We start from the raw sequence: 115,343 nt of genomic DNA on the forward strand, positions 1-115,343 counted from the left end.
CTCCGGATTGGGCGCTGCAGGATCCTGAGGACTATCTCGATGTGCTGCGGACGGCGGTGCCTGCGGCGCTGGTCGAATCGGGGGTCGACCCGGCCGATGTGATCGGGATTGCTACGGATTTCACGGCGTGTACGGTGCTGCCCACGCTTGCCGACGGAACACCGCTGTGTCGGGTGCCGGAGTTCACGGGGCGACCGCATGCCTATCCGAAGTTGTGGAAACACCATGCGGCACAACCGCAGGCGGATCGGATCAATGCCCTTGCCCATGAGCGGGGTGAGCCGTGGATCAACCGATATGGCGGCAAGATCTCGGCGGAATGGCAGTTCGCCAAGGCGCTGCAGATGTTGGAAGAGGATCCGGGGATCTATGCCCGGACCGAGCGTTTCATCGAGGCGGCCGACTGGATTGTCTGGCAGCTGTGCGGTCAGGAGACACGAAACGTCTGTACCGCTGGTTACAAGGGAATTCACCAGGACGGAGGTTGGCCGAGCGGCGACTATCTCGCCGCACTCGATCCGGACTTCGCCGATTTCGCCGTCGGCAAGCTGGTCCACCCGCTGTCCCCGCTCGGTGGTCGTGCCGGCGGCCTGACCGCGCGGGCAGCGGGTTGGACGGGGCTGCGGGCCGGGATCGCGGTGGCGGTCGGAAATGTCGACGCGCACGTCACCGCACCGGCCGCGCAGGCCGTCGACAACGGGCAATTGCTCGCGGTGATGGGCACCTCCACCTGCCATGTCATGAACAGCGATCACCTCGCAGAGGTGCCGGGGATGTGCGGAGTAGTGGATGGCGGAATCATCAGTGGCAGTTGGGGATACGAGGCCGGGCAGAGTGGGGTCGGCGATATCTTCGCGTGGTTCGTCGACTCGTCGCTGCCGGGGCGCTATCACACCGAGGCCGCTGCGCGCGGCATGGACGCCCACGCTTATCTGAGTGAGCTGGCGCAGCGGCAGCGGGTCGGCGAACACGGCCTGGTCGCGCTGGACTGGCACAGCGGAAACCGCTCGGTGCTCGTCGACCACGATCTGTCCGGGATCCTGGTCGGCCTCACCCTCGCGACCAAACCCGAGGACATCTATCGCGCATTGCTGGAGGCCACCGCCTTCGGCACCCGCACCATCATCGAATCCTTCGATACCGCAGGCGTTCCCGTTCGCGAACTCGTGATTGCCGGTGGCCTGCTGAAGAACTCGTTGCTGATGCAGATCTATGCCGATGTGACGCGGCTACCGCTGTCGATCATCGGCTCGGATCAGGGCCCGGCGCTCGGCGCGGCCATCCACGCCGCGGTCGCCGCCGGGGCCTACCCGGACGTCCGTGCCGCCGCCAAGGCGATGGGCCGGGTGCACCGCAACGCCTATCTCCCCGATCCCGCCCGCGCCGCCGCCTACGACGCCATCTACGCCGAATACCAAGCCCTACACGACCATTTCGGCCGCGGCGGCACCGAGGTGTTGCACCGGCTGCGACGCATCCGTAATGACGCCCGAAGGGAAGTTGCCACCGCATGAGCGAGCGAACAGTAGGCACAGCCGAGCCAACGGTCGCGGCCGTCATTACCGACCTGCGCAAGCAGCTCGTCGATCTGCATCGAGAACTGTTGCGCTGGGGTCTGGTGGTGTGGACCGCGGGCAACGTCTCCGCCCGGGTACCCGGCGAGCAGTTGCTGGTCATCAAGCCGAGCGGGGTGTCCTACGACGAACTCACCCCGAACTCGATGGTGGTCTGCGATTTCGACGGCAGGCTGGTCGAGGGCGATCTGTCGCCGTCCAGCGATACCGCCGCACACGCCTATATCTACCGGGCGATGCCCGAGGTGGGCGGCGTGGTGCATACCCATTCGACCTACGCGAGCGCGTGGGCCGCACGCGCGGAACCGATTCCGTGTGCGCTGACCGCCATGGCCGATGAGTTCGGCGGCGAAATTCCGGTCGGCCCCTTCGCGCTCATCGGCAACGACGATATCGGCCGGGGTGTGGTCGCGACGCTGTCGGGCCACCGCTCCCCCGCCGTCCTGATGCGCAATCACGGCGTCTTCGCGGTCGGGCGCGACGCCCGCGCCGCGGTCAAGGCCGCCGTCATGTGTGAGGACGTGGCTCGCACCGTGCATATCGCGCGCCAGCTCGGTGAACCGGTCCCCATCGCGCAGGCCGATGTGGACAGCCTGCACGACCGCTACCAGAACGTGTACGGCCAGCACTGAATTCCGGCCGCCGACAAAGGAGTACGTCCTCGATGAACCAGAAACCACGCATCGGCCTACTCGGCATCATGCAGGCGCTCTACGACGAGATGATCCCGGGCATCGCCGAGCGCCAGGACAGCTACGCCCACGAGATCGCCGAACAACTCGCCGATCTCGCCGATTGGACCATCGGACGCCCTGTCAAGAACCGGCGTGACGCCGAGGCGGTGATGCGAAAATTCGTCAATGCCGATCTCGACGGCGTCATGGTGGTGATGCTCACCTATGGCCCGGCGATGCGGGTGGCCCGATTGTTCAACGAGAACCGACTTCCGGTGCTACTGGCCAATATTCAGCCCGAACCGTCCGTCACCCCGGCCTGGGATATGGCGGATATGACCTACAACCAGGGCATCCACGGCGCTCAGGACACCGCTAACGCGATGGTCCGCGCCGACCGTCCGTTCACAGTGCTGACCGACGATTGGCGTGCACCGGAATTCGCTGTGCGCGTTGATCGTTGGGCGCGGGCCGCGCGTGCGATCACCGCATGGCGGTCGCTCAAGGTCGGCGTATTCGGCTACGCCATGAACGATATGGGCGATATCCGCGTCGACGAGAACGCGCTGCTGCGCGCGCTCGGTCCGGAGATCAGCTTCGTCGCACCCGGCGACCTCTACCGTGGCAGCCAAGCGGTCACCGATGACGACGTCGCGGCGCTGTTGGCTTGGGAAGACCGGGAATTCGTGATCGATCCAGCACTGACCGGTGCGGAACGCGAAGACCACGCCCGGATGCAGATCGCCATCGAACGCATTCTCATCGACCGTGGCTATGGTGCGTACTCGACGCATTTCGACGCGATCGGCGAGGACGGCCGGTTCCGGCGGCTGCCGCTGGCCGCGGCATCGAGTCTGATGGCCAAGGGGTACGGCTACGGCGCCGAGGGCGATGCGATGGCCGCCGCCATGGTCTACGCGGGACATCAGCTGATCGGCGACGGCCATTTCACCGAGATGTATGCGATGGACTTCCCCTCCGACTCGATCCTGATGAGCCATATGGGCGAAGGGAATTGGCGGATCGCCCGCACCGATGAGCCGGTCCGGCTGATCCGGCGCGAGCTCGGCATCGGCAAGCTCGACGAGCCGCCGACCTTCCTGTTCCGCTACCGGCCGGGGCCAGCGACGCTGGCCTGTCTGGTGTCGCTCGGCGGCGAAAAGTTCCGGCTGGTGGTGGCCGAGGGCACGGTGCTGGACAGCCGGGAACTGCCCGCACTGGAGATGCCCTACGGGCAGTTCCGGCCCGCGAGCGGCCTGCGTGCCTGCATGGATGGCTGGCTCACCGCCGGCGGCCCGCACCACCAGGTCATGAATATCGGCCACCACGCCGCCGACTGGCAGGTCTTCTGCCAGCTCGCCGGCATCGAGTTCGTCCAGGTCTAGTCAAGGAGTTGTGCCATGCCCACCATCAACCGACGCGGACTCTTCGCCGGCGCCGCCGGTGTCGCCGCGCTGTTGGCCGCCGCCGCGTGTTCCGTTGAGGACAGCGGGAATTCGTCCGCGGCCCGCGGCATGATCGGCATTGCCATGCCGACGAAATCCTCCGAACGCTGGGTCGCGGACGGCAACAATATCGTCAAGCAATTCAAGGACCTCGGCTACGACACCGATCTGCAATACGCCGAGGACGTCATCGAGACGCAGGTCTCGCAGATCGAGAACATGATCACCCGTGGCGTCAAAGCCCTGGTGATCGCGGCGATCGACAACAAATCGCTCACCGGCGTACTTCAGCAGGCCAAGACGAACAAGATCGCGGTGATCGCCTACGACCGGCTCATCCGCGACACCACGAACGTGGACTACTACGCGACCTTCGACAACTTCAAAGTCGGTGTGCTGGAGGCGAATTACATCGTGGACCGGCTCGGCCTGCGGGATGGCAAGGGTCCGTTCTCGATCGAATTGTTCGCCGGTTCCCCCGATGACAACAACACCTATTACTTCTTCAACGGCGCCATGTCGGTGATCCGGCCCTATCTCGACTCCGGCAAGCTGGTGGTCCGCTCCGGACAGACCGCCGTCGATCAGGTGACCACCCTGCGCTGGGACGGCGCCACGGCCCAGTCCCGGATGGAGAACCTGCTCAGCGCCAACTACTCCACCACGAATCTCGATGCCGTGCTGTCCCCCTACGACGGCCTCAGCATCGGCATCGTTTCGGCCCTCAAGGCGGTCGGCTATGGCCGGGGCGATAAGAAGATGCCGGTCGTCACCGGCCAGGATGCCGAGAAGGCGTCGGTGAAGTCGATCATCGCGGGCGAGCAGACCATGACCGTGTTCAAGGACACCCGCGACCTCGCCAAACGCGCCGTGCAGATGGTCAATGCGATCTTGACCAGCGGCACACCGGAAACCAATGACACCACCTCCTACGACAACGGCGCCAAGAAGGTGCCGTCGTATCTGCTGCAGCCGGTCTCGGTCGATAAGGACAACTACCGGAAGGTGCTCATCGACTCCGGCTACTACTCCGAGCGCGACTTCGCCTGACGACCAGGAAGGGCAGCCCCGCATGGCCGAGTCAGGACCCGGAGGAGGCGGCCTGCGTAACCACGGAGGGCCCCTCGGGCATGCAGAGAAGGACACAGCATGACCAAGCACATTCTCGAAATGCGCGGGATCACCATGGAATTCCCGGGTGTGAAAGCGCTCGACGCGGTGGATTTCGCGGTGGCCGACGGCGAAATCCACGCGCTGGTAGGCGAGAACGGCGCGGGCAAATCCACGCTCATGAAGGTGGTCAGCGGCGTCTACCCGCACGGCTCCTACAGCGGACAGATCCGCATGGACGGTACCGATGTGGCGTTCAAGGATATTCGCGGCAGCGAGGCGGCGGGTATCGCGATCATTCACCAGGAATTGGCGCTGGTGCCGCAGCTTTCCATCGCGGAGAACATCTTTCTCGGCAATGAACGGCTGCGCAGCTGGACCATCGACTGGCACGAGACCAACCGACAGGCAATGCTGCTGATGCGGCAGGTCGGTCTCGTGGAGGATCCCGAAACCCTGGTGGCCGCTCTGGGTGTCGGTAAACAGCAGCTGGTGGAGATCGCCAAGGCGCTGTCCGAACAGGTGCGATTGCTCATCCTCGACGAACCGACCGCGGCGCTCAACGAGACCGACAGCGCGAGCCTGCTCGCGCTCCTGCGGCAGCTGCGCGAACAGGGCATCACCTCGATCCTCATCTCGCACAAGCTCAATGAGGTTTTGGCCGTTGCCGATTCGATCACCGTACTGCGCGACGGCCGGACCATCGAGACCCTGGATGCGGCGGCCGCGGAGGTCACCGAGGATCGCATTATCAAGGGGATGGTCGGGCGCGATCTCGACCACCGGTTCCCGCCGCGGACGGATCCGCAGATCGGCGAGGTGTTCTTCGAGATCGCCGATTGGAATGTCGACCACCCGACCATTGCCGATCGCCGGATCGTCCGTGATGCCGCACTGAACGTGCGGCGCGGTGAGATCGTCGGCATCGCCGGATTGATGGGCGCCGGGCGCACGGAATTGGCGATGAGCGTTTTCGGCCGATCCTATGGCCGCAATATTCGCGGCACGATTCGCAAAGACGGTGCGGTACTGCGAGTTTCGTCGGTCAGAGATGCGATCGGCGCGGGGATCGCCTATGTCTCGGAGGATCGTAAGCAATACGGACTGATCCTCGACGAGGACATCCGGCGCAATATGACCCTCGCCAATCTTCCAGCGGTCTCCCGGCACACCGTCATCGATACCCACCGCGAGATCGTCGAAGCCGAGCGCCTGCGTACCCGGCTGACGGTGAAAACGCCGACGGTATTCCAGAAGGTGGGCAACCTCTCCGGCGGGAATCAGCAGAAGGTCGTGCTCGGCAAGTGGATCTTCACCGAACCCGATCTGCTGATCCTCGACGAGCCGACCCGCGGTATCGACGTCGGCGCCAAATACGAGATCTATCTGATCGTCCACCAGCTCGCCGCCGCCGGGAAGGGCGTGCTGATCATCTCCTCGGAACTGCCGGAACTACTCGGCCTGTGCGACCGCGTCTACGCGATGAGCCAGGGCCGTATTACCGGGGAACTCCCGAAACACGAAGCCACACAGGAGGCTGTCATGAAACTGATGACGCGTGGAACCGTCGCGGCCGAGGCGGTATCCGAATGACGTTGCTGGACAAGCTGGAGGACGGCGACGACACCTCCGCCGAGGTCATCGCGAGGGCCGTCGAGCAGAAACAGGTCGGCGCGCTAGCGGCCCTGCGCCGCACCCTGCGCGGCAATGTGCGCCAGTACGGCATGATCGTGGCGCTCGTGGTGATCACGCTGCTGTTCCAAATTCTCACCACGGCAAAGCTTTCCGATGGTGTCAGCCTTTTGACGCCGCTCAATGTCACCAATGTGATCCTGCAGAACGGCTACATCCTGGTGCTGGCCATCGGGATGATGCTGGTGATCATCAACGGGCACATCGACCTATCGGTCGGATCACTGTGCGCATTGGTCGGGGCGGTGACCGGTATCGCCATCGTGCAGTGGCATTGGCCGTGGCCGGTGGTCGTGCTGGCGGCCGTCGCCATGGGCGCGGCCATCGGTGCGTGGCAAGGGTATTGGATCGCATACGTCAAAATTCCGGCGTTCATCGTCACACTCGGCGGCATGCTGCTGTTCCGTGGTCTGGCGCAGCTGGTGCTCAAAGGTCAGTCGATCGGCCCGTTCCCGCAGGGCTTTGTGAATATCGCGGCCGGGTATCTCCCGAATTGGTTGCCACTGCATGCCGTCCAGTTCGCCGGATTCAATGGGATCGCGATACGGCTGCGCGTCGGCGAGCTGAATGGTTCGACCTTGCTCATCGGCGTGCTCGCGGTGGCGGCCCTGGTGTGGTCGCAATGGCGGGTGCGCCAGCGCCGCCATTCCTATGGTCTGCCTGCCGGACCGCGGTCGCTGTTCATCGCGAAATTGGCGGCGCTCGGCGCGGTCATCCTGGCATTCAGCTTCGTATTGGCTTCCTACAACGGGATTCCGATTATCGGCGTCATTCTGATCGTATTGATCGTGCTGTATTCGTTCGTCATGAACCGCTCGGTGATCGGGCGTCGGATCTATGCCGTCGGCGGCAACGAGAAGGCCGCACAGCTGTCCGGGGTGAACACCAAGGCCAATACGTTCTGGGTTTTCGTGAATATGGGCGTGCTCGCGGCGCTGGCCGGTGTCATCTTCGCGGCCAGGCTCGGTGCGGCAACTCCGAAAGCGGGACAGAACTTCGAGCTCGATGCCATTGCCGCGGCATTCGTCGGTGGCGCGTCGGCAAGCGGCGGCATCGGTACGGTCGTCGGCGCCATAGTCGGAGCACTGGTAATGGGCGTGATGAACAACGGCATGTCGATGCTCGGCGTCGGCAGCGACTGGCAGCTGGTCATCAAGGGCCTGGTGCTGCTGGCCGCAGTGGCGTTCGACGTCTACAACAAGAAGCGCGCGGCGGCCTGAGCTCCGTAGCGACTGCTTGCAGGTCGCTCGAAATGGTCGGCCTCACCGCTGGGCCGGCGCCGCCGTGCTGTCGCGCGTGATCAGCGTCGGCACCACCGATGGCGATGCCGGTTCGGCGGTGGCGCCGTCGAATTCCAAGAGCCGCAACAACATCTGCATACTGCGGCGGCCCACCTCGTCGAAGTCCTGTCGGATGGTCGTGAGCGGCGGTGAAAGGTAGGCGGCCTCCGGAATGTCGTCGAAGCCGACCACCGAGATGTCGGCGGGTACCCGGATACCGCGTTCGGTGAAGGCGCGCAGCATGCCGAGCGCCATCTGGTCATTGGCCGCGAATACCGCGGTCACATCGGGCTGCGCGGCGAGCAGCAGGCCCGCTTCGTAGCCGGACCGGGCACTCCAATCCCCGCCGATCACCGGAGGGATCGGCGCGCCCGCCGCCTCCAGCGTCCGTCGCCAGCCCTCGATGCGGTCGCGTGCCTCCAGCCAGTCACTGGGACCGGCGACCTGCCATACCGTGCGATGCCCGAGGTCGAGCAGATGCCGCACAGCCAGCCGGGCTCCCTCGACCTGATCCACCGAGACCGATGGCAAACCGCTGTCCTGTCCGGCCTCGACCGCGACGGCCAGCAGTCGTTCGGGCAGATTGTGCAGTGCCGCGGCGGCGGCCATCTGCGGGGCGATGACGATGATCCCATCAACCCCCTGATCGGCCAGACTGTTCGCGGCCGCCAGCACACTGGAGCGGTCCACCGTCTCCAACGCGAAGATGCTGACACCGTAACCCGCTGTGCGCGCGGCACGTTCGATGCCGAGCAGGGTGCACGCCGGGCCGTACAGGATGGTGTCGAAACTGACCACGCCGAGCATATTCGAGCGCCTGCTGACCAGCCCCCTGGCCATGGCGTTGGGGCGGTAGCCGAGTTGTTCGACGGCGCGCAGCACCCGCTCCCGGGTCTCCGGGCGCACGTTCGCGCTGCCATTCAGCACCCGCGACACGGTCTGATGGGAGACTCCGGCGAGTTTGGCGACATCGGTCATGACCGCGGGTCGCGCACCCGTCAGCCGAACCGCCGTTGAGGTGTCCCCGGCGGCAAATCCGTCCCTGTCCCTCACATCCCACCTTCCAAAGCGTCGAGTCGTCCCGATTCTCCCAGGTTAACGCTCACACGGCCGATCGCCGCACCACGACCCGAACTGCCGCGCTGACCTCGGCAACCGATATCCGGTCGTCGCCACCAGATTACGACCGTCAGAGCTCTTGACTAGATGAATGTTAGCGCTAACACTAACAGGGCTACCGCACCTCGGTGCAACACGTTTCACAATTCGAGGGAGAGCCCGATCGTGTTGAAGAGGCTTCTGATCACCGCCACCGCACTTGTCCTCACCGCAGCAACGGCCGTCGGCTGCGGCAGCTCGGGCAGCGACCGAACCGTACTCGGGTTCTCCCAGGTAGGCGCCGAAAGCGGCTGGCGCACCGCGAATACGAAATCCATCCAGGACGCCGCCTCCGCAGCCGGAATACAGCTGAAATTCGCTGACGCCCAACAGAAACAGGAAAACCAGATCAAGGCGATCCGCACCTTCATCCAGCAGCGCGTGGATGTCATCGCCTTCTCCCCCGTCGTCGCATCCGGATGGGACACCGTCCTGAAGGAGGCCAAGGACGCCAAGATTCCGGTGATACTCACCGACCGCGCGGTCGACTCGGCCGACACCTCGCTGTATGTGACCTTCCTCGGCTCGGATTTCGTCGAAGAGGGCCGCAGGGCGGCGAATTGGCTCGTCGACGCCACCAAGAACTCGAACGACACCGTGAATATCGCGGAGTTGCAGGGCACCACCGGATCCGCGCCCGCGACCGATCGGAAGAAGGGTTTCCAGGAGGTCATCGGCGCCGATCCGAAGTTCAAGATCATCGCATCGCAGACCGCGGAGTTCACCCGCGCCAAGGGCAAAGAGGTCATGCAGGCATTCCTGGCCGCGCACCGGGATATCAACGTGCTGTACGCACACAACGACGATATGGCCCTCGGCGCGATCCAGGCGATCGAGGAGGCCGGGCTGAAGCCGGGCAAGGACATCAAGATCATCTCGATCGACGGGACCCGAGATGCCTTCCAGGCCATGGCCGACGGCAAGATCAACGTCGTGGTCGAATGCAATCCGCTGCTCGGCCCGAAGCTGATGGAGATCACCAAGGATGTCGTCGCGGGTCGCCCGACGCCCAAGCGGATCGTCACCGACGAAGGCGTCTACACCCAGGACCAGGCCGCCGCGGCGCTGCCTACCCGGACATACTGAGCCGGAGCAGTGCATGTCGGAACCGACTGTCACACCCGCACTTCGGATGTCGGGCATCGTCAAACGTTTCGCCGGGGTCACCGCACTGTCCGAGGTGGGCCTGCGACTGTTCCCCGGTGAGATACACGCACTGGTCGGTGAGAACGGTGCGGGCAAATCCACCCTCATCAAGGTGCTCACCGGAATTCACGACGCCGATGCCGGGACCATCGAACTCGACGGTCACCCAGTGCGATTCACCGGCCCGCAGCAGGCGCTGCGGGCCGGGGTGAGCACCGTCTATCAGGAAGTGAATCTGTGCCCGAATCTGTCGGTCGCGGAGAACATCTACATCGGACGGGAACCGCGGCGGGCCGGTCTGATCCGCTTCGCCGCGATGCGTCGCGATGCCGCCCGACTGCTCGACAGACTGCGTCTGAACATCGATGTGGCCGCCCAACTCGGCTCGTATTCGCTTGCGGTGCAACAGCTTATTGCCATCGCCCGAGCAGTCGACCTGGATGCGAAGGTCCTCATCCTGGACGAGCCCACCTCATCGCTGGACACCGGTGAGGTCGAGCAGCTGTTCGCGGTGATGCGCAGACTCGCCGCCGAGGGCGTGGCGATCGGGTTCGTCACCCACTTCCTCGATCAGATCTTCGAAATCTGCGACCGGGCAACCGTGCTGCGCAATGGAACCCTGGTCGGCGAGTATCCGGTGGCGCAGCTGGACCAGAAGGATCTCATCGCGCACATGCTCGGCACGGCGCTGAGCACACTGGACGAGATCGAGCACGAGAAACCGGATCCGGCGGTGGTGGCGCGCCACGATCCGCTGCTGCAGGCAACGGGGATCGGCGGGCGCCGCGATTCCGTTGCGCCGTTCGATCTCACCGTCCGCGGTGGCGAAGTCGTCGGGTTGGCCGGGCTGCTCGGCTCCGGCCGCACCGAAGTGGCGCGACTGCTCTTCGGCGCCGACCGCGCGTCCACCGGGAATCTCCGCGTGGCGGGCATACCGACGGCACTGCGCTCGCCGCGTGTCGCGATCGACCACCGGATCGCCTTCTGCCCCGAAGATCGCAAATCCCAGGGCCTGATCCTCGACCTGTCGGTGCGCGACAATATCGTGCTCGCGGTCCAGGCCGCGCGCGGCTGGGCTCGGCCGCTGTCGGCGCGCAAACGCGATGAACTCGTCGCCGGATACATCACCTCGCTGCGAATCGTCCCGGCCGATCCGGATACGCCGGTGAAATTCCTCAGCGGCGGCAACCAGCAGAAGGTTCTGCTGGCCCGCTGGCTGGCCACTGAGCCGAAACTGCTGATCCTCGACGAACCGACCCGCGGCATCGATATCGGCGCCAAGGCGGAAATCCAGCGGCTGGTCATCTCGCTGTCCGAGGAGGGCATGTCGGTGCTGTTCATCTCCGCCGAACTCGAGGAAGTGCTGCGGCTGAGTCACAAGGTGGCGATCCTGCGCGATCGGCGGCTGGTCGCCGAACTGGTCAACGATGCCACTTTGACCATGGATCGGCTCACCGAAACCATTGCGAGCGGAGCAGTTTCATGACGATCATCCGAAACCACCTGTTCTGGCCCGCTGCCGCGCTCATCGCGCTGCTGATCGTCAACGTCGCGTTCACGCCCGGATTCCTCTCGATTCGGATCCAGGACGGACACCTCTACGGCAGCCTCATCGATATCCTGCGCTACGGCGCACCACTGGTGCTGATTTCGCTCGGCATGACGCTGGTCATCGCTACCCGTGGCATCGACCTTTCGGTCGGCACGGTCGTGGCGATCGCGGGCGCGCTGGCCTGTCTGCACATCAGCACCATGCCGGATCAGGCCGATGCCGGTGGCGTCGCCGTCGCCGTGCTGATCGCGCTCGGCGTGGCGGTCGCGCTCGGCCTCTGGAATGGAATTCTGGTGGCGCGCTTCGGGATTCAGCCGATCGTGGCGACTCTGATCCTCATGGTGGCCGGACGCGGTGTCGCACAGCTGATTACGTCGGGCCAGATCATCACGATCAACAGTTCGCCGTACAAGGTCATCGGTGGCGGCTATCTGCTCGGGCTGCCGGTTCCGGTCCTGGTCGCGGCCGCGGTGTTCGTCGGGCTCGCGGTGTTATTGCGGCGCAGTGCGCTCGGGCTGCTGCTGGAGTCGGTGGGCGGTAATGCCGAGGCAGCGCGTCTGGTCGGTATACGGGCCGGTGGTCTCATCGTCGCCGTATACGCGGTCTGCGCATGCTGTGCGGCGATCGCGGGACTGATGATCAGTTCGAATGTCTCTGCGGCGGACGGCAATAACGCCGGACTGTGGATCGAACTCGATGCGATTCTCGCCGTCGTCATCGGCGGTACCGCGCTGACCGGTGGGCGATTTCAGCTCGGCGGCACCGTCCTCGGGGCATTGGTGATCCAGACCCTCACCACCACGATCTACACCGTCGGGGTGCCACCGGAGACGACGCTGGTTTCCAAGGCGGTCGTGGTGATCGCGGTATGTCTGATCCAGTCACCGGCGTTCCGCGCCAAGGTTTTCCGCCGTCGCCGCCAACTCCAACCAGGCATCGCATCGACACCGACGGAGGCGAGTGCATGAACGTGCTGACCCAGGCCCGTGCCGTCCGCCCGGTGCTGCGCCGACCCACGATTCGCGGACACCGCAGCCGGTACATTCCGGTGCTGGCCACCGCGGCACTGTTCGCCGTCATCTACGGCGTCGGGGTGATCCGCTACCCGGCATTCGGCTATCCGCAGGTTTTCGTGAACCTGTTCATAGACAACGCCTTTCTGCTCGTCCTCGCCGTCGGGACGACCTTCGTCATCCTGACCGGCGGCATCGACCTGTCCGTCGGTGCGGTGCTGGCGCTGTCGACGGTGGTCTCGGCGTGGCTGGTGACCGTGCACGGGTGGCCGCCGCTGCTGGTCATGCCGCTCATGCTGGTCGGCGGCACGCTCTTCGGAGCCGCGATGGGCGCGGTTATCCACTACTTCGAGATCCAGCCGTTCATCGTGACGCTGGCCGGCATGTTCCTCGCGCGTGGGCTGGCGTATGTGATCAGCACGGATTCGATCACGATCACCGACCCCGTGTACACGGATCTGGCGCAGCGTCGATTCCGGCTCGGCGGGGACGTATTCCTGACGGTGGGCATGATCGTCGCGCTGGTGATCGTCGCCGCGGCCTTCGTCGTCCTGCACTACACCCGACTGGGTCGCACCGCCTACGCGATCGGCGGCAACGAACAGTCGGCGCTCATGATGGGGCTGCCGGTGGCCCGGACCAAGGTCGCCGTGTACGCGATCAGCGGCTTCTGCTCGGCACTCGCGGGCATCCTCTTCACCCTCTACACCCTGTCCGGCTGGAGCCTGCACGCCGTCGGCATGGAACTCGACGCCATCGCGGCCGTCGTCATCGGCGGCACCCTGCTCACCGGCGGCTCCGGATTCGTCCTCGGCTCGGTACTCGGCGTACTGACCCTCGGCGTGATCCAGACCATCATCAGCTTCGAAGGCACCCTGAGTTCCTGGTGGACCAAGATCTTCATCGGCGTCCTGCTACTGGCCTTCATCCTGCTGCAACGCACCATCGGAACCCGCGATGGATAAATACCTCGTGAGACAACGGCGTGGTCACATGGCCCGGCAATTGAATCCGACGTCAACTTCAATTAACCTCTGAGCTATCCGGCAACCGGCCCTGGACGCACGGTCGCGCATGAACATGGAGGTTTCCGCTCGTGAAGAGCCGAGAGGTGCATCTGGTGGCCCGGCCCACCGGCGAACCCGCACCATCCGATTTTCGGATGGCGACCACGGATGTCCCCGATCCGGGCAGCGGGCAGTTGCTGGTGCGCAATGACTGGATGTCGGTCGATCCGTATATGCGCAACCGCATGAACGACGTGAAGTCCTACATTCCGCCGTTCCGGCTCGACAAGCCGATGGACGGCGGGGCGGTCGGTACCGTCGTCGCCTCGGGTGTACCGGGAATCGACGTCGGCGCGACTGTGCTGCACGATCTCGGGTGGCGGGAGTACGCCCTGCTGGACTCCGAAAAGGCGCGCGTGGTCGATACCGCGCTGGTCCCGGCCGAGGCCTATCTCGGTCCCCTCGGCATTCCCGGACTGACGGCGTATGTGGGTCTGAAGGAAATCGCGCCGGTCCGTCCGGGTGATGTCGTGTTCATCTCGGGCGCGGCGGGAGCCGTCGGTCTGGCCGCCTGTCGGGTGGCCAGGCACTTCGGTGCGGCCAGGATCATCGGGTCGGCGGGTGGTCCGGAGAAGGCGCGGCGGCTGGTCGAGGAGTTCGGCTACGACGCCGCGATCGACTACCGGGCGGGCAGTCTGGGGAAACGGTTGCACGAGGCAGCCCCGGACGGCATCGACGTCTACTTCGACAATGTCGGCGGGGACCATTTGCAGGCGGCGATCGGCTCGATGCGCGACTTCGGCCGAATCGCGCTGTGCGGAGCCGTCGCCGGGTACAACGCCGCAACCCCGCCGCCCGGCCCGCAGAATCTGGCGCTGGCGGTGGTGCGCCGACTGTCGTTGCGCGGCTTTATCGTCACCGACCACAATGACCTCGCACCGGAGTACGCGGCGCTCGCGGCGGACTGGGTACGCGACGGCAGTCTGCGCGTCCCCACCACGGTGCTGACAGGCATCGACAATGCCGTCGATGCCTTCCTCGGCCTGCTGCGCGGCGCCAATACCGGCAAGATGCTGGTCCGTCTGAATACCGAGGAGAACTGATGCACGTGGAAAACGCGGTCGCGATCGTCACCGGCGCCGCGGGCGGCATCGGCGCGGCCATCGCGCAACGCCTGCTCGAGCACGGAGCCCGGGTCCTGATCACCGACCGCGACGCCGACCGGCTCACGGCGACCACAGGTCTGCTGGCCGACAAGTTCCCCGGCGCGGTCGTCGGGCAGACCGGTGACGCCGCATCCGAATCCGATCTCCGTGCGCTCATCGACACCGCGACAACCGAATTCGGCCCCGTCGATATGTTCTTCGCGAACGCCGGTATCGGCGGCGGGCCCGGACTGGACGCCACCGAGCCGCAGTGGGAGCAAGCACTCGAGGTCAACACCCTGGCCCACGTGCGGGCGGCGCGGTTGCTCGTGCCCGGCTGGCTGGAGCGCGGCGGCGGCTACTTCGTGAGCACCGCATCGGCGGCGGGACTGCTCACCCAGATCGGTTCGGCCACCTACACGGTCTCCAAGCACGCGGCCGTCGGGTTCGCCGAATGGCTGTCGGTGACCTACGGGGATCGCGGTGTGCGGGTCAGCTGCCTGTGTCCGATGGGTGTCGATACCGCCCTGCTCACCGGACTCGGCACGGACGGCGGATCCGACGGCGATCTGGCCACCCGCGCCGTCACCGGAGCCGGGGCGGTGCTGGCTCCCCTCGACGTGGCCGATCGGGTGATCGAGGCGATCGAGGCCGAACGCTTCCTCGTGCTGCCGCATGCGGAGGTCCGAGAATTCCTGCACCGCAAGGTCTCCGACCATGACCGGTGGATCGCGGGCATGCAGCGCTACCGGAGGTCGCTCGAATGACCGGGCGCACCGCAGTGCTGTTCGACTTCGGCGGGGTGCTCACCACCGCCGTGCTCGCCGCCTTCGCCGAATTCGGTGCCGAGCTGGGTGACCCGCGGCTACCGCTGCGACTGCTCACCCGCGATCCGGAAAGCAGTGCGCTGCTGGTGGATCACGAAGAGGGCCGCATCGGTCAGCGTGAATTCGAGGCAGGGTTCGCGCGGCGACTGCGCGCACACGGCGTCGATATCGACGATGCCGGCCTGGTCGATCGCATCCAGTCCCGGCTGCTTCCCGACCCGGAGATGATCCGGCTGGTCGCGGATGTCCGCGCGGCGGGCTATCGCGTCGGCCTGCTGTCGAATTCGCTCGGCGACGACTGCTACGCGGGCTTCGACCTGCCGACCATGTTCGACGCGGTGACCATCTCCGCGGATATCGGTACCCGCAAACCGTCGCGCCGGGCCTATCTCATCGGCTGCGAACGGCTCGGTGTCGCGCCGGGGCAGACCATCATGGTCGACGACCTCGAGCAGAACATCACCGCGGCCGAACTGCTCGGACTCGGCGGCATCGTGCACCGCGACGCCGCATCGACGGCGGCCCGGTTGTGGCCCGCGCTACAAAACCCCAGCTGATCCACCCACCTTGCGGCGCAGTCGGTTTCGACAGCTCGCACCGACGATCGGAGCCTCGATGGACCTGTTCACCACGTCCGAGCGGACCCAGCAGTACCAACGCGATCTGCGCGCCTTCATGGACGAATGCGTATACCCGGCCGAGTCGGAGTACGAGAAGCAGATGGCGGCGTCCGGCGATCCGCACCACCATCCGCGGATTGTCGAGGATCTCAAGACCGAGGCCCGCGCCCGCGGCCTGTGGAACCTCTTCCACCCGCATCCCGAATGGGGTCCGGGCCTGACCAACCTGGAATACGCACCGCTGGCCGAGATCATGGGCCGCAGCCCGCACCTGGCACCAGAAGCGTGCAACTGCTCCGCCCCCGACACCGGCAATATGGAGGTGCTCACGCTCTTCGGCACCCAGGAGCACAAGGAGCGCTGGCTGGAACCGCTGCTGAACGGCACCATCCGCTCCGCCTTCGCCATGACCGAGCCCGCCGTGGCCAGCTCCGACGCCACCAATATCCAGCTGCGCATGGAACGCGACGGCGACCACTACGTGCTCAACGGCCGGAAGTGGTTCGCCTCCAACGCTTTACACAAGAACTGCAAGGTGCTCATCGTGATGGGCAAGACCGATCCGGACGCGCCCAAGCACCGGCAGCAGTCGATGATGGTGCTGCCCATCGACGCACCCGGCGTCACGGTCATGCGCAATCTTCCGGTATTCGGCTACGCCGACCGCGAGGGCCACGCCGAGATCGACTTCGCCGATGTGCGGGTCCCGGTCACCGATGTGCTGAAGGGCGAGGGCGAGGGTTTCGCCATCAGCCAGGCCCGGCTCGGTCCCGGCCGCATCCACCACTGCATGCGTGCCATCGGTATGGCCGAACGCGCGCTGGAGCTGATGTGCGCCCGCGCCGAATCGCGAATCACCTTCGGGCAGAAGCTGAGTGAGCGCGCCAATATCCAGGACTGGATCGCCGAGGCCCGCGTCGATATCGAGCAGGCACGGCTGCTGACCCTCAAGGCCGCCTGGATGATGGACACCGTGGGCAATAAGGCGGCCCAGGTCGAGATCGCGGCGATCAAGATCGCCGCACCGGAGATGGCGCTGCGGATCGTGGACCGGGCGATCCAGGTGCACGGCGGGGCCGGCGTCACCGATGACTTCCCGCTCGCGAGCATGTACGCGCACCTGCGCACGCTGCGTCTGGCCGACGGTCCGGACGAAGTACACAAACGGGCCATCGCGCGCGCCGAACTCGGTAAGTTCAGGGCCGGGGCGTAGGACGGGCAGGAACGAATGCAGACAAGTCACGGGATCATTCAGCCCAACGCGGACGCGACCGGCTTCGATATCGACGCGGCCGCGTTCGCGGACTGGGTGTCCTCGCTCGGTTCGGCGTGTACCGCGCCGGTGCGGGCCGAGCGGGTCGGGATCGGCCAGTCCAATCTGACCTTCCTGATCACCGATGCGGACGGGCGGCGTTGGGTATTGCGGCGTCCGCCGCTGGGCCACCTGCTGGCCTCCGCGCACGATGTGGCGCGGGAGGCCCGCGTCATCTCGGCCCTCGCGCCCACCGATGTACCGGTGCCGCGTGTCCACGATGTCCGGCACGAGGGTGAGATCGCGCTCGTGCTGATGGAATTCGTCGACGGACTGGTCATCGATGGGGTCGAGACCGCCGAACGACTCACCCCCGACCTGCGCCGCAGCGCGGGACTGTCACTGGTGCGAACGCTGGCCGGCATCCACGCCGTCGACCTGGAAGCCACCGCGCTGATCGACCTGGCCAGTCATAAACCGTATGCGGAGCGACAGCTCAAGCGGTGGTCGGCACAGTGGGAGAAGTCGAAGACACGGGACCTGCCGTTGCTGGACCGCCTCACCGAGCGGCTCCGGGCCGCCGTTCCCGAACAGCGCGAACTCGCGCTCGTGCACGGCGATTACAACCTGCGCAATGTGATCACCACGCCGGAGACGGGTGCGATCGCCGCCGTACTCGACTGGGAACTGTGCACCCTCGGCGATCCGCTGGCCGATGTCGGCAGTCTGCTCGCCTACTGGCCGATGGCCGGCGAGGCGGCCATTCCGGGCGCGGAAATGTGCACGCTTCCAGGGTTTCCGTCCCGCGCCGAACTGGTCGAGGAGTATCTCTCGATCACCGGACGCGATCGGCGGGCACTCGGGTTCTGGCATGCGCTCGGCCTGTGGAAGCTCGCCGTCATTGCCGAGGGGGTGTACCGCCGCACCCTCGACGATCCGCGCAACCGTGCGGCCGCGGGTATTCCGACTACCGATCTGGTCGACGGACTCGCCGAAACCGCCGACCGAATCGCCACCGAAGCCGGGTTCTGAGACGAAACGGCCTTCCTCCCGACATCGTCACGGGGACAGGCTTTTTCGCTATTCGCTTGATCGAAGTGACCCACCTGAAGTGGCCTGCCTCCCGATATCGCCGGGGGCAGGCCATTTCGCTATTCGCACGATCCCCGTGACCAACGTGAAACGGCCCGCCTCCCGATATCGCCGGGGGCAGGCCATTTCGCTATTCGCACGATCCCAGTGACCACAGGGAAACGGCCTGCCTCCCGGTACCACCAGGGAGACAGGCCGTTTCACATATCCGCTCGATCGAAGTGACCGCCGAGCCCGACGGTCACTCCGATGTTCAGGGCACGAGCACCGACAGCGCCTCGGCAACACAGGCGGGCTTGTCGCCGCCCTCGCGTTCGATGGTCACCCGGGCCGTCACCTGGACCCCGGCGCTGGTCGGCTCGAGCTTCGCCAGCTCCACCCCCGCCCGCACCCGGCTGCCGGACGGCACCGGTGACGGGAACCGAACCTTGTTGCAGCCGTAGTTGATTCCCATCTTCAGCCCGTCGACGCGATACACCTGCGAGACCAGCAGCGGCAATAGCGACAGGGTCAGATAGCCGTGGGCGATGGTGGTGCCGAACGGCCCCTGCGCGGCCCGCTCCGGATCGACGTGAATCCATTGACGGTCACCGGTGGCCTCGGCGAACAGATCGATCTGCTCCTGGGTCACGGTGTGCCATTCGCTGTAGCCGAGATGGGTGCCGACGGCCTGCTCGAGTTCGCCGATTCCGTTGAATACCTTCATATTCGCTCCTCAGACCGTCGGTGCGCCGGCGACGTAGAGCACCTGACCGGTGACATACGATGCGCCCTCGCTGACGAAGAACGACACCGTGTGCGCGATGTCCTCGGGCTTGCCTACGCGCCCCACCGGAATCCGCGCCACCAGGGTCTTGCTGAACTCCTCGAACGAGACACCCATGCGCTCGGCGGTGGCGGCGGTCATCTCGGTTTCGATGAAGCCCGGGGCGACGGAGTTCACCGTGACCCCGAATTTGCCGAGTTCGATCGCGAGAGTCTTGGTGAATCCCTGCAATCCGGCCTTGGCGGCGGCGTAGTTGGCCTGGCCGCGGTTGCCGAGCGCGGAGGTGCTGGAGAGATTGACGATGCGGCCCCAACCCGCCTCCGTCATATGCTTCTGCACCGCGCGGCTCATCAGGAAGGATCCGCGCAGATGTACGCCCATGACCGCGTCCCAGTCGTCGACGCTCATCTTGTACAGCATGTTGTCGCGGATGATGCCCGCGTTGTTCACCAGCACGGTCGGCGCGCCCAGTTCGGCGGCGACCCGCTCCACCGCCGCGGCGACGGCCTGTTCGTCGGCGACGTTCGCGCCAACGGCGAGTGCCCGGCCGCCGGCCGATTCGATCTCGCCGACAACGTTTTTGCAGGCCTGCTCATCGAGATCCAGGACCGCCACGGCGAATCCATCCGCCGCCAGCCGCTTGGCGGTGGCCGCGCCGATGCCGCGCGCGGCGCCGGTCACGATGGCGGTACGGGTTGTCTCACTGCTCATTATTCTCCCTTGTCGAATTCGGTTGTCGCCGTTTATGGTTCGAAGACGACCCGGCCGACGGTCTTGCCGTCGGCGAGTCGCTGCAGTCCGGCGGCCACATCGTCGAGCGGCAGCCGCTCGCCGATCAGCGGTTTCACCAAACCTCGCTCGGCCAGCCCGGTCAACGCCTGGTGGCAGTCGCGTACCGCCTGCGGGTCCTTGCCGCGGTACAGGCCCCAGTGCAGGCCGAGGATCGAGTAGTTCTTCACCAGTGCGTGATTGAGCGCGGCGGACTGGATCTGCCCGCCCGCGAAGCCGACGACCACGATACGGCCCTCGAAGGCGATGCATTTGGTGGACCGCTGATACACCTCGCCGCCGACCGGGTCGTACACCACGTCGGCACCGCGTCCGCCGGTGGCATCCTGCACAATCGGCACGAAATCCTGCGCACTGCGATCCACCACGATATCGGCGCCGAGCGCCCGCGCCACCTCGGCCTTGGCCGCGCTGCCGACCACCCCGATCACCCGGGCCCCGGCCGCCTTGCCCAATTGCACTGCCGCGCTGCCGACTCCACCGGCGGCCGCGTGCACCAGCAGCGTCTCCCCCGCCCGCAGGCCAGCGCGCCGATGCAGCCCGAACCAGCCCGTCTGGTAGCCGATGAAGAATGCGGCGGCCTCGGCATCGTCGAGCGAGGCCGGGGCGGGAAATACATCGGCCGCGTCCATGACCGCGAGTTCCGCGAACCCGCCCGATGGCAGCGCCGCACCGCCCAGCACCCGGTCGCCGACCGCGATGCGGTCGACGCCGGCACCGACCGCGACCACCGCACCGCACAGCTCGACCCCTGGAGTGAACGGCAGCTCCGGCTTGATCTGGTACTCACCCCGGCACATCAGCACATCCGGGAAGTTCGCCGCCGCGGCGCGGGTCCGCACCACCACCTGACCAGGACCGGGCGTCGGATCGTCCAGTTCGACCGGCCGCAGCACCTGCGCCGGTTCGCCCAATTCCGTTACCCGCCAAGCCTTCACGCCACGCCTCCGGTGAGGGTGACGCCGCCGTCGACGACGATCAGCTGGCCGGTCAACCATGCCGCGTCGTCGGAAAGCAGGAAGGCGGCGACACTGCCGATGTCCTTGGGCACGCCGAGGCGCTTGAGCGGATAGGCCTGGGCGACCTGCTCCTCGCGGCCGTCGTAGAGCGCGGTGGCGAATTGTGTCTTCACCACCGCGGGCGCGATGGCGTTCACCCGGATCGACGGGCCGAGTTCGACCGCCAGTTCCTGGGTGATGTGCACCAGCATCGCCTTGGTTGCCCCGTAGAACCCGATGCCGGGCGCGGGCTTGATTCCGGCCACCGACGCGACATTGACCACCGAGCCGCCGTGCTCGCCCAGCCAGGCCTTATGCGCCTGCTGCACCCAGGAGATCGCGGCCAGGCAGTTCACCTCGAAGACTTTGCGGGCGGCCGCCAGGTCGAGTTCGACCATCGGCCCGTACGCCGGATTGATACCGGCATTGTTGACCAGGAAGTCGACCGAACCGAAGGTCTCCAGCGTGCGGTCGATGGCCTCGGTCTGATGCTCGACGTCGTCGGCTCGTCCCGCGACGGCGATGGCGCGCTCGGGTCCGCCGAGTTCGGCGACCACCGCGTCCAGCGCGTCCTTCTTGCGGGCGGTCACACAGACCCGCGCCCCCTCGGACACCAGCCGCTGCGCGATGGCCAGCCCGATACCGCGACTGGCTCCGGTGACGATCGCCGTCTTTCCGTCGAAACGACCCATTTCGTAAGCCTCTCTGATGCTGACATGCGTGCCCCAGCGTCACCGAACTTGATTCCGACGTCAAGTTCAAGTGTGGATGCGCGACGCGTGATACGGGTCACACGAATGACCGAGCGGCCGCGTGGTGGAGCTCGCTCAGCGAGCTTCCTTCAGCTGAAGAGCGTTGAACCACAATTGATTCAGCGTTTTCACCAGCTTCTCGAAGGAGACCTTGCGCCCCTCGACGAAGACGAAGTACGCCATGCGACTCACCATGCTCGACAAGGCCAGCGACGTGACTTCGGCATCCAACTCGGCGTCCACCAGGCCACGATCCTGCAGATTTCGAATCATCTCGGCATTGCGATCGACGAATGCCATGCCGCGCTCGAAGCGCAGCACCCGGAACTTCTCGTCGATCTTCGACACCTGCTCCAGCACGGCCATCAGCCGCGCATTGCGCCGATACGACAGCAGATACTCGCGATTGGCGGCGGCGATCAGCTCGCGCGGGTCGTCGATGCCGACCCGCTCCCGAATGTGGGGGTGCAGCATTTCCTCGCGCACCTGCTCGACGACCGCGGTGAAGATCTCTTCCTTGCTGTCGAAATAGGTGTAGAACGATCCGGACGCGACCCCGGCAGCCTTGGAGATGTCACTGATCCTGGCATCGAGGAACCCGTCGCGTTCGAACACCTCACGCGCCGCGCTCACCAGTGCGGACCTGGTGCGCATGCCACGCTTGCTACGTGGGGGCACCCGACCGGACTGGTCCTCGGTGGCTTCCTGGGCGTTCACGGCCTCACTCGCTGTCGTCTGGCTCGCTGACGTCGTGGATCGTAACAGCGCACGCCGCTCCCCCGGCCCCACGACGCCGCGAGGGGCACGGCGAGTCAACCGGGATCGGCGCAACATCTATTGAACATGACGCCAAATTCAAGTAGCGTCCGACCCACTGACGTGGCCTGAGTCACATCAGTTCTCGCCCACTCATCAATCTGGAGCAAGCCATGCCTGCGAATCCGGCTTCCCCGCCCGCATCGGATCAGCCGACCAATGTCGCCGACCGGTGCTGGCAGCACGCCGCCGAACGCCCCGACGCCATCGCGTTGCGCACCGCGGACACACAGCTCTCCTACGGCGAATTGGCCCGGCGCAGTGCGGCTTACGGCGGCATGCTGCGCGAATCCGGTGTCGGCGTAGGTGACCGGGTGCTGCTGGTGGCGCCCACCGTCGGCGAATTCGTCGTCGCCTATCTGGGCGCGCAACTCATCGGCGCCATCGCCATCACCATGAACACCATGGCCACCGCTCCCGAAATCGGTTACGTGCTCGATGATTCCGGCGCGCGGGTGGTCATCGCGTGGCACAGCGCGCGGGAGGCCGCACATCAGGCGGCCACCGAACGGAATCTGCCGTTGCTCGTGCTCGCACCGGGCGCGCACGCCGAGCCGACCGAGCCCGTGGCCGAACCGGTGCGCCGCCGCGCCGACGACACCGCGGTGCTGCTCTACACCTCGGGAACCACCGGCAAACCGAAGGGCGTCGAGCTCACCGTCGCCAATCTGACCGAGACCGCCGGCATCTTCACCGATCAGCTGCAACTCGGCCCGGAGGATCGCTTCGGCACCGGGCTGCCGCTGTTCCATGTCTTCGGGCAGGCGGTGTGCCTGCTCACCGCGCTGCACGCGGGCGCATCGTTCGCCATGGTGACGCCATTCGAACCGCGGGCCATGATCGCGATGATCCGCGACCAGCAGCTCACCCACGTCGCCGGTGTGCCGACCATGTGGAACGCCATGCTGCACGCCGCCGGTGACTACGGCGCGGCGGATTTCGCGAGCCTGCGGCTGGCGGCATCCGGCGGAGCGTCACTGCCCGGTGAGGTGATCCGGGCCTTCTCGGATCGCTTCGGCTGCACCATCCTCGAGGGTTACGGGCTCACCGAATCCACCGGCGCGGCGACCTACAATCCGCTCGATCGCGAACAGCGGGTGGGATCGGTCGGCGCCGCCCTACCCGGGACCTCGATCGAGGTTCGCGATCCGGACGGAAAGGCGCTGCCCGCCGATACCGTCGGCGAGATCTTCCTGCGCGGCCCGAGCATCATGAAGGGGTATTGGAACCGACCCGATGCCACCGCCGCCGATTTGTCCGACGGCTGGTTGAAGAGCGGCGATCTGGGTCGCGTCGACGCCGACGGCTATGTCTACATCGTCGACCGCGCAAAGGATCTCATCATTCGCGGCGGGTACAACGTCTACCCGCGCGAGGTCGAGGAGGTGCTGTACCAGCATCCGGAAATCGTCGAAGTCGCGGTGATCGGCCTGCCCGACGACCACTACGGCGAGGAGGTCGCCGCGGTCGTCGCCACCACCCCCGGGGCCGAACTCGATCCGGCGCAGCTGCGGTCCTGGGCCAAGGAGCGGCTGTCCGCATACAAGGTGCCGCACCGATTCGCCTTCACCGACCAGCTGCCCAAGGGTGCCACCGGCAAGATCCTCAAACGCGCTCTCGATCCGAACCTCTTCACAGACAAGGCATCGCGATGACCGCTGTACCGACTGTGACCGGAACCGTCGACTCCGCCGAACTCGGCCGCGTCCTGGTGCACGAGCACGTCTTCGTGCTCGGCGAGGAATTCCGGCAGAACTATGCCGATTGGGACGAGGACGCCCGCGTCGACGACGCCGTCGAACAACTCGACGAGTTGAAATCCCTCGGCATCGACACCATCCTCGACCCGACCGTCCTGGGACTGGGGCGGTACCTACCGCGCATCCAGAAGATCGCGGCCAGAACGGATTTGCGGATCATCGCCGCCACCGGGATCTACACCTACAATGACGTGCCCTTCCAATTCCATTACACCGGACCGGGTTTGCTGTTCGACCGGCCGGAGCCGATGGTGGAAATGTTCGTCAAGGATCTCACCGAGGGCATCGCGGATACCGGTGTGCGCGCCGGATTCCTCAAGTGCGCCATCGAGGAACCCGGACTGACGCCCGGCGTCGAACGCGTTATGCGCGCGGTCGGGCAGGCCTCGGCGCAGACGGGTGCGCCGATCACCGTGCACACCAATCCGCACACCGGATCCGGGCTGGTGGCGCAGAAGGTGCTGGCCGAGGAAGGTGCGGATCTGAGCCGGGTGGTGATCGGCCACTCCGGCGACTCCACCGACCTCGACTACCTCACCGAACTCGCCGACGCGGGATCGCTGCTCGGCATGGACCGATTCGGGCTCGACGTCCTGCTGCCGTTCGAGGATCGGATCGACACCATCGTCGAACTGGTGCGGCGCGGCTACCTGGACAAGATCGTCATCGCCCATGACGCCGCGTGCCACATCGACTGGTTCGATCCGGACGCCAAAGCCCAGGTGGCGCCGCGATGGAACTACCGCCACATCAGTGCGGATGTGATTCCGGCCCTGATCGCGCGGGGACTTACCGAGGACGATATCGACGCGATCCTGGTGCGCAATCCGCGCCGCTACTTCGAATGACGCACGGTCTATCCGTACGAAGCGATCGGCGAGGCAGGGTGTGCGCGCCGGCTTGCCCTCGCCGCACCGTTGGCGATCCGAGTGATCCAGGGTGACCTCGGATTCCCGCACCAGCGCGGCTATCGGCAGGCGATCGAGACCGGCGTGCGGTAAGCCGCGACGACTCAGCCGAGACTGCGGGCGAAATCGATCAGTGCGGCGCTGACTTCGGCGGCGCGTTCCTGTTGAATCCAGTGTCCCGCGCCGTCCAGGATGACCGACGTCCGCAGATCGGATAGCACGGAGGTCATCTTGGCGGCCGGGGTGAACCGGATGACGGCGTCCTGCGATCCGGCGATGAACAGCGTCGGCTGGTTGATCTTCGCATCGGCCAGGTGCGCGCTGTGTTCCCAGTTGCGGTCGAGGTTGCGGTAGTAGTTGAGCCCGCCGGTGAACCCGGTAGTCGTGAAAGTCTCGATGTAGTAACCGAGTTCGGCCTCGCTCAGCCAGGCCGGAACGGCCATCTCGGAACCGTTGCCGTCCAGCAGATCCCGGGCGCTCATGACCTCGTCCTGCAACAGGGTGCGGCGCACGTCCGACGCGAGCGCCGCGTCGGCGACGCCCGGTTCCTGGAACCAGCACATGTAGAAGTCATCGCCCAGCCGGGACCTCAGTATCGATAACGGCGGCGCCGCCGATCGCGCGGTGGCCGGAACACTCAGGCCCGCGATGGCCCGCACGCGATCGGGATGCCGAATGGCCAACTGCCAGACCACCGACGCGCCCCAGTCATGGCCGACGAAGATCGCGTCGTCCACACCGGCCTCGTCGAGTACACCGACGAGATCGGCGCACAGCGCGGCGATGTCGTAGTCCTCGATCCGGTCGGGGCGCGAGCTGCCGCCGTATCCGCGCATGTCCGGAGTCAACGTCCGGAAACCGGCCTCGGCGAGTGCGAAAACCTGGTGACGCCAAGAGAATCCGAGTTCGGGAAAGCCGTGGCAGAACACCACCGCGGGGCCGTCGCCGTATTCGACGACGCGCAACTCGATTCCATTCGTCGCGACCTGGCGGCTGCCCAGCCGCAGCCATTCGTCCAGCAGATTGCGTGTGTCCATGTTCGGAAGTCACCTCGTATTCCGCGGCAGTTAGGTCGTAACGGTATTCGATTCTGACGTCAAGTTCAACTTCCGGGCCGAAGCCCCAGCTACTGCGCCGTTGGCGGTAGGCGTCGAAAATCGACGAATTGCTCCACGGCGAAATCCGCCATGCCCTACCCTTGATGGGTTCGTTTTTCCAGTACGGATCGACCACCTGTCCTCGCGGAGTGGCACACCCGCCACCCGCCTAGAAGTTGGGAGAAGAACCGGATGGATAACAGGGACATTCTCATCGCATTCGAGACCATGGACACCGACTCCGACGGCTTCGTCAGCCGCGAAGAGTTCTTCGATCACTATGAGAACGAGGGCAAGGCGCCCGACGACATCATGGCCTTGTTCGACACCCTCGACAGGGACGGCGACGGCAGGATTATCAGGAACGACTTCCTGGCCGCGGCCAACGCCGGACGTATCTGAGCGGGAGTCGGCACGTTGTGGATCGGCCCCGAGAGATGCTCCCGGGGCCGATTCCTTTTTGGTGGCTCAAAGCGCGGGAAGACTCCGATCAACGGTTCAAGCGCCGCAAGGCGCGGGCGGCGGCGTTGGCTCCGCACATACCGTGCGCACCGGGGCCCGGTGGGGTGGCGGCGGAGCACAGGTAGTGGCCCGACAGCCCGATATCGTAGGGCTGCAGGGTTTTTCGCGGTCCGAAGACGAGTTGGGGGATGTCTTTGGCACCCGTCATGATGTTGCCGCCGACGTAGTTGGGGTTGTATTCGGCGAAACCCGGGGCCGTGCGAACGATGGCGCCGACGATGCGGTCGCGGAAGCCCGGGGCGAAGCGTTCGATCTGGGTGATGATCGCCTCGGTGGCGTCGCCGGTGTAGCCGTTCGGGACGTGGGCATAGGTCCACACCGGGTGCACGGTCCCGACCGAACGCTGGGGGTCGGCGAGGTATTGCTGGCCGACCAGGACGAACGGCCGCTCGGGCATGCGCCCGGCGTGGATTTCTCGTTCGGTGTCGGCGATTTCGGCGAAGGTGCCGCCCAGATGCACGGTGCCGGCGCGGCGGGCGGGCTCCGCCGTCCACGGAACCCCGCCCTCGACGGCGAAGTCGACCTTGAACGCGCCGGGGCCGTAGCGGAATCGCCGGTACGCCTTGGTGATTCGTGACGGAAGCCGGTCACCGATGATATCGGCGACCGCGGTGGGCGCCAGATCCCACACGGTGACATCCGTGGGCGGCAACTGCGACAGCGACCGCACGCGCACCCCGGTCTCGATCTTCCCGCCGAGGTCGACCAGCAGCGCGGCCATCGCGTCGGTGATGCGCTGTGCGCCGCCGACGGCGACCGCCCAGCCGTGCCGGTGCCCCGCGGTGAGAATGCCGAGCCCGATGCTGGCGCTCAGTGGTCGGTGCAGTGGGTGGAACGCGTGCGCGGCGACCCCGCCGAACAAAGCCCGCGCCTGCACGGTGTGGAAGATCTCGGCCACCAGCGATGCCGATGCCATGGCGGGAATTCCGAAGCGGGCCAGGCTGATCGGATGCCGGGGCAGCCGCAGCAGCGGGCGCATGATGTCCGCGCCGAACCGGTCATAGGCGGCGACCGGACGGTCGAATAGCAGCCGCCAAGCCCTGCCGTCGGCGCCGAGCCCGGCGGCGGTCTCGGCGACCGAGCGGTGCAGGACGCCGGCCCGTCCGCCGTCGAGGGGGTGGGCGCAGTCGATTTCCGGCCACGCCCACCGCAGCCCGTAGCGCTGCAAATCCAGGCTTCGCAGGAAGGGCGATCCGACGGCCATCGGATGGACGGCCGAACAGTGGTCGTGCACGAGCCCGGGCAGGATCGCCTCGCTCGACCGGGTGCCGCCGCCGATCTCATCGGCCGCCTCCAGCACGGTCACCTGGACACCGGCCCTGGCCAGCGTGATCGCGGCGGCCAGGCCATTCGGTCCACTGCCGACGACGATGGCGGTACGCCCATCCGTCGCCCGGCCACCACCGCTCACCGAATCGCCGCGCGATGCTGTACTCATCCGATGTCCTTCCCGGAAACTGTTGGGGCGCAAGCGTTATGAAGCCATCTCCGATTCCGGTTCGGGCCTGCGGTGCAGCGCCTGGAACGCTTCCTCGCGCCGCCAGCCGACCTGGAGCGGAATCGGGCCGTCGGGCAGCCACGGGTGTGCCGCCACCGCGTCACGGACCCGCCAGGTGCCGCGTTCGATGACGCCGAGCGCCGCGTCGATCACCTGATACGCCTGGATACCCCGATGGATCGGCTGTGATTCGACCCAGACGACGATCCATTCGCCGGGCTCGAATCCGATCCGGGACTGCACGGCGTTGATCAGGTCGAGGTTGTGCAGGTGGCCGTCGCCGAAGTTGAATCCGATCAGCGAGTTGCAACCGAATTCGGCCTCGCGCACGGTCCAGCGGTCGATATCGGGGATGTGCTTCAGCAGCAGGGAGAACAGACCACGGCCCTGGCTGTGCATGGACCGCCAGGCGATGGTCTGCTGCATGGTGATCTCGGCGACCGCCGGCGGGTAGCCCATGGCCTGCAACTGGTCGACCTGGTTCTGCGTGGGGCGGTGCGGCAGTGCGTTCAACTTCTCCTCCGCACCGGGCGCGAAGGCCCACAGTGCCGAGGCCCAGTTGCCCGCGTACTGGCGCATCGACGGCAGGAAGGACACCAGGTCCGGACGCAGATTGCCCAGGATCGGGCAGAAGACGAGCGCCGCGACGATCGCGACGGTCACCCACGGCGACGACATATCGGTGACGGCATAGCCGTCCCCCGCGGGGAAGCCGAGGAACAGGAAGACGGTCAGATAGCCGAAGATGACATTCCACTCCTGCGGTACCGCGAGCGCGAACATCGAGATGATCGTCAGGTGGAACACCACCATCAGCGCCACCGCCACCAGGGTGACCCAGCGATCGGTGGAGAACAGCAGTACCAGCGGGGTGGCGATTTCCACGGCCGAACCGCCGACGTGCGCGGTGAGCGAGGCCAGTTTCGATGGCCGGATATCGCGCGGGAAGTCACGGTAGTACCGCCGCTTGATGCTCTTGAACGGCACACACGGACCGTTCGAGGTCATCGCCGATACGACATTGGTGAAGTGGTGGCCGTACTTCGACACCCCGGCCCCGATCCACACGACGCAGATCAACAGTTTCGCGGCGATGATCATGTCGACGAATGGCAACACCGCGAAGAACACCAGGGCGGGCAGGTACTGCTCACCTCGGGCGGCGAGGAAGATCGTCTTGTCCCGCAGCCCGCACAGCACGTACAGCACGATCGGCGCGATCAGCAACGTCGGCTGTACGAGACCGGAGGTGTTGTCGGGCACCGCGGCACTCAGCGAAGAGCTCGGTACTCCCGGCAGCAGGATCGGCACCAGCAGACTCGCCAGGAAGGCCAGATACAGCAGCACATCCACGCCCGTGCGGTGGTCACCGCCGGTGAACGGCACCCGCCGCCACGGCCGCAGCCGGATGGCGCCGCGCCGGGCATAGAACAGGACGCCGCCGATCATCGGCTTGAATTTCCCGGCGATCGGCCCCCAGGACCCGGCGAGGCCGATCGCCTCCAGCAGCACCGTCCACAGAATCAGCTTCTGGTAGACGATCGGCTGGTTCCACCACTGCGCCACATCCCAGAACGGGCCGACCCCGGAGGTCCAGGTCACCACCGCGGTACCGCCGAGAATGTAGAGGATCAGCACCTTGACCATGTAGATGGTGTGGATCATCTTCGGCGTGCCGAATCCGTATTCCACCCAGTGCAGGGCCAGTGCTTTCATGCGCTCCATGAGCGGTTTGTCGAGAAATGTCTCCACATCGACCGGCGGGAAGTCCGCCTCTTTGAATCCCATTGTTCGAACCTTTCAACGGCAGGGATTTCGGGTATGCGCGGGCCGCGTCCGAAATCCCGGAGAATTACGGATTACGTGAGAAATCTGCTATGCACTCGGCGCGAGTGCTCGGAGTTTTCGTTTATCGATCTTCCCCACGGGATTTCTGGGCAGTGCGTCGGTGAGGAAGATCGATACCGGCACCTTGATACGGGCCAGCGACCGCGCGCAGTGCTCGATCAGTTCGGCGACGGTGACCGCCGAACCGGGCAATGGCACGACATGCGCGCGGGGCACCTCGCCCAGCACCGGATCGGGCGCCCCGACCACGGCCGCTTCCAGCACACCCGGGTGCGCGTGCAGGACGTTCTCGATCTCCTTGGGGTAGATGTTCTCCCCACCGCGGATGATCATGTCCTTGATCCGGTCCACCAACACCAGGTAGCCGTCGGCATCGAAGCGCCCGACGTCGCCGGTGTGCAGCCAGCCATCGACGATCGTTCGCGCGGTCGCCTCGGGCTGCCCGAGATAGCCGCGCATGACATTCGGGCCGCGTACCACCACCTCGCCGGAGGATCCGTCGTCGAGCACGTTGCCATCGGGATCCATGACCGCGACGGACTGCCCCGGCAGCGGGAGCCCGACCGTCCCCGGCTTCCGTTGCCCCGCAGGCGGATTCAGTGTCGAGGCGCAGGTGCCCTCCGACAGCCCGTAGCCCTCGATGATCGGCACCCCGAAACGGGTTTCGAAGCGTGCGATCAATTCGGCGGGCATCGGCGCGGCGCCGCAGATCGCCCGGCGCAGCGATGAGATGTCACGGCGCGGCTGTTCCGGTTGGGACACCAGCATCGCGTAGATCGCGGGTACCGCGGAGAAGTAGGTCGGCCGGACGCGTTCGACGGCATCAAGGAAACTCGACGCGGAGAACCGGCCCGCGATGGTCGCGCGGCCGCCCGCGAGCAGCGGTGACAGCACGCTCACCACGATCCCGTTGACGTGGAACAGCGGCAGGATCAGCAGACTGTGGTCGGTCTCGTCCAGGCGCACCGCGTCGATGACCATCGCGCACATCGCGGCGATATTGCCGTGATCGAGCATGACGCCCTTGGGTCGCCCGGTCGTGCCGCTCGTATAGATGATCAGCGCCAGCGCATCCGCCGCGACGGAGTCGGTGACGATGGTGTCCGCGTCTTGCGCACCTGCGGCGACATCGGCCACGTCCAGCGTCCCGACGCCGCGCCCGCCCTCGGTGATAACCACTGTGGCCGCGCAATCCTCGACTTGATATCGGGCCTCGTCGTAGGTCAGGTCCGGATTGACCGGGGTAACCGCGGCACCCAGACGCCACGCGGCGAACAGAATTATCACCAATTCCAGGCGATTCGGCAGCACCACCGCGACGACATCTCCGGGCCCGATTCCATGCTCGGATAAAACAGCGGCGGCCGCGCGGACGCGTTTCACAAATGTCTGGTTGTCCAATTGTTCACGGTCATCCGCGATGCAGGGACCGGTCGGGTTCCGGTCGGCTCGGACATCCGGTAATTCGGCGATGCGGTGCACGATTTCCTCACCATTTGATTCGCGGGATGTGATCGGTATTACATTCAACGGTAGGCATCGGGCGAGTCGCCGACTACGGGCCCGTACTCCAGAATTCGCCGACGGCTTTGTACCGCCAGCACAAAGGGTTCCGGAATGCGGCCGAACCCGACCGCGCCGTCGGTTACTGTCCGGCTATGAGTGCCAGCGTGGACCCGATCGTGCGCGATGTCGCGGGACGGATCAAGGCCGATCTCGAGCCCTTGACCGTCGAGATGACCTCGATGTTCACCGAGGTGATCCCGGAGTTCCGGCACGATAGCGAGGTGCGGCGGCTGATGGTCGCGAGCACGTCCTCCAATCTGGTCGCCATCCTCGACATGCTGACCCTGAGCATCTCCCTCGACGACATCACCGTGCCACCGGCCGCCGCCGAATACGCCCGCCGATTCGCCCAGCACGATCTGTCCCTGGAAGCACTCCTGCGCGCCTACCGCCTCGGCGAGCACATGTTCCTGCAGCAGGCCATGACGACCCTGCGCGGATCCGAACGGACCGCCGACGAGGCACTGGTGACGATGAGCCGGATCGCGCTGCTGGTCAACAGCTACATAGACCAGATCATCGAGGGAATCATCGACATCTACGAGGCCGAGCGTCGCCGCTGGGACGCCCGCTCCGACGCGACCCGCGCCGCACAGATCCGCGCCGTGCTCGACACCGATGAACTGGATCTGGCATCGGCCGAACAGATGCTGGCCACCTCACTGCGCGGCTGGCACCTCGCCGCCATCATCTGGATACCGCCGGGCTCCCCCGATCCGGGCGGCCTACTGCGCGCTGGCGCGGCCATGCTGTCCGCGGCCACCGGAAAGTCCGCACTGACGGTCACCGTCGACGAACAGAATTGCTGGGCCTGGATCTCCTCGACCGGCAAACCCACCCTCGACGCCGGCCGGCTCGACAGCGAGTTGCGCACGCGGCCTGCACTGCGCATGGCGGTCGGGGAACCCGGCACCGGGCTCGACGGATTCCGCCGCACCTTCCACGACGCACAACGCGCCCGCGGCGTCGCCATCGCGACCACCCACCTCGACCGTCAGCTCACGCTGCATTCCCGGGTCGCCCTGGCCAGCTTGCTGATCGACCACCTCGCCGACGTCAGGACCTTCGCACATCGAGTGCTCGGTGACCTCATGCGCGACGATGAGGCGACCGCGCGGCTGCGGGAAACCGTGCAGATCTTCCTCGACGCCCGGGGCAGCTTCACCGACGCCGCCACCCGCATGCACGTGCACAAGAACACCGTCCACTATCGAGTCCGCAAAGCCGAGGACATCCTCGGCCACCCGGTAACCGAGAATCGGCTCGAACTCGAGGTCGCCCTCTTGGCCTGCGCGCAGCTCGGACTGGACAGCACAGGGCGACGCCCCGGCTGACCAACCGTTCGCTACCCGGCGATGAGAGGTGCGGTGCACGGATGGCCGCGCTCGATCTTCGCGATCACGGGCGACCGGTGAAGCGCGGTAGGGCGGCGCAGAGGGTGGCGAGGGTTCGGGCGCTGCGTTGTACGGTGCCGTCGGGGCGGACCAGGATGGCTCGGGTTCGGCGTAGCCAGCGGTGCAGGTCGGTGCCCGGGTGCGCGATCACCAAGGCGGCACCGTGTCGCTCGATGAGTGCCCGGTGTTGTGGTGACGGGGTTGTCGTGGTGATGATCGCGAAGCGGTCGGCGATGTGATCGTCGAGTCGGTGGCCGTCCTCGAGGGTGGGGTTCGGGACCAATCGGCCCGCGAGGCGGGAAAGGCGGTGCGGTGCGACCAGTTCCGTGCGGTGCAGCGGCGGGGTTTCGCCGCTGGTGACCAGGCTGGTGAGGCCGGGGACGCGGCGCAGATGCGGTGCGAGCAGGCGGCGCAGGCGATAGCCGAGTTCGCCCCCGCTGGTCATGGTCATGCCGGTCAGCTCGGCCAAGCGAATCATGGCTCGTGCGTGCGGTTTTCGCTCGGATTCGTAGGTATCCAGGACGCTGTCGGGTAGTTCGCCGTGTAGTACACCGGCCAGCTTCCACGTGAGGTTGGCCGCGTCGCGCAGTCCGGCGCCCATGCCCTGCCCGACGAACGGTGGGGTGAGGTGCGCGGCGTCGCCGAGGATGAATATCCGCCGTCGGCGCCAGCGATCGGCGAGTTGGGCGCGGAAGGTGTACTCGGCTACCCGGACGAGTTCGAGGTCGGCGGCCGCGGTGTCGGCGGTCCACGGCCGGATCAGCGGGTGCAGCCGCGCGATATCCGGGTAGTCGGCGGCGGTTTCGCCCGGCCGGAGCCGGAATTCCCAGCGGTAGCGGGTCTTTCCGATGCGCATATAGGTGGCCGCGCGCACCGGATCGCACACCTGGTGCACGCCGTCCCACTGGTCGAGTTCGACGGTGGTCGCGACGTCGACGACGAGCCAGCGCTGTTCGAATTTCAGATCCCGCATATGCGCGCCGATGGCGGTGCGCACCAGGCTATTGGCGCCGTCGCAGCCGAGCACGTATCGCGCCCGCACCGTCTCCGATGCGCCGGTGATCCGGTCGGTGAAATCGACTCGGACACAATCGGTCTCCTCGGCGAGGCGGACAACCTCGACGTTCCCTCGGAGGGTGGCCCGCGGGTGCCGTGCCAGGTTGGCGCGCAGAATCGCTTCCAGTTCCGGCTGATCGAACAGATTCGCCTCGGGATAACCATTTCGCCCGCCCGCCGGATCGCGATCGAATTGGGTCAGCACCCGCATCTTCCGGTCGAGCAGGCGCAGCCCGAGGGCCGGTCGCGTAATGGCGTCGAAGTCGGCACCGACTCCGAGTCGCTCCAGGATCCGGCGGATTTCGCCGTCGAGATGTACCGCCCGCGGCTGCGGGAAGACGCCTTCCCAGCGTTCCAGCACCACCGATTCGATGCCGTATCGCGCCAGCAAAGTGGCCGCGGTGAGACCGGTAGGACCCGCGCCGACTATTACGACCGGGACAACCTCGGTGTTCACGAGTTCGCCCCGAACAACACGGCCGCGATTCTCATTGGCGCACCACGACTTTCGACGCGATCGCGTATCGGCCGAGGATCTGTTCCACGGCCCGCGCATCCGCCGACGCGTCGAGCTCGACCGTCGCGAGGATCGAACCGTCCTCGACGACCGCGGCGATGCTGTGCACACCGGGAACCCGATCGAGCGCATCGCGGAGTTCACGCCGGGTCGCGTCGGCGCGCAACCGGAGTTTGTACGGTTTGCCGACGTCGGTGACCGGCAACGCATCCAGGACGACAACGGATTTGGGCGCCGCGGCCCGCTCGGTCACCTGTTCGCTCGCCCAGGCCAGCAGGTCGTCTTCGGTGACGGTGGCGTCGGGAGCGAGGGTGACATAGGCGGCGGGCACCTCGCCGGAATGCACGTCGGGGCGGCCGACCGCGCCCGCCGCGATCACCTGGGGATGCGCCAGCAGCGCGTCTTCGACGATCGCGGGATCGATATTGTGCCCGCCGCGAATGATCAGATCCTTGGCGCGGCCCTGCAGTTGGATGAATCCGTCGGCGTCGATGCTGGCCAGGTCACCGGTGTCGAGCCAGCCGTCGACCAGTTTGCCGAGTCCGTCCAGGACGTAGTCGCGCTCGGTGCGGCCGATCACGTAGCCCGCGAAAACCGTTGGGCCGCTGATGGTCAGCACGCCGGTCGCGCCGGGAGCCAGCTCGTCCCAGGCTCCGTCCTCGCCGATCCGGACCACCTTGACGTGCTGGTACGGCATGCGTTGCCCCACCGCTCCCGGCCGCGGCCGATCGGGAAAGCTGCGCGCGCTCGCGCAGGTCGCTTCGGTGAGGCCATAGCCCTCTACGAGGGTGACTCCGGTCTGGGTTTGGAAGTTCTCCCGCACCGCGGACGGCAGCGGCGACGCACCGACCATCGCATAGCGCAGGCTCGAGATATCGGCGTCGACCGGACATTGGGCCAGTACCGCGTACACGGTGGGCACCGCGCTCATCGCGGCGATTCGATAGTGCTCGACGATATTCCAGAATTCGCCGTACAGGGCGAAGTCGCGGTAGCCGAGCGGTCCGGCCCAGACCACCGACTGCCCCTTGAACAATGGCGCGAGCAGCGTGACGACCAGTGCGTTGACGTGGAACAGCGGCAGTGCCGCGAATACCACCGCGTCCTCGTCGAATAGGGAGTTGGCGGCGATCATCCAGGCGTTGGCGACCTCGCCCGCATGGGTGTGCGCGGCCAGCTTCGGCGTCCCGGTGGTGCCGCCGGTGTGGAACAGTGCCGCCAACTCCGTCGCGATCGGCGGCTGTCCGGCGAAGGATATCGGATCCTCTTCTACCGCAAGAACATCCAGATAGCCGATCCGAACCCCGTCGATAGCGGGTAGCGGGTCGGCGACAGCCGGTGCGGTCGGACGCAGGACGAGCAGCGCGTCGAGCAGACCTTCGGCCGCCAGTGCTCGCGCGGATTCCCATGTGTCGCTGGCGAGTTCGGGTCCAGCGGTAATCAAAATCCGGGCACCGGAACGCCGCAGCAATTCGGCGATGTGCTGCCGGGACAGGCCGCCGTTGATCGGCGCGGCGACGCCCGCCAATTGGGCGGCCAGCGTCGCCGGAATCAACTCGGCACAATTGGGCGCGATGAGCGCTACCGCGTCACCGCGCCGGACACCGAGTTCGTGCAGCAGATTCGCATAGCGGTGGACATCGGCGAGCAGCTGAGAGTAGCTGCGCCGCACCGGTTCCCGCCACCGCGCCGCCTCGGGCAGCACGGTCAGCGCAATACGCTCCGGCCACAGTGCCGCGGCCCGCGTCAGCAGGGCGTAGGTCGATTCCGGCAGGCCGCGCTCGGCCAGTGGCACGGATTCGATATCGGGCAGGTCGTCGGGTGACTCGTAGCGCGGCCACAGCGCGGTTTCGGTCACTATCTGCTCGGTCATCGCGCATACCTCACGACGGTGCGCTGGCGGCCCAGATCGATCGCGCCGTCGTCAGTGGCGATCGAGGCCTCCACCGTGTCGCCGTCCTTCAGATACTTCGAGTTCTTGGCCTGGCCCTGGAAGAACAGCTTCCATTTGACCGCCGGCGGCAGCAGATTGGCGATGAACTGCACCGGCTTGGGCGGAGCGCTGATCGCCGTGCCGACCGGGGTTCCGGTCAGCAGCAGATCGCCCGCGTCCATCCGCTGAAAGCGCGTGAGTTCACGCAGCGTTTGCACCGGCCGGTAGATCATGTCCGCGACCGTCATGTCCTGGCGCACTTCGCCGTTGACCCACAGTCGCAGCCGCAGATCGACGAAGCGCTTCAGCTCGTCGGCATCCAGCAGCACCAGCGCCGGACCGACCGGCGTGAATGTCGGATACGACTTCGCCTCGTAGAACTGGGTTTTCGGCAACTGCACATCACGCGCGGACACATCATTGGTGACCACCAGTCCCGCGATGTAGTCGGCGAGGTTCTCGGCGGTGATCTCGGTGCCGACCGCCATCTCGCGGCCGAAGACGAGCCCGATCTCCACCTCGTAGTCCAGCAGCCGCACATGCGCGGGCCGCACCACGTCGTCATGCGGACCGCTGATCGAGCCCGAGGACTTGCGGAAGAAGGTCAGCGGCACCGTCTTCGGATCCATGCCCGAATCCTCGACGTGCGATACGAAATTCGTCATCTGCGCCACCACCCGGCACGGGGCGGTGACCGGCGAGACGAGCGAAAGGCTCTCGACGGCAACGAGATCGGAACTCCCCGCCGCGGCGACAATCGCCGCACGGTCCGCCAGCAACTCACCCGTGGTGGTCGCCGCGGTGTCGATGCGGGCGGCACCACCCGACGCCAGCACCCACCAGGCGTCGGCGGTGCGAAGTACGGAAAGACTCATGAATTGGCTACTTTCAACAGGCCGCGCAGGCGGCGGAGATCGAATTCGTTGTCCTCGCGCAGCGCGTCGACGATCGCGCGCAGCTCGCGCACCGATTCCCGGCCGGGAGCGATGCCGAGGAAGTCCTTGGTGACCGGCGGCCCCCACTGGGACAGTCCGGACGCACTCATCGGCGCCCAGCCCGGCTCGAGTGTGCAGTCGAACATGTCGCCGTCGCTGAAATGCTCGACCATGAACCCGTCCGGATCGCGCCAGTAGTCGAAGATCTGACTGCCCTGGACGTGGCGGCCGATCCCCCACGACCGGTGGTATCCGTGCTCCCGCAGATATTCACCACCCGCGGCCAGCGCATCCAGATCGACCACCTGATAGGCCGAATGGATGTATCGATTGGACGGGCCGAGCGCGAGCGCCAGGGTGTGATGATCGGTCGGGACCGAGCCATGGTCGCAGCGGATGAAGCTCATCACCGGCCCGCGTTCCCGCTGGCCCGGGTGGTAGAGGAAGTCGCTGACGATCAGGCCCAGATGCCGCAGATACCAGTCGAGCGTTTCTCGGTACTTGGTCGTCTGCACCACGACATGTCCGAGCCGCTGCACCCGGGCGGGCTCACGCGGCGGCCGCTGCGTGCCGTTCACCCGCCCCAGCTGCTGTCCGAAGTTGAAGGCGTGCGGCTCCTGGGCGGGTAAGGCAGCCAGCACCTGCGTCTCGGCGACGACCCGGACGCGCAGGCCACTGGGGTCGGTCAAATCCACGACGAGCCCGCCCAGACTGTCGGGCAGCGGCAGAACCTTCGCATCGGCCGCCTCCGCGAGGCGCACCAGATCGGCGGCATCCGCCGCCTGATACGCCGGGCCGATGAACCGCGAGCGCGCACCTCGGCGAATGAGCACGCAGGGCGACCCGGCATCGGTGCCGCGCAGCTGCAACTCCTCGGCGGTGCGCAGCGCTGTGGTGAATCCGAATGCGTGAGCGAATATTTCGGCACGCTCGAGGTCCGGCTTCTCGAACTCCAGCCAGGCCAGATCGTGCACCTTGACGATCGGATTCCGCGCCCGCCCCGGATGCTCGCCGGGCCGGGCGCCCTGCGCGCTGTGCAGACCCGCATGCGGGTCGTGCTGGTCGGTCATCGGACACTCCCTTCTACTGACGATATCGTCACTCAAGAGCATCGCGTCAGTCAAGAGGTTTTGAAGAATTCGTCAATACTGAGCCGATGGGCTATGCTGGGCGTTCACAGATCGGGGAGAGAGATGGCCGACAAGACTCGCGAGGAACCCAACCGCTTGGAGCGCCGCAAGGCGCGGACCCGTGCCGCGCTGGTCACCGCGGCACAGTCGTTTATCGCGGCCGGAAAACTGAATGCGCCGATTCTGGAGATCACCCAGGCGGCCGATGTCGGTATGGGTTCGTTCTACAACCACTTCCAGAGCCGGGAGGAGTTGTTCGAGGCCGCGGTCGAGGAGGCACTCGACCGACACGGCGCCGCACTGGATCTGTTGTGCGCGAACATGGACGATCCCGCGCATGTCTTCGCGCAGAGCTTCCGGCTCACCGGTCGGCTGCACCGCCGCAATCCCACCCTCAGCAAGGTGCTGCTCAATAACGGACTGGCCCTGATCCGCTCGGACCGGGGCCTGGCCCCGCGGGCGAGCCGCGATATCGAGGCCGCGACCCGTGCGGGCCGATTCCAGGTTCGCGACGTCGAGCTGGCGATGACCATCGTCGCGGGCGCCGCCATCTGCCTCGGCCAACTGCTGCACGAGCAGCTCGACCGCGACGACGCCGCGGCCACCGATCAGGTCGCCGAGGATCTACTGCGCATGTTCGGGCTGCCGGCCGAGGAGGCCCACGACATCTGCCAGCGCCCACTGCCGTCCCTCGACGCGCTGCCGGACACCGGCACCGCCGCCTGACCACCTGCAACAATCGCCTCTGATCCTTTCCTCAGATATGATTTCGGTGACGAATTCGAGGGGAAGAGGAGCCGATGGCCGAGCCCGTAGTGCGCAACCGCATCGATCGCCGACGCGAGCGCACCCGCAACGCATTGCTCGGTGCGGCACGAAAGTTCCTGTCGGAGGGGCGTTCCGCGGTGAGCATCCAGGAGATCACCGATGCGGCGGATGTGGGATTCGGATCCTTCTACAACCACTTCACCTCGAAAGAGGAATTGTTCGACGAGGCCGTGCGCTCGGTGCTGCAGGTCTACAGCGAGATGCGCGACGATATCGTGGCGCTCTACGAAGATCCTGCCGAGGTATTCGCGGTGAGCTTCCGGATGACCGGTCGCCTGCAGCGCCAGATTCCCGAGGGTGTTCGGGTGCTCCTGAATTCCGGTACGTCGGTGCTGCTGCGCGACGAGGGCCTGGCCCCGCGTGCCCGCCGCGACATCATCGCCGCCCAGGAGGCAGGCCGGTTCGAGCCGATGGATCCGGATATGGCGATCATGGCCGCGGGCGGGTCACTGCTGGGACTGCTGCAACTGTTGGACGCCCGGCCCGAGGCCGACGCCGGGGCGCTCACCGACGAGATGACCTTCCACGTGCTGCGGATGTTCGGCATGAACAAGCGCTCGGCGCAGAAGCTGACCACCAATCCGCTGCCGCCGCAGCCGCAGATCTGACTGTGCACGGTCCGCCACATCCACCATCTCGCACGCGGCCAATGGTCCCGCTTGCTGCTTCAGGTCAGCCGTTGACCGCTGCGGACAGCCGGGGCAATTGCCGCAGCGGGTTGTGGTGTTCGACCTCCATGCGCTGGTCGGCGTCGAAAACATCACTGAGCCCGGGTGCGGGGTCGCGGGTTCCGCTCTGCGGCAATGTGAGTGCGCTGAAGGGCCAGTCGGAGCCGAAGACGATGTGGTCGCGGCTCGTCACGGCGCTCACGCCGGCCATGGCGGCCGCCGAGCCGCTGAGCGCGGTGTCGTAGTAGAACCGCGAGATCTGGTTCTTGATATCGAGCACCGATGGTTTCGGCAGATCTTGCGGCCACAGCTCGCCCAGTACCGTTTGCGAGGCCACGCTGATCCGGTGGGACAGGAACGGCACGGTCCCGCCCGCGTGGGCGAGTTGGAAACGAATGTTCGGGTAGCGCTGCGTCATTCCGGTCACCATCATCATGGTGGCCGCCCGCGTGGTGTCGAAGGTGAACTCCTCCAGGAAATCCGGCAGCGGCAGTTTCGGCTTGGCGAGATCGGGAATGGCGGCGGGGTGCACGAAGACGTAGGCGTTGCGCTGGTTCAGCGCGATCATCAGCGGTTCGAACCGCGGATCGCCGAGGTAGACGCCGTTGTAGGCCGAGAGCAGGATCACCCCGTCGAGATGCAGTTCGTCGAGGGCGTAGATCGCCTCGGCGATCGAGGCAGTGATATCGGGCATCGGTAGTACGGCGAAGGCCCCGAATCGCGTGGGATTCGATCGGAACAGACCGGCGGCACAGGTATTGCAGTAGCGGGCCATATCGCTGGCCTCTTTACCGTCAAGGAACGATACGCCTGGATCCGACACCGAAAGCGCTTGAGCCTGAATGCCGTAGTAGTCCATGAACGCCACCGCCTGCTCCGGTGACCACTCCGGCGTCGGGTACCCGCCGATGGTGAGGTGACCGTGATCCAGCAGTGCGGCACGGTAATCCGGCGGCAGGAAATGCGCGTGCAGGTCGATGCGGTAGGTCCCGGACGGCGCGGCCTGCTGGGTGCGAGCCGGGGCGGCGAGAGCGCTCGGCATCGCTGCCGCCGCGGCCGCGCCGAGCGTTCCGGCGACGGCGCTGCCGAGTGCGCGTCGACGGCTGACCATCGGCCGGGCAGAATCGTTCACAGAGTTTCGCCTTTCGGTGTTGAATTCGACCGCAGCCGCCTCATGCGGTCAGGGCTGCCAAGTCGAGTGCGATGTCCACGATCATGTCTTCTTGCCCGCCGACCAGCCCGCGACGTCCCGCCTCGGTCAATAGCGTCCGAACATCGATTCCGTATGTGGCGGAGGCCTTTTCAGCATGGCGCAGGAAGCTCGAATACACCCCGGCATAGCCGAGGGTCAGTGTTTCGCGGTCCACCTGGACCGGTCGTTCCATGAGCGGGCGGATCAGATCGTCGGCGGCATCGGTGAGCCGGTTCAGATCCGCACCGTGCTCCCAGCCGGTCAGATCGGCGACGGCGACGAACGCCTCCAGCGGTGTATTGCCGGCACCCGCGCCGAGTCCGGCCAGCGACGCGTCGACGCGGGTCACGCCCTCCTGCACGGCGACGACACTATTGGCGACCGACAGCGACAGGTTCTGATGCGCGTGGATGCCGATCTCGGTGCTCTCCTCCAGCACGGCCCGGTAGGCGCGGACGCGTTTGCGCACGCCGTCCATGGTGAGCCGCCCGCCGGAGTCGGTGACGTAAACGCACTGTGCGCCATAGGATTCCATGAGCTTCGCCTGTGCCGCGAGCCCGACGGGGGTGTTCATATGGCTCATCATCAAGAACCCCGAGACGTCCATACCGAGCTCGCGGGCGTAGGCGATGTGCTGAGCGGAGATATCGGCCTCGGTGCAGTGGGTGGCAACCCGCACCGAACGCACCCCGAGATCGTAGGCGCGGCGCAGATCCTCGATGGTGCCGATACCGGGCAGCAGCAACGTGGTCAGCCGAGCGTAGGTCAACGCACCCGCGGCGGCTTCCAGCCACTGCCAATCGGTATGGCTGCCTGGGCCGTAGGTGAGGCTGCCGCCGTGCAGGCCGTCGCCGTGCGCGACCTCCACCGCGTCCACACCGGCCGCGTCCAGGGCCGCCGCCACGGCGGCGACCTTATCCGGGGTGATGCGGTGGCGCAGCGCGTGCATACCGTCGCGCAGCGTCACATCCTGCAGAAAGACTTCGGTCCCGCCCGCCATCCGGCCGCCACCGCTTATCGAATCGCTGTGCGATGCTGTGCTCACTTCACACTCTCCGGGGTCGATACTGCGGCAAGGCGTTCGGCGACGCGCAGCGCGGCCGAGGTCATGATGTCGAGGTTTCCGGCGTAGGCCGGGAGATAGTGGGCGGCGCCTTCGACTTCCAGGAACACCGAAATCTGGTGTGTGACAACGGCATCGCCGACGAGAGTGCGCGGCGCGGTGTCGGTCGCGACCGGGGTGATCTGGATGTCCTGCTTCAGCCGGTAGCCGGGAACGTAGGCGGCTACCTCGACGACCATCGCGGCAATCGATTCGCGCACGGCCGCATGGGTTTCCGGGCTCGGATCGCCGATCAGTGCGAGCACGGTGTCGCGCATGATCAGCGGCGGCTCGGCCGGGTTGAGGATGATGATCGCCCGGCCGCGCGTCGCACCGCCGACGGCTTCGATCGCGTGCGAGGTGGTCTCGGTGAATTCGTCGATATTCGCACGGGTGCCGGGTCCGGCCGATTTCGACGCGATCGAGGCGACGATCTCGGCGTAGGCCACGTTGGTGACCCGGGAGATGGCGGCGACGATCGGGATGGTGGCCTGGCCGCCGCAGGTCACCATGTTCACATTGGCACTGCCCAGGTGCTCGTCCAGATTGACCGCGGGCACGACGAAGGGGCCGATCGCGGCCGGGGTCAGGTCGATCAGGCGTTTGCCGTGCGGCTCGAGCGCGGCGGCATTGGCGCGGTGCGCTCCGGCGGAGGTGGCGTCGAAGACGACCTCGATCTCGTCGAAGTCCGGTATGCCGATCAGGCCGGTGACGCCGTCCGCGGTGGTCGCCACGCCGAGGCGGTCGGCCCGAGCCAGGCCGTCGGAATCGGGATCGATGCCGACCATGGCGGCCATCTCCAGGGTGTCCGACAGACGCAGTACCTTGATCATCAGGTCGGTGCCGATATTGCCCGAACCGATTACGGCGACTTTTGTGCGGCTCACATTTCCTCCAGCGTGAAGTCGACGGCAGCGAGTGTCTGTGTGCCGCTGAATAATTCGGACCGGACTCGGACACCGGCACGCAGCGGGGCCATCGGGCCGAGCGCACCCGACAGCACGATCTCGCCGGCGCGCAGCGGTTCGCCGAGGTCGCGGGCGGTGCGCGCCAGCCACGCCAGCGCGTTGAGCGGATCGCCCAGGCAGGCCGAACCTGTTCCGGTAGAGACGATTTCACCGTCGATCGTCATGGTCATCGCGACCTCATGGGGTTCGAACTCATCCAGCGAGAGCCGATCGGTCCCGAGGACGAACCAGCCACTGGACGCGTTATCGGCGACTGTATCGCCGAAGCTGATATCCCAGTCGGCAATGCGGCTGTCCACGATCTCCAGCGCGGCGACCGCGTACCGCACCGCACCCCGGACACTGATCGCATCCAGCTGATCGGTGTCGAGATCGGCCCCCAGCACGAACGCCAATTCGGCCTCGATCTTCGGCTGCAACAACGGAGGGCGCCGCGCCGCAACGGTTTCCGAAACGTCCATATCGGCGAACAGGACGCCGAAGTCCGGCTGATCCACGCCGAGTTGCCGCTGGACCGCCGGTGCGGTGAGTCCGATCTTGCGTCCGACGATTCGAGCACCGGCAGCCAAGCGAGTCCGGAGACCGATGCGCTGCACCGCATATGCCAACTCGACATCGTCGGGGCCGATGAGGTCACGCACCGGGGTGACCGGCACCCCGGAGACGGCGGCTGTCGCCAGTCGTTCGGCGGCCATCTGCACGGCCGGGATATCCGTTCTTGTGGTCGTCATAGCGTCCTGTCTCGCTGACTTATCTTCCAGCACAACCGAATTCGGGCATGCGATGTCATGCGCGTTCGTTCGGACCTGCGGGCGCGGGCGCGGGCAGGTGTCACCGCGCCTCCTGGAGGTTCTGCCTATCGACCGGCGCGACCGGCGATTGGTCGGATCCCGTTGGAGCTGCTGCGGTCGGGTACACCGCCGAGCCGGTGAGCTGTCGGAACAGTTCGGCGATCAGCGGGCCGCCGCGCCCGGCGGCAGCGGTGCCGAAGACGAACCGGTCCGGGCGCAGCAGCACCAGCCCGCCGGTGCCCACCCCCGCCTTGGCGAACCATCGGATCAATGCGCCGGTGTGGTCCTCGATGTCGGTGTAGTCGTCACCGGTGGTGCGCCCGTCACCGGGCTCGCCCTGCGGTCGCCCGCCGATCGGGTACACGGTGACGAACCGGGTGCCCAGCCTCCGCAGCGCCGCCAGGTCGTCGGCGCTGAGCGCGGCGCGCGGGTCGACACCGTAGCCGATAGCCGAAAAACCAAGGCCCAGAACGTCATCGAAGCGGCGGTGGTGACCGTCATAGGTCCGCACGTCGGGCTGCGGGGCGAGTACACCCTCGACCCCGCGCCACCCACGCCGAGGCAGCCCGAGATATGCGCCGCGACGGAACCGCGGCGACGGCTTCATCTTCGCGCCCCGAATCCAGCCGCCGAGTCCCGGCACCCGCAGCGCGGTGGTCAGCGCGAGGTCCCTGGCCGCCGCGACCAGCTTGTTGTCGAAGGAGACGATGTTCTTGTTCAGCACCGAGAAATCGATCATCGCCTTGGCGTGCGGCCGGCGTTCGGACTCATAACTGTCCAGAATCCGCTGGTCGGCGCCGTGCCGAAGGATTGCGGTGAGCTTCCACGACAGGTTGTCCGCGTCGCGCACCCCGGAGTTCATGCCCTGTCCGACGAACTGCGGGGTCATGTGCGCGGCGTCACCGGCGATCAAGATCCGCCCGTCCCGCCACCGATCGGCGACCACGGCATTGAAGGTGTAGACCAGCCTGCGCAATACCTCGACCTCGTCCGGATCTATGAAACGCGCGATGTGGCGGCGCACGGTCTCCGGATCCTCCATCTCCTCCTTGGTCTGAGATTCGGTCAGCATGAATTCGAAGCGGTGATGCCCATCCGGTTGCGGGCACGACACGATCGGCAGTACCGGATCGCAGACAAAGTTGAAATACGGCAGATGCCGGAACGCATCCACGCCGTCCTTTGCCTTCAGATCGACTACCAACCATCGCTCCGGAAAGCTGGTCCCGCTCATATCGATACCGAGTTCGGTGCGCACCACACTGCGGCCGCCGTCACAACCGACCAGGTACTGTGCCCGCACCCGCTCGGCGGTCCGCGGATCGGTATCCGGCGCACGTTTGCCATAGCCGGTGCCCCGGCACTGCGCATGTTCGACGTTGACCCCGGATTCGTCCTGGTCGAACGCGACGACCTCACGACCACGCCGCACCGTGACGTGCGGGTAGCGGCCGAGGGCACGTTCGAGGGTGTTCTCCAGATAAGGCTGGTACAGGAAATTGACCACCGGCCACCCCAGCGGGCGGTCGGTCTGATGGAACTGCACCAACACCCGGCCGTCGCCGCGCACCCACTGCACGGTCGAATCCACGTTCATATCGGCCGCCAGTTCGTCTGCCGCACCGGCGGTTTGGAAGATGCGCATGCCTTCGTCGTCGGTGTAGACCGCACGCGCCAGCCCGTAATACTCCGGTTCACGTTCGAGGACGAGCACGCTCACCCCGCGCCGCCCCAACAGATTGGCCAGCGTCAGGCCGGTCGGCCCGAGGCCGACGACCACCACGTCGTAGTCGGTGGTACTCATCGTGGAATTTCTCCTGCCAGCTGCGGAATGGTGATTTCCGGTGTGGTCGAGGTCCGCAGGGCCTGACGGAACTGGGCGAACTTGTCCAGCACGGTCTCCCCCACTGTCGTGTGGCCCCAGATGCTGATGCCCTGGTATGTGCTCGGCTCCCAGGTGGTTTCGAGTTCCGGACCGATCACGACCGGATTCCAGCCGACCTCGAGTTCGAAACCCGACGGCGTCACGCAATAGAAGGACAGCTCGCGGTCGTTGGTGTGCTGACCGACCGACCACGCCATCCGAAAACCGAGATCGGTGACGCGTCCGAATGCGCAGAGCATGTCATCCAAGGTCGCGGACTGAATATTGATGTGCTGCACCCGAGTTCGAATCGGATCGATCTTGATACCGCGGAGATTGGCAATGGCGATCGAATGGTGGCGCTCGTTGACCCGCAGGAACCGGATCTTCATCTTCAGCCCGGAGACGTTCTCATCGATGTAGTCGCTGAGCCGGGAGTCGAAAACCGTGTTGTAGTAGCCGCGCATCGCTTCCGGCTCCCGCGAGACGATCGCGACATGACCGAGCCCGGCCTCGCCGGTCACCCAGCCGGAGCTGAGCATCCGCAGCGGCTCGGGTGTGGTCACCGGGACCGTGAAGATCTCCTGCACAATGCCTTTCGGGCCGGGAAAGCGCCACAGTCGCTCAACGCCCCGCAGCGCGGCCTCCTCCGGGGCACCCTCGACGATCGGGACATCCCGATCGGTCACCCGGGCCACGATGCGGTCGAAAGCCTGGTGGTCGTCGACGTGCCAGCCCAGTGCGGTGACATCCTCGGCCGGACCACGCTGGATGAGAAATCGACAGGTGTGGTCGTCGAGACGGAAACGCAGTGCGCCGCGGTCGATCTCGTCCACGTGCATACCGATCGCATCGGCGCCGAACCGTCGCCAGTCCGGCAATCGATTCGATTGCACCGCAACGTATCCCAGATGAACGGCACCGAACACCGAGCCATCGGTGTTCGGGCGCAGGAACCGACTCATGATCACGCCTCGAGAAACGCGGTGGCCATGGTGTTGAACAGCTCGGCGCGTTCCCATTGCACCCAGTGGCCGGTATTGGCGGCCAGGTACAGATCGCAGTTCGGCATGGTCTCGGCCAGCAGCCGGCCGCCTTGGGGCCGGTTGACCTTGTCGTCGGCACCCCAGATCACCAGCGTGGGATGGGTGACCTCGCGCAGGCGTGAGTCTCGGGTGAAATCCATCCGCCACAGCGTGCGCAGCGCCAGCGGGCCCGACGGGCGACGCAGCGGCGGGTCGGCCACCACCTCGGGGTCGATGCTGGCCTGGAAGCGCAACTCGATCAGCTCATCGGGCACCGCCGCTCCGTCGAACACCAGATATTCGCGGATGAATCGGGTGATCTTCTCCCGACTCGGTCCGCTGCCGGGGTAGTAGGCCAGCAATTCCTGTAGGCCCTTGGTCGGCAGCGCGCGCGTGGAGCCGACGCCACCGGGCCCCATCAGGATCATCCGGCCCACCTTCTCCGGCCGGTCCATCGCCAGCCGCAGCGCAGCCGCACCACCGTAGGAGTTGCCGACCATATGCGCCGAGGCGATGCCCAATTCGTCCAACAGGCCACCGATGACGCGCCCCAGGTAACCGAACGGATCCGACTGATCGACCCGCTTCGACGACCTCCCGTAGCCGGGCATATCCGGCACGATCACGCGGAACCGCTGCGCCAGGACCTCGATATTGCGCGAGTAGTTCGACAGCCCGGTCGCACCCGGACCACCGCCGTGCAGCAGGACCACCGCGGGCCCGGATCCGGCCTCGCTGAAGAAGACCTCACGCTCGCCGACCCGGACCTTGCGCCCGGCCCCGACCACCTTGTCGATGCTTGTCACAGCTACCTCCACGACTGTTCCTGATGAAATCATCAATCACGATGACCATCGCTGTCAAGAAGAAAATGATGAAAACATCAGAATGCTGAGCCGACGCGCGTCTATGCCGCCTCCAATTTGATCGAATATGTCAAACATGATGAAATCATCACAAGGGTGGGCATCCTCATGTTCCGGTCCAACCCGTGCCGGATTGCGAGCGAGTACGAACCCCGACCATGCGCCGTCGACGTCGCGCCGAATTTCTTGATCGAGCGCATGCGCGCACGAAAGGGGACCACCATGGGACGTCCGAAGCGGCGCAGGCACCTCGAGATCGACGATTCGTTCTGGACCTGGCTCGAATCGCCCGAAACGCCCATGCATGTGGCGGCATTGGCCATCTTCACGCCGGATGACGAGCCCGCCGCCGCGGTCGTGCGACGAATTGTGACCGCGTTCCAGCACCACCGCGATGTCGATCCGCGATTCCGGTTGTTGATCAGCGGCAGGCGCTTCCCACGGCGAGCCCGGCTCGACCTGACCGGCGATGTCGAGATCGACTTCCATCTGCGACACCACTCGCTGCCGGCACCGGGCGTCGAATGCGAACTGGCACAATTCATTTCACGCCTGCACTCGAGTCGACTCGATGCTCGGCGGCCGATGTGGGAGGTCCATGTCATCGACGGGCTGCACGACAATCGCTTCGCCATCTACATCAAGGCCCATCACGCATTGATCAACGGCGTCGACGCGGTCCGCCTCTTCGGCCGATCCCTCGCCACCGACCCCGACGCCCCGATCACCGCGCCGGTGTGGGCAATAGGCCGACGAGCGCTGACGAAATCCGCCGCAAGCCGGGCCCGGCCGAGCCGAGCCGAACTGCTGAGCGCCATCGTGCGGGCCACCAAAACCCTGTGGCGGGCCGGACAATCGAACTCGCCCTTGGTCGGACCGTGCACTGCCCCGCGCTCGGCCCTCAATCCCGGCGAAACCGGTCCGCAACGTCAGATCCGCACGGCCGCAATCGAATTGGCCCGGATCAAGCGACTGTCGAAGCGCAGCGGGACCACCCTCAACGACATCGTGCTCACCGCCTGCTCCACCGCGCTGCGCCGATACCTGCTCGACATCGATGCGCTACCGGAAAAGCCTCTGGTGGTCGGCTGCCCGGTCTCCATCGCCGCACCGGAAGGTTCAGCGGCCGCCAGCTCGATCGGCATCATGTTCGTCGACTCGGCCAGCGACGAACCCGACGCGAACATCCGGCTGTCGAGAATCGCCCGTTCGACCCGGGCGGCGAAGGAGCATCAGGCCACCTTGCCGCACGAAGCCCTGGTCGGCTACGCGACGCTCGCCATGGCGCCGCATACACTGCGCCAACTCGTACCCGGTGCCGTCGCCCGCGTTTCGCCGACGTTCAACCTGATCGTGTCGAACGTGTCGGGCCCCGACCAGACCCGCTACCTCGCCGGAGCGCGGATGGTCGAGATGTACCCGCTATCGCTGCTTTTCAAGGGCGAAGCGCTCAACATCACTGCCGTGTCCTACGACGGTCAGATGAACTTCGGCTTCATCGCCTGCCGCACAGCACTGCCCCATGTCCAGCGCATCGCGCAATACCTCGAAGACGCCTTCGATGAACTCGAAAGCCACTACGCCACAGCGATTCCCGATCTACCCCGCCTCGCCTGAACGGCTCAGACCGCGGGCAACGGGGTGCTGGCGATGCGCCGCGCCTCCGCGCGCGGCACCCCCAGTGCGCACAGGACGAGTTCGGCGGCGCCGGTTCCGGCCTCGCGCCAGGCCTGGTGTCCCTCGAGCACCACCCACACCGCGCTGATCACGGTCCCCATCAGCATGGATGCGATGCTGAGCTCCGCTCCGGCGGCCACTGTGTAGCGACCGGCCGCGATGCCCGCCGCCACATCCTGCATCGGCGGCCCGCTCAACGTCTCCCGCAACGACTCATCGGTCATGCCGAACCGGACCAGAAAGCGGCCCATCGCCGGGTTCTCATGGGCAAGGCGCACCAGCATGCGGACACCGGTGGCCAGCCGCAGCGGCGGATCGACCTCGCCGTGCGCATCCATGACGCGCGCGTTGGTGTCGTGGATCTCGAAGGCGAGTTGCGCCCGCACCTGGTCGAACAGCTGCTCTATGGATTCGACGTTGCGATACAGCGTCCCGCGCGCCACGCCCGCCTCGGTGGCCAGCTCACTCATGGTCAAGTCCGTGCTGCCCCGCTCAGCGAAGAGCCTGATCGCGGCGGCGTTGATCCGTTGCTCGGTCGCACTCATCGATACCCCTTCCTGACCTCCAGAACCGTATGCCAGCGTGCAGAGTGAGTCAATCATGCATCATTTGGAACATCATTGACATCTTTTGAACAGATGTGTTCAATTGTGCCGACGGAAGGACGACGAAATGAGCAGGTCGACACCGGGGCGCAACGAGGCCCCCGAGACGACGTCGGTGCTGGTGATCGGTGCCGGACCGGTTGGATTGACGCTGGCACTGGAGCTGGACCGTCACGGAGTCGACGCGCTGGTCGTGGAGCGCAACGCCAGCACGACTCGGCATCCCAAGATGGACATCACCAACGGACGCAGCATGGAGCTCTATCGCCGACTCGATGTCGCCGACGAGCTGCGCAAGGTCGCCATCCCCGCCGATCACCGGATGAAGGTGACCTGGGCGACCAATGCGGTCGGCTGGGAACTCACCGCCTTCGACTACCCAAGCGTCGAACAGACCTACGCGATGATCGAGCAGCGCAATGACGGGACCCTCCCACTGGAACCGTCCATGCGGGTATCCCAGGTGATCCTCGAACCCGCCCTGCGGGACGCGCTCGAAGCCCGATCCGAGTACGTCCGAGTCGATTACGAATGGGCGCTGGACAGCTTCACCGAGGATGGCGAGGGTGTGACGGCCCAGCTGGTTTCCGAGGCGACCGGCCAGCGCCGCACGATTCGCGCCGATTACCTCGTCGGATGCGATGGCGCCACCAGCCGCACCCGCCGCCAGCTCGGCATCGGACTCGACGAGATCGACCTGCGCCGACTGTTCGTCAAGGAACTCGGCATCGCGCGAACCGCGATGGCCGTTGCCCGCGCCTTTCTGGCGACCGGTCAGCGGCCCATGGACGGACGGTTCTACCTCGTGCACTTCACCACCGACGACCAGGAGATCCACAACCGCTTCGGCACGGTGTGGCATCTGCAGTCACCCGAGGGGTGGACCGTCATCTCCCAGAACGACGGCGACACCTGGACTCTGCACGCGCCGCTCGGTCTCGGCGTCGACGCCGACGAGATCGACCCGCGCGAATTCGTCTTCCAGCGTCTCGGTCGCAGATTCGAGATGGACGTACTGGTCGCCAATGCCTGGACGCCCCGGCTCACCGTCGCGGATTCATTCGGCCGTGGACGGGTGTGGCTCGCCGGTGATGCCGTCCACCAGGTGCCACCGACCGGCGGCTACGGGATGAATACCGGAGTCGGTGACGCGGTCGGGCTCGGCTGGGCGCTGGCGGCGCAACTCGACGGCTGGGGGACGCCGGAACTCTTGCGTGCATACGAACAGGAGCGACGGGCAGTGGCGCTGCGCAATCGCGCGGCCGCCGGTCGGCACAGCGTCGTCCGCGGAGCGGTGATGGCCGCCTCCCGCACCGCCATGCACAGCGAACGCTGGTTCGGCGCACGCGTCCGGCGACGACTCGGCCGCGAGATCAACGACCTGGGCAACCTGGAAAACGAAGCGCTCGGCATCGAACTCGGCTACCGCTACGACACCTCCCCTGTGGTGTGCCATGAACCCGGCGCGCAGGCTCCCCCGCAGCGGATGGACGAATACACGCCGAGCACTTGGCCCGGCGCCCGGCCGCCGAGCGTGCGCCTCGCCGACGGCCGAGCCATCTTCGACCTCTTCGGCCGCGGATTCACCCTGGTGCGATTCGCCGACCACGACGTCGACGCGCTCCTGGACGCCGCCGCCCGGCGGGGCGTGCCGGTCGAGGTAGTCGACATCCGCGACGCCCACGCCCGCACCCTCTACCAACGCGACCTCGTCCTCATCCGACCCGATCAGCACGTCGCCTGGCGCGGCGACACCGCCCCCGACCACCCACTCGACATCATCGACCGCATCCGCGGCGCAAAACCCGGAAAGGAACAGCCATGAACATCGCCCTCTGGATGCTGCAGGCCCTGCTCGCCGCGACCTTCGCCGCGGCCGGACTGTTCAAGCTCACCCAACCCATCAGTGTCCTCGCCGAGAAGCTCGGAAACTGGGTGCACGACTTTGCGCCCCGCGTCATCCGCGTGATCGGAGGGCTCGAGGTCGCCGGGGCGGTCGGCCTGATCGCCCCGGCTGTTCTCGGCATCGCCCCCTCGCTCACCGCTGTGGCGGCAGCCGGACTGGTCATCGCCATGATCGGCGCCATTGTCGTGCACCTGCGGCGTCGCGAATTTCCGGCGACCGGCGTGAACGTTGTCCTGGTGGTGCTGGCCGCCGCCGTTGTCTGGGGACGAGTCGGGCCCTATTCCTTCTGACGGCCGGCCGCGAGGCGAATCATCAACCGTTGCTGGGGAATCCGAGATGGATCTGACTCTCGGACGCATCCGGCCAGCGCGTGGTCACCACCTTGCTGCGGGTGTAGAAGTGGACGCTTTCCGGACCGTAGATGTGCGAGTCACCGAACAGCGAACGCTTCCAGCCACCGAATGAGTAGGCGCCGACGGGAACCGGGATGGGCACATTCACCCCGACCATGCCTACCTCGATATCGAATTCGAATTCGCGGGCCGACTTGCCGTCCCGGGTGAACAACGCGACACCATTGCCGTATTCATTGGCATTGACCAGGCGCACGGCTTCGTCATAGGAGCCGACCCGCACCACCGACAGCACCGGCCCGAAGATTTCGTCGTCATAGACCTTCATGCCCGGCCGGACGTGATCGACGAGGCTGACGCCGATGAAGTAACCGGCGGAGTCGAAGCGGGCCTCGCGGCCGTCGACCACCACGGTGGCCCCTGCCGCGGCGGCGCCCGCCACATACCCGGCGACCCGGTCCCGCGCCTGCGCCGAAATCAGCGGGCCCATCTCGGAATTCGGGTCGGTGCCCGCGCCGATCCGCAAGGTCGCGATGCGCTCGGCGACCTTGCCGACCAACTCGTCGGCGATATCACCCACGGCGACCAGCACCGAGACGGCCATGCAGCGCTCCCCCGCCGAACCGTAGGCGGCCGATACCGCCGCGTCGGCCGCCGCGTCGAGATCGGCATCGGGCATGACCACCATGTGGTTCTTCGCACCGCCGAGCGCCTGCACCCGCTTACCGCGATCGGCGGCCCGCCGGTACACGGTCTGCGCGATCGGTGTCGAGCCGACGAAGCTCACCGCCGCCACCTCGTCGTGGTCGATAATCGCCTCGACCGCCTCCTGATCGCCGTGCACCACATTGAGCACACCGTCGGGAAGTCCTGCCTCGCTGAACAATTCGGCCAGGAACACCGCGGCGGAGGGATCCTTCTCACTGGGTTTGAGCACGACGGTGTTGCCGCAGGCAATCGCGGAGGACACCATCCACAGCGGCACCATCACCGGGAAGTTGAACGGCGTGACACACCCGACCACGCCGACCGGCTGCTTGACCTGGTGCACATCCACGCCGCGCGAAACCTGTTCGGAGAATTCACCTTTGAGCAGATTGGTGAGCCCGGAGGCGAATTCGACATTCTCGATGCCGCGCGCGATCTCACCCGCCGCGTCATCGAGTACCTTTCCGTGCTCGGCGGTGATGATTGCGGCCAACTCGTCACGACGTTCGGTCAGCAGGTGGCGCAGCCGGAAGAAGACATCGGCGCGGCGGATCAGGCCGGTGGCGCGCCAGCCCGGCAATGCGGCGCGGGCCGCCTGCACCGCATCGGCGACGTCGGCGGCGGAGGCGAGCACCACCTCGGCGCTCTGGGTGCCCGTCGCCGGGTCGAAGACCGGTGCGGTGCGCAGACTCGAATCGATGCGCTTGCCGTTGATGTAGTGCGGAATGCGGTTCATATCAATGTCTTTCGCGTCGAGTCAGCCGATGGCGGGGTCGATGTGGGAGATGATCAGCGAGCAGTCCCTGTCACCGCGCCCGGAGTCGACGAGGTGTTGCAGCTGGTCGCGCACGAGTTGGGCCGCGGGGAGCACGGTTCCGGTCGATTCGGCGGCGGCCAGTGCCAGCCCGATGTCCTTATTGGCCAGTTCGGCGGTGAAGGTGGCGGCGAATCCGTTATTGGCGGCGGCGGTCTCGACGATGCCGGGCACCGGGTACCAGGTGCGCAGCGCCCAGGAATCCGCCGACGATACCGAGGCCACATTCCAGAACACCTGCGGGTCGAGGCCGAGCCGGTCGGCCAGCACCGCCCCCTCGGCGCAACCGGCCAGATTGATCAGCAGCATCATGTTGTTGCAGATCTTGGCGGCCTGGCCGCTGGTGGCGCCGCCGGTGCGAATGATGTTGCCACTCATGGGCTCGATCAGCGTCGCGGCGGCATCGACGGCGGCGGGTTCGCCACCGACCATGAATGTGAGGGTGCCCGCCGCGGCCCCGCTGATCCCGCCGGAGACGGGCGCGTCGACGAACCGGAAGCCGCTTTCGCTGGCCGTCTCGTGCAGGGTGCGGGCGGAATCGATATCGATGGTGGAGCTGTCCACCAGCAGCGTTGTCGGCGCCGCGTGGGCGAGGACGCCGCCCTCACCCAGATAGACCGCGCGGACATGCTCCCCCTTCGGCAACATGGTGAATACCGCGTCGACGTCGCGCACCGCCTCGGCCAGCGATGCCACCGGCTTGACGCCGCCCACCGCCGCCGCTTCGATGGCCGCGGGGTTCAGATCGAACCCGAGCACGGTGTGTCCGCCCTTGACGAGATTGGCCGTCATGCGACTTCCCATATGCCCCAAGCCGATCCATCCGATGGTCGCCATAGCTGCGCTCCGTTTCTCGATGTGATGCGGACCACGCTACGAAAGCCATAGACCCGATATCAATGCAGTTGAGCGCCCGATTTCGCAGTAATGCACTGCATATTTGCAGGTTCAGTGGTGGAATCGGTCCATGACACAGAGCGGTGCCGCAGTCGGAATCCAGCCGAGCCCGGACGATCTCCTCGTCCTGCTCGCCGTCGCCCGCCTGGGCAGGTTCTCCGCGGCGGCCGCCGCGCTCGGCGTGAATTCGACCACCGCGTCCCGTCGCATCGCGAGCCTGGAGAAGGCGGTCGGCGGGCGGTTACTGGTGCGCAGCCCGCGCGGCTGGGAGCTGACCGAACTCGGGCGCGGGGTGCTGGTGGTCGCGGAGGAGATCGAGAAGTCGATGCAGCAGCTCGCCACTCCGCTGCAGACGCGCACCGACGGTATCGGCGGGCTGGTGCGCATCGCCGCCTCGGATGCCTTCGTGGCCCGCTTCGCGGTGCCCGCGCTCGCCCGACTACAGGAGGCGCATCCGCGACTGTCGATCGAACTCATCAGTGCGACACAGCGAGTCCGGCAGAACCGGTCCGGGGTCGATCTCGAAATCGTGGTCGGCCAACCCGACGTGCATCGGGCGATCGCCCGGCACCTGACCGACTACCGCCTCGGCCTGTATGCCAGCCGGACCTACCTCGACCGACATGGCACACCAGAGCACCTCGCCGACCTCGCCCACCACCGCCTGATCTTCTACATCGAGTCGTCGCTGCAGGTGGACGAGCTCGACCGCGCGGCGAAGCAGCTACCGGAACCGGTCACCAGCATGCGCTCCACCAGCGTCTTCGCCCACCTCGAGGCCGCCGCCGAGGGCGCGGGCGTCGCGATTCTGCCCGCCTATCTCGGCGACGGGCGCTCGCAGCTGCGGCGGCTATTGCGCGCGGAGTTCGACTACCGAATCTCGTATTGGTCGGTGGCGCGCGAAGAATCGTTGCGCAGCAACGCGGTTCGGGCGGTATTGGCCGCCCTGCGCTCCGAGGTCTCGGATCGTGCCGCGGAATTACACGGCACGCAGGATTGATCCGGGCCATCCGTGGTGCGGCGATCGCGCAGGCGCGAGTAGTCCTCGCGGGGCAGCGTCCGGCGCGCCGAGAGGGCCGATCCGGTCGCTGCCGAGAACGGGATCTTCGGTCACCGCCACACTCGCCTATGATGTTCGCATAACAACCGTTTGTACGGATTGCGCACAAAGGAGGCATTATGGAGGCGGCTACCTCGGTCGCGCCGAGAACGGGCAGTGCACCGGATCCGGAAATCAGCGAGCCGGCGTCGACGACGGAACTCGCCACACTGCGAGCACTGAAGGCGGCCTCATGAGCGGCGCATTTCTCTACGACGGCATTCGCACCCGGTTCGGCCGATACGGCGGCGCGCTGAGCGGCGTCCGACCCGACGACCTCGCGGCTGCCGTGCTGCGAGCGCTCGCCGATCGCAACGATCTGGACCCCGCGACGGTGGACGAGATCGTCTTCGGCGCCGCGAACCAGGCGGGCGAGGATAATCGGAATGTGGCACGCATGGCAGCGCTGCTGGCGGATTGGCCCACCTCGGTGCCCGGCACGACCGTCAACCGGCTGTGCGGGTCGAGCATGGACGCCGCGATGCAGGCCTCTCGAATGATCGAAACCGGTGATGCGGCAACGGTTGTCGTCGGCGGTGTCGAATCGATGAGCCGCGCGCCGATGGTAATGCCGAAGCCCGGCAAGGCATTTCCGGTCGGCAACGAAACACTGCACTCCACGACCCTGGGCTGGCGGCTGGTGAATCCGGCTATGCCCGCGCAGTGGACGGTGTCATTGGGCGAGAGCACCGAAATCCTGGCCGGCCGTTACGGTATCGAGCGGGCAGCGCAGGACGAGTTCGCCGCACGCAGCCATCAGCTCACCGCGAAGGCCTGGGACAACGGTTTCTACGACGATCATGTCGTCGCCGTGCCCGGCACCGAACTGGCTCGCGACGAATCGCTGCGCGCGGAGACTACCGTCGAGCGGTTGGCGCGGTTGCAGCCGTCGTTCCGTCCGGACGGCACCGTCACCGCCGGGAACGCCTCACCACTGAACGACGGTGCCTCCGCCCTGCTGCTCGGCGACCAATCCCTGGCCGATCGGCTCGGTCGTGCGCCGCTGGCCCGGATCGCGGGACGCGGTGCGGCCGGGGTGGATCCGGACGTCTTCGGCATCGGACCGGTCGAGGCGGCACGAATCGCCTTGCGGCGGGCCGGAATCGGCTGGGGTGATCTCGGTGTGGTCGAGTTGAACGAGGCCTTCGCCGCGCAATCGCTCGCCTGCCTTGCCGATTGGCCCGATCTGGACCCGGACATTGTCAATGTCAACGGCGGCGCGATCGCGATCGGCCACCCACTGGGCGCGTCCGGCGGCCGCGTCATCAACCAGCTCGCCCGCGAAATGCGGCGCGGCGGCAGCCGGTGGGGACTTGCAGCATTGTGCATCGGCGTCGGTCAGGGACTGGCGGTTGTCCTGGAGGCCACATCATGAACGCCCCGGCGGTCAATCATCTGATTCTCGCTCTTCCGAAGGAGGACTCGCCGCGATCACCAACGGTCTCACCGCCACCGAGATCGCCGAAGTCCTCTTGCACACCTGCGCCTACGCGGGCGTGCCCACGGCCGACACCGCCTTCGCGATCGGGCAGCATGTACTGGCCGAACTCGGGGACGATACCGCCCTGTAGCACCTGTCGAGGAGGACGACGATGACGACCGGCGGTAACGACGACGACGGCCAGCGCGGCACCCATTACGTCCAGTCCCTCGAACGTGGCCTCGCGGTCATCAAGGCATTCGACGCCGAGAACCCGCACCTGACGCTCTCCGATGTCGCGCGTCTGACCGGACTCACCCGCGCCGCCGCGCGCCGGTTCCTGCTGACCCTCGCCGATCTCGGCTATGTCCGCACCGACGGCAAACGCTTCTTGCTCACCGCCAAGGTGCTCGAATTGGGCTATTCGTATCTGTCCAGCATGACCCTGTCCGAGGTGGCGCAGCCGCACCTCGAACAGCTCTCCGCCGACGTGCACGAATCCAGTTCGGTATCGGTGCTCGACGGTCCGGATATCGTCTACGTCGCCCGCGTCGCCGCATCCCGGATCATGACCGTCAGCATCAATATCGGCACGCGTTTCCCCGCCTACGCCACCTCCATGGGCCACGTCCTGCTGGCCGGACTCTCGGCAGCAGAACTCGACGCCTATCTGGCACGCACGCCATTGGCCCGGCTGACCGCCAACACCATCACCGATCAGGACACCCTGCGCACCACATTGGAAAGGGTTCGCGCACAGGGTTATTCCATCGTCGACCAGGAATTGGAGGAGGGTCTGCGATCGGTAGCCGCCCCCATACACGACCGGTCGGGCGTGATCGCCGCGGTCAACATCTCGACACACGCCTCCCGCCGCAGCATCGAATCCATTCGGGCCGAACTGATCCCGCGCCTGCAAACCGCCGCCCAGCGCATCGAACAGGACCTCACCGCCGCGAAACCGATCACGCGCCTGGGCTGACCTTGCCGCACCACGGCGCGCAGCCGATCATGTGCCGAGGCGAGTCATATGGTGGCTCGCATTGGGTGGCGGCGCGACCGCTCGACTCGGCTCGACGAGTAGTTGCTGGATGCGGCGCTTCGGTCGGGCGCGGGGGCGTCCGCCTTCGATCTCGAGCGGAGACGTGGGGACTTGACCTGATGCCCCTGCAGCGCAGTCTATTTCGCTGAAGTCGATACGGGGTGCTGGGCTTGATAGCTATCGCGGAGGAGTCGCTTGCGGATCTTTCCGGAGTCGTCCCGCGGCAGGCTGGTGGCGATGTGAATGATGCTGGGCTGTTTGAAGGTAGCGAGTTGTCCCTGGAGGCCGGCTCGCACGTCTTCGGCGGTGAGGTGAATTCCGTTGCGTGGCACCAACTGGGCGGCGACGCGCTCGCCGAGATCACCGGTGTCGGGCACTCCGAAGACTGCGACGTCTTCGACGCCCGGTAATGCCATGATGGCGTTCTCGACCTCGGCGGGATAGATATTCACCCCGCCGCGGATGATGATCTCGGCGGAACGGCCGGTGAGATAAAGGTATCCGTCGTCATCGAGGTAGCCCGTGTCGCCGACATGGATGAATCCGGGTATCCGGCCCGGCTTTTCGTGCCCATTGAGATAGGTGAAGGTGGGCCAGTAGTCGGCGCCGCGCACATGGACCAGGCCGATCTCACCGGGCGGCAACGGGTTTCCATCGTCATCGGCGACCATGACCGCCGAGCCGTCCGCGGGTCGCCCGACACTGCCAGGGTGGTCGAGCCATTCGGCGGCGGTGATCCAGGTGATGGTGCCCGCCTCGGTGCAGCCGTAGAACTCGATGACGGCGTCGCCGAACCACTCGATCGCGGCCCGCTTCACCGCGGGCGGGCAAGGTGCGGCCGAATGGATCAGGTGGGCCAGGCTGGACACGTCGTAGCGGCGCCGGATCTCGGACGGCACCGATAACAGCCGCGACAGCATGGTCGGCACTACCTTGGCCTGCGTGATCCGGTGTTCGTGCACGAGTTGCAGGAATCGTTCGGCGTCGAAACGCGGCATGATGGTGATATTCGCGCCGATCCGCAGTCCGAGGACCGCGACCGCGTTCGGGCTGGTGTGGTAGAGCGGCCGGCGACCAGCATCTGAGCGCCCGGCGCCAACCCCATTCGGTTCGCGGTGGCCCCCGCGACGGAGAGCAGCTGCTGCGGTGTCATGCGGTCGCGTGCGACGCCTTTCGGATTTCCGGTGGTCCCGGAGGTGTAGATCAGGCCCATCGAATCGGCGATCGCGCCCTCCAGATAGCCCAGTGGCTCGGCATGGGTCTCGACCCAGGTTTCGAGCGTCGGATACCGCCCCGTCGGACACGACAATCCGTCCGCGAACCCACCCTCGGCGAGAAGTTCCGGCGGCATCGCGACCTCTACCATCCGGGCCGCGCTGACGGCCAGTTCGAGCGCGCGCTCGACGGTATCGACGAACTCGGTATGCGCGAAAACCAGCACCGCCCGGCTATCGGCGAGCAGATGCGCGACCTCCCGTGACTGCCACAACGTATTCACCGGAACCGGATTCGCCCCACACGCCGCGACCGCCAACGACACCTCCAGGAATTCGATGTCATTGCGCAGCATCACCGCGACCCGATCACCACGCCGCACCCCGGCATCGACCAGCGCCGCCGCCAATCGCCCCGCCCGCGCATGCACCTGCGCCTGCACCCGAACCCGCCCGCCACACCGAACAACCGCCGCCGCGTCATCGCTCACTCAACCGAGTCTGCCGCATCTACTCCGCGCGGACACCGCCGAGATGGCCGCACGCGCCATGGATCAGTGGCCGGTTCGGTGCAGGGCGGCGCGGGCGGCGGCGCGCGCGGCCTCCGGATCGGATGTCGCCAGGACGGCGGCGGCGGCGCGGTGGCAGTCGTCGAGGGTGACCGAGGAGAGGGCGGCGCCGACGGCGGCAACGGCGGCACCGGCCGCGGAGAGCGAGCGGATGCCGAATCCGGCCAGGACGCAAGCCAATAGCGGGTCGGCGGCGGCTTCACCGCAGACGCCGACCGGCTTGCCCGCGGTCGTACCGGCGGCCGCGGTGCGCGCGACCAGCGCGAGCACGGCAGGCTGCCAGGGGTCGGTGAGCGCCGCGAGTTCGGCGGACATGCGGTCGGCGGCCATGGTGTATTGCGCCAGGTCGTTGGTGCCGATCGAGAGGAAGTCGACGTGTTCCAGGATGGCCTCGGCCAGTAGGGCGGCCGCGGGTACCTCGATCATGACGCCGGGCACCAGTCCGCGCGCCCGCACCTTCGCGGCGAACGACTCGGCCTCGGCCGCGGTGGAAATCATCGGAGCCATTACCCACGGGGTCGGTCCGCGGTCCGCGGCGGCGCGCGCGATCGCGTCGAGTTGCCGGTCCAGGATTCCGCTGTCGCGGGCGGAGATGCGGATGCCGCGCACACCCAATGCCGGATTCGCCTCGTCGGGGTGATCGGCGAAGCGCAGCGGCTTATCCGATCCGGCGTCGAGGGTGCGGATCACCACCTTCGAGCCGGCGTAGGCGTCGAGCACATCGCGATAGATGCCCGCCTGTTCGGCGATGCTCGGCTCGGATTCGCGGTCCAGGAAACACAATTCGGTGCGGAACAGACCGATTCCCTCGGCCGGATGCGATCGCGCCGCCCGGGCCCCGGCCGCGTCCTGGACGTTGGCGAGCACCTCGACCCGGTGCCCATCCGCGGTAGCGCCGGGTCCGGTCCAGGCCGCCGTGCGCGACTCCTGCGTGCGATATTCGGCTACGGCGCGGGCTGCGGTTTCCGGATCCGGGCCGACGACAACATGTCCGGCCGAGCCGTCGATCAGCACATCGATTCCGGCGGGCACATCGTCGAGTCCGGCGATCGCGACGACACACGGAATGCCGAGTTGGCGGGCGATGATCGCGGTGTGGCTGGTCGGGCCGCCGCGCGAGGTGGCAAGGCCGACAATAAGATTCGGGTCGAGTCCGGCGGTATCGGCCGGAGCGAGGTCATCGGCGAGCAGGATGGACGGCCGCGCGGGTGTGGGAATGCCCGGTTCGGGCGCTCCGGCCAATTCGGCCACCACGCGGTCGCAGACATCGCGGAGATCGGTGACCCGTTCGGCCATCAGCCCACCGAGCTTGGTGAACACCGCGGCGAACTGATCGGTGGCCGCGATCGCCGCCGCGGCCGCGGGACTGCCCCCGGCGATCAACTTTTCGGCGGCTCCCAGCCAACCGCGATCGGCGGCCATCGCGGCATTCGCGGCCAGCACCTCCGAGGCCGCACCGCTCGCCCGGGTGGCGCGCTCGCGCAATCGATGCGCAACAACCGCCGTCGCGGTCAGGAAGACTTCGCGTTCGGATGTCCGATCGGACTCGGCGACGGATGCCAACGGCAGGTCCGGACGGGTCCGCGGAGCCGGGCGCACGGCGGGCGCGGCGGCGATTCCCGGTACCGCCGGGGTTCCGCGCAGCGTCACCGCCTCCAGCGATATGCCTGTGGCCTGCGGCGATCCGGACATTCGTTTCCTCCTCCACGTCGATGTCGAGTGAGTACGACTGATAACTCACCGCGGCTCGATGTGATTCAGACTACTCAAATCTCTTGACAAAGCAACATAGACGGGCATAAAACAACATAAACAAACATCGCCAATCGGAGGACCGGATGTACGCAGAGGAGCGCCAGCAGGCCATCGCCGACCTGGTCGGGCAACGCGGCCGCGTATCGGTCGCCGATCTTGCCGAGCAATACGGGGTCACCACCGAGACCGTGCGCCGCGACTTGGCCGTCCTCGATCGAATGGGCCTGATCCGCCGGGTGCACGGCGGTGCGGTACCTGCGGCGGCGCTCACCGCGATCGAACTCGGCACCAACGAGCGCGAACATTCCCGCGCCGCCGAGAAGGACCGCATCGCCAAGGCAGCCCTGGACTATCTGCCACCGACCGGCGGCAGCGTGCTCTTCGACGCCGGGACCACCACCGCGCGGGTGGCCGCCGCGCTACCCACCGATCGCGAACTCGTCGCCGTGACGAACTCCGTGCCCATCGCGGCCCGGCTCAGCGGGCACGGCGGGGTGCGACTGCATCTGATCGGCGGCCGGGTGCGCGGGGTCACGCAGGCCGCGGTCGGCGCCGAGGCGCTGCGTGTGCTGGGCGAACTCCGGGTCGACGTGGCCTTCATCGGCACCAACGCGCTGACCATCGGCCACGGACTGTCCACCCCCGATCCCGATGAGGCGGCGGTGAAGCGCGCCATGATCGCCAGCGCCCACCGCGTCGTGGTGGTCGCCGATGCCACCAAGGTCGGCCGGGAGGATCTGCTCAGCTTCGGCTCGGTCGACGACTTCGACGTCCTGGTCACCGATACCGGACTGCTCCCGTCGGTGCGCAACAAACTCACCGAATACGGCATCGAGGTGGTGACCGCGTGATCGTCACCCTCACCGCCAACCCTAGCATCGACCGCACCGTCAGCCTGCGGGAGCCATTGCGGCGCGGCGCCGTACATCGGGCCGAGACCGTGTTGTCGCAGCCCGGTGGCAAGGGGGTCAATGTGTCCCGGGTTATCGCCGCGGCCGGAGTCGACACCGTCGCGGTGCTGCCCGGCAATGACGGAGATCCCTTGCTGCGCATGCTCACCGACGCCGCCATCGACCATCGCGCGGTGCCGTGCACCGCATCGGCGCGCACCAATCTCACCGTCGCCGAGCGCGACGGCACCACCACGAAGATCAATGAGCCCGGCGCGGCGCTTGGCGCCGAATGCCTTGCCGCACTGGCAGATCGACTGGCTGAACTCGCCGAGCGGGCCAGCTGGGTGGTGCTGTCCGGTTCGTTGCCGCCCGGTGTTCCCACCGATTGGTATGCGTATCTGCTGCACCGGTTGCGCGGCACCCGCATCGCCGTCGATACCTCCGACGCTCCCCTGCTCGCGCTCGCCGCCGAGCTGGAATCGGCTGCGCCGCAACTGCTCAAGCCGAATGCCGACGAACTTGCCCAGCTCACCCGAACCAACCCCACCGAACTGGAGGATCCCATCGCCGCCGCGCGCGCCGCGGGCACGCTGGTCGCGCGCGGCGTCGATGCCGTACTCGCGACGCTCGGCGGGGCGGGGGCGGTGCTGGCCACCGCGGACGGCGCCTGGCATGCCGCCGCGCCCGTCATCACCCCGCGCAGCACCGTCGGCGCCGGCGACTCCGCGCTGGCCGGATATCTCCTGGCCGATCTCGAAGGCCTGGCCGCACCGGATCGGCTCCGCCGCGCCGTCGCCTATGGCAGCGCCGCCGCCGCGTTGCCCGGCACCGGGCTGCCCGGCCTACACCACACGAACCCCCGCGCCGTGGCCGTCACGGCGTTGGCTTCCATGCACAGTCGCTGAAGGACACCCGCGATGGCCCACCCGACCACTCCCCCCGTTTCGATCATCACCGCCGAGCTGATCAGCCTCGACTCCGACCTCGGCACCGCCAAGGAAGCGGTCATCGCAGCGCTCGCACAGCGACTCACCGACAACGGGCGCGCCACCGACGTCGACGCACTGCGCGATGCCGCACTGGCACGCGAATCGCAGTCCGCGACAGGGCTTCCCGGCGGAATAGCGATCCCGCACTGCCGGAATGCGGCCGTCACCAGCGCCGCACTCGGATTCGCCCGCCTTGATCCACGAGTGGATTTCGGCGCGCCCGATGGACCTGCCGATCTCGTATTCCTCATCGCCGCGCCGGAAGGTGCGGGGTCTGAGCACATGAAGCTGCTATCCGGTCTCGCACGCGCGCTGGTTCGGCCGGAGTTCGTCAGCGCGCTGCGGGCCGCCGCGACGCCCGACGAGGTTGTCGACCTTGTCACCGACGTGCTTGCGCAGAAACCCGCCATGACGCCCAAAACTCCTACACCCGAAGCAGTTTCGAACGGCGCATCGGTACCGGAATCAGATTCGAACCGCACCTGCGCAGCGAGAGAAGTTTCGACCGGAACAGCCGCACGGGAATCAGATTCGACCGGCGCGGCTGCACGCGAACCGGTACCGAACAACGCGTCCCCGCATCGCACCGTGCCCACAGCATCTGGAGCCGACCCAACCTCCTATGCCACTACAACATCTGCGCCCCACCATGTTTCGGCCTACGCGGCAGCGGACGATGCGACGGCCGAGCAAACGATCGTCGCCGTCACGGCCTGCCCGACCGGCATCGCCCACACCTACATGGCCGCCGACTCACTCGTCGCCGCCGGTGATCGCGCGGGTGTCACAGTGCACGTCGAGACGCAGGGCTCCAGCGGCAGCACCCCGCTGCGTCCCGAAACCATCGCCGCCGCGAGCGCGGTCATCTTCGCCACCGATGTCGGGGTGCGCGGCCGGGAACGGTTCGCGGGCAAACCCGTCGTCGAGTCCGGTGTCAAACGCGCTATCAACGAACCCGACACCATGGTCGCGGACGCATTGCGCGCCGCCCTGGACCCGACGGCGGCGACCGTCGCGGGATCGGCACGCCCCGAGGCCGATTCGGCCCCGCCCGCACTCGGCTGGGGCACCCGGCTGCGCCAGATCCTGCTCACCGGTGTCAGCTACATGATCCCGTTCGTCGCCGCGGGCGGCCTGCTCATCGCACTCGGATTCCTGTTCGGCGGCTATGAAATCGCCGATCACGCCAAAGCGATCGTGCTGGACAACTCACTGACCGAACTGCCCAACGGCGGCCTGCCGACCTATCTCGGCGCGGTGCTGTTCCAGCTGGGTTCGCTCGCGTTCAGCTTCCTGGTACCAGCGCTCGCCGGCTATATCGCGTTCGCCATCGCCGACCGCCCAGGTCTCGCACCGGGATTCACCGCGGGTGCGGTTGCCGTATTCGTCGGCGCCGGATTCCTCGGCGGCCTCGTCGGCGGTCTGATCGCCGGATTCGCCGCGCTGTGGGTGGCGAAACTGCCTGCCCCACAGTGGGCGCGCGGACTCATGCCGGTCGTGGTCATACCGCTGTTCGCCTCGCTCATTGTCGGCGCGCTGATGTTCATCGTCCTCGGCAAGCCGCTCGCCGCTATCACCAGCGGACTCACCCACTGGCTCAACAGCCTGACCGGCACCTCCGCGCTCGCTCTCGGCGTAATCCTCGGCCTGATGATGTGTTTCGACCTCGGCGGCCCGGTCAACAAGGCGGCCTACTCCTTCGCCGTCGCCGGACTTTCCGTCACCGATCCCGCCTCGCTGCGCATCATGGCCGCCGTCATGGCGGCGGGCATGGTCCCGCCGCTGGCCATGGCCCTCGCGTCGACCCTGCGCCCGCGCCTGTTCACCACCGCGGAACGCGAAAACGGCAAGGCCGCATGGCTTCTCGGCGCCTCCTTCATCTCCGAAGGCGCCATCCCGTTCGCCGCCGCCGATCCACTGCGGGTGATTCCCTCGATGATGGCCGGTGGCGCGGTCACCGGCGCGCTGATCATGGCCACCGGAACCACGCTCAGCGCACCGCACGGCGGCATCTTCGTCTTCTTCGCCGTCGGCCACATCGTCTGGTTCCTCGCCGCACTCGCCGCGGGCACCGCCGTCGCCGCCCTCTGCGTCACCGCGGCCAAGGAGCTCGTCAAGCCGCGCACCGTCCTCGCCACCGCCTGATCCGAAAACCATTCGCCCCAAGGAGAACCGCTCACATGGCCAGCACCACCGTCACCGTCGCCTCGACCATCGGCCTGCACTCCCGCCCCGCCAACATCATCGCCGAAACGGTCACCGACGCCGGAGCCCAAGTGACCCTGGCGCTCGTCGGCGGCGAACCCGTGGACGCCGGATCGGCGCTCATGATCATGACCCTCGGCGCCGCCTACGGTACCGACGTCGTAGTCACCAGCGACGACCCACACGCACTCGAACAGGTCGCGAAGCTCGTCGCCACCGACCTCGACGCCTGATCGCCGATCAGCCGACATCGCGGCGCAGCCAGGTGACCTCCGCGCCGGATTCGGTGCCGTAGCGGTAGATCTCGAGGTCTTCGTCCCAGGGGGTGCCGAGGGCGCGGTCGAGTTCGGTGGCCAGGTCGTAGCCGGTGTAGTTGCCGAGTTCCCGGTTGGCTTGCAGCATGGCGCGCAGGCGCATTTCGCCGATGGTCACATCGCCGTTGGCGGAGGTGGAGCCGTGCCAGAGGCCGAGAGTTGGGACGAAGCTGTACCGTTCGCCGTCGACGCCGTCGCTGGGGTCCTCGGTGACCTCGAAACGCAGGACATTCCACGACCGCAAGGATTGAGCAATTCGGGACGCGGTGCCCACCGGGCCGATCCATTCGGTGGTCGCGCGGAGTTGGCCGTCAGCGGGTTGGGCGGTCCAGCGCAATTTCGCGGGTGAGCCGAGGGCCGAGGTCAGTGCCCATTCGATATGTGGGCACAGCGCAGCTGGCGATGAGTGGATATAGACCACACCCGCCGTCGCGTCCGCGAACTGACTCGATGCGCGCACCACTGACACCTCCAGCTTCGACGAGGAACGTCTTCCCCAACGACCCGTCGAACCTGGCGTTGCCTGAGTGTACTGGAGTGTCCCGAGTTACACGTGTTACTTCGGAGGCGTGTCCGATCCGTTACTTCCGAACAGCGCTCCGAGCGAGGATCGCCTCGGCGATCACCGCATCGGAAAAGACGGGCCAAGCCTCCCGTGCCCAGTCGCCGAAATTCTCGTCGCTCAAAGCGATACTCGCCACCCCTAATTCGGGATCGACCCACAGAAATGTGCCGGACTGCCCGAAATGGCCATAGGTACCTGCGGAATTCGCCCCGCCGGTCCAATGCGGGGATTTCCCGTCGCGAATCTCGAATCCGAGTCCCCAGTCATTGGGACGCTGTGATCCGTAACCGGGCAGCACACCGTTGCGGCCGGGGAACTGCACCGAGGTGGCCGCGGCATGCATAGGCGCCGAAATCAGCCGGGGATTCAGCAGTTCCGCGGCGAAGCGGACCAGATCCGCCGCGGTGGACCGGCCAGCGTGCCCGGCCGGACCGGCCAGCACCGAGGCCGTCATGCCGAGCGGCTCGAATACGGCCTCCCGCAAGTACTCCGGGAAGGCGATGCCCGTCTGCTCCGCGACGAAGGCCGCGAGCAGCTCGAAACCCGCACTCGAGTAGATCCGCCGCGTGCCGGGGGCGGCGAGGATATCGGTGGTATCGAAGGCGATGCCGGAAGTATGCGCCAGCAGATGCCGGACGGTAGCTCCCGGCGGTCCCGCGGGCTGATCGAGTTCGATCGCACCCTCCTCCACCGCGACCAGCACCGCATAGGCGACCAGCGGCTTGGTCACCGAGGCGAGCGGGAAAACCCGCTCCACATCACCCGCGGTCTGCGCGCCGTCGCGGGTGACGACGGCCGCCGCCGCATGCCGAACCGGCCAGTCCCTGATCTGCTCGAGTGAACGCACGAATCGAGCGTACGAGACGCCAGGACCCCGCGGGCTCGCACCGTCCTCGCGCGGAACTCGGTACCGTCGGTACCATCTACTGATCATGAGCAGACAGCCCACCATCCACGGCGAGGTGGCGGCCGGATTCGGCCCCGTCGCCGACGCCTTCCGCCGCAACTTCGCCCGGCACGGTGAAATCGGCGCCGCCGTGGCCGTTTACGCGGGCGACCGTCCGGTGGTGGATCTGTGGGCGGGCCATCGCGACCGCCACGCGACGCTGCCGTGGGAGCGCGACACCATCGTGCCGGTCTTCTCCTCGACCAAAGGCATGGCCGCCTTTGTAGTCGCGCTCGCGGTATCCAAAGGGCTATTGGACTACGAGGAGCCGGTCGCGAAGTACTGGCCGGAGTTCGCCGCGCAGGGCAAGGGCGCGGTGACGGTGCGACAGCTGATCGATCATCAGGCCGGACTCTCGGGGCTGGACAAGGTGGTCGGACTGCCGCAGATCGCCGATCTCGACGGCCTCGCAACGATTCTCGCGGCGCAGCAGCCCGCGTGGCGGCCGGGCACGCGGCACGGTTATCACGCGATAACCCTCGGCCTGTACCAGGGCGAGTTGGTGCGACGCGTCGATCCCGAACACCGCACGCTCGGCCGGATCTTCGCCGAGGAGATCGCGAAACCGCTCGATCTGGACTTCTTCATCGGCCTACCTGCCGAGCAGAGCATGGACCGGATCGCCACCCTGGCCGCCACCAAGGGCCTGGATATCCTGCGCTACGAGCGCGATATTCCGGTGCGGATCGGCGCCGAGATCTACGCCGAGCGCGGGCTTTCCCATGCGGCGCTGACCAATCCGCGCATGGGCGCGCCGGTGCGCGCGAGCAGGCGCGAACTCCTCGAACTCGAGATGCCGGGTTCCAACGGCGTCGGCAATGCCCGGTCGCTGGCCAAGGCCTACGGCGCTGCGGCCGGACGCACCGGCGCGCTCCCGATCGACGACACGGTGCTCGACCGGCTCGCCGCGGTCGCCGCCGACGACGTACCCGCCGATGACCTGGTGCTGCACACCAAGTCCCGCTACCACCTGGGTTTCCGCAAATCCCGCGGCTCGTTCCGCTTCGGATCGGACAAGCGCGCCTACGGCACCACCGGCCTCGGCGGCTCCTTCGGATTCGCCGATCCGGCAACCGGACTCGGCTTCGGCTACTCGATGAACCGCCTGGGCCTGGCCGTCCTGGACGATGTCCGCAGCCGCAACCTCCGCGAGGCCCTACTCCGCTGCCCCGTCTGACGCCGCGCACGTTCGCGTTCGCCGGGCGAATTCACGCAACGGCGACATCGTTCATTTCGCGGGCGGGAAGAACCACGTCAGCCGCTACCCGATCCCGGACGGCGACGCCGCATGCCAGCGGACATCGAGCCGTACCGGGGCGGGCAAGGGGGACGTTGAACCTTCCGCTCGGCAAGCCGGTTCCGTACGAGCCGATCACGCAGATCGCGACCAGGCTCGCCGAGCGGTGACCCGGCGGTTTACCAGTCCGCCTCGGTGTACTTGATGATGCCGCGAATGTTCTTGCCGTCCAGCATGTCCTGGTAGCCCTGGTTGATCTGCTCCAGGGAGTACTGGCGGGTCACCATATCGTCGAGGTTCAGCTGACCCGACTTGTACAGCGAGAGCAGGTGCGGGGCGTCCTGGCGGGCGTTGCCACCGCCGAAGATGCAGCCCTTGACGGTCTTCTGCAGCATGGAAAGCAGGAAGCTGTTCAGCTTGACGTCGTTCTCGTCCATGCGCCCCATGGAGGTGACGACCAGGGTGCCCGCCTTGGCGGTGAGGATCAGGCCCTCCTCGATGTACTCGCCGTGCATCTCACCCATGGTGAGGATGACCTTCTGCGCCATCCGGCCCTCGGTGGCGTCCATCAGCGGCATGATCGCGGCGGCCATGCTCTCGTAGGTGTGGGTGGCGCCGAACTTCTGCGCCTGCTCACGCTTCCACGGGTTCGGGTCGATCGCGACGACCTTGGAGGCACCGGAGAGCACCGCGCCCTGCAGCGCGCTCATGCCGACGCCGCCGATGCCCGCGATCACCACGGTCTCGCCGGGCGCGACCTGGGCGACGTGGGTGGAGGAGCCGAAGCCGGTGGGCACGCCGCAGCCGACGAGGCAGGCGACCTCGAACGGAATGCTCGGGTCGATCTTGACCACCGAGGTGTGGTGCACCGTCATATACGGCGCGAAGGTGCCGAGCAGGCACATCGGGATGACATTCTCGCCACGCGCCTGGATGCGGTAGGTGCCGTCGCTGATGGCCTGACCCATCAACAGTCCGGCGCCCAGGTCGCAGAGCGCCATATTGCCGCTCACGCACGCCGGACAGCGCCCGCACGCGGGGATGAACGACAGGATCACGTGGTCGCCGACCTGCAGGTCGGCGGGGCAGTTCGGCCCGAGCTTGGTGATCACGCCCGCGCCCTCGTGGCCGCCCATGACGGGGAAGGCGGGCATCGGTGTCGCACCGGTCACGATGTGGTGATCCGAGTGGCACATACCGGCTGTCTCCATCCGGATCTGAACCTCACCGGATACCGGGTCGCCGACCTCGATCTCCTCCACCGACCATTCCTGGTCGATCCCCCACAGGATCGCGCCTTTCGTCTTCATTCCTGTCGACCTCTCGCATGCACGGGCTTCTATGTGACTGCACCCACAGTACGAGAAAACTGTAACGCGTTCTAGTACCGGATCGAAAATTCGTCGACAAGGATTGGTGAGACCCCCGAACGAGTTCCAGTTCTGCCCGGTCCCGCCGCTGCCCGGTTCCGATATTGCCCGACTTCAGCCGCGCACGTCGTGCACATGGTGGATTACGTCGTGCACGAAGTAGCGCGCCAGGGATTCGACGGTGAAGATCGAGCCGTCGCTGCGCCGCACCTGGTTGCCGAGGTCGGCGGCGGGCACCGATTCGAAGGCGCGCGCGACGGCATCGGCCGCGACGGTCAGTTCCGCGGCGACCCGGCTCGGATCCTGGCGGTCGTATCGGTCGGCGATGGCCGTGACGTCCTGATCCCAGTTCGAGAACACCGGGATGCCGTCGGCGGTCTCGGTGGCGTCGAGGCCTTTCGCGTCGAAGCCCGGGATGCGCGGATCCACCGCTTCGGTGCGAGCCGCGACGGCGGCGCGGTAGGTGAAGATTCGGCAGACGTCGCGGACGTGGGCGGCGTATTCGAGCGCCGACCAGGTCGCGTCGTCCGGGCGCGCCGCGGCGTCGGGCCGCTCGAGGGTCGCCGACAAGCGGCCCGCATATTCACGAGCCAACCCGGGAACCGCCGCGTAGGTGATCGACTCCGGGTCGAATCCGCATTCGGGACAGGAGCGTTCGAGGACCCAGGTCCAGTTCTTCACATCAGGAACGATTGGCATGCGGTCAGCCTAGATTGGCTGGATATTTTCAGCGACATATATCCAGCCAGTCGGCGGCAAGATTCTGACAAACGACCCCGTCGTGCGGGCTCACCACGAACCGACCCGAGCGTGCGCCTTTCACACGGCCCCTCCGGTGGGAGAGTGCCCGCTCAGGCCGGGCGGATCACTCCATCAGACGATGTGCCCGCTCGAACAACTCCAGCGTGATGGCATGCAGAAAGTCACCGACCTGCTTGGGTGCCTTCCCCGCGAACGCGCGAGCATGCGTGCCCTCCAGCACAATTCCCAGCTTGAAGCAGGCCAGCACCGTGTACCAGGTGGCATTGCTCAGGTCGCGGTCGGAGAACTCGCCGTAGTGCGCGATCATCTCCTCCGGTGTCGGCAGACCGCCGACTGCGCCGAGCTTGCCGATCAGCGCCGCGCCGGTGGTGCCGGGTTCCGGACGGGTCGCGATCTGCCAGCCGAGGTCGAGCAGCGGGTCACCGATGGTCGACATCTCCCAGTCCACCATCGCGGCCACTTCCGGACCGTCGTAGGAGAACATCATGTTGGCCAGGTGGCAGTCGCCATGCAGGATGCCCGGCGTCCACTGCGCGGGCCGATTCCGATCCAGCCACTCCCCGACCTGCCGCACGCCGGGAATCTCCGGACCCGGATAGCCCTCGTTCGCCGAATACGACTCGAGTTCGCCGAGCCAGCGCGGCACCTGCCGTTCCAGGAAGCCGTCCGGCTTGCCGTAATCATCCAGGCCCAGCGCCTGGTAATCGAGTGCGCCGAGCCGAGCGATGGCCTCCACCGCGGACAGGCCCATCTGCCGCCGGATCTCCGGATCGCCCGCATGCAGTTGCGGCAACTCGTTCTGCGGATTGAAGCCGGTAATGGGCTCCATCAGGTAGAAGACGGCGCCGAGGACCGATTCGTCCGGGCAGGCGGCGATCACCTTCGGGGCGCGCACGCCGGTTCCGTCCAGCGCGCCGAGCAGCCTGGCCTCGCGGCGTATGACGTCATTGCTCTTGGCGCGCAGATGCTTCGGGCCACGGCGCAGCACATAGTCGCGGCCGCCGCGAGCGAAGCGCAGCATGATGTTCTGCGTGCCGCCGCCGAGCGAGGTCACATCCTCGAACTCGCCGACCGGCAGACCCTGCTCATCCATCCATTTACCGACGACAGCGAAGTCGACGACTTCTCGATCCACTTCGACCGGTTGCGCAACAGACATGCCCCACATTGTGCACCACACCGTCCAGTTAACTGAAGGCATATGACCACAGTTTGCGCCGACCGGTGCGGCGTAGGGTTCGGGACACGATGCGCACGCTCTTGATCGACAATTACGACTCGTTCACCTACAACCTCTATCAGCTGATCAGCGAGGTGAACGGGGAAGAACCCACGGTCGTGCGCAATGACGAGGTCGGCGATATCGCGCGGCTGCGGCTCGAGCGGTTCGACAACGTCGTCATTTCTCCCGGTCCCGGCCGCCCGGACGTCACCCGGGATATCGGCATCTCGGCGGCGGTCATCGGTGCGGCCGACCTCCCGTTGCTCGGGGTCTGCCTTGGTCATCAGGCCATCGTCGTCGCCGAAGGTGGCATCGTGACTACCGCGCCCGCCGCGCGGCACGGATATCTCGATCACATCGAGCACGACGGCAGCGATCTGTTCGCCGGGCTACCCGAGGGTTTCACCGCGGTGCGATACCACTCGCTATGCGCCCAGCGGCCGCTGCCGGACAGTCTCGAGATCACCGCAGTCGCGGCCGATGGGGTGATCATGGGCGTGCGGCATCGGAGTAGACCGCAGTGGGGCGTGCAGTTCCATCCCGAATCGATTGCCAGCGAGTACGGGGCGACCCTGCTCGGCAATTTCGCGAAACTTACCGCGGGCCAGCGGATTCGGTCGAGCATCATCGCGCCGTTCGAGAATGCCGACCCGCTGACGGGCGGTCGACACGAGTACCGGGAATCCCGGCGCGCCTGGCAGCTGCGCCATTCGGTGATCGAGCGGGCGATCGATACCGAGGCCGCGTTCCTGCGGTTGTACGGCAACTCCCGCACCGCGTTCTGGCTCGACAGTGAACACGTCGAACCGGGTCTGGACCGGTTCTCCTTCCTCGGCGATGCCAGCGGGCCGCTGGCCGAGGTGGTGCGCTATCGGGTCGGCGAGGATATGGTGACCGTCGAGTCCTCGGATGGGAATCGGCGCACCGTGCCCGGCGGAATTCTCGACTACCTGGCCGGGCAGCTGCACCTGCGGCACACCGAACTTCCGGATCTGCCTTTCGATTTCGCGTGCGGATATGTCGGCTACCTGGGTTATGAGGTGAAGGCCGACTGTGGTGCGAGCGCCGCGCATCACGCGGCGACGCCGGACGCGCAGTGGATATTCGCCGACCGGATCGTGGTCGTGGACCACGTGGGCGGGCGCACCCATCTGCTCGCGCTCACCGATCCGACCCCGGAAGCTCTTCGCGCGGGCGCGGATTGGCTGCGCGATACCCGCGAGATCCTGGAATCCCTGCCGACCTGGGCGAATCCGCCGACGCTGGAGGTGTTCTCCGATACCGCCGCTGTCGCACCGCTTTTCACCCGCGGTCGCGAGCGGTATCTCGCCGATATCGCCGTCTGCAAGGAGCGGCTGCACGCGGGCGAGTCCTACGAAATCTGCATTACCGACAGCGCTTCCATGGCGGCAGCCGAATCGGACGGCCTGGATTTCTATCGCACTCTGCGCCGCTGCAATCCCGCGCCGTACGCGGCGTATCTGCGCTTCGATGATCTCGAAATAGCCTGCTCCTCACCGGAACGCTTCCTCAAGGTAGACCGCGCACGCACCGTGGAGAGCAAGCCGATCAAGGGCACCGCGCCGCGCGGGAGCACCCCCGCGGAGGACCAAAGGCTGCGCCGCGAACTGGCCGACAGTCCGAAGACCAGGGCCGAGAATCTGATGATCGTCGATCTGCTGCGCAACGACCTCGGCCGGGTCTGCCAGATCGGCAGTGTGCACGTGCCGAAATTGATGGCCACCGAGACGTATACGACCATGCACCAACTGGTTTCCACCGTGCGGGGCACGCTGCGCCCGAATGTCGACGTCATCGATTGTCTGCGCGCGTGTTTTCCGGGCGGCTCGATGACGGGCGCACCCAAGCTGCGGACCATGGAGATCATCGACGAACTGGAAACCGAAGCGCGCGGAATCTATTCGGGCACCATCGGCTTCCTCGGCCTGGCGGGCACCGCCGACCTCAATATCGTCATCCGGACCGCCGTGCGCCATGACGGCCGCTGGCGCATCGGCGCGGGCGGCGCCATCGTCCTCGACTCGGACCCCGAGGACGAATACCACGAAACCCTCCTCAAGGCCGCCGCCACCTACCGCGCCGCCACCCACTGAGCACTCACGCGGCCCGACTGTCACTTGCGGCGTCCGCGCTTCGGGGGTTCGGGGGGTGGCGGTGGTTCGGGGGTTCTGCCGGTGAATCGGCCGAGTAGGGAGACGCCGGGGAGCTTGGCCAGGGCGGTGAAGAGGTCTTCGCCGAGGCCGATCATCGCCTCCAGGCGGGGCAGCAGCCGGTCGTAGGCGGCGAAGGCCGGATCGGCCAGGGCCAGGGTGCGGTCGAGGCGGTCGATGGTGGAGTTGAGCCGGTCGATGGCGATCGAAAGGCTCTGGATCAGATCCGGCAGTTGGGCCGCCAACTGCGCCGAGGCCGGTGGCAGCCGCACCGCGGCGTCGAAGGCCTGACCAGCCGTCAGCTGAGCGGCCTCCAATGCCTGACTCGCCGCCGACTGCGCGGCCTCCACCGCCGACTGCGCGGCCGCCAGAATGTCGCCGGGACCCGGCACCCGCCCACCCGGCACTTTCGGGGTCGAAGGCTTACGGCCCGAACCCTTCGGGGTCGTCATACCTCCACTCTGCCGCACCCGAGGTGCTGGCGACCGGATATCCCCTACCGACCGGTTTGTGTCGCTATTCGACCATCCGCCGCGTACATCGCGGGTAACAGCGACCGACGTGATGCCACACAGCCCGGCGGGCTCAGATCGTGCCCGACTCACTGTCCAACCGCGCACAGGCCACGTCCACGCCTCTGCGCGCTGAGTCGCAAGCCGATCCCTTACCTCGGCTTCATGGGGAGAGCACGACTCGACAGGACGCCGGATCGACACGACTGCGGGCGCTACTCGCTAGGGACGCGACCTGCCGGCGCTATCGAGTCGTGCATTCGCTCGCATCGCCGAACCAGGGGCCCGGCGAATTCGGCGTGTCGGACCTTCGTGGCATAGTTCCAGCACGATGAAACTGAGCAAAGGGGCCAATGCGCCGGTACCGACTTCCCTTCTTGCCGTGGTTATTTCATGGCGGTCGGCGCATGCGGTGGATGCGCATGCGCTGCTGCTGGCGCAGGCGGGGACGGTGCGCACCGATCGGGATCTGGTGTTCTTCAACGCACCCCGACATATGTCGCAGGCGGTGACGCTCGATCAGCAGCCCGCGCCGGGTACCGCGCGACTCAGCGTCTCGCTGCCGCGCACCGAATCTGATGTGGCGCGGATCGTCGTCGCCGGATCGCTCGACGAGGGAACCTTCGGCGATATCGCGGATTTGACCCTCACCATCGAGGCCGCCCACGGGCCGATCGCTCAGTTCGAAATCGCCGACTCCGATGCGGTAGCCGCCATGATGTTCGGCGAGTTCTACCGCCGCGACGGTCAGTGGCGATTTCGCGCCATCGGTCAGGGTTGGGCGAGTGGACTCGCCGGCCTCGTCACCGAATTCGGCATCACCGTAGACGACCCCGCAGAACCGACATCTGATCATTCGCACGCCGCTCACCCCGATCCCACTGACCGGATCACCACTTCCCCAGCGCGGCAACGTGTCTCGACTGCGGGCTCGACCAGCACGGCACTTGCCGGATCGGCCGACATGGCATATTCGCTGGAACTCGACCCCACCGCCCGATCACGACCGGGCCGGCCGGTCGACCTGCAGCGGCAGCGGCACGAGGTCGAACCGCCGGTGCCGGCACCACCGAATCCCGAACGCGCGGACTGGCATTCGGATCCCGAAGACCCTACGCGCATGCGCTGGTGGGAGGGCGTGGAATGGACGAGTGCCACGCGTATGCGACCGCAGCCTGGTCCGCGCAGCTGCGAGCGGTGCGGAAATCTCCTACGCCGCAAGCTGTTCGGGGGACTCGCGCCGTGTCAAGACTGCGAGCGTGAGATCGAGGAATTCCTGACGCACTGGCATACCCAGGCCTGGCGGGCGCTCACCGCGGCCGGGCCGCGCGGCGCGGAGTGGGACGCGCTGTGGGCATCGTTGCGGTATCAGCGGATCGCGGAAGACTTGGGGCGGGCGGCATTGCGGGACGTGGCGCTCAGTTATGTGGAGCGGTTGGTCGCCTTCGCATTCGCGGATGGGGAGATCGAGCAGGCGGAGTTCGATGCGTTCGAGTACGCGATCGCGGAGTTGGCGCTCAGTGGGCCGCTGATCGAGGATCTGCGCAGGCGGATGCATCGCGGCCGCACGCTGTCGCGGTTGCGTGGCGGGGACCTACCGGTCGTCCGCACGCCCGGCCTGCATCTGGATCCGGAGGAGAAGGTGCATCTGGATCTGCCCGCGGTGCACGTCCGCCAGCTGGCCAGGGGGCCGAAACTCACCGACGGCAGGCTGATCGCCAGCAATAAGAAGCTGCGCTTCGTCGGCACCGATACCGGCACCGAATTGCCTTGGAACCGTGTGGTTTCGGTGCACGTCGAGCAGCGAACGGTGGTCATCGCGGCAACCTCGGCGCGCGGCGGCGCCACCTTCGACGTCGACGATCCGGATTACGTCGCGGCCGCCCTGGAAGGCGCGCTGCGGGTCGCCAAACGCCTGATCCTGACCCCGGGCCAGCGCGACACCCGCAGCATCCCCCAGGAGGTCAAGGCCGAGGTGTGGCAGCGTGACGGCGGCAAATGCGTCGAATGCGGCGACAGCCACTACCTCGAATTCGACCACATCATCCCGCTCAGCCGCGGCGGCGCGACCAGCGCGACCAATCTGCAGATCCTGTGCCGCGCCTGCAACCGCGCCAAAGGTGCGCGGATCTGACGCATCCGGTCGGATGTCCGATACCGTACGCAGCGGGGTACCGGAACACCGATGTGGCGAACCAGGCATATGCGATGAAGCACGTTGAGCCGCGTTGCGCGCCGCCGTAGCGTGCGACATACCGAACAGGGCCGTTTGGAAGGAGTGGATCATGCGGGTTGCGGTAATCGGCGGGACCGGGGTGCTGGGAGCCGCTGTGGTACGCGAGCTGAGCGCACGCGGACATCAGGTTCGGGTGGTGAGCCGAACCGCTCCGGCAGATCAGACGGTGGAGCATCGCGCCGCGGACCTCGCCACCGGATCCGGACTGGAATCGGCATTGGACGGCTGCGACACCGTCGTCGACGCGGTGAGCGCCAGACGCCGGACCCGATCGGTCATGGTGGACGGCGTGCGTCGGCTGCTGGAGGCCGAAAAGCAGGCAGGCGTCGGCCATCACGTCGAAATCTCGATCGTCGGTTGCGATCTCGTCCCCTTCGCCTACTACCGCGCGAAGGTCGATCAGGAACACGTGGTCACCACCGGCGAGATCCCCTGGACGCTGTTGCGCGCCACCCAATTCCACGAACTCGTCAACGAAATCCTCGCCATGCCAGCACGATGGCGGATCGGCCTGCGCTCCTCGGCGAAGGTGCAGCCGATCGACGTGACCGCCGTCGCGACCCGGCTGGCCGACGCGGTGGACAACGGACCGGCCGGACGCATCTCCGATATCGCCGGACCGTCCGTGCACACCCTGACCGAACTGGTGGATATCTACCGAAAGCACACCGGCCGCAAGCTGTTTCCGCTGCCGGTACCCATCCCGGGCCGAGCCGGACGGGCGCTGCGTTCCGGCGCGCTCTGCGTGGACGGACACGGCGAGGCGATCGGCATCGGCTACGCCGAATGGCTTTCCCGGCTCACTCGCTGATGAATCCGGCGGTCCGCCCCAGATCCGCGAGCATCGCGTCGAACAGAATCTCCGGATTCGACAGCGAGATCGGATAATTCCCGAAAACCTCGAGCGTGACGTGCCCATAGAGCCGGGCCCAGATCTGGATCATCAGATACGTCACGCCGAGGTCGAGCTTTTCGGCGGGAAACTTCTGGCCCGACTCCGAAAGCGCTGCCAGCAGCTCGGTTTGGAACAGCACGAGATCTTCGCGCAGTTCCTCCGGAATCACATCGGTCGGCGGCGTCACGACGTCATAGGTGGCCAGCAGCCGACCGCCGGCGGCCAGGAAGATCCGCCCGAACGGTTCGTCGAACCGGCGGGCCATCCGTCGCTGGGCTTCGCCCGGCGAGGCGAACACCAGGGTGAATTCCCTGGTATGCGCCAGCGCCCAGCGCCGGAAACCCTTGCAAATGGCGAAGAACTGCACCGCACCGTCATCGGGCAGCGTGGCGATCTGCTCGGACAGCTCGGCGGCGAGGTCCGCGCAGAACTCCAGGCGCAGGCTCTCCAGCAGGTCCTCGCGGGAGTTGTAGTACCGGTACAGCGCGGGCGCGGTGATGCCGAGCTCGCGCGCGATGGCCCGCAGCGTGACCGCGTCCGGACCGTGTTCGACCAGCAGCGCTCGGGCCACCCGGCGGATATCCGCATCGGATACCACCGGAGCCCGCCCCCGCGGCTTGGAGCTGTTCATATGGAGATTCAAGCGTATTCGACTTCCCAGCGCTTGATGCCGTTCAGCCAACCCGAGCGCAGCCGCACCGGATCGGCGACCTGACGCAGGTTCGGCATGACATCGGCGATGGCGTTGAACATCAGATCGATCTGCAGCCGGGCCAGGTTGGCCCCGACGCAGTAGTGCGTGCCGGTGCCGCCGAAGCCGACGTGCGGGTTGGGGTTGCGCAGCACATTGAAGGTGAACGGATCCTCGAAACCGTCCTCGTCGAAATTGGCCGAGCTGTAGAACAGGCCGACCCGCTGCCCCTTCTTGATCTCCTGACCGCCGATTTCGGTGTCCTGGGTGGCGGTGCGCTGGAAGGCGGTCACCGGGGTGGCCCAGCGCACGATCTCGTCGGGCGCTGTGCGCGGACGCTGCTGCTTGTAGAGCTCCCACTGCTCCGGATTGTCGACGAAGGCCTTCATACCGTGGGTGATCGAGTTGCGGGTGGTCTCGTTGCCCGCCACCGACAGCAGGATCACGAAGAACGCGAATTCGTCCGAACCCAGATTCTCGCCGTTGATATCGGCGTTGATCAGCTGGGTGACGATGTCGTCGGCCGGGCATTTGCGCCGCTCCTCGGCCATATTCCAGGCGTAGCCCATGACCTCGGCGGTCGCGGCGTGGTGGTTGCCGTCGAATTCCGGATCGTCGTAGGAGATCATCTGGTTGGTCCAGTCGAACAGCTTCTTGCGGTCGTCCTGCGGGACGCCGATGAGCTCCGCGATGGCCTGCAGCGGCAGTTCGCAGGCGACCTGCTCGACGAAGTCGCCGCGGCCGGTCTGCTTGGCCTCGTGCACGATTCGGGCCGCGCGTTCGGTGAGCGCGGCGCGCAGGCTCTCCACCGCGCGCGGGGTGAAGCCCTTGGAGATGATCCGGCGGGTCTTGGTGTGCTGCGGCGGATCCTGGTTCAGCATCAGCATATTGCCGAGCATGTCGATCTGCTCGCGGGTGGTCTCCTCGTTGAACCGGATGATCGCGGTGTTCTCGTGCGAGGAGAACACCTCCGGATTCTTCGAGATCTCCTTGATGTGGTCGAGCTTGGACACGACCCAGTAGCCGCCGTCGTCGAAGCCGCTGGCCCGCCCGGATTGGGCGCACCACCAGACCGGCGCGGTCTTGCGCAGCTCGGCGAATTCCTGGATGGGCAGGCGGGTGGCGAGCAGATCGGGGTCGGTGAAGTCGAATCCTGCGGGAATCGCTGGCGTGGTCACGGTCACGGCTATCTCCTACCGGTCTGACATGGGCTGCAGACCTCACAACGTTGTGGGGAACACGTTCGTGAGGCGATGAAACCACACAACTGAGGTCCGTGAACAGTGTTTAGTAAAACATGTTAACTGAATCGCGGTAGCCACCCTTTACGCCGAGCGAATATAGCAATCAGCTATAATTCTCTTGCGATCGCTTATCGCGAAACTCTGGACGCGGCCCCGCGCGCCGGCCTGTAATGGGACTCAACAGATCCCTGTTCGGAGGTCTCCCATGCCCAGCCTGTACGAGCACGCCGGTGGCGACGAGGCACTGCATCGCGTCGAAGCAGCCTTCTATGACAAGGTGCTGGCCGATCCGGTGCTGAAAACCCAATTCACCGAGCGTCGCCCGACCCACGTCGACCATCTCACCTGGTTCACCGCCGAATCCTTCGGCGGGCCCGACCGTTTCACCCGCAACCTCGGCTTCGACTACATCATCGCGGTGCACCGCGGCCTCGAGATCACCGATGAACAGCGCGAGCGCTTCGCCCAGCTGTATCTGGAAGCATTCGAAGAGGCGGGCCTGCTGGACGATCCGGCCTTCCGCGATGCGGTGCGCGAACACGCGGTATTCGGTGCGCATGTGGCACAGCAGAATTCGCGCGCAAAGTCCGACGAAGAACTGCACCCGATCCGCGCCGTGCCGCGCTGGAACTGGGACGGCGACGACTGATTACAGGATCGCGCGCAGGACCACACCCAGCAGGAACCGCGGCAGGGCCGCGTCGACATCGGCCGATTGATCCTCGGGCGTGCCGCGGGTGTGCGCCGCGACGGCGAAGCCCGGCCCGAACGACGCCGAGGCCACCTCGAGCGGCCCGCTATCGGACCAACCCCATTTGGTGCCCTGCACCCCTGGCAGTCGCGCGGTCCCCCAATCCTGGGCGGTTCCATCGGCCGCCTGCGCGCCCGCCGCGGCCATCCATTCGAAGATCGGCGAGCCGGGATCGGTGCGCTGTTCGGCCGCCAGGAAGCTGGCCACGTCGGCGGTGCTGGTGTACGACATACCCCAGGCCGGACCCGCTTTGGTGCCGGTCAGGCCGTACTCGGCGGCGATGGCGTCGATCGCCTGCGGATACTTGGCCCCCAGCACATCGGCCGCGGAGTCGTCGGAGTAGCGGATCATCCGCTCCGCCAACGCCAGATCCGCCGCGGATCCATCGCCGTGGCGCAGCGCGTATTCGACGATGTAGAGCTTGACCAGCGACAATCCCGTGCGCGTCTCGTATTCGTTCGCGGTCCCCCACCCGACACCGGGGATCGTCGAACGGAATGAGAACGCGGTACGCGAAGGCACGCCCCATGACTCGTCGGCACCCGCATCGGCGGCGGCGGGCGCGGCGAACACCAGCACCGCCACAGCGGCGAGGGATATCGGAAAAGCCAAGCGGCCCATGGCGTCTCGCCGCCTACGCCACAACCGTCAGCACGGGCGGCTGCCAATGCTGGCTGATGGCGACATCTTTCGGCGCGTAGAGCCGCATGATGAGCGAGAACTGGCCCGCCGCCGGAATGGGCAGCCAGTTGCCCGCGGGCACGCTGGCACCCGGATTCTCATACTGCACGGCGAGATCGACCGAACCATCCGGATTGGGCACCACCGGAACCTGATGTCCGATCGCGTAGATATTCGCCGCATTCGGTACCAGGTAGCCGTCGGCGTCGTAGGCGGTCAGTGACCAGAACGCATCGACCGGTGGGAGTTGTCCCGGTGGGAAGTGCAGCCGAAACTTGGTGGGCGCGCCATTGCGGTCGGCCTTGCCGAACATGGTCGGGTAGATCGCGTCCCGCGGCAGGTTGGTCCCCAAGCCGCCCCACGCGGTATTGGCCCGCAGCAGGTAGTCGGTGCGGTAGGTGCCGACCCCTGGATCGAGGCGCCATCCGTTCTCGTTCACCACGGTCGCGGTGTAGGCCGGAATCTCCTTCTTCGCCGCATCGGCCGCCGCGGTCAGCTGATCGTTGGAGATGCCGTGGACGCTGCCGCCCGGCCGAATGCCGATGGCGGCGAAGCGCTTCATCGCCGGTTCATCCTCGGAACGTGGCGGATTCACCGCCATGACCGTGCACATTCGGTTGAAGAAGGTCGCCGCGTCCATATCGTGTACCTGCTTCGGCGGCGGGAAGGCCATGGGACCCGGCGGGGTCTTGATGAACGGCGACGGCGTGTCCTTGCTCGTGGCCCATGCGCTGAGCGGCACCAGCTTCAGCTGTTGCTGTAGCGCCGTGACGGCGGCGATGTCATCGGGTCCGTTGACCTCGATCCGCCCGAACAACCACACAGTCGGTGTCGGCATCGACAACTCGATCATGGCATCGGGCACCATGCCCGACCACTTCGGACCGGTGACCAGATAGGTGAAGGGCGGGCGACCCGAGTTCACCTGCGGCCGCACACTACTCGGGTCGTGCACGGTATTCGTCCAGGCATCGACTACCTGCATCAGCCAGAAGCGACCGGGATCGATCGCGGGCACCTGCAATACGATCGGCTCAGCCGAAACATCCAGCCACGCCGTCGAATACAGGGTGTCCCGGTTCAGTCGCAGGATATCGCGGCGCTCCGGTGTCGGCAGCGCGGTGGCGTGCTGGAAGGTATTGACCGGTGCAATCGCTTCCGCCGCAACCCGAGTGGCGTCCATCAACACCAGCGGATAGCCGAAGATGTAGGCGTCCTTGGCGATGGCCTCGATATCGCCGGACGTGGACGAGGTCGACTCGGACCTGTCCGAGGACTTCCCGCAGGCGGCAAGTCCGATACCGGCGGCGAACCCGAGGACCGTCCGACGCGAGACCGGCGACGGGGTAAGGATGGCACCGTGGTTATCCATGGATCTCCCCGCTCATCCGACTCGGGTCAAACTCGGCGGTTGCCAGCTGCCATCGAGCGCGCGGTCCTCTGGAACATAGAGGCGCAGCGCGAGCCGAAACGTCCCTGATTCCGGAATCGGCAGCCAATTGCCATACGGCACCTCACCTCCCGGATCCTCGGCCTGGATGGCGAGTTCCAGCGCACCGTCCGGCAGCGGTACGACGGGACGCTGGTGGCCGACCGAGTAGATGCCCGCGCTATTCGGCACCAGGAAGCGCTGCGCGGTATAGGCGGTCAGCGACCAGAAGGCTCGCGCGGGCGGTGTCTGCCCGGCCGGGAAATACAGCCGGTACCGGCGCGGCGCGCCCTGCTCCCCCGCATTCGCGCTGATCTCGGGATAGACGGCATCTCTGGGCAGATTCGCGCCGAGCGCGGTCCACGCGGTGGAGGCGCGCAACCGGTAATCGGTGCCATATGAGCCGAGGTTGGTGGCGAAGTCCCATCCGTTCTCGTGCCTGGCCTTGGGATTGGCGAAGTCCGGAATCTGCATTTGGCCCGCCGCAACCGCGGCGTCGAGATCCGCGGCCGGCGCACCGTACACCGTGCCGCCGGGTCGAATGCCGATCGTCGAAAACCGCTGCAGTGCTGGGGCGTCGGCGGCAGCGGGCGGATTGATGAGCATCAGCGCGCATAGCCGCTCGAAGAAGGTGCGTCCATCCATCCGCGCGACCTGTTGCGGCGGCGCGATCGGGGCGGCAGTGTCCGGATTGATCAGCGGGGTCGGTCGTTCACCGCGCAGCCAGGCGCTCAGCGGCGCCATCAGCACCTGACGCTGCAATCCCTCGGCGGCGGCGAGATCGGCCTGATCGCGCTGTTCGATGCGGCCGATCAACCACGCGGTCGCGGTGGGCATCGCCAGTTGAGTCAGGTTATCCGGCAACGTGTCCGACCAATTGGGGCCGGTGATCACGTAGCTGTACGGCCCGGTGTGTCCGTCCTTCACCTGCGGTGCGACGCTGCTCGGATCGTGGGTGGTATTGGTCCAGGCGTCCATGATCTGCATGACCCAGTACCGGCCGCCCTCCATTTCCGGAACCTGCAGCACCACCGGTTCGTCTCGCAGATCGAGCCAGCCCGTGGCGTAGAGGGTGTCGACATTCGGCATGACCACCGCGGTCATCCTGGGATCGACCGGGCCGAAGGCGCCGATCCGATTGGCGGGCAGGCCCGCGATATTCGCCTGCAGCGTGACATCCATCAGCACCAATGGATAGCCGAAGACATAGGCGTCGATCGCGACCGAACGCGAATCGCCCGGCGGCACACTGCTGGAACTCGCCGCACCGCCGGACTCCGTCGATTTGCCGCACGCGACCAGGCCCGCGCCTGTAGCGGCACCGGCCAGCAGCATAGATCGCCGCGACACCTCACTCATGGCGTTCTCCCTAACTTCCCGATCAGGTCGGACAACTTCGAGAGATCAGCCGGAGTATAGCCACAGATTTGCCGTAAATCGGGCAAGCGGCGGTGAAGTGCCGTGCCGCGGGTCAGCCGGTGCCGAGAATCGAATTCATGATCACGCCCGCTCCATGATCCCGTCGTCGTGCGGTCTGGCAAGGTCGCAAGTGAGTGACTGCGCGGTCGCGGAGAACCCGATACCATCCTCGGTGAGCGAATTACTCCCTTGTCCCGCATCCAGAATGAGCAATCCGAATGATCCTGGCCGCCGTTTACGACACTTGGGCGCAGATCGGCAACCCCACCCCCGAGGCTCCGCCGGTGTCCGATAAGTTCCTGCAATTGGTCCGCTATCTGACCTGGTTCGTGCTGCTCGCGGGCATCTGCGCCATCATCTACGCCGGTGGCCGCTTCGCCTGGGAGAAGTGGACCGGCGGCGGCCTGGAATCCCCGAAGATGGTGGCCGGAGCCATGATCGGCGGCGTCGTCGCCACCAGCGCGGGCACCATCATGAACGCCGTCATCGGCTGAGGTCGCGGCGGCGGTTGCGCTCGGCTTCTTTCGATTCGCCGACGATTCAGCGCAGGATGCCCGCTCGTGTTGCGGCCCGGAGCCAGTCCGGGAACTCGCCGAGCAGGCGCGCATAGAGCTGCGCGTCGTCCACCTGGTCGATGTCGTCGAGGGCGAAGAAGCCCGCGTTATCGACTACCCGATCCGGCATTTCGTCGAGGGTGCGCAGCAGGCCGTAGTTGGCCCTACCGAGGCCGACGAACTGCCAGAACGCGGGCAGGCGGGACGCGTCGCGCATGAGTGCGGCGATTTCGCGCTTCTTGGCGAAGCCACCGTCGGTGAAGAACAGCACCAGGGTCGGTGTGTCGCCGGGGCGCAGCGAGGCCATGATGTCGCGCATGATCGGCAATTCGTCATTGCGGCCACCGATTCTGGCGTAGTCGATGCCCGCGTGCGTGCCGGTGAGGTGCAGGAAGGTCTGCGCCCAAGCGTCGCCGTGCTCGACGGTGATGTCGGGGAGTTTGGCAAAGGACAATGCGTAGAGGTAGGCCTCCAGGGTGCCGTCCTCGTCGAGTTGGGTCGCCACCGGGATCATCCGCTGCACGACGCGGTGCACGACCTGGTTGCTGTATTGCCTGCTCATGCTGAGGGTCTTGTCGATGACCAGGATCACACGGGCCCGAATTCCGAAGGCGCTCTTGGTGATCAGGACCTTGGCGACTTCGCGTTTGCGCAGGTCGAGTTGGGCGCGCTTCTCGAAGGAGAGCCTGGCCTCGCCAGGGACGGTGCGGACTTCGGGCACCGCCGCTGCGCTGGGCATCGCAGGCGCGGATCCGGCAGCCGCGGGCTCTTCGTCGACGCTGACCCCGTGGTCGGTGACCAGCGCGGCGAATCCACCCGCATAGCCCTGACCGACCGCACGGACCTTCCACTCGGAATTGCGTCGATAGAGTTCCAATGCGATGACGACCGACTCGCTGCGGAGACCGTTGATCACGTACTCGTACAGCGAATTTCCGGATCCGTCGGCCACCGTCACGACGGGCGGGGCGAATTGCCCGAAAGTTGCTCTGGCATCGTCAAGGGTGATGACCACCCGGATCTGAGCGATCTCCGCCGGTATCGCGGCCGCGGAAATGGCCAGCGACGCAGGCGTTCCGGGCCGCAATTCGACACCGGGGGCATTCGGCTGATTGAAGAATACGAAGTCGGCGTCGGTGCGCACCCGGCCTGCTTGGTTCACCAATAACGCCGAAACATCGACCGCGGCCGCAGATCGCACGCAGACAACGACATTCGGCACCGCCAGCGGGCCGTTCTGTCCCTTGACGAGTGATGTGCCCACTGAGACTCCTTGCCGTGCCCGGACCAGACCCGTCCAGACTAGGCCGCCTCACAGACCTCTGAGCAGCGTCAGCACATCCAATGCGACTTCGACGGAATCGCTGAGCAGCCGGACCTCCGCCGCCGTCGCATCGTGCAGTCCGGGATCCTCTAGCGCCAGCCCGTTTCCGTAGATGACCACGTTGTATCCGAGATCCGCTGCCCGCAATAGCGGACCGGTCGCGACACCCGCGCCGAGCAGCAGGTCCAGTCCCTCGCCGACGAAATAGAACCGCCACAGCGGACCGAGATCCCCGTTGTAGATCTCCTTGGTGCGATCGATGATCACCTGCCCGGAGGCCGCGATGGCATCGACGATCTTGAAGTAGTCGGGCGCGTTCTGCGGCCTACTCCCAACGGTCGCCACCGAATACGCGAGATCGACGGTCAGATGGGCGTTGTAACCCGCCATGGCGACGCGGGCCGGCGATACCTCACACCGGCTGGCCAGTTCGAAATACCGCGCCCAATGTGGCTCGACGGGTGCGCCGGTGAAGGCCGCGTGCACATTGTTCAGGAACCGACCGAGCAGTTCCAGGCTGATCGCATGCGCGTACTCCCGATCGAGAAACGCACCGGGATCACGCTGCAACGGCATTACGGCCACCTGCTCGACACCGTCGAGCCCGAGCGGGAACAGCCCACGCCGATCCCGGTGCGCGACCAGTATTTCGGTGATCTCATGATGGCGCCGCACCGCGATCTCCAACCGCTGCAACGCATCTCCGGCCAGCGTACCGGTATCGGAGAGCCGCGCGATGGCGTCCATCTCATCCGAGGACAGCGGCGTGCCACAGACCGCTGGATCAACCTGCGCGACCGCCGCGGGACTCATCCCGACCGACACCACGAGCACCGCACTGATCAGCCCGAAGACGGCCGTTCGCAAGGGAATCCGCACCGCCGAAGTCTAAAGCCCGATTCAGGTTTCCGCCGGGTGCCGCCCCGGGCTACCCGACGAACTCGCGATCGCCGTATCGGACGGTGGCGGCATTCCAGGTGCCGCCCAGGGCAGTGATGAAGCGCTGGGTCAGGCCGATATCGGCGATATCCGCGACCAGGATGAGACTGCCGGATTCGGTGACGGACCCGCCGACAAGGTGCTCGCGCGCCTGCTGATCGGCGACGAGGGCGTCACGGAATCGGCGCACATCGACGCCCGCGACCTCGACGGTGAAGGCGTCGACTTCCGGCGCGGTGCTCAGCAGGGGTCGGAAGGTCAGCACCGACTCCTGCTGGAATCGAGTGCGAACCTGATCGCCGATGCGATGCAGATCGGCGGCATCGACGCAGGCGAAGTGGAACTCGCGGGACCGCTCGTAGGTCGCCTGCTGCCGCTCATCGGACCAGAAAACGCCGCTCACCAATGTGGAACCCACCGGCAGACCGACATTCACCAGCGCGATCCCATCGACCTGAAGCTCGAACACCTCCAGCCGATTCCGCAACCGCGGATCATCCGGATCGGTAATGGTCGCGGTGTTATCGGTCGCGAACAGCTCCGCGGTGGCCTGCAACGGATTCCCCACCGCACAGGCGGTCGGCGCGGACTGCGCCGGTCCCCCGACCAGAACGGTACCGATAAGAAAGGCGACAACAACGCCCGCAACGCGCGACACGATCATCTGGATCCTCTCCGATATCGACGAGCCCCGCAAGATCACCACACACTATCGCGACCGCACTTCAGCGCGGGCGTGGATCGCGCTTCGACCGGGACCAGCCGAAGGTCAGCGCTACCGCGCGCTGCCAGTTGTCGTATTCGTCCTCGCGGTGGCGCGGGTCCATTTGCGGGACCCATTGGCCCGCGAGGCGCCAATTGCTGCGCAGACCTTCCAGGTCGGGCCAGTAGCCTACGGCGAGTCCGGCGGCGTAGGCGGCTCCGAGGGAGACGGTTTCGGCCACGAAAGGTCGCATGACGGGGATGTCGAGGACGTCGGCGACTATCTGCATGAGCAGGTTGTCGGAGGTCATGCCGCCGTCGACGCGCAGCGTGCGGGCTTGCAGGCCGGAGTCGGCGTTCATGGCGTCGACGACTTCGCGGGTCTGCCAGGCGGTCGCCTCCAGCACGGCGCGGGCGAGGTGGCCCTTGTTGATGTAGGAGGTCAGACCGATGATGAGACCCCTTGCGTCGCTGCGCCAATGCGGTGCGTACAGGCCGGAGAAGGCGGGCACGATATAGCAGCCGCCGTTGTCTTCGACTGTGCGGGCGAGGGTTTCGATTTCGGGCGCGCTCGACACGAGACCGATATTGTCGCGCACCCACTGCACCAGCGATCCAGCGACCGCGATCGGCCCCTCCAGCGCGTACACCGGTTCGGGCTCGATCTGATAGCCGATCGTGGTGAGCAGACCGTGTGAGGACTGCACCAGCTCACGCCCGGTGTTCATCATGAGGAAGCCGCCCGTGCCGTAGGTGCATTTGGTTTCCCCACGGGCGAAACAGGTTTGGCCGAACAGCGCGGCGTGCTGGTCGCCGAGCGCCGCCGCGATCCGGATGCCGGGCACCACGCGGCTGGTCGTCCCGTAGGACGCGGTCGACGGCTGGATGCTCGGCAGCATCGCGGCGGGAATTCCGAAGAACTCCAACAGTTCCCGATCCCAGGCGAGGGTGCTGAGGTTCATCAACAGCGTGCGGCTGGCATTGGTGACATCGGTGCGATGCACGCCGCCGTCCGCACCGCCGGTCAGATTCCAGATCAGCCAGGTCTCCATGGTGCCGAACAGCACTTCGCCGCGTTCGGCCCGATCACGCAGTCCCGGAATGGTATCCAGCAGCCAGCGCAGCCGCGGCGCGGCGAAATAGCCCGCCAGCGGCAGGCCGCACAATTCGCGGATCCGTTCCGCACCCGGCTTGCTTTCGAATTCGCGCACCAGGTCATCGGTGCGCACGTCCTGCCAGACGATCGCGCGCCGGATCGGCACACCCGTGCGCCGATCCCACACCACCGTCGTCTCACGCTGGTTGGCAATGCCGAGGGCCGCCACCTGTTCGGCGGAAATCCCGGACTCCCGCAGCGCCTGCGGGACGATCCGCTCGACATTGCGCCAGATCTCCATCGCATCCTGTTCGACCCAGCCGGGGCGCGGGTAGTGCTGCTGGTGTTCGCGCTGGGCGACACCGGCCAGGCGGGCGCGCTGATCGAACAGGATGCACCTGGTGGAGGTGGTGCCCTGGTCGATCGCCAGCACATAGCGTTGCGACATCGGCTGCTTCCTGTCGGAGGTGAAATTCGGTTCGGTGGAGCGTGATTCGGATCGAGCTGATCGCTTCGAGCGACCTGCAAGCAGTCGCTACGGAGTGCGAAACTCAGTGCCCGGCACCGAGATCCCGCGATACCGCGTACGCGGCGTCGCGCACCTGAGCGACCAGCGCCGGCCGATGCCGCAGTTGCGGATCGCAGAGCCGGTCGATCGTGCCGCTGATCCCGATGGCGCCGACCACGAGTCCGCCATGCGCACGGATCGGCACCGCGATACCCGCGATGCCGGACCGGAATTCTCCGGTTTCCCCGGCCCATCCGGCCTGCCGAACCGCGGCCAGCGCCCGCGTGAGCGCCGCCCGATCAACGATCGTGCGCCGAGTGAGCGGCGCCAGCTCACCGGCGCGGACCGCGGCGACCAGCTCGGCGTCATAGGCGAGCAGCACCTTGCCGAGCGCGGTCGCGTGCGGCGGCAGCAGTTCGCCGACCTCGAGCGCCTGCTCGGTATTGTCCGGGCGGAAGACATGGTGCACGACCACCACGCTGCCCTCCGCCGCGACCCCGATCCGCACCGACTCACCCGTGCGCGCGGCCAGGGCATCGGCCCAGTTGATCGCCCGCGAGCGCAGTTCGTTGTTGTCGAGATAGCTGGTCCCGAGATGCAACACCGCCGCCCCGAGCTGGTACTTGCCGCTGACCTGGTCCTGTTCGACGAATCCGACACCCTGCAACGTGCGCAGGATGCCGTGCGCGGTCGGCTTTGCCAGCCCGAGCGCGCCCGCGATCTCACCGACCCCGAGACGGCCGGAACCCCGAGCGAGCAGCTGAAGAACGGCCGCCGCTCGTTCGATCGATTGGATCGGGCCGGGCATAAGCGGAAACCTATCCGGAAGCTTTTGATTCGACAATGTCGAACACGCAGGGACCGTCGAGCAACGCACTCGCTACGTGATGTGACCTGCGCCATAGTGACCTCCATGGTCGCTGGACAGTAGTGACGGCGCACAGCGATGGCCACCGCACCCGTTCGGCATTGTCGAACGCGAGCTATGTCCGGTTCGGCAAGCCGGTCGTAACGTCTGCCTAGCAGCCGCGACCGCGGCAGGCTTTTGCAGATGGAGGTTCAACGGTGAACTTCGGTTCGATATTCGTAAGCGAGGCACTCGGCACAGGGATCCTGGTGCTGCTCGGTGTCGGCGTGGTCGCGAATGTGTTGCTGACCAAGTCCAAGGGATTCGACGGCGGCTGGTTGTTGATCAATATGGGATGGGGTCTCGGCGTCATGGCCGGGGTGTATGCCGCTTATAAAACGGGCGGCCACCTCAATCCCGCGGTCACCATCGGCATTCTGTTCAGCGGTGCGCAAGAGTACGCGCCCGGTGTCGATATCTCGGCGGTCAACACCATCGCCTATCTCGGCGGACAGACGGTCGGCGCCTTCCTCGGCGCGAATCTGGCCTATCTGACCTATAAGCGGCACTTCGACGCCGAGACCGATGCGGACAAGAAGCTGGCGGTCTTCGCCACCGGGCCCGCGATCCGGGCACTGCGGTGGAACTTCGCCACCGAGGCGATCGGCACCTTCGTCCTGGTTCTGGTGGTCCTGGCGTTCGGCCACACGCCGACCGGGTTGGGCCCGGTCGCCGCGGCACTGCTGGTCGTCGGCATCGGCGCCTCGCTCGGCGGCCCGACCGGCTACGCCATCAACCCGGCCCGCGACCTCGGGCCGCGCATCGCGCACGCACTGCTGCCGGTCACCAAAGCCGCGCCGGCGCGGTCCGCGCGAGTCCCGGCCGTGGCTGGTGTGGGATATGCCGAACCCCTGCCCGAACGTCCAATTGAGCCCCGTCGCAAGAACTCCGACTGGTCCTACGCCTGGGTGCCCGTACTCGGTCCGCTGGCGGGCGGCGCGCTCGCCGGGCTCGCCGCGCAATTCCTGTTCTGAATCTCCTTCTCCTAGTTCATTTTTCCGAAAGGACAACGATGAGCCAGTACGTCGGCGCCATCGATCAGGGCACAACGAGCACGCGCTTCATGGTGTTCGATCACGGCGGCAACGAGATCGCCCGCCACCAGCTGGAGCACGAGCAGATCCTGCCGCGCGCGGGCTGGGTGGAGCACAACCCGACCGAGATCTGGGAGCGCACCCGATCGGTCATCCAATCCACCCTCAACAAGGCGAATCTCGTCGCGAGCGATCTGGCCGCGGTCGGTGTCACCAACCAGCGCGAAACCACCGTGGTCTGGAATCGCCGGACCGGGCGCCCGTACTGCAATGCCATCGTCTGGCAGGACACCAGGACCGATAAGATCGCCGCCGAGCTGGAACGCGCGGGCCATGGCGAAATCATCCGCCGCAAGGCCGGCTTGCCGCCCGCCACCTACTTCTCCGGCGGCAAGCTGCGCTGGATCCTGGACAACGTTCCCGGCGTCGCCGCCGACGCCGAAACGGGCGAGGCGATCTTCGGCACCACCGACACCTGGCTGCTGTGGAATCTCACCGGCGGCATCGACGGCGGCGTGCACGTCACCGATCCGACCAATGCCAGCCGCACCATGCTGATGGATCTGGAAACCTGCGACTGGGACGAAGAACTGTTGTCCCTGTTCGGAATTCCGCGCGCGATGCTGCCGACCATCGCACCGTCATCGAATCCGGAACTGTTCGGCAAGACCCGCGCCGACGGCCCGTTCGGCGGCGAGGTGCCCCTGGCCGGTGTGCTCGGCGATCAGCAGGCGGCCACCGTCGGTCAAGTGTGTTTCCGTCCGGGCGAGGCCAAGAACACCTACGGCACCGGAAACTTCCTGCTGCTGAACACCGGAACCGATATCGTGCGCTCGCAGCACGGACTGCTCACCACCGTCGCCTACCAGCTCGGTGACGAGAAGCCGGTGTACGCACTCGAGGGTTCGATCGCGGTCACCGGCTCGGCCGTGCAGTGGCTGCGCGATCAGCTCGGCGTGATTTCCGGTGCGGCACAGAGCGAATCGCTGGCCAGGCAGGCCGAGGACAACGGCGGGGTGTACTTCGTGCCCGCGTTCTCCGGGCTGTTCGCACCGTATTGGCGTTCGGATGCGCGCGGGGTCATCGTCGGCCTGTCCCGCTACAGCACCAATGCCCATCTCGCGCGGGCCACGCTGGAGTCGATCTGCTACCAGACCCGCGATGTCGTCGAGGCGATGGAGGCCGATTCCGGTGTGCGCCTGGACACTCTGCGCGTGGACGGGGGCGTCACCGCCAACGAACTGTGCATGCAGTTGCAGGCCGACTTCCTCGATGTGCCGGTCTCACGGCCGGTGGTAGCCGAGACCACCGCGCTCGGCGCCGCCTACGCGGCCGGTCTCGCCGTCGGATTCTGGAGCGACACCGACGAACTCGTACAGAACTGGCACGAGGACAAGCGCTGGACGCCCACCTCGACCGAAGAGCAGCGCGAACGCGGTTACGCCCGTTGGAAAAAGGCGGTCTCGCGCACGCTCGACTGGATCGACGTCGACGACTGACCCTTTCGAGCGACGGCAAGCAATCGCTGGTCCCGAATCTCGAAGACTTCGTAGCACCGAATCAAGGAGACATATCGTGTCCGCACGTCTGGACCCGAACTACCGCGCCAATGCATTGAACGCATTGGGCGACAATGAAATAGATGTTCTCGTCATCGGCGGCGGCGTGGTCGGCGCCGGTGCCGCCCTCGATGCCGCCGCCCGCGGCCTGACCGTCACCCTGGTCGAGGCCAGGGATTTCGCGGCGGGCACGTCGAGCCGTTCGAGCAAGCTCATCCACGGCGGCCTGCGCTACCTGGAACAGCTCGACTTCTGGCTGGTGCGTGAGGCTTTGAAGGAACGCGGCCTGCTGCTGCACCGACTCGCCCCGCATTTGGTGCGCCCGGTGTCGTTCCTGCTGCCGCTGCAGCACCGGGTGTGGGAGCGCGCCTACATCGGCGCGGGCGTCGCACTGTACGACACCATCGGCGGAGCCAGGGCGCTGCCGATGCACCGACACCTGTCCCACACGCGCGCAATGGAATTGGTGCCCGCACTGCGCGACGATGCGATGATCGGCGCGATCCGCTACTTCGACGCCCAGGTCGACGACGCCCGCCACACCATGACCATCGCCCGCACCGCCGCCCAGCACGGCGCGACGGTGCTCACCCGCACCAAGGTCACCGGGCTGCTGCGCGACGGTGAGCGGGTCATCGGCGCGCACGTCACCGATCTGGAGACCGGCCGCGAATACACCGTGCGCGCCCGCCGGGTGATCAGCGCGACCGGCGTGTGGACCGACGAGATGAACAAGATGACCGGCGTGGAATTCCCATTCCACGTGCGCATGTCGAAGGGCGTGCACATTCTGGTACCGCGCGAACGCCTCGACCTGGATACCGGTCTGATCATGCGCACCGAGAAGAGTGTGCTGTTCGTCATCCCGTGGGCCCGGCACTGGATCATCGGCACCACCGATACCGACTGGGCGCTGGACAAGAACCATCCGGTCGCCAGCGACGCCGATGTGCAGTACATCCTCGACCATATGAATGCGGTGCTGCGAGAGCCGTTGACCCGCAACGACATTGTCGGCACCTACGCGGGTCTGCGCCCGCTGCTGTCGGGCGCGTCCAGCGATACCGCGACGCTGTCGCGGGAACACGCTGTCGCGGAACCGGTTCCGGGTCTGCTCGTGATCGCGGGCGGCAAGTACACCACCTACCGGGTGATGGCCGCCGATGTGGTCGACGCCGCCGTCAAGGGCCTCGGCCGCGCCGCCGCCCCGTCGGTGACCGAACACCTGCCGCTGCTCGGCGCCGTCGGCTATCAGGAACTGGCCGCCGATGTGGACAGCGTCGCGCAGCGCGCGGGCCTGCCTGTCGCGACCGTCGAGCATCTGCTCGGCCGCTACGGTTCGGGCGTCTCCGAGCTGTTCGACCTGATCGCCGCCGAACCGGAGCTGGCCGCACCGCTCCCGGGCGCCGACAAGTACCTCGGCGCCGAGGTCGTCTACGCGGTAACCCATGAGGGCGCACTGCATCTCGACGACGTCCTGACCCGCCGCACCCGCATCTCGATCGAAACCGCGGACCGCGGTCTGACCGCCGCACCGGCTGTGGCCTTCCTAATCGGCGCCCGACTCGGCTGGGACGCCGCAACCACGGACCGCGAAGTCACCCGCTACCGCGAGCGAGTGGAGGCGGAGCTGGCCGCGAACAAGGCCGCCGACGACGAGTCGGCCAACGCGGCGCGCTTGGTCGCCGTCGCCTGATCCGAGCCGACACCGGCCCTGTGCGGTAGTCGCCGCACGGGGCCGAGTCGTCTCAGCCCCACTGCGCTGGCTTCGGTTCCCATTGCTCGGCATCTGTTAGGTCAGCCCGATATCGAGATCGTCGCCTCGTCCATCACCGGCGGACCGGGAGTCGCCGTCGGCACGGCCGCGCAGATGCCCGAGCCGATGTCGAAAGGCTTTGCCATAACCTGCGCTTGGCCCAGTTGTCCCGGGCTCGGTATCGCGCCGCAGGGTGACAAAAATGCACGGGCGCGGTGCCGGAATTGGACTCAGCTGTCCAGCGGACTGATGACCCGGGGCACTCGTTCCAACTGCCTGGCTCCCCTCCGGCGGCTGGCCCAGCCTCTGGAGCCGCGCCGCCGCCCGCACTGGCGGAAATACATATTCATCCGAAAGGCGGACTGTTCCGAATGTAGGTAAGTAATCATCGACGTTCGGAATGAGGTAATCCATGGGCACATATCCGCCCGCAGCTCCGGTTCGTCCCATATGTCGGCGTGCAGCAGCACTCGTTCTGGCGAGCGCGGTTCCCCTGTCCGTCGCCCTGATCAGCAGCGCACCAGCGACCGCCGGTCCGCAGCCACTCGCCACACCGACGCTCTCGCAGACTCCATACGGACCTGCGCTCGTCGCCGATCCATCGGCTCCGGCCGACGACCCCGCCGCATTCGCACCCTTGCCGCTGCGCAACGCCATTGCATCCGTGGCCGATCCGCACTTCGCGGCGCCTGACGGCACGGACGCGGCACAGCCGAGCCGAGACCCGCAGCAGTTGGACCTCACGCTCGTCACCGCCACTCCCGACAACCGCGTCCGCGTCGGCAATCTCCAGGTCGATCGCCCGGACTGGCTGGCGCCCGACCAGGCCGCCCAGATCAACGACGCGTCCGCGGGCACCGAAGCCGCGCTGTCCCAGGCCCTGCAGTCGGTGGGTGTCGAACGCGCTCGTTCCAACCAGATCGCCAGTGATGTCGTCGGTGACGCGCTCGTCGGCGCGGCGGTGGGCGCCACGGCGTCGACCCCACTCGCCGCCACCAGTGCCGTCGTCGGCGCGGTCTCGGGTCTCCTCGCGGGACTCGTATTCGCCCCGGCGGGCCTGGTGGTCGTCCCCGTTATCGGCGCGGCCATCGGCTACGCGGTGATCGCCGCCCCGTGCGCCGCGATCGGCGCCGCCATCGGCGCGGCCGTCGGAGCCATCGCCGGCGCCGTCTCCCCGATACCGGCCGAGGAGCAGCCGATAACTTCATAGCGCACGTTGCGCGGCAATTGCCGGGTATGACCGTTGCCGCGGGTGGACAATCCTCGCGTGAGCCCGTTACGACGTATCAGCCGAGCGCTGCTGGCGTTCGCGCTGATCGTGCTGGCCGGAACCGTCGGCTATGCCGTTCTCGGATTCGGGTTGCTGGATGCGCTCTATCAGACAGTGACCACGATAACGACCGTCGGCTTTCGCGAGGTCCACCCGTTCAACGCGGTAGGCCAAGTGTTCACGATGGTCCTGATCCTCGTCGGTGCGGGCACTGCGCTGTATCTGTTCGGTGTCGTGCTCGAGGCGCTCATCGAGGGGCACTTACGCCAACATATGGAGAGGCGACGCATGGACCGCCGGATCGACCGGATGTCCGGTCACATCATCGTGTGCGGCTGGGGCCGGGTCGGCCGCTCGTGCGTGCAATACCTCAGTGGACTCGGTAAACAGATCCTGATCGTCGATCGCGATGCCGCACGCCTGCAGGATCTCGAATACCCGAATGTGCTCGGCGATGTCACCGACGACAGCACTCTCGAGGCTGCCGGAATCGACCGCGCTCGAGCCCTGATCGCGGCGCTCGACAGCGACGCCGACAACGTCTACGTGACCTTGTCGAGCCGGGCGCTGCGACAGGATCTGGTCATCATCGCCCGTGCGCGCACCGAGAGTTCGAAGTCGAAACTGCTTCGGGCCGGGGCGAATCGGGCCGTGAACCCGCAACTGATCGGGGGCCGCCGGATGGCCGCGTTCGCCCTGCAACCCAACGTGGCCGAATTCCTCGATGTCGTCATGCACGACGAGACACTCGACTACCGGATCGAGGAAGTCGAGATCGTCCCCGACTCTTCTTTGGTAGGCCGTTCCCTGAAGGACACGGCATTGCGCCAGACGACCGGCGCACTCGTACTGGCCATCCGAACGTCAACCGGCCAATTCATCGCAAACCCCACCGGCGAAACCAAGCTCATGGCCCAGACGATTCTGATCGTCCTCGGCACCCCCGCCCAGCTCGACGCGGTCCGCGAGCTCGGCGGCAGCTGAGCCCAGGGCACAGCGGGCGCACCCGACCAGGTGGAGTGCCGATGAGCGGCACTCCACGTCGGGGTCGAACTAGTCCAGGAAGACCGGCAGCACGCGGTGTCCGTTGGAGATGAAGCTGCCGACCGGGGCCAATTCGGACGGGTCTACGGCCAAGCGCAGGTTCGGGAAGCGCTCGAAGATGGCCGGGAGGGCGATGGTCGCCTCTAGGCGGGCGAGCGGTGCGCCGATGCAGTGGTGCGCGCCGTGACCGAAGGACAGGTGTTCCTTATCGGCCCGGTGCACGTCGAAGGCGCCGGCGGTGACGCCGTGCAGTTTCGGGTCGCGACCCGCGGCGGCATACGAGGCGAGGATGGCCTCGCCCTTGGCGATTCGGATCTCGCCGATCTCGATATCGTCGACCGCGTAACGCAGCGGCAGATGCGCGACCGGCGCCTCATAGCGCAACGTCTCCTCCACCAGATCCGACCAGGGCACTCGGCCCTCGACCAGATCGGCGCGCTGCTGCGGATGGGTGAGCAGTGCGAACAGCGCCTGGTCGAGCAAATTGACCGTGGTCTCGTGCCCGGCATTGATGACCAGCATCAGCGTGTCGACGAGTTCCTTCTCGCTCAGGCGCGAGCCGTCCTCCTCGTCGCGGGTGGCGATGAGCACGCTGGTGACGTCGTCGCCGGGCGTCTCGCGCCGGTAGGCCACGAGTTCGCTGACCAGACGGTACATCTCGAGGTAGTTGGCCTGTGCTTCCTCGGGTCCGAACGAGGTGTCGAAGAAGCCGTCGACGCACTTGCGCATGCCGGGGCCCAGATGTTCCGGCACGCCCATCATCTCGGTGATGATCTCGATCGGCACCGGGTAGGCGTATCCCTCACGCAGGTCCGCTGATTCGCCCTTCGGGGTGGCCGCGAGCGCGTCCAGCAGGCCCGCGGTGATCGCCTCGATGCGCGGACGCAACGCCGTGGTGCGACGGTGGGTGAATGCGGGCGAGACCAGCCTGCGCAGGCGTCGGTGGTCGCTGCCGTACGCGGTGAACATATTGTCCACCGCGACCCACGGATGTAGCGGCCACTCCTGGGTGATCTCACCATTGATGAACGAAGTCCAGTGCTGCCGAGCGTCTTTCGACACGCGCGGGTCGGCAAGCAGACTCTTGAGCACGGCGGCGTCGGTCACCGACCACGCGGGCACGCCGCCGGGCAATGCGACCAGCGCGACCGGCCCGCGCTCCCGAATCCGCTCGTTCTCGCCTTGGATATCGGCGCCGGTCAGGTCCAGGACTATTGGTTCATGCTCCATCGTTATCTCCTTAGAACACTGGCAACGGAGGGGACTTGGGGAAGCGGACCGGCAGCGCCGCCAGGGCCCGGTGGAACGGGCCGGGCCGCCAGTCCAATTCGTCCATGGGCACGGCCAACTCCATCTCGGGGAGCGCGTCGAGCAGCTGATCGATGGCGTCCTGCACCACCAGGTAGGCAACGGATTTGGCGGGACAGGCGTGCGGGCCCGCGCCCCACGCCAGATGTGAGCGGTTGCCGGTGCGATCTCCGCCGCGGATCGCCGGATCGTTATTGCACCCCGAAAGGCTGACGACGACCGGCTGATGGGCGGGCAGCCAGGTGTTGTCGATCAGGATCGGCTGGCGCGGGTAGGTGATGCTGAAGTTCGCCATCGGCGGGTCGTTGAACAGCACCTCGTCGAGCGCGTCGCGGGTCGATAGGCTGCCGCCGAGCATTTCGCCGCCGAACCGGTCGTCGGTGAGCATCAGCAGCAGCGTGTTGGTGATCAGGTTCTGCATCGGTTCGATGCCCGCGCCGTAGAAACTGATCAGCTGGCATAGCATTTCGGTATCGTCGAGCTTGGACGGGTGGTGCGCCATCCGCGAGGTGACGTCGTCGCCGGGCTCGGCCCGCCGCAGCTGCACCAGTTCCATCAAGGCCTCGCTGAGCATCGCCATACCCGCGGCGGCCTCGACGGTATCGAAGAGCATCGCCATACCGGTCGCGACCCGCTGACCCAGTTCCGCTGAGCAGCCGACCATCTGGTTGAGCACCTCGAAGACGACCGGCAGCGCGTATTGGGTGACCAGGTCGACCGAACCGGCCTCGCAGAAGGTATTGATCACCGGTATGGCGATCTTCTCGACCGTCGAATGCAGTGCGTGCAGGTCGATTCCGTCGATGCTGCCGGTGTATGCCTGCCGATAACGGGCATGCGCCGCACCGGCATTGCGCAGTGCGTTCGGGTACCACATCATCATCGGCTTGACGGGTGAGTCGTCGGGAATCGTCTGTTCCCAGGTCCGCGGATCGGCCGGAAAGTGCTCCGGATCGTTGAGGATTCGCAGCGCGGTCTGATATCCGACCACCAGGGTGGCGGGCACCCCCGGCGCCAACTCCATCGGAACCAACGAACCGTACTGGCTGCGCGCATCCCGGTAGGCCCGATGCGGGTCGGCCGCGAACTCCGGAGTATGCAACAACACTCGGGGTTCGGCGGAGTCCAGGGGTGAGCCGTGCAGAACTGGGCAGACTCCGGTCGCGGTGGTGTGGACAGACTGTGGCGTGGTCAAAGACTCGACTCCAGACGTTGAATCAGGAAGGGGGCCAGGATCAATGAAAGCACTGCGGCGATAACACAGCCTGCGGCCACAGCACTCAGTTCAGCCCTCCTTGCGACGCCGACCATAAGTGACCCCGGCCCATGGGTCCGCGCCGAGATCCGAACCCTGGCCGGGCAACCGCAGGTCACTGGAGTCGCCTCACAGCCTCTGCAGGACAGGCGATTTCGATACGCAATCACCGGACGCCCTACCAGCCGCCCAGAACTCGACGACCCGCCAACGTTATCAGCATCACCAAGAAGTCTCTGCCGATCCGTCACCAACCGCCCCGCGTCATCCGCGAATCCACCGCAACCGGCAGACATGCCGAACAGCTATCGTCACATCGAGCCGCTCACACCACATCCCTGGCACATCGAGGGGGCATATGGTGGCTGTCCGGGCCCTACCGAACCACCATTCGACTACCGTCGACGGCCCTGCGGCCGGATGCGGGCGTGCGGGTGCGGACGTGGTGGGGTCAGGCGCGGCAGTAGCGGTCGATGAAACGGCTCAGTATTTCGCCCGGGGCGGTGACCGATTCCCGATGACCGAGCTCGATCAGATCTTCGGCCTCATGCGGTTGGAAATAGCCTGCGTGTCGATAGACTTCGATGCGCAGCTCGAGTCCATCACTGTCCAACTCGGGATGGAATTGAGTGGCGTACACATGCTGCCCGACGCGAATCATCTGCACCGGGCAATCGGCCGATCCGGCCAGCAGCACCGCACCGGGTGGCACTTCCTGGCAGGCTTCTTTATGTCCGACGAACGCTCGGAACGGCTGCGGAATACCCCTCAGCAGCGGATCCACGCTACCGAACTCGGTCACCTCAATGGTCTGCGCGCCGACCGGCTCACTGTATTGCTGGTCGCTCACCGGGCCGCCGAGCACATCGGCCAGGATGCCCAATCCGTAGCAGGCGCCCAGATACGGGAAATCCCGGCCGACGATCTCGGTCATCAGCTTTTTCAGCTTGGGTTCGAATCTCCTCTGGTAACCGTATTTCGCGGCCTCGGGGCTGCTGACATTGCTCGGCCCGCCGCCGACGATGACCGCCGAGAAATCGTCGAGGTCGAGGTCGGGGAATTCCTCATCCATCAGCACGCGCACCGTGTCACCGGCGTCGAGATCGGCGATGCGCAGGATGGCGCGGTATTCGTCGTCCGCGGCGGCTCGCTCGGGTCGCAATTGCAGGACAAGACACGGCTTGGTCATGCATCAGATTGTGGAAGATCGGGAGTCAGTTTTCATCCAACACCGCCTGTAAGAATTCGCGGGTCCGGTCCTGCTGGGGATCGGTGAAGATCTTCTCCGGGTCACCGTCCTCGAGCACTCGACCGGCGTCGAACATCATGACGCGATCGGAAACCCGGCGAGCGAACCGCATTTCGTGGGTAACGCAGAGGAAGGTGATCTCGGTATCGGCCGCGATATCCGCCAGCAGATGCAGTACTCCGGTCACCAACTCCGGGTCGAGCGCCGAGGTCACCTCGTCGAGCAGGAGCACTTCCGGTTCCATGGCCAATGCCCTGGCGATGGCGACCCGCTGCTGCTGGCCGCCGGACAGGTGCGCGGGGCGGGCGTCGATTTTGTCGGTGAGCCCGACCAGTTCGAGTAACTTCCGCGCCCGCTCCTCGGCGGCGTCCTTCGAGTGGCCCAGGCCGCGGATCGGGCCTTCGGTGACATTGCGCAGCACGGTCATATTCGGGAACAGGTTGAACTGCTGGAATACCATGCCGATCTTTCGGCGCATCCGGCGCAGATGCGCCGTACCGGCGGGCACCAGTTTGTCACCGCGCTGCTGGTGGCTCAGGAACTCGCCGCCGACCTCGATGGTGCCCCCGTCTATCCGCTCGAGCGCCATCAGCAGGCGCAGAATTGTCGTCTTGCCCGAGCCGGACGGCCCGATCAGGGTGACGAATTCGCCTGGCGCAACGGAGAAATCGAGTTTGTCCAGGCACACCGTAGCGCCGTAGCGCTTCTCCACACCGGTGAACCGGATCATCGGTTCAGACACGTCGTTCCAACTTTCGTACCAGGATCGAGCACGGATAGCTCAGTGCGAGGAAGGTCAGACCGGCCGCGAACCAGGCCTCGGGTCCGGCGCCACCGGTATCGGCGGCGTATTCGGTTTTGACCTGGTAGACCATGTCGAGGATGACGATCGAGGACAGCAGCGGCACCTCTTTGAACATGGCGATCGTGTAGTTGCCGAGCGCGGGCAGCACCCGCGGCACCGCCTGCGGGAGAATCACATCGATCCAGGTGCGCGTGCGCGGCAGATTCAATGCCGTGGCCGCCTCCCATTGCGCCGCGGGCACCGCGTCGATGCCCGCGCGGAATACCTCCGAGGTGTAGCAGGCATAGTGCACGCCGAGCGCGGTAACACCGACGACCATGCGTTGGGCGTCGATGGAAAGCCCGCCGAGCAGATCCGGCCGCACCACCCAATACAGCACGAAGATCTGCACCAATAACGGTGTGCTGCGGATGAATTCGATGAACGCCCAGAGCAGCTGATCGACCACCGGAATCCGCAGCCGCCGGATCACAGCGAAGACCAGACCGAGCACATACGCGACCAGTGATCCGAGCAGGGTGTACTCGATCGTGACGCGCAGCCCGTCCCAGATGAAGGGAAAGGCCTCGAAAAAGCGGTCCCACCGCCATTTCTCCATCAGACCCCCACCCGCGCCGAAAGCCCGATACTCGACCGCTTCGGCTGCCGCCCGACCCGCCGTGCCGCCAGTCGCTCCAGCATCCGCATGATCAGCGTGACGACCACCGCGATGAGCAGATACACCACCAGTTGGATCGCGTAGATGAGACCGAGTTCGCGAGAGAACGCGGGCACCGCACGCAACTCATCGGCCTTCTTGAACACCTCCGGCACCGCGATGAAGCTCAGCAGCGCAGTCGCTTTCACCAGCTGGATGAACAGATTGTTGAACGACGGCAGCATCTCCACCACGGCCTGCGGCAGGATCACCCGCCACATGCGTTGCGCCGGTGACAGATTCAGCGCGATCGCGGCCTCGACCTGCGACTCGGGCACGGATCTGATGGCGCCCCTGACGATTTCCGCGCCATAGGCACCGTGGTTGAGACCGAGCACGATGATGCCGATGACCAGCAGCCCCTTCGCCGTCGCCCCCAGCGATACGCCGAAGAAGATCGGTATCGCCACCGCGAAGAAGAACAGCTGCACCACCTCCGAGCTCCCCCGGAATCCCTCGACGTAGCTGCGGGTGACGAACCGCACCGGCGTCCAGGGCGACAGCATCGCGATCCCGGCGACGAAGGACAGCACGACGGTCAAGGCGATGCCGCCGACCGCCGCCCACAGCGTGAAGGGAAGGCCCTGGAATACCCGCTCGAGGTAGGTCGAGAAATGCGACGACACGAGGTCAGGCCGTGCAGTACTGCTCGGCCGTGGCCGCCGGATCGGCTTCGTTGGCCTTGGTCAGCCCGAACGGCTCCACCAGCTTCAGCCATTCACCGCTTTCGTGCAGAGCGCGCAGCTCGCGGTTGAAGTCCTCGCGGAATTTGTCGTCGCCGATGCGGAAGTTGAAGGTGCCGACGTCTGGTTTGCTGCCGAAGCGGAAGGACGGGCCGACCTCTAGTTTCGCGTCGGGATTATTCTTCACCAGCCAGGATGCGGTGACGTCGAGCATCGCGGCGCCGTAGACGTCCTTATTGCGCACCGCGCGCAAGATGTCGTCCTGTTTGGCCATCGGCTCGACGAGTTGGGATGGCACACCGGCGGTTTGGGCGTAGCCGTTCTCGACCGCACCGCCGAGGGTGGCGATCCGGATGTTCTCCCTGGTGATGTCTTCGAAGCGAGTAATGTTGCGTGGGTTGCCTTGCGGCACAAGGAATGACGAACCCACCTGATAGTCGGGTGTGGCGAATGCCGAGCTCTGGCAGCGCTTCGGGTTGATGAACATCCCGGCCGCGACGAATGCGTAGTTCTTCGCCCGGACGCCGTCGATCAGGCCGTCGAAATCGGTGACCACGCCCTCGATTTCATTGATGCCGAGCTTCTTCAACACCGCACGGGCCACGGTTGGCGCGTATCCGGTCAGTTGACCGTCCGCGCCGAGAAATGCCCAGGGCGCCTCGTTGGCGAAGCCGACCTTGATCTTGCCGGAGGATTTCGCGTCCTCGTAGGTCACCGCCGCCGCATCGTCGCCGCCCAATCCACAGCCCGACAAAACCACCAGCGTGGCAGCGGCCACCGCGGCGGCCATGGCGCGCCGCAACCGCCCACGCGAACCCCCGAATTCGATCTTCATGACTCGTCCTTCCGCCAACCGCGAGTCGACCCATGTTGGCTAACGAACTTTGCGATCGCCTGGTCGATTTCTTTGCGGTCGTATGACGAATTCGGTGAAGTTTGAGTTGATTCAGGTAGGGGTATTCGAGAAGCCGTTGCCGCGCATCAGGATACGGCGGGATTCATTTGGTCGCCGATACCGAGCCGGTCTCGATCAACTCGACCGCCCGGCGCGCGATGGCGCTGCCGAGCTCACCGGTCGTCGCGGTGCCCCCGAGATCCGGTGTGCGAATACGACCTTCGCGCAGCACATCACAGACCGCGCCGTCGACCGCCGCAGCGGCGGCATGCTCGCCCAAGTGCTCCAGCAGCATTGCCCCGGCAAGGATCTGCGCGACCGGATTCGCGATGCCCAGCCCGGCGATATCGGGCGCACTGCCGTGTACCGCCTCGAACATCGACGGCGCCGTCCGTTCGGGACTGATATTGCCCGACGGCGCGAGGCCGAGCCCACCGGTCACCGCTGCGGCGAGGTCGGACAGGATGTCGCCGAACAGATTCGATCCGACGATCACATCGAGCCGATCCGGGTGCAGCACGATTTCGGCGGCCAGCGCGTCGACGTGCATTTGCCGGGTCGACACCTGCGGGTACTCGGCGGCGATGCGCTCGAATATGCTGTCCCAGTAGGGCATCGAGTGCAATAGGCCGTTCGATTTGGTGGCCGAGCACAGTAGGCCGTCGCGCTCGAGGGCCCGCTCGAAGGCGTAGCGGATGATCCGTTCGCAGCCGACCCGCGTGAAAATCGATTCCTGCCGCACGAATTCGTCCGGACGGCCCGGATGGTGCATACCGCCGATCGCGGAGTATTCGCCCTCCGAATTCTCCCGCACGATCAGGATGTCCAGCTCCTCGGCGGTACGGTCACGCAGTGCCGATTCCGTGCCGGGCAGCAGCCGCACCGGACGCAGGTTGACGTACTGGCCGAACGCCCGGCGCAACGGAATGAGCAACCCCCACAGCGAAATATGATCGGGGACACCGGGAAAGCCGACCGCACCGAGCAGGATCGCATCGAACCCGGCCAGTTGACCCACCGCGTCGGCGGGCATCATCGCCCCGGTGCGCAGGTAGTTCTCGCAGGACCAGTCGAATTCGGTCCATTCGATGCCGGGCAGTACCGCGTCGAGCACCGTGACCGCTTCGGCGCTGACGTCGACGCCGATGCCATCACCGGGAATCGTCGCGATCCGATAATTCTGCCCACCGGTCGCCCGACCGCCACCCCACACGGAATCGCTTCGCGATACTGAATGCCCACCCATCACTCGGTCGCCGCCGCTGATGGAATCGCTTCGCGATACTGAATTCAAAGTTGCACTCCGATGTACTTGGTCTCCAGGAATTCATCGATCCCGGTGAGTCCGCCCTCCCGGCCGAGGCCGGATTCCTTCACGCCCCCGAACGGCGCGGCAGGATTCGAGACAACGCCCTGATTCAGCCCGACCATGCCGGTTTCCAGCGCCTCGCACACCCGCAATCCGCGCCGCAAATTTTCGGTGAACACGTAACCCACCAAACCATACGGTGTGTTGTTGGCGCGCGCGACGACTTCGGCCTCGGTATCGAAGGTGCCGATCGCCGCGACCGGTCCGAAGATCTCGGTCCGACACATCTCGGCATCGTCCGGCACACCGGTCAACACGGTCGCGGGATAGAAGTTCCCCGGCCCGTCCAGCGCCTCGCCGCCGAGTCGCACGGTGGCACCCCGCCGGCGGGCATCGGCGACCAAGCGCACCACCTTCGCCACCGCATCGGCATCGATGAGCGGACCGACCACCACCCCCGGCTCGGTCCCCCGCCCCATCGGCAGCGCCGCCATCCGGTCGCCGAGCCGAGCGGCGAATTCGTCAGCGATGTTGCGCTGCACGAAGATTCGGTTCGCAGCAGTGCACGCCTGCCCGATATTACGCATCTTCGCGGCGAGCGCACCCTCGACGGCCTCGTCGAGATCCGCGTCGTCGAACACGATGAACGGCGCGTTGCCGCCGAGCTCCATCGAGGTCCGCATAACGGTACGCGCGCACTGCTCGAGCAGCAGCTTGCCGACGGCGGTGGAACCGGTGAACGACAGCTTGCGCGAGCGACTGTCCAGAATCAGCGGTGTCATCACCGCCGCCGGGTCGGATGTGGTGATCACATTGACGACCCCCGCGGGAACGCCGACCCGATCCAGGATCTCCGCCAGCGCCAGCATCGAAAGTGGTGTCTGCTCAGCGGGTTTCACCACACATGTGCACCCTGCCGCCAGTGCCGGACCAATCTTGCGAGTGCCCATGGCCATTGGGAAATTCCACGGCGTGATGAGCAGGCTGGGACCGACCGGCTGTCTGGTCACCAGGAACCGCGACCGGCCCGCCGGGGCTGGCATATAGCCGCCGTCGAGACGGACGGCCTCCTCGGCGAACCAGCGGAAAAACTCTGCCGCATAAGCGATTTCACCGCGCGCCTCGGCCAGCGGCTTACCCATTTCCAGGGTCATGATCAGCGCGAGTCGCTCGCTATCGGCGAGTAGCGCCTCGTGTGCGCGCATGAGGATGTCACTGCGCTGTCTGGGCGGCGTCCGCGCCCAGTCCGCCTGCGCCTCATCGGCCGCGCCAAGGGCATCCAGTCCCGCGGCCGGATCGGCATCGGCCACCTCACACAACAATTGCCCGGTCGCGGGATCGGTCACCGGCAGCGTGTCGGACGCGGCGCGCCACTGTCCGTCGATGAACAATCCGGTCGGCACCGTGTCGATCGCGGCGCGTTCGGCCGCGGTCAGGGTGGTCTCGATGAGCATGGCGCGGGCTCCTTTTCCTTCACGACGCAGCCTCTGGCCATTGCTGCGACCCCCGTGCCCATGTTATGCATATTGTCAACAATCCGACAATGGACAATCAGCGGATGCATGCCTGAGAGGCGGTTCACCATGAGCGAGCTATCCCCCATCCTCAAGCAGGCCACCCCGGTAGCCGTCGACCATGGATCGGGCTGCTACCTGTACGGCACCGACGGACGCCGCTACCTCGACTTCACCGCGGGTATCGGCGTGACCAGCACCGGGCACTGCCACCCACACGTGGTCGCGGCGGCCCAGGCGCAGGTCGCCAGCCTGATCCACGGCCAATACACCACCGTTATGCACAAGCCGCTGCTCGAACTCACCGATCGACTCGCCACGGTGCTGCCCGAAGGCCTGGACACCTTGTTCTTCGCCAACTCCGGCAGCGAGGCGATCGAGGCGGCGCTGCGGCTGGCCCGCCAGGCGACCGGACGGCCGAATATCGTTGTCTTCCACGGCGGATTCCACGGCCGCACCGTCGCGGCGGCGACCATGACGACCTCGGGCACCCGCTTTTCCGCCGGATTCAGCCCGCTCATGTCGGGTGTGCACGTCGCGCCGTTCCCCACCGCATACCGCTACGGCTGGTCCGAGGCCGAGGCCACCGACTTCGCGCTGCGCGAACTGGACTACCTCTTCGCCACCGTCACCACCCCCGCCGAAACCGCAGCGTTCGTGGTCGAACCGATGCTCGGCGAGGGTGGATACATCCCCGGCAACAGCACCTTCTTCCGCGGGCTGCGCGAACGCGCGGACCGGCACGGCATCCTGCTGGTCTTCGACGAGATCCAGACCGGTTTCGGCCGAACCGGAAAGTTCTTCGGACATCAGCATTTCGGCGTCCGCCCCGATGTCATCACCATTGCGAAGGGCCTGGCCAGCGGATTCCCGCTGTCCGGAATCGCGGCGCCGCGCGAGTTGATGAGCAAGGCCTGGCCGGGATCCCAGGGCGGAACCTACGGCGGCAATGCGGTGGCCTGCGCGGCGGCGATCGCCACGCTCGAGGTCATCGAATCGGAGCGATTGGTGGACAACGCGGCGGCGCGCGGCACTCAACTGCTGGCCGGACTGCGCGACAACGCGACCAAGGCAATCGGTGACGTGCGCGGTCTCGGACTCCTCTGTGGTGCCGAATTCACCACCGCGACAGGCGAACCCGATACCGTCACGGCCGCCGCCGCCCAACGGCTAGCGGTCGAAAAGGGCCTGCTGCTACTCACCTGCGGCGCGTATATGAACGTGGTGCGGATGATCCCGCCGCTGATCGTGACCGATACTCAGATCGACGACGCACTCGCGATCTGGTCGACCGTTCTCGCCGAACTCGCCGCATGACCTGGAGGCAGGACCCGTGACCCGCTACATCACCATCACGCTGACCAAGGCAGGCGTCACCTGCCGCGCCCGACTGCTCGACGCGCAAGCACCCCGGACCTGCGCCGCGGTATGGGATGCCCTGCCACAGGAGGGCGACGCGTTCCACGCCAAATACGCCCGCAACGAGGTGTACACCCTGGTGCCGCGGATCGTGGCGGCGCCGCATCGGGAGAACCCGACCGTCACCCCCATCCCGGGCGACGTATGCCTGTTCGATTTCGAAGCGTGGGAGATCGGCAATCCGGCCTACGGCTACGAGCCGGGAACGGCGGCGCACCACGAGCAAGGCGCCACCGATCTGGCGCTGTTCTACGGCCGCAACAACCTGCTCATCAATGGCGACCTGGGCTGGGTGCCCGGGAATGTCTTCGCCACCATCGAAGAGGGTCTCACCGATATCGCCAACGCCTGCAACACCCTGTGGCTGCACGGCGTGCAAGGCGAAACCCTGGTGTTCGCCCGCGCCTGAGGGTCACGATCCCAGGACGTGCTCGGCGTAGCGCGCCACCGCGAGGACCAGATCGTCGGAGTGGCGCGGCCCGACGATCTGCAGACCCACCGGCAGCCCCGCGGCGGTGGTGCCCGCGGGAATGCTGATGGCGGGTTGCTGGGTCATGTTGAACGGGTAGGTGAACGGTGTCCACTGCGGCCAGCTGTCCAGCCCACTGCCGGGCGGGACATCGTGGCCCGCCTCGAATGCGGCGATCGGCATCGTCGGGGTGATCAGCACGTCGTAGGTGGCGTGGAACGCGCCCATGGCGATGCCGAGTTGGGCGGCGACGTGACGGGCGTCGAGATAGTCGACGGCACCGATGGATTCGCCGCGTTCCCATACCGCGCGCAGACCCTGGTCCATCTGTTCGCGCGTACCGTCCGGGAATTTCGCCAGCATGGTGGCCGCACCGGCGGCCCACAGCACCTCGAACGCGTCGCGCGGGTCCTCGAAACCCGGATCGGTCGCGATGACCCGCAGCTCGGCCTCGGCCAACCGCCGCACCGCCGTATCCACGACCGCGGCGACCTCCGGATCGACCTCGGCATAACCGAGCGTCGGCGAATAGGCGACGGTGAGTCCGCGCACGTCACGCAGCATCTGGCCGCGGAAGGTCGTCACCGTTGGCGGCAGCGCGGTCGGATCACGCGGATCGGGCAGCGACAGGATGTCCATCAGCAGCGCCGCATCCTCGACCGTCCTGGTCATCGGCCCCGCATGCGCCAGCGGACCGAACGGGCTCGCCGGATACAGCGGCACCCGGCCGTGCGTCGGCTTGAAGCCGACGATGCCGCAGAACGCGGCCGGAATCCGAATGCTGCCGCCGCCGTCGGTGCCGACCGATACCGGGCCCATGCCCGCCGCCACCGCGGCCGCGCTGCCACCCGACGAGCCGCCCGACGTCGTCGCCGGATCGGCCGGATTGCGGGTGATACCGGTCAGCGGACTGTCGGTGACCGCCTTCCAGGCGATTTCGGGCGTTGTCGTCTTCCCGAGGAAAACCATGCCGTCCTCGCGCAACCGCGCCACGACCGGGCTGTCCACCTGCCAGGGACCGTTCGGATCGACCGCCCTGCTGCCGCGCCGGGTCGGCCAGCCCTCGGTCAGGAAGACGTCCTTGATCGAGATCGGCACGCCATCGAGCAGCCCACGGGCGTAGCCCGAATTCCAGCGCGCCTCCGAATCTTTGGCCTGCACCAGCGCCCGATCGGGATCGACCAGGCAGAAGGCATTCACCTCGCCGTCACGCGCCGCGATGGCCTCCAGGATCGCCTCGGTGGCCTCGACCGGTGAGAGTGTTCCGGCCGCATAGGCCGAGACCAGCTCGACAGCGGTCATCTCCGCCGGTCGAGTCGTGCTGTTGATATCGGGGTAGCTCATGGCATGGGCTCCTTCAGCCGGGCACGTACCCCAGCTCTTTATCGACCACGTTGTCCAACGGCCGACCGGCGATCCAGTTGTCGAAGTTGACGGTGAATGCTGCGACGACCTCGGTTCGCCAGCCGATGAAGTCACCCGAATTGTGCGGCGTGATAAGCACATTCGGCAGATCCCAGAGCGGATGCCGCGCCGGTAGCGGCTCCGGATCCACCACATCGAGTGCCGCCCCGGCGATCGATCCGGTACCGAGCGCGGCGACGAGGTCGTCGGTCACAACGAGTTCCCCACGGCCGACATTGACAAACCTGGCGTGTGGCTTCATCGCGGCGAATGCCTTGGCGTCGAACATTTCCCGGGTCTGCGGCGTCAACGGTGCGACCGCAACGACGTAGTCGGCAACGGGAAGTTCCGCGAGCAGATCGCTGCTCACGGTGCCGAAATCCGGGTCGTCGGCCCGCGCCCGCCGACCCACCGCCCGCACGCTCATCCCGGCCGTGCGCAACAAGCGCGCGATGGCGCGGCCGATCGAACCGGTTCCCACGATCAGGACGGTCGCGCCCGCGACGCGTTCGGATTCGCGATGGCGCCATTCGTGCCGTTGCTGCAGGCGCAGCGATCCGGTCAGATCCTTGGCGAACCCGAGGATCTGACCCAGCACGTATTCCGCGATGGCAGTGTCGAATACGCCGCGGGTATTGGTGACCACGACCTCGCTTTCCCGCAGTTCGGGGAACATCACCGGATCCACCCCGGTCGAACCCATATGCAGCCAGCGCAACCGGTCGGCCGCGTGCCAGGCGCCGGGAACCGCGCGAGTCAGGAAGTCGTAGACGAATAGCGCCTCGGCGCCGCGCAGTGCGTCGGCGAGTCCGGACGCCTCCGTGTAGCGCACTTCGGCTCGTTCGGCCACCGGGGCCATGAGGTCCGCGTCGGGCACACTGTCACTGTGCAGGACGGTGACAATCGGGCCCTGTTCCACATTGACACACTAAAATCGCATCGTATGATTGTCAACAATCCGATCGTTCTCGGAGGTCTAACGGCTGAGCGCGAGAGGGGCCGCATTGGAACTCGGCTTTCCCGATATCGAAGGGCCCGTAGCACAACGGGGTATCGGGATCATCGCACCGTTCGACCTCGCGCTCGAGCGTGAACTCTGGCGCTGGGCGCCGCTGGATGTCAGCCTGCACCTGGCCCGCACACCCTACGAACCGGTCCCGGTCTCGCTGGCGATGGCGGAGCTGGTCTCCAATCCCGTGCACCTGACCGCGGCGACTCACAATGTGCTGCACGTCGAGCCGGAAGTCGTTGCCTACCTGTGCACTTCGGGCAGTTTCATCAGAGGCCTGGCCTACGAGAAGTCATTGCGCGACACCATCTGCCGGGCCGGCGCGCAGGACGCCGTCACCACCTCCGGTGCACTACTGGAGGCGATTCGACATCTGAGCATCAGCAGGCTGTCGGTGATCACCCCCTACGACGATGTCCTCACCCACAAACTGCACGACTTCCTCGCCGAGGCGGGCTGCAGCGTAATCCGTTCCGACCACCTCGGATTGGGCGGCGGCATCTGGAAGGTCAACTACCGCACCATCGCCGAACGCATCGTCGGCGCGGACGACCCGCAGGCCCAAGCCATCTTCGTCAGCTGCACCAACCTGCCCACCTACGACGTCATCGAGCCGCTGGAACAGGCCCTCGGCAAACCCGTGCTCACCGCGAATCAGCTCACCATGTGGGCCTGCCTGGGCCGGATGAAGCTGCCGATGATGGGTCCGGGAAAGTGGCTACTCAACGTTTTCTGAACGGAAGAACACCGCATGCAGGCACCCACCGTCGGTTTCATCTATCCCGACCACGCGGCCGAGGACGACTATCCGCTGGCCGCGGCGACTCTCGGCGCACGACTGCCGGTGGCCCACATCTACGGCACCGATCTGCACGCCATACCGGAACTGCTCGATCTGGGCAGTCCGGACAAGCTTCGTCACGGTGCCGAACTGCTCGCGCCCGAGCGGCCCGCCGCGGTCGTATGGGCCTGCACCTCGGGGAGTTTCGTGTACGGCCCGCAGGGCGCTCGCGAGCAGGTGAGCGCACTGGCCGCGGCCGCGGGCGTACCCGCGTCCAGCACCAGCCTCGCCTTCGTCGCGGCCGCGCACGCGCTCGGTGTGCGGCGCGTCGCGGTCGCGGCGAGCTATCCGGACGAGGTCGCGCGACTGTTCGTGGAGTTTCTGGCCGACGCCGGAATCGAGGTGGTTTCGCAGTCGAGCGCGGGCATCGATACCGCCGCCGAGGTCGGCACCCTGACCGCCGCACAGGTGCGTGAGTTGGCGGTGGCCAATGACCACCCCGACGCGCAGGCCCTGCTGATTCCGGATACCGCCATGCACACCATCGCGGTGTTGCCGGAACTGGAGGCCCGCACGGGAAAGATCGTGCTGACGGCCAATCAAGTCACCATCTGGGAGGGCCTGCGGCTCACCGGCACCGTGCTCGGCGCCGGCTCCCTCGGCACCCTCTTCTCGGAAAGGCCCAGTTATGTCGGTCGTTGATTTCGAGCCGGTGAACCGGCAGTCGACGGCGGAAATGATCGCCGATCGGCTGCGTGAGGCGATCATGCGCGGCAATCTCGCACCCGGCGCCCAGCTCGGGGAAGCCGACCTCGCAACCCGATTCGGAGTGTCGCGCGGTCCGGTGCGCGAGGCCATGCAGCGACTGCTCAGCGAGGGCCTGCTCTACAGCATCCGCAACCGCGGCATCTTCGTCATCGAACTCACCATCGACGACGTCGTCGACATCTACCGAGCCAGAACCGCCATCGAAGGCGGCGCCCTCGCCCTCATCCTCGACGGCCGCCGCGCCATCGCCCACGCCGCCCTCGAGCCCAGCGTCACCGCTATGTGCGCATGCGCCGAGACCGGCGACGCCGCCGGAGTTTCCGACGCCGATCAGGCCTTCCACGAGGCCCTGGTCGACAGTGCGGGCAGCCCACGCCTGGTACGCGCCGCCCGCACCCTGCTCATCGAAACCCGAATGTGCTTGGGCGCCTTACAGACAACGTATCCAGACCTGCGCGAACAAGCCCGCGAACACGTCGAACTCCGCGACGCCATCGGGTCCGGGCCGGTGCGCCGCGCCCGCACATTGCTCGTCGAGCACATGGACGACGCGGTCCGGCGCCTGCGCAGCCGATACACCGACGGCGAGCGGGCGACGTAGCCGTCTCGTGGCGTTGCCCGGATGGACCGCTGGGGTGAGGTCGCGGTCCGGTTGGCGCAGCCGAACGCACACGGGTCTGCTTGGCCGCTCATCGCTTCGAGGACTCCAAGGTCAGGACCAACACTGGGCGCGTTTTGCCTGGCTAGGGGCTCGCATGCAGTTACTCTCGGTATCCGATTCTCGATGCCGTGGCTATGCCCCAATCCGAGGAAGGGATCGAACCGTGAGGAGTCGACTAACGAGCTTGGCCGCAGTCTTGATGGGAACACTCGTCGTGGGCGGAGGCAGTACGATCTCCGCGCCACAGGCATGGACGTTACCGGCCACGGAGGTGGCCGCCGGTTTCTACCTGCCGCCGATGCCGCTGCCCGAGGGCGACCCGGGCACCATTCTCCGCGCCGAACCAGCGCCGGTGGCGATGTCGGCCCCCGGACAGCCCGGAGTCATCCCGGCCGCGGCGACGCGCATGATGTACCTCAGCAGCGATACCCAGGGCGCGCCGACCGCGGTGGTGGGAACGTATCTGCAGCCGACCCAGCCGTGGACCGGCCCTGGCGAGCGCCCGTTGATCGCGTACGCGGTCGGCACCAAGGGGCAGGGCGATGAATGCGCGCCTTCGAAGCTGTTGTCACAGCTCGTCGCGGTCCAGCCGCCGCTCGACGTGATCTTCGAATACGACGCGGTGGCGCTGGATTCGCTGCTGCAGCGCGGTATGGCGGTCGTCGTGACCGACTACCACGGCCTGGGCACGCCCGACGTTCACGACTATCTGAACCGGAAAGCGCAGGCCCATGCCGTATTGGACGCGGCGCGCGCCGCGCTCCGGCTGCCCGGCACCGGCCTCAACCCGGGCTCACCGGTCATCGTCTACGGATACTCCCAGGGCGGCATGGCCTCCGCCGGTGCGGCCGAACTGCAACCGAGCTACGCCCCCGATCTGAATGTGCGCGGCGCCTATATCGGCGGGCCAGTGGTGGATGACGAGTACTTCATCGGATACAACGACGGCCGAGCCGCCATGGCACCCACTTACGCCTGGATCCTCAACGGCATCGCCGCCGACTATCCCGACACCCGCCCCGTACTCGAAGCTGAGCTCAACGACACCGGCAAGGCGATCCTGGGCGAGTCCCAGAACAAATGCGCGGTCCCCATCGGATTGGCCCAGGAACATCAGTTCTCGTCCCAATGGACCACCAGCGGACAACCTCTCACCGCGGTGATCGATCAGTCCCCGGTATTGAAAGCAGCATTCGACGAGCAGCGAATCGGCACACTCACCCCGTCGGTGCCCGTATTCATCTCCTCGGCCAGGAACGATGAGGGCGCGCCATATACGCCCATTCGCGACGTGGCCGCCAATTGGTGCAGTCGCGGGGCGGCCGTTCAACTGGAGTCGTACGCCGCGATTCCCGCTGTGTCCGGAGTCGTCGGCACCCACGTGCTCGCCTTTTTCCCGGCACTGGCGGCCTCGCAGCAGTGGTTGACCGATCGGCTCGCGGGCATGCCTGCCCCGGCCAATTGCATGGCCCTGCCCTAGTTTCTGGGGCGGGGGCGTGATTTCCGCTCGCGATACCCGGGCGCGGGTCGGTCGCCGGACCGACCCGCGCCTTTCTCGGTACTCCAGCAGTTGTTTGCCGAGACAGGGAAGTCATCCGCTGGATCGATCCGCACGAAACCGGTCATCGGTGTGCAATGCGAAAGTGCCCGGTCAAGA

The 115,343-nt window shown here is 66.4% G+C and carries 103 protein-coding genes (1 of these 103 running past the window's edge); 49 read left to right on the top strand and 54 right to left on the bottom strand.

From position 1 onward, the window contains the following. The 6 genes from araB to mmsB (ACHQ4I_RS32205) all read left to right on the top strand — a co-directional run. Nucleotides 1–1,514 carry the 3' portion of a ribulokinase gene (araB, locus tag ACHQ4I_RS32180; RefSeq protein WP_420775641.1) on the top strand. 157 nt of this gene lie to the left of the window's left edge, so the window shows 1,514 of its 1,671 coding nt (coding positions 158–1,671); its start codon lies beyond the left edge, outside the window; the stop codon is at nucleotides 1,512–1,514. Continuing rightward, complete coding sequence (locus ACHQ4I_RS32185) at nucleotides 1,511–2,206, top strand: L-ribulose-5-phosphate 4-epimerase (protein WP_420775642.1); 696 nt, start codon at nucleotides 1,511–1,513, stop codon at nucleotides 2,204–2,206. The genes araB and ACHQ4I_RS32185 overlap by 4 nt, the downstream gene beginning before the upstream one ends. A 32-nt stretch (nucleotides 2,207–2,238) precedes the next feature. After that, a complete protein-coding gene (locus tag ACHQ4I_RS32190; RefSeq protein WP_420775643.1) occupies nucleotides 2,239–3,633 on the top strand; it encodes an L-fucose/L-arabinose isomerase family protein in 1,395 nt (464 codons plus the stop codon). A gap of 15 nt (nucleotides 3,634–3,648) precedes the next feature. Further along, a complete protein-coding gene (gene chvE / locus ACHQ4I_RS32195; protein ID WP_420775644.1) occupies nucleotides 3,649–4,743 on the top strand; it encodes a multiple monosaccharide ABC transporter substrate-binding protein in 1,095 nt (364 codons plus the stop codon). Between the two features lie 99 nt (nucleotides 4,744–4,842). Continuing rightward, complete coding sequence (gene mmsA, locus ACHQ4I_RS32200; RefSeq protein WP_420775645.1) at nucleotides 4,843–6,396, top strand: multiple monosaccharide ABC transporter ATP-binding protein; 1,554 nt, start codon at nucleotides 4,843–4,845, stop codon at nucleotides 6,394–6,396. Further along, nucleotides 6,393–7,715 carry a multiple monosaccharide ABC transporter permease gene (gene mmsB, locus ACHQ4I_RS32205; RefSeq protein WP_420775646.1) on the top strand — a complete coding sequence of 441 codons (1,323 nt, stop codon included), beginning with the start codon at nucleotides 6,393–6,395 and terminating at the stop codon, nucleotides 7,713–7,715. Before mmsA ends, mmsB (ACHQ4I_RS32205) begins: the two co-directional genes overlap by 4 nt. A gap of 42 nt (nucleotides 7,716–7,757) precedes the next feature. Here the strand turns inward: mmsB (ACHQ4I_RS32205) and ACHQ4I_RS32210 are convergent, their stop codons facing one another. Continuing rightward, nucleotides 7,758–8,828, bottom strand: a complete 1,071-nt coding sequence (locus tag ACHQ4I_RS32210) for a LacI family DNA-binding transcriptional regulator (protein WP_420775647.1) — start codon at nucleotides 8,826–8,828, stop codon at nucleotides 7,758–7,760. Between the two features lie 231 nt (nucleotides 8,829–9,059). Between ACHQ4I_RS32210 and ACHQ4I_RS32215 the strand changes: the two genes are divergently transcribed. The 9 genes from ACHQ4I_RS32215 (at nucleotide 9,060) to ACHQ4I_RS32255 (ending at nucleotide 18,527) form a co-directional block, all read left to right on the top strand. Then, entirely contained in the window at nucleotides 9,060–10,019 is a 960-nt protein-coding gene (locus tag ACHQ4I_RS32215) for an ABC transporter substrate-binding protein (RefSeq protein ID WP_420775648.1), read from the top strand. 13 nt (nucleotides 10,020–10,032) lie between these two features. Then, nucleotides 10,033–11,565: a sugar ABC transporter ATP-binding protein gene (locus ACHQ4I_RS32220; protein WP_420775649.1), complete on the top strand. Its 1,533-nt coding sequence runs from the start codon at nucleotides 10,033–10,035 to the stop codon at nucleotides 11,563–11,565. Beyond that, entirely contained in the window at nucleotides 11,562–12,599 is a 1,038-nt protein-coding gene (locus ACHQ4I_RS32225) for an ABC transporter permease (RefSeq protein WP_420775650.1), read from the top strand. The genes ACHQ4I_RS32220 and ACHQ4I_RS32225 overlap by 4 nt, the downstream gene beginning before the upstream one ends. Continuing rightward, nucleotides 12,596–13,609, top strand: coding sequence for a galactofuranose ABC transporter, permease protein YjfF (gene yjfF, locus ACHQ4I_RS32230; RefSeq protein ID WP_420775651.1), 1,014 nt, complete (start codon nucleotides 12,596–12,598; stop codon nucleotides 13,607–13,609). The genes ACHQ4I_RS32225 and yjfF overlap by 4 nt, the downstream gene beginning before the upstream one ends. A 131-nt stretch (nucleotides 13,610–13,740) precedes the next feature. Then, nucleotides 13,741–14,754 (top strand): NADP-dependent oxidoreductase, encoded by a 1,014-nt coding sequence (locus ACHQ4I_RS32235; protein WP_420775652.1) that lies wholly within the window; start codon nucleotides 13,741–13,743, stop codon nucleotides 14,752–14,754. Then, entirely contained in the window at nucleotides 14,754–15,563 is an 810-nt protein-coding gene (locus tag ACHQ4I_RS32240; protein ID WP_420775653.1) for an SDR family oxidoreductase, read from the top strand. Before ACHQ4I_RS32235 ends, ACHQ4I_RS32240 begins: the two co-directional genes overlap by 1 nt. After that, nucleotides 15,560–16,180 (top strand): HAD family hydrolase, encoded by a 621-nt coding sequence (locus tag ACHQ4I_RS32245; RefSeq protein WP_420775654.1) that lies wholly within the window; start codon nucleotides 15,560–15,562, stop codon nucleotides 16,178–16,180. The genes ACHQ4I_RS32240 and ACHQ4I_RS32245 overlap by 4 nt, the downstream gene beginning before the upstream one ends. 58 nt (nucleotides 16,181–16,238) lie before the next feature. Then, a complete protein-coding gene (locus tag ACHQ4I_RS32250) occupies nucleotides 16,239–17,456 on the top strand; it encodes an acyl-CoA dehydrogenase family protein (protein WP_420775655.1) in 1,218 nt (405 codons plus the stop codon). A 15-nt stretch (nucleotides 17,457–17,471) separates the two neighbouring features. Next, nucleotides 17,472–18,527, top strand: a complete 1,056-nt coding sequence (locus ACHQ4I_RS32255) for a phosphotransferase family protein (RefSeq protein WP_420775656.1) — start codon at nucleotides 17,472–17,474, stop codon at nucleotides 18,525–18,527. 313 nt (nucleotides 18,528–18,840) lie between these two features. Here ACHQ4I_RS32255 and ACHQ4I_RS32260 read toward each other — a convergent pair whose 3' ends face one another. From ACHQ4I_RS32260 to ACHQ4I_RS32280, 5 genes are all read right to left on the bottom strand, one after another. After that, entirely contained in the window at nucleotides 18,841–19,293 is a 453-nt protein-coding gene (locus ACHQ4I_RS32260; protein ID WP_420775657.1) for a MaoC family dehydratase, read from the bottom strand. Nucleotides 19,294–19,302: 9 nt separating this feature from the next. Further along, the gene (gene fabG, locus ACHQ4I_RS32265; RefSeq protein ID WP_420775658.1) at nucleotides 19,303–20,064 is read right to left on the bottom strand and encodes a 3-oxoacyl-ACP reductase FabG; all 762 of its coding nucleotides are present in this window, start codon (nucleotides 20,062–20,064) and stop codon (nucleotides 19,303–19,305) included. Nucleotides 20,065–20,096: 32 nt separating this feature from the next. Continuing rightward, the gene (locus ACHQ4I_RS32270; RefSeq protein ID WP_420775659.1) at nucleotides 20,097–21,080 is read right to left on the bottom strand and encodes an NADPH:quinone oxidoreductase family protein; all 984 of its coding nucleotides are present in this window, start codon (nucleotides 21,078–21,080) and stop codon (nucleotides 20,097–20,099) included. After that, entirely contained in the window at nucleotides 21,077–21,832 is a 756-nt protein-coding gene (locus tag ACHQ4I_RS32275; RefSeq protein WP_420775660.1) for an SDR family oxidoreductase, read from the bottom strand. The genes ACHQ4I_RS32270 and ACHQ4I_RS32275 overlap by 4 nt, the downstream gene beginning before the upstream one ends. Nucleotides 21,833–21,967: 135 nt before the next feature. After that, nucleotides 21,968–22,609, bottom strand: coding sequence for a TetR/AcrR family transcriptional regulator (locus ACHQ4I_RS32280; RefSeq protein ID WP_420775661.1), 642 nt, complete (start codon nucleotides 22,607–22,609; stop codon nucleotides 21,968–21,970). A 212-nt stretch (nucleotides 22,610–22,821) separates the two neighbouring features. Between ACHQ4I_RS32280 and ACHQ4I_RS32285 the strand changes: the two genes are divergently transcribed. Next, entirely contained in the window at nucleotides 22,822–24,363 is a 1,542-nt protein-coding gene (locus ACHQ4I_RS32285) for a long-chain-fatty-acid--CoA ligase (protein WP_420775662.1), read from the top strand. Continuing rightward, complete coding sequence (locus ACHQ4I_RS32290; RefSeq protein ID WP_420775663.1) at nucleotides 24,360–25,316, top strand: phosphotriesterase family protein; 957 nt, start codon at nucleotides 24,360–24,362, stop codon at nucleotides 25,314–25,316. Before ACHQ4I_RS32285 ends, ACHQ4I_RS32290 begins: the two co-directional genes overlap by 4 nt. 164 nt (nucleotides 25,317–25,480) lie before the next feature. Here the strand turns inward: ACHQ4I_RS32290 and ACHQ4I_RS32295 are convergent, their stop codons facing one another. Further along, a complete protein-coding gene (locus ACHQ4I_RS32295; protein WP_420775664.1) occupies nucleotides 25,481–26,413 on the bottom strand; it encodes an alpha/beta fold hydrolase in 933 nt (310 codons plus the stop codon). Nucleotides 26,414–26,665: 252 nt separating this feature from the next. Between ACHQ4I_RS32295 and ACHQ4I_RS32300 the strand changes: the two genes are divergently transcribed. Then, nucleotides 26,666–26,875 (top strand): EF-hand domain-containing protein, encoded by a 210-nt coding sequence (locus ACHQ4I_RS32300; RefSeq protein ID WP_420775665.1) that lies wholly within the window; start codon nucleotides 26,666–26,668, stop codon nucleotides 26,873–26,875. Nucleotides 26,876–26,963: 88 nt separating this feature from the next. Here ACHQ4I_RS32300 and ACHQ4I_RS32305 read toward each other — a convergent pair whose 3' ends face one another. The 3 genes from ACHQ4I_RS32305 to ACHQ4I_RS32315 form a co-directional block, all read right to left on the bottom strand. Continuing rightward, nucleotides 26,964–28,433, bottom strand: coding sequence for a phytoene desaturase family protein (locus tag ACHQ4I_RS32305; protein ID WP_420775666.1), 1,470 nt, complete (start codon nucleotides 28,431–28,433; stop codon nucleotides 26,964–26,966). Nucleotides 28,434–28,469: 36 nt separating this feature from the next. Next, nucleotides 28,470–30,281, bottom strand: coding sequence for a DUF3556 domain-containing protein (locus ACHQ4I_RS32310; protein WP_420775667.1), 1,812 nt, complete (start codon nucleotides 30,279–30,281; stop codon nucleotides 28,470–28,472). Nucleotides 30,282–30,368: 87 nt separating this feature from the next. Continuing rightward, nucleotides 30,369–31,823: a class I adenylate-forming enzyme family protein gene (locus ACHQ4I_RS32315; protein WP_420775668.1), complete on the bottom strand. Its 1,455-nt coding sequence runs from the start codon at nucleotides 31,821–31,823 to the stop codon at nucleotides 30,369–30,371. A gap of 176 nt (nucleotides 31,824–31,999) precedes the next feature. Here ACHQ4I_RS32315 and ACHQ4I_RS32320 point away from each other — a divergent pair, with 176 nt between their 5' ends. Next, nucleotides 32,000–33,241, top strand: a complete 1,242-nt coding sequence (locus ACHQ4I_RS32320) for a PucR family transcriptional regulator (RefSeq protein ID WP_420775669.1) — start codon at nucleotides 32,000–32,002, stop codon at nucleotides 33,239–33,241. A 64-nt stretch (nucleotides 33,242–33,305) separates the two neighbouring features. Here ACHQ4I_RS32320 and mhpA (ACHQ4I_RS32325) read toward each other — a convergent pair whose 3' ends face one another. From mhpA (ACHQ4I_RS32325) to ACHQ4I_RS32340, 4 genes are read right to left on the bottom strand one after another with little or no spacing between them, the layout of a single operon-like run. Beyond that, on the bottom strand, nucleotides 33,306–34,814 hold the full coding sequence (gene mhpA / locus ACHQ4I_RS32325; RefSeq protein ID WP_420775670.1) for a bifunctional 3-(3-hydroxy-phenyl)propionate/3-hydroxycinnamic acid hydroxylase MhpA: 1,509 nt from the start codon (nucleotides 34,812–34,814) through the stop codon (nucleotides 33,306–33,308). A 31-nt stretch (nucleotides 34,815–34,845) separates the two neighbouring features. Next, a complete protein-coding gene (locus tag ACHQ4I_RS32330; protein WP_420775671.1) occupies nucleotides 34,846–36,747 on the bottom strand; it encodes an acyl-CoA synthetase in 1,902 nt (633 codons plus the stop codon). Continuing rightward, nucleotides 36,744–37,682 (bottom strand): fumarylacetoacetate hydrolase family protein, encoded by a 939-nt coding sequence (locus ACHQ4I_RS32335; RefSeq protein ID WP_420775672.1) that lies wholly within the window; start codon nucleotides 37,680–37,682, stop codon nucleotides 36,744–36,746. The genes ACHQ4I_RS32330 and ACHQ4I_RS32335 overlap by 4 nt, the downstream gene beginning before the upstream one ends. Next, nucleotides 37,679–38,812: a VOC family protein gene (locus ACHQ4I_RS32340; protein WP_420775673.1), complete on the bottom strand. Its 1,134-nt coding sequence runs from the start codon at nucleotides 38,810–38,812 to the stop codon at nucleotides 37,679–37,681. The genes ACHQ4I_RS32335 and ACHQ4I_RS32340 overlap by 4 nt, the downstream gene beginning before the upstream one ends. A 123-nt stretch (nucleotides 38,813–38,935) precedes the next feature. On the opposite strand from ACHQ4I_RS32340, the gene ACHQ4I_RS32345 reads away from it, so the two are divergent. Together ACHQ4I_RS32345 and ACHQ4I_RS32350 are read left to right on the top strand one after the other, a co-directional pair. Further along, entirely contained in the window at nucleotides 38,936–39,598 is a 663-nt protein-coding gene (locus ACHQ4I_RS32345; protein WP_420775674.1) for a TetR/AcrR family transcriptional regulator, read from the top strand. Between the two features lie 74 nt (nucleotides 39,599–39,672). Then, nucleotides 39,673–40,308 (top strand): TetR/AcrR family transcriptional regulator, encoded by a 636-nt coding sequence (locus tag ACHQ4I_RS32350; protein ID WP_420775675.1) that lies wholly within the window; start codon nucleotides 39,673–39,675, stop codon nucleotides 40,306–40,308. 64 nt (nucleotides 40,309–40,372) lie between these two features. Here the strand turns inward: ACHQ4I_RS32350 and ACHQ4I_RS32355 are convergent, their stop codons facing one another. The 7 genes from ACHQ4I_RS32355 to ACHQ4I_RS32385 all read right to left on the bottom strand — a co-directional run bounded on the left by ACHQ4I_RS32355 (nucleotide 40,373) and on the right by ACHQ4I_RS32385 (nucleotide 48,107). Next, complete coding sequence (locus ACHQ4I_RS32355) at nucleotides 40,373–41,500, bottom strand: amidohydrolase family protein (RefSeq protein WP_420775676.1); 1,128 nt, start codon at nucleotides 41,498–41,500, stop codon at nucleotides 40,373–40,375. A gap of 40 nt (nucleotides 41,501–41,540) precedes the next feature. Beyond that, on the bottom strand, nucleotides 41,541–42,560 hold the full coding sequence (gene dmpG / locus ACHQ4I_RS32360; protein ID WP_420776065.1) for a 4-hydroxy-2-oxovalerate aldolase: 1,020 nt from the start codon (nucleotides 42,558–42,560) through the stop codon (nucleotides 41,541–41,543). A gap of 41 nt (nucleotides 42,561–42,601) precedes the next feature. Then, entirely contained in the window at nucleotides 42,602–43,549 is a 948-nt protein-coding gene (locus tag ACHQ4I_RS32365) for an acetaldehyde dehydrogenase (acetylating) (RefSeq protein WP_420775677.1), read from the bottom strand. Further along, a complete protein-coding gene (locus tag ACHQ4I_RS32370; RefSeq protein WP_420775678.1) occupies nucleotides 43,546–44,361 on the bottom strand; it encodes a 2-keto-4-pentenoate hydratase in 816 nt (271 codons plus the stop codon). Before ACHQ4I_RS32370 ends, ACHQ4I_RS32365 begins: the two co-directional genes overlap by 4 nt. Nucleotides 44,362–44,461: 100 nt before the next feature. After that, nucleotides 44,462–46,225, bottom strand: coding sequence for a bifunctional 3-(3-hydroxy-phenyl)propionate/3-hydroxycinnamic acid hydroxylase MhpA (gene mhpA, locus ACHQ4I_RS32375; protein ID WP_420775679.1), 1,764 nt, complete (start codon nucleotides 46,223–46,225; stop codon nucleotides 44,462–44,464). Continuing rightward, entirely contained in the window at nucleotides 46,222–47,250 is a 1,029-nt protein-coding gene (locus ACHQ4I_RS32380) for a VOC family protein (protein WP_420775680.1), read from the bottom strand. Before ACHQ4I_RS32380 ends, mhpA (ACHQ4I_RS32375) begins: the two co-directional genes overlap by 4 nt. A gap of 2 nt (nucleotides 47,251–47,252) precedes the next feature. Continuing rightward, the gene (locus tag ACHQ4I_RS32385) at nucleotides 47,253–48,107 is read right to left on the bottom strand and encodes an alpha/beta fold hydrolase (RefSeq protein WP_420776066.1); all 855 of its coding nucleotides are present in this window, start codon (nucleotides 48,105–48,107) and stop codon (nucleotides 47,253–47,255) included. A 291-nt stretch (nucleotides 48,108–48,398) separates the two neighbouring features. On the opposite strand from ACHQ4I_RS32385, the gene ACHQ4I_RS32390 reads away from it, so the two are divergent. Further along, nucleotides 48,399–49,793, top strand: a complete 1,395-nt coding sequence (locus ACHQ4I_RS32390) for a wax ester/triacylglycerol synthase family O-acyltransferase (RefSeq protein ID WP_420775681.1) — start codon at nucleotides 48,399–48,401, stop codon at nucleotides 49,791–49,793. A gap of 5 nt (nucleotides 49,794–49,798) precedes the next feature. Here the strand turns inward: ACHQ4I_RS32390 and ACHQ4I_RS32395 are convergent, their stop codons facing one another. Next, nucleotides 49,799–50,398, bottom strand: a complete 600-nt coding sequence (locus tag ACHQ4I_RS32395; RefSeq protein ID WP_420775682.1) for a TetR/AcrR family transcriptional regulator — start codon at nucleotides 50,396–50,398, stop codon at nucleotides 49,799–49,801. Nucleotides 50,399–50,525: 127 nt separating this feature from the next. Here ACHQ4I_RS32395 and ACHQ4I_RS32400 point away from each other — a divergent pair, with 127 nt between their 5' ends. Then, entirely contained in the window at nucleotides 50,526–52,283 is a 1,758-nt protein-coding gene (locus ACHQ4I_RS32400; protein ID WP_420775683.1) for an FAD-dependent monooxygenase, read from the top strand. Then, nucleotides 52,280–52,654, top strand: a complete 375-nt coding sequence (locus ACHQ4I_RS32405; RefSeq protein WP_420775684.1) for a DoxX family protein — start codon at nucleotides 52,280–52,282, stop codon at nucleotides 52,652–52,654. Before ACHQ4I_RS32400 ends, ACHQ4I_RS32405 begins: the two co-directional genes overlap by 4 nt. Before the next feature lie 22 nt (nucleotides 52,655–52,676). On the opposite strand, the gene ACHQ4I_RS32410 is transcribed toward ACHQ4I_RS32405, so the two are convergent. Further along, a complete protein-coding gene (locus tag ACHQ4I_RS32410; RefSeq protein WP_420775685.1) occupies nucleotides 52,677–54,161 on the bottom strand; it encodes a CoA-acylating methylmalonate-semialdehyde dehydrogenase in 1,485 nt (494 codons plus the stop codon). 21 nt (nucleotides 54,162–54,182) lie between these two features. Beyond that, entirely contained in the window at nucleotides 54,183–55,097 is a 915-nt protein-coding gene (gene mmsB / locus ACHQ4I_RS32415) for a 3-hydroxyisobutyrate dehydrogenase (RefSeq protein WP_420776067.1), read from the bottom strand. A 109-nt stretch (nucleotides 55,098–55,206) separates the two neighbouring features. On the opposite strand from mmsB (ACHQ4I_RS32415), the gene ACHQ4I_RS32420 reads away from it, so the two are divergent. The 4 genes from ACHQ4I_RS32420 (at nucleotide 55,207) to ACHQ4I_RS32435 (ending at nucleotide 58,637) form a co-directional block, all read left to right on the top strand. Next, nucleotides 55,207–56,136, top strand: a complete 930-nt coding sequence (locus ACHQ4I_RS32420) for a LysR family transcriptional regulator (RefSeq protein WP_420775686.1) — start codon at nucleotides 55,207–55,209, stop codon at nucleotides 56,134–56,136. Between the two features lie 292 nt (nucleotides 56,137–56,428). Next, nucleotides 56,429–57,610 (top strand): thiolase family protein, encoded by a 1,182-nt coding sequence (locus ACHQ4I_RS32425; protein WP_420775687.1) that lies wholly within the window; start codon nucleotides 56,429–56,431, stop codon nucleotides 57,608–57,610. Beyond that, nucleotides 57,588–57,806, top strand: coding sequence for a carboxymuconolactone decarboxylase family protein (locus ACHQ4I_RS32430; protein ID WP_420775688.1), 219 nt, complete (start codon nucleotides 57,588–57,590; stop codon nucleotides 57,804–57,806). Before ACHQ4I_RS32425 ends, ACHQ4I_RS32430 begins: the two co-directional genes overlap by 23 nt. A gap of 21 nt (nucleotides 57,807–57,827) precedes the next feature. Then, nucleotides 57,828–58,637, top strand: coding sequence for an IclR family transcriptional regulator (locus ACHQ4I_RS32435; protein ID WP_420775689.1), 810 nt, complete (start codon nucleotides 57,828–57,830; stop codon nucleotides 58,635–58,637). Nucleotides 58,638–58,834: 197 nt separating this feature from the next. Here ACHQ4I_RS32435 and ACHQ4I_RS32440 read toward each other — a convergent pair whose 3' ends face one another. From ACHQ4I_RS32440 to ACHQ4I_RS32450, 3 genes are all read right to left on the bottom strand, one after another. Beyond that, the gene (locus tag ACHQ4I_RS32440; RefSeq protein ID WP_420776068.1) at nucleotides 58,835–59,722 is read right to left on the bottom strand and encodes an AMP-binding protein; all 888 of its coding nucleotides are present in this window, start codon (nucleotides 59,720–59,722) and stop codon (nucleotides 58,835–58,837) included. Further along, nucleotides 59,626–60,402 carry an AMP-binding protein gene (locus ACHQ4I_RS32445; protein WP_420775690.1) on the bottom strand — a complete coding sequence of 259 codons (777 nt, stop codon included), beginning with the start codon at nucleotides 60,400–60,402 and terminating at the stop codon, nucleotides 59,626–59,628. The genes ACHQ4I_RS32440 and ACHQ4I_RS32445 overlap by 97 nt, the downstream gene beginning before the upstream one ends. A gap of 63 nt (nucleotides 60,403–60,465) precedes the next feature. Continuing rightward, the gene (locus ACHQ4I_RS32450) at nucleotides 60,466–62,172 is read right to left on the bottom strand and encodes a putative PEP-binding protein (RefSeq protein ID WP_420775691.1); all 1,707 of its coding nucleotides are present in this window, start codon (nucleotides 62,170–62,172) and stop codon (nucleotides 60,466–60,468) included. A gap of 146 nt (nucleotides 62,173–62,318) precedes the next feature. Between ACHQ4I_RS32450 and ACHQ4I_RS32455 the strand changes: the two genes are divergently transcribed. From ACHQ4I_RS32455 to ACHQ4I_RS32470, 4 genes are read left to right on the top strand one after another with little or no spacing between them, the layout of a single operon-like run. Further along, on the top strand, nucleotides 62,319–63,086 hold the full coding sequence (locus ACHQ4I_RS32455) for a DeoR/GlpR family DNA-binding transcription regulator (RefSeq protein WP_420775692.1): 768 nt from the start codon (nucleotides 62,319–62,321) through the stop codon (nucleotides 63,084–63,086). Then, nucleotides 63,083–64,033 (top strand): 1-phosphofructokinase family hexose kinase, encoded by a 951-nt coding sequence (locus ACHQ4I_RS32460; protein ID WP_420775693.1) that lies wholly within the window; start codon nucleotides 63,083–63,085, stop codon nucleotides 64,031–64,033. Before ACHQ4I_RS32455 ends, ACHQ4I_RS32460 begins: the two co-directional genes overlap by 4 nt. A 12-nt stretch (nucleotides 64,034–64,045) precedes the next feature. Beyond that, complete coding sequence (locus ACHQ4I_RS32465; protein ID WP_420775694.1) at nucleotides 64,046–66,262, top strand: PTS fructose transporter subunit IIABC; 2,217 nt, start codon at nucleotides 64,046–64,048, stop codon at nucleotides 66,260–66,262. A 35-nt stretch (nucleotides 66,263–66,297) separates the two neighbouring features. Beyond that, nucleotides 66,298–66,555 (top strand): HPr family phosphocarrier protein, encoded by a 258-nt coding sequence (locus ACHQ4I_RS32470; protein WP_420775695.1) that lies wholly within the window; start codon nucleotides 66,298–66,300, stop codon nucleotides 66,553–66,555. 7 nt (nucleotides 66,556–66,562) lie between these two features. Here the strand turns inward: ACHQ4I_RS32470 and ACHQ4I_RS32475 are convergent, their stop codons facing one another. Further along, entirely contained in the window at nucleotides 66,563–67,096 is a 534-nt protein-coding gene (locus ACHQ4I_RS32475) for a DUF3145 domain-containing protein (RefSeq protein ID WP_420775696.1), read from the bottom strand. Nucleotides 67,097–67,217: 121 nt separating this feature from the next. Continuing rightward, entirely contained in the window at nucleotides 67,218–68,048 is an 831-nt protein-coding gene (locus tag ACHQ4I_RS32480; protein WP_420775697.1) for a serine hydrolase domain-containing protein, read from the bottom strand. 85 nt (nucleotides 68,049–68,133) lie between these two features. Between ACHQ4I_RS32480 and ACHQ4I_RS32485 the strand changes: the two genes are divergently transcribed. Beyond that, nucleotides 68,134–69,324 carry a serine hydrolase domain-containing protein gene (locus tag ACHQ4I_RS32485; protein WP_420775698.1) on the top strand — a complete coding sequence of 397 codons (1,191 nt, stop codon included), beginning with the start codon at nucleotides 68,134–68,136 and terminating at the stop codon, nucleotides 69,322–69,324. A gap of 239 nt (nucleotides 69,325–69,563) precedes the next feature. Here the strand turns inward: ACHQ4I_RS32485 and ACHQ4I_RS32490 are convergent, their stop codons facing one another. From ACHQ4I_RS32490 to ACHQ4I_RS32500, 3 genes are all read right to left on the bottom strand, one after another. Beyond that, a complete protein-coding gene (locus ACHQ4I_RS32490) occupies nucleotides 69,564–70,694 on the bottom strand; it encodes an NDMA-dependent alcohol dehydrogenase (RefSeq protein ID WP_420775699.1) in 1,131 nt (376 codons plus the stop codon). Nucleotides 70,695–70,868: 174 nt separating this feature from the next. Further along, nucleotides 70,869–71,453, bottom strand: a complete 585-nt coding sequence (locus tag ACHQ4I_RS32495) for a DinB family protein (protein ID WP_420775700.1) — start codon at nucleotides 71,451–71,453, stop codon at nucleotides 70,869–70,871. 166 nt (nucleotides 71,454–71,619) lie between these two features. Next, complete coding sequence (locus tag ACHQ4I_RS32500; RefSeq protein ID WP_420775701.1) at nucleotides 71,620–72,675, bottom strand: phosphotransferase family protein; 1,056 nt, start codon at nucleotides 72,673–72,675, stop codon at nucleotides 71,620–71,622. Nucleotides 72,676–72,764: 89 nt separating this feature from the next. Between ACHQ4I_RS32500 and pabB the strand changes: the two genes are divergently transcribed. Beyond that, on the top strand, nucleotides 72,765–74,852 hold the full coding sequence (gene pabB / locus ACHQ4I_RS32505; RefSeq protein ID WP_420775702.1) for an aminodeoxychorismate synthase component I: 2,088 nt from the start codon (nucleotides 72,765–72,767) through the stop codon (nucleotides 74,850–74,852). Between the two features lie 20 nt (nucleotides 74,853–74,872). Here the strand turns inward: pabB and ACHQ4I_RS32510 are convergent, their stop codons facing one another. Continuing rightward, the gene (locus ACHQ4I_RS32510; RefSeq protein WP_420775703.1) at nucleotides 74,873–75,361 is read right to left on the bottom strand and encodes a hypothetical protein; all 489 of its coding nucleotides are present in this window, start codon (nucleotides 75,359–75,361) and stop codon (nucleotides 74,873–74,875) included. Nucleotides 75,362–75,752: 391 nt separating this feature from the next. On the opposite strand from ACHQ4I_RS32510, the gene ACHQ4I_RS32515 reads away from it, so the two are divergent. Together ACHQ4I_RS32515 and ACHQ4I_RS32520 are read left to right on the top strand one after the other, a co-directional pair. Beyond that, on the top strand, nucleotides 75,753–77,555 hold the full coding sequence (locus tag ACHQ4I_RS32515; RefSeq protein WP_420775704.1) for a TerD family protein: 1,803 nt from the start codon (nucleotides 75,753–75,755) through the stop codon (nucleotides 77,553–77,555). 151 nt (nucleotides 77,556–77,706) lie between these two features. Next, nucleotides 77,707–78,468, top strand: a complete 762-nt coding sequence (locus ACHQ4I_RS32520) for an SDR family oxidoreductase (RefSeq protein WP_420775705.1) — start codon at nucleotides 77,707–77,709, stop codon at nucleotides 78,466–78,468. Here ACHQ4I_RS32520 and ACHQ4I_RS32525 read toward each other — a convergent pair. Together ACHQ4I_RS32525 and ACHQ4I_RS32530 are read right to left on the bottom strand one after the other, a co-directional pair. Then, entirely contained in the window at nucleotides 78,458–79,183 is a 726-nt protein-coding gene (locus ACHQ4I_RS32525; RefSeq protein ID WP_420775706.1) for a TetR/AcrR family transcriptional regulator, read from the bottom strand. The two genes, ACHQ4I_RS32520 and ACHQ4I_RS32525, sit on opposite strands and share 11 nt — an antisense overlap. Before the next feature lie 8 nt (nucleotides 79,184–79,191). Then, nucleotides 79,192–80,421, bottom strand: coding sequence for a cytochrome P450 (locus tag ACHQ4I_RS32530; protein ID WP_420776069.1), 1,230 nt, complete (start codon nucleotides 80,419–80,421; stop codon nucleotides 79,192–79,194). A 271-nt stretch (nucleotides 80,422–80,692) separates the two neighbouring features. On the opposite strand from ACHQ4I_RS32530, the gene ACHQ4I_RS32535 reads away from it, so the two are divergent. Then, nucleotides 80,693–81,136 carry a globin domain-containing protein gene (locus tag ACHQ4I_RS32535; protein WP_420775707.1) on the top strand — a complete coding sequence of 148 codons (444 nt, stop codon included), beginning with the start codon at nucleotides 80,693–80,695 and terminating at the stop codon, nucleotides 81,134–81,136. On the opposite strand, the gene ACHQ4I_RS32540 is transcribed toward ACHQ4I_RS32535, so the two are convergent. Genes ACHQ4I_RS32540 through ACHQ4I_RS32550 form a run of 3 tightly spaced genes read right to left on the bottom strand, consistent with a single transcriptional unit; the run spans nucleotide 81,137 to nucleotide 84,707 of the window. Further along, nucleotides 81,137–81,859 carry a serine hydrolase gene (locus tag ACHQ4I_RS32540; protein WP_420775708.1) on the bottom strand — a complete coding sequence of 241 codons (723 nt, stop codon included), beginning with the start codon at nucleotides 81,857–81,859 and terminating at the stop codon, nucleotides 81,137–81,139. It abuts the gene before it with no gap. Nucleotides 81,860–81,872: 13 nt separating this feature from the next. Further along, nucleotides 81,873–83,291: a DUF1254 domain-containing protein gene (locus ACHQ4I_RS32545; RefSeq protein WP_420775709.1), complete on the bottom strand. Its 1,419-nt coding sequence runs from the start codon at nucleotides 83,289–83,291 to the stop codon at nucleotides 81,873–81,875. 12 nt (nucleotides 83,292–83,303) lie between these two features. After that, nucleotides 83,304–84,707 (bottom strand): DUF1254 domain-containing protein, encoded by a 1,404-nt coding sequence (locus ACHQ4I_RS32550; protein ID WP_420775710.1) that lies wholly within the window; start codon nucleotides 84,705–84,707, stop codon nucleotides 83,304–83,306. A 278-nt stretch (nucleotides 84,708–84,985) separates the two neighbouring features. Here ACHQ4I_RS32550 and ACHQ4I_RS32555 point away from each other — a divergent pair, with 278 nt between their 5' ends. Continuing rightward, entirely contained in the window at nucleotides 84,986–85,261 is a 276-nt protein-coding gene (locus tag ACHQ4I_RS32555; RefSeq protein WP_420775711.1) for a hypothetical protein, read from the top strand. 46 nt (nucleotides 85,262–85,307) lie between these two features. Here the strand turns inward: ACHQ4I_RS32555 and ACHQ4I_RS32560 are convergent, their stop codons facing one another. The 5 genes from ACHQ4I_RS32560 to ACHQ4I_RS32580 form a co-directional block, all read right to left on the bottom strand. Further along, a complete protein-coding gene (locus ACHQ4I_RS32560; protein ID WP_420775712.1) occupies nucleotides 85,308–86,585 on the bottom strand; it encodes a vWA domain-containing protein in 1,278 nt (425 codons plus the stop codon). Between the two features lie 48 nt (nucleotides 86,586–86,633). Further along, nucleotides 86,634–87,524 (bottom strand): DUF5995 family protein, encoded by an 891-nt coding sequence (locus ACHQ4I_RS32565; protein ID WP_420775713.1) that lies wholly within the window; start codon nucleotides 87,522–87,524, stop codon nucleotides 86,634–86,636. Nucleotides 87,525–87,573: 49 nt separating this feature from the next. Next, a complete protein-coding gene (locus ACHQ4I_RS32570) occupies nucleotides 87,574–88,248 on the bottom strand; it encodes a hypothetical protein (RefSeq protein ID WP_420775714.1) in 675 nt (224 codons plus the stop codon). Between the two features lie 61 nt (nucleotides 88,249–88,309). Then, the gene (gene glpK, locus ACHQ4I_RS32575; protein ID WP_420775715.1) at nucleotides 88,310–89,830 is read right to left on the bottom strand and encodes a glycerol kinase GlpK; all 1,521 of its coding nucleotides are present in this window, start codon (nucleotides 89,828–89,830) and stop codon (nucleotides 88,310–88,312) included. Nucleotides 89,831–89,933: 103 nt separating this feature from the next. Beyond that, the gene (locus ACHQ4I_RS32580) at nucleotides 89,934–90,698 is read right to left on the bottom strand and encodes an IclR family transcriptional regulator (RefSeq protein ID WP_420775716.1); all 765 of its coding nucleotides are present in this window, start codon (nucleotides 90,696–90,698) and stop codon (nucleotides 89,934–89,936) included. A 257-nt stretch (nucleotides 90,699–90,955) separates the two neighbouring features. On the opposite strand from ACHQ4I_RS32580, the gene ACHQ4I_RS32585 reads away from it, so the two are divergent. From ACHQ4I_RS32585 to ACHQ4I_RS32605, 5 genes are all read left to right on the top strand, one after another. After that, on the top strand, nucleotides 90,956–91,771 hold the full coding sequence (locus ACHQ4I_RS32585) for an MIP/aquaporin family protein (protein WP_420775717.1): 816 nt from the start codon (nucleotides 90,956–90,958) through the stop codon (nucleotides 91,769–91,771). A 38-nt stretch (nucleotides 91,772–91,809) separates the two neighbouring features. After that, the gene (gene glpK / locus ACHQ4I_RS32590; RefSeq protein WP_420775718.1) at nucleotides 91,810–93,330 is read left to right on the top strand and encodes a glycerol kinase GlpK; all 1,521 of its coding nucleotides are present in this window, start codon (nucleotides 91,810–91,812) and stop codon (nucleotides 93,328–93,330) included. Between the two features lie 76 nt (nucleotides 93,331–93,406). Continuing rightward, nucleotides 93,407–95,086, top strand: coding sequence for a glycerol-3-phosphate dehydrogenase (gene glpD, locus ACHQ4I_RS32595; protein ID WP_420775719.1), 1,680 nt, complete (start codon nucleotides 93,407–93,409; stop codon nucleotides 95,084–95,086). A 472-nt stretch (nucleotides 95,087–95,558) separates the two neighbouring features. Beyond that, a complete protein-coding gene (locus ACHQ4I_RS32600) occupies nucleotides 95,559–96,356 on the top strand; it encodes a hypothetical protein (RefSeq protein WP_420775720.1) in 798 nt (265 codons plus the stop codon). Nucleotides 96,357–96,413: 57 nt separating this feature from the next. After that, a complete protein-coding gene (locus ACHQ4I_RS32605; RefSeq protein WP_420775721.1) occupies nucleotides 96,414–97,400 on the top strand; it encodes a potassium channel family protein in 987 nt (328 codons plus the stop codon). A gap of 69 nt (nucleotides 97,401–97,469) precedes the next feature. Here the strand turns inward: ACHQ4I_RS32605 and ACHQ4I_RS32610 are convergent, their stop codons facing one another. The 9 genes from ACHQ4I_RS32610 to ACHQ4I_RS32650 form a co-directional block, all read right to left on the bottom strand. Then, nucleotides 97,470–98,690, bottom strand: a complete 1,221-nt coding sequence (locus tag ACHQ4I_RS32610) for a cytochrome P450 family protein (RefSeq protein WP_420775722.1) — start codon at nucleotides 98,688–98,690, stop codon at nucleotides 97,470–97,472. A 10-nt stretch (nucleotides 98,691–98,700) separates the two neighbouring features. Continuing rightward, nucleotides 98,701–99,963 carry a cytochrome P450 family protein gene (locus ACHQ4I_RS32615; protein WP_420775723.1) on the bottom strand — a complete coding sequence of 421 codons (1,263 nt, stop codon included), beginning with the start codon at nucleotides 99,961–99,963 and terminating at the stop codon, nucleotides 98,701–98,703. A 511-nt stretch (nucleotides 99,964–100,474) separates the two neighbouring features. Next, nucleotides 100,475–101,212 carry a glutamine amidotransferase gene (locus ACHQ4I_RS32620; RefSeq protein ID WP_420775724.1) on the bottom strand — a complete coding sequence of 246 codons (738 nt, stop codon included), beginning with the start codon at nucleotides 101,210–101,212 and terminating at the stop codon, nucleotides 100,475–100,477. A gap of 25 nt (nucleotides 101,213–101,237) precedes the next feature. Next, complete coding sequence (ehuA, locus tag ACHQ4I_RS32625; RefSeq protein ID WP_420776070.1) at nucleotides 101,238–102,002, bottom strand: ectoine/hydroxyectoine ABC transporter ATP-binding protein EhuA; 765 nt, start codon at nucleotides 102,000–102,002, stop codon at nucleotides 101,238–101,240. Between the two features lie 4 nt (nucleotides 102,003–102,006). Continuing rightward, on the bottom strand, nucleotides 102,007–102,675 hold the full coding sequence (gene ehuD, locus ACHQ4I_RS32630; protein WP_420775725.1) for an ectoine/hydroxyectoine ABC transporter permease subunit EhuD: 669 nt from the start codon (nucleotides 102,673–102,675) through the stop codon (nucleotides 102,007–102,009). Next, nucleotides 102,675–103,400, bottom strand: a complete 726-nt coding sequence (locus tag ACHQ4I_RS32635; RefSeq protein ID WP_420775726.1) for an amino acid ABC transporter permease — start codon at nucleotides 103,398–103,400, stop codon at nucleotides 102,675–102,677. The genes ehuD and ACHQ4I_RS32635 overlap by 1 nt, the downstream gene beginning before the upstream one ends. A 4-nt stretch (nucleotides 103,401–103,404) precedes the next feature. Beyond that, nucleotides 103,405–104,292 carry an ectoine/hydroxyectoine ABC transporter substrate-binding protein EhuB gene (ehuB, locus tag ACHQ4I_RS32640; RefSeq protein WP_420775727.1) on the bottom strand — a complete coding sequence of 296 codons (888 nt, stop codon included), beginning with the start codon at nucleotides 104,290–104,292 and terminating at the stop codon, nucleotides 103,405–103,407. A 163-nt stretch (nucleotides 104,293–104,455) separates the two neighbouring features. Next, nucleotides 104,456–105,565 carry a tartrate dehydrogenase gene (locus tag ACHQ4I_RS32645; protein ID WP_420775728.1) on the bottom strand — a complete coding sequence of 370 codons (1,110 nt, stop codon included), beginning with the start codon at nucleotides 105,563–105,565 and terminating at the stop codon, nucleotides 104,456–104,458. A gap of 77 nt (nucleotides 105,566–105,642) precedes the next feature. Beyond that, a complete protein-coding gene (locus tag ACHQ4I_RS32650) occupies nucleotides 105,643–107,115 on the bottom strand; it encodes an NAD-dependent succinate-semialdehyde dehydrogenase (RefSeq protein ID WP_420775729.1) in 1,473 nt (490 codons plus the stop codon). A 129-nt stretch (nucleotides 107,116–107,244) separates the two neighbouring features. Between ACHQ4I_RS32650 and ACHQ4I_RS32655 the strand changes: the two genes are divergently transcribed. Together ACHQ4I_RS32655 and ACHQ4I_RS32660 are read left to right on the top strand one after the other, a co-directional pair. Next, nucleotides 107,245–108,492: an aspartate aminotransferase family protein gene (locus ACHQ4I_RS32655; protein WP_420775730.1), complete on the top strand. Its 1,248-nt coding sequence runs from the start codon at nucleotides 107,245–107,247 to the stop codon at nucleotides 108,490–108,492. Between the two features lie 16 nt (nucleotides 108,493–108,508). Beyond that, nucleotides 108,509–109,003 carry a DUF3830 family protein gene (locus ACHQ4I_RS32660; protein ID WP_420775731.1) on the top strand — a complete coding sequence of 165 codons (495 nt, stop codon included), beginning with the start codon at nucleotides 108,509–108,511 and terminating at the stop codon, nucleotides 109,001–109,003. A 3-nt stretch (nucleotides 109,004–109,006) separates the two neighbouring features. Here ACHQ4I_RS32660 and ACHQ4I_RS32665 read toward each other — a convergent pair whose 3' ends face one another. Both ACHQ4I_RS32665 and ACHQ4I_RS32670 read right to left on the bottom strand, forming a co-directional pair. Beyond that, the gene (locus tag ACHQ4I_RS32665; RefSeq protein ID WP_420776071.1) at nucleotides 109,007–110,392 is read right to left on the bottom strand and encodes an amidase; all 1,386 of its coding nucleotides are present in this window, start codon (nucleotides 110,390–110,392) and stop codon (nucleotides 109,007–109,009) included. A gap of 28 nt (nucleotides 110,393–110,420) precedes the next feature. Then, a complete protein-coding gene (locus tag ACHQ4I_RS32670; RefSeq protein ID WP_420775732.1) occupies nucleotides 110,421–111,386 on the bottom strand; it encodes a D-2-hydroxyacid dehydrogenase in 966 nt (321 codons plus the stop codon). Nucleotides 111,387–111,471: 85 nt separating this feature from the next. Here ACHQ4I_RS32670 and ACHQ4I_RS32675 point away from each other — a divergent pair, with 85 nt between their 5' ends. From ACHQ4I_RS32675 to ACHQ4I_RS32690, 4 genes are all read left to right on the top strand, one after another. Continuing rightward, entirely contained in the window at nucleotides 111,472–112,212 is a 741-nt protein-coding gene (locus tag ACHQ4I_RS32675) for a maleate cis-trans isomerase family protein (protein WP_420775733.1), read from the top strand. A 15-nt stretch (nucleotides 112,213–112,227) separates the two neighbouring features. Next, the gene (locus tag ACHQ4I_RS32680; RefSeq protein ID WP_420775734.1) at nucleotides 112,228–112,959 is read left to right on the top strand and encodes a maleate cis-trans isomerase family protein; all 732 of its coding nucleotides are present in this window, start codon (nucleotides 112,228–112,230) and stop codon (nucleotides 112,957–112,959) included. Beyond that, nucleotides 112,946–113,626, top strand: coding sequence for a GntR family transcriptional regulator (locus ACHQ4I_RS32685; protein WP_420775735.1), 681 nt, complete (start codon nucleotides 112,946–112,948; stop codon nucleotides 113,624–113,626). Before ACHQ4I_RS32680 ends, ACHQ4I_RS32685 begins: the two co-directional genes overlap by 14 nt. A 274-nt stretch (nucleotides 113,627–113,900) precedes the next feature. After that, a complete protein-coding gene (locus tag ACHQ4I_RS32690; protein WP_420775736.1) occupies nucleotides 113,901–115,166 on the top strand; it encodes a lipase family protein in 1,266 nt (421 codons plus the stop codon). Nucleotides 115,167–115,343 lie beyond the last annotated feature (177 nt).

The sequence above is a fragment of the Nocardia nepalensis genome (genome assembly GCF_048910785.1).
GTDB classification, from domain to species: domain Bacteria; phylum Actinomycetota; class Actinomycetes; order Mycobacteriales; family Mycobacteriaceae; genus Nocardia; species Nocardia nepalensis.

Bases quoted from the DNA above. Each gene is read 5' to 3' on its own strand.
- ACHQ4I_RS32185 (WP_420775642.1), top strand. From the start codon at position 1,511: ATGAGCGAGCGAACAGTAGGCACAGCCGAGCCAACGGTCGCGGCCGTC.
- ACHQ4I_RS32190 (WP_420775643.1), top strand. From the start codon at position 2,239: ATGAACCAGAAACCACGCATCGGCCTACTCGGCATCATGCAGGCGCTC.
- chvE (WP_420775644.1), top strand. From the start codon at position 3,649: ATGCCCACCATCAACCGACGCGGACTCTTCGCCGGCGCCGCCGGTGTC.
- mmsA (WP_420775645.1), top strand. From the start codon at position 4,843: ATGACCAAGCACATTCTCGAAATGCGCGGGATCACCATGGAATTCCCG.
- mmsB (WP_420775646.1), top strand. From the start codon at position 6,393: ATGACGTTGCTGGACAAGCTGGAGGACGGCGACGACACCTCCGCCGAG.
- ACHQ4I_RS32220 (WP_420775649.1), top strand. From the start codon at position 10,033: ATGTCGGAACCGACTGTCACACCCGCACTTCGGATGTCGGGCATCGTC.
- ACHQ4I_RS32225 (WP_420775650.1), top strand. From the start codon at position 11,562: ATGACGATCATCCGAAACCACCTGTTCTGGCCCGCTGCCGCGCTCATC.
- yjfF (WP_420775651.1), top strand. From the start codon at position 12,596: ATGAACGTGCTGACCCAGGCCCGTGCCGTCCGCCCGGTGCTGCGCCGA.
- ACHQ4I_RS32240 (WP_420775653.1), top strand. From the start codon at position 14,754: ATGCACGTGGAAAACGCGGTCGCGATCGTCACCGGCGCCGCGGGCGGC.
- ACHQ4I_RS32245 (WP_420775654.1), top strand. From the start codon at position 15,560: ATGACCGGGCGCACCGCAGTGCTGTTCGACTTCGGCGGGGTGCTCACC.
- ACHQ4I_RS32250 (WP_420775655.1), top strand. From the start codon at position 16,239: ATGGACCTGTTCACCACGTCCGAGCGGACCCAGCAGTACCAACGCGAT.
- ACHQ4I_RS32255 (WP_420775656.1), top strand. From the start codon at position 17,472: ATGCAGACAAGTCACGGGATCATTCAGCCCAACGCGGACGCGACCGGC.
- ACHQ4I_RS32260 (WP_420775657.1), bottom strand. From the start codon at position 19,293: ATGAAGGTATTCAACGGAATCGGCGAACTCGAGCAGGCCGTCGGCACC.
- fabG (WP_420775658.1), bottom strand. From the start codon at position 20,064: ATGAGCAGTGAGACAACCCGTACCGCCATCGTGACCGGCGCCGCGCGC.
- ACHQ4I_RS32275 (WP_420775660.1), bottom strand. From the start codon at position 21,832: ATGGGTCGTTTCGACGGAAAGACGGCGATCGTCACCGGAGCCAGTCGC.
- ACHQ4I_RS32285 (WP_420775662.1), top strand. From the start codon at position 22,822: ATGCCTGCGAATCCGGCTTCCCCGCCCGCATCGGATCAGCCGACCAAT.
- ACHQ4I_RS32290 (WP_420775663.1), top strand. From the start codon at position 24,360: ATGACCGCTGTACCGACTGTGACCGGAACCGTCGACTCCGCCGAACTC.
- ACHQ4I_RS32295 (WP_420775664.1), bottom strand. From the start codon at position 26,413: ATGGACACACGCAATCTGCTGGACGAATGGCTGCGGCTGGGCAGCCGC.
- ACHQ4I_RS32300 (WP_420775665.1), top strand. From the start codon at position 26,666: ATGGATAACAGGGACATTCTCATCGCATTCGAGACCATGGACACCGAC.
- ACHQ4I_RS32305 (WP_420775666.1), bottom strand. From the start codon at position 28,433: ATGAGTACAGCATCGCGCGGCGATTCGGTGAGCGGTGGTGGCCGGGCG.
- ACHQ4I_RS32310 (WP_420775667.1), bottom strand. From the start codon at position 30,281: ATGGGATTCAAAGAGGCGGACTTCCCGCCGGTCGATGTGGAGACATTT.
- ACHQ4I_RS32320 (WP_420775669.1), top strand. From the start codon at position 32,000: ATGAGTGCCAGCGTGGACCCGATCGTGCGCGATGTCGCGGGACGGATC.
- ACHQ4I_RS32330 (WP_420775671.1), bottom strand. From the start codon at position 36,747: ATGACCGAGCAGATAGTGACCGAAACCGCGCTGTGGCCGCGCTACGAG.
- ACHQ4I_RS32335 (WP_420775672.1), bottom strand. From the start codon at position 37,682: ATGAGTCTTTCCGTACTTCGCACCGCCGACGCCTGGTGGGTGCTGGCG.
- ACHQ4I_RS32340 (WP_420775673.1), bottom strand. From the start codon at position 38,812: ATGACCGACCAGCACGACCCGCATGCGGGTCTGCACAGCGCGCAGGGC.
- ACHQ4I_RS32345 (WP_420775674.1), top strand. From the start codon at position 38,936: ATGGCCGACAAGACTCGCGAGGAACCCAACCGCTTGGAGCGCCGCAAG.
- ACHQ4I_RS32350 (WP_420775675.1), top strand. From the start codon at position 39,673: ATGGCCGAGCCCGTAGTGCGCAACCGCATCGATCGCCGACGCGAGCGC.
- dmpG (WP_420776065.1), bottom strand. From the start codon at position 42,560: ATGGCGGGCGGGACCGAAGTCTTTCTGCAGGATGTGACGCTGCGCGAC.
- ACHQ4I_RS32370 (WP_420775678.1), bottom strand. From the start codon at position 44,361: ATGACGACCACAAGAACGGATATCCCGGCCGTGCAGATGGCCGCCGAA.
- mhpA (WP_420775679.1), bottom strand. From the start codon at position 46,225: ATGAGTACCACCGACTACGACGTGGTGGTCGTCGGCCTCGGGCCGACC.
- ACHQ4I_RS32380 (WP_420775680.1), bottom strand. From the start codon at position 47,250: ATGAGTCGGTTCCTGCGCCCGAACACCGATGGCTCGGTGTTCGGTGCC.
- ACHQ4I_RS32390 (WP_420775681.1), top strand. From the start codon at position 48,399: ATGGGACGTCCGAAGCGGCGCAGGCACCTCGAGATCGACGATTCGTTC.
- ACHQ4I_RS32395 (WP_420775682.1), bottom strand. From the start codon at position 50,398: ATGAGTGCGACCGAGCAACGGATCAACGCCGCCGCGATCAGGCTCTTC.
- ACHQ4I_RS32400 (WP_420775683.1), top strand. From the start codon at position 50,526: ATGAGCAGGTCGACACCGGGGCGCAACGAGGCCCCCGAGACGACGTCG.
- ACHQ4I_RS32405 (WP_420775684.1), top strand. From the start codon at position 52,280: ATGAACATCGCCCTCTGGATGCTGCAGGCCCTGCTCGCCGCGACCTTC.
- ACHQ4I_RS32410 (WP_420775685.1), bottom strand. From the start codon at position 54,161: ATGAACCGCATTCCGCACTACATCAACGGCAAGCGCATCGATTCGAGT.
- ACHQ4I_RS32420 (WP_420775686.1), top strand. From the start codon at position 55,207: ATGACACAGAGCGGTGCCGCAGTCGGAATCCAGCCGAGCCCGGACGAT.
- ACHQ4I_RS32425 (WP_420775687.1), top strand. From the start codon at position 56,429: ATGAGCGGCGCATTTCTCTACGACGGCATTCGCACCCGGTTCGGCCGA.
- ACHQ4I_RS32435 (WP_420775689.1), top strand. From the start codon at position 57,828: ATGACGACCGGCGGTAACGACGACGACGGCCAGCGCGGCACCCATTAC.
- ACHQ4I_RS32450 (WP_420775691.1), bottom strand. From the start codon at position 62,172: ATGTCCGGATCGCCGCAGGCCACAGGCATATCGCTGGAGGCGGTGACG.
- ACHQ4I_RS32455 (WP_420775692.1), top strand. From the start codon at position 62,319: ATGTACGCAGAGGAGCGCCAGCAGGCCATCGCCGACCTGGTCGGGCAA.
- ACHQ4I_RS32465 (WP_420775694.1), top strand. From the start codon at position 64,046: ATGGCCCACCCGACCACTCCCCCCGTTTCGATCATCACCGCCGAGCTG.
- ACHQ4I_RS32470 (WP_420775695.1), top strand. From the start codon at position 66,298: ATGGCCAGCACCACCGTCACCGTCGCCTCGACCATCGGCCTGCACTCC.
- ACHQ4I_RS32485 (WP_420775698.1), top strand. From the start codon at position 68,134: ATGAGCAGACAGCCCACCATCCACGGCGAGGTGGCGGCCGGATTCGGC.
- ACHQ4I_RS32490 (WP_420775699.1), bottom strand. From the start codon at position 70,694: ATGAAGACGAAAGGCGCGATCCTGTGGGGGATCGACCAGGAATGGTCG.
- ACHQ4I_RS32495 (WP_420775700.1), bottom strand. From the start codon at position 71,453: ATGCCAATCGTTCCTGATGTGAAGAACTGGACCTGGGTCCTCGAACGC.
- ACHQ4I_RS32500 (WP_420775701.1), bottom strand. From the start codon at position 72,675: ATGTCTGTTGCGCAACCGGTCGAAGTGGATCGAGAAGTCGTCGACTTC.
- pabB (WP_420775702.1), top strand. From the start codon at position 72,765: ATGCGCACGCTCTTGATCGACAATTACGACTCGTTCACCTACAACCTC.
- ACHQ4I_RS32510 (WP_420775703.1), bottom strand. From the start codon at position 75,361: ATGACGACCCCGAAGGGTTCGGGCCGTAAGCCTTCGACCCCGAAAGTG.
- ACHQ4I_RS32515 (WP_420775704.1), top strand. From the start codon at position 75,753: ATGAAACTGAGCAAAGGGGCCAATGCGCCGGTACCGACTTCCCTTCTT.
- ACHQ4I_RS32520 (WP_420775705.1), top strand. From the start codon at position 77,707: ATGCGGGTTGCGGTAATCGGCGGGACCGGGGTGCTGGGAGCCGCTGTG.
- ACHQ4I_RS32525 (WP_420775706.1), bottom strand. From the start codon at position 79,183: ATGAACAGCTCCAAGCCGCGGGGGCGGGCTCCGGTGGTATCCGATGCG.
- ACHQ4I_RS32535 (WP_420775707.1), top strand. From the start codon at position 80,693: ATGCCCAGCCTGTACGAGCACGCCGGTGGCGACGAGGCACTGCATCGC.
- ACHQ4I_RS32540 (WP_420775708.1), bottom strand. From the start codon at position 81,859: ATGGGCCGCTTGGCTTTTCCGATATCCCTCGCCGCTGTGGCGGTGCTG.
- ACHQ4I_RS32545 (WP_420775709.1), bottom strand. From the start codon at position 83,291: ATGGATAACCACGGTGCCATCCTTACCCCGTCGCCGGTCTCGCGTCGG.
- ACHQ4I_RS32550 (WP_420775710.1), bottom strand. From the start codon at position 84,707: ATGAGTGAGGTGTCGCGGCGATCTATGCTGCTGGCCGGTGCCGCTACA.
- ACHQ4I_RS32555 (WP_420775711.1), top strand. From the start codon at position 84,986: ATGATCCTGGCCGCCGTTTACGACACTTGGGCGCAGATCGGCAACCCC.
- ACHQ4I_RS32570 (WP_420775714.1), bottom strand. From the start codon at position 88,248: ATGATCGTGTCGCGCGTTGCGGGCGTTGTTGTCGCCTTTCTTATCGGT.
- glpK (WP_420775715.1), bottom strand. From the start codon at position 89,830: ATGTCGCAACGCTATGTGCTGGCGATCGACCAGGGCACCACCTCCACC.
- ACHQ4I_RS32580 (WP_420775716.1), bottom strand. From the start codon at position 90,698: ATGCCCGGCCCGATCCAATCGATCGAACGAGCGGCGGCCGTTCTTCAG.
- glpK (WP_420775718.1), top strand. From the start codon at position 91,810: ATGAGCCAGTACGTCGGCGCCATCGATCAGGGCACAACGAGCACGCGC.
- ACHQ4I_RS32600 (WP_420775720.1), top strand. From the start codon at position 95,559: ATGGGCACATATCCGCCCGCAGCTCCGGTTCGTCCCATATGTCGGCGT.
- ACHQ4I_RS32610 (WP_420775722.1), bottom strand. From the start codon at position 98,690: ATGGAGCATGAACCAATAGTCCTGGACCTGACCGGCGCCGATATCCAA.
- ACHQ4I_RS32620 (WP_420775724.1), bottom strand. From the start codon at position 101,212: ATGACCAAGCCGTGTCTTGTCCTGCAATTGCGACCCGAGCGAGCCGCC.
- ehuA (WP_420776070.1), bottom strand. From the start codon at position 102,002: ATGATCCGGTTCACCGGTGTGGAGAAGCGCTACGGCGCTACGGTGTGC.
- ehuD (WP_420775725.1), bottom strand. From the start codon at position 102,675: ATGGAGAAATGGCGGTGGGACCGCTTTTTCGAGGCCTTTCCCTTCATC.
- ehuB (WP_420775727.1), bottom strand. From the start codon at position 104,292: ATGAAGATCGAATTCGGGGGTTCGCGTGGGCGGTTGCGGCGCGCCATG.
- ACHQ4I_RS32650 (WP_420775729.1), bottom strand. From the start codon at position 107,115: ATGCTCATCGAGACCACCCTGACCGCGGCCGAACGCGCCGCGATCGAC.
- ACHQ4I_RS32655 (WP_420775730.1), top strand. From the start codon at position 107,245: ATGAGCGAGCTATCCCCCATCCTCAAGCAGGCCACCCCGGTAGCCGTC.
- ACHQ4I_RS32680 (WP_420775734.1), top strand. From the start codon at position 112,228: ATGCAGGCACCCACCGTCGGTTTCATCTATCCCGACCACGCGGCCGAG.
- ACHQ4I_RS32685 (WP_420775735.1), top strand. From the start codon at position 112,946: ATGTCGGTCGTTGATTTCGAGCCGGTGAACCGGCAGTCGACGGCGGAA.